The following is a 115,343-nucleotide window of genomic DNA, read 5'->3' on the forward strand; positions in this document are numbered from 1 at the left end:
TCTCGCTGCTCGGGTACGAGCGCTACATACACGGCGAGGGCCGGGACCACCTCAAGGAACTCCTCGACTACCTCGACCGCGCGGACGAGTTGGGCAACCACCCGGCGTTCCCGCAGCCCATGTCGGAGAGCTTCACGAAGATCTATCCGCTCCTGACCACGCTGAACGCCATCGCCATGAGCGGACGGCCGCAGGAGTACCTGACCCATGGCCGGGACCGGCTGGCGGAGGCGAAGGAACTGCTGGGCCGCATCACTCCCGTCGAGCGCACCCACATGGGCCTCTACTACCTCATCGCCCTGCACAACCTCGGCCGGCTCGACGCCGACACACCGGAGTTGACAGCACTGGTCGAGGACGTCGTCGGCCAGTGGACGGACATCGACCCCGGAGCGAACTACTTCCTCAACGGGATCTCCTACGCCTACATCATCCAGACCGCCATGCTCAGCGGCCGCATGGACCTGATCAGCGGCGAGAGCCTCGACCGGGTCGTGGACAGCTTCCCCGACCTGGACCGTACGGACGACGACCGGATCAACCGTCCCTACCCGTTCGCCTACACGCTCAACGTACTGGCAGAGGTGGGTGCCTCCCACCTTCTGTTCGAGCCCAGGGACGCCTACGACGGCGCCACCCCCGTCGCCTGGGTCATCGACCGGCTCTCCGAGGGAGGCCGCGAGGAGCACCGGCTCTACATGCTGAACCATGCCCTCGTCAGCTTCGCCCTCCGGATGCGGGGGCCGCAGCACGGAGAGACCCCCCTGTTCAAGGACTTCGGCTTCCCCGCGGGCGTGCCTCGCTGAGGCGCCCGCTCCCCTTCCCCTCGTACCGCTCGCCCAGAGCGCCACGTGAGAAGCCCCGCCCAAGGCAGGGCACGTGGCACGCGAGGAGAGCGCCGGCCTGGGCGGGCTGCTGACGCGGGCCGCGGCGGAGATCCCGAAGTGGTGCCCATCCGCAATGACCCGCAGCGCTGGGCGGCGCAGTTGGACCACGTGCACACCCTGCCCGAGGGGCCGCTCGCGGTGACCGACAGTCGGACACGTGAGGAACTCCCCGCGGTCCAGGGCGACACCGGAGACGGTGCCGGCCGATCCGGTGCACTTCCTCCGTCTGATCGATGCCCACCGTGTGACGATGACGTTCACCCCCAACTTCCTGCTGGGGCTGATCAACCAAGCCCTCGATCAGCTGCCGCCCCCCTGCCCCTCGACCTGTCCTGCTCCGCCGTCTGCGGTTCCACGCCGGCCGTACCCGCGGACGGCCGCCTCGCCGTCAGGCGGTCGTGGCGACGCCGATGCCGATGGCGATGAACAGCCAGCCGGTGGTCAGCTCCCAGCGGTGGCGGATCTTCGGGCGGGCGAGGAGGGCACCCAGCCGGGCGGCGACGGTGACGAGGGCGAACCAGTAGACGATGCCGATGAGGACGTCGAGGATGCCGAGGAAGAAGATCTGCCGCGTCATCGAGCCGCCGCCGTCGACGAACTGGGGCAGGATGCTGAGGAAGAACAGTGCCGCCTTGGGGTTGAGCACGTTGGTGAGAGACCCCTGGGCGAAGCCGGCCCGCCAACGGTGCGGTTCCGGCTCGCCCTGGAGCGAGGGGGGCGAGTGTGGACTGTCCCGGGGATCGGCGGCCGTCTCCCGACCGTGAGACCGCTCGCGGGCGGTCCGCCGGGCCGTCAGGACCGCCCGCACACCCAGGTAGACCAGGTAGGCGGCGCCCAGGAGCTTGATGGCGTCGTAGACCATGGGGGAGCGGGCGGCGATCACCGACAGGCCGGCCGCGGCGGCGACCATGTGCACGCACAGACCGGCCTGCGCGCCGAGTGCCGCAGCCCGTCCTTTCGCCGGGTGCTCGGCCGCCGCCCTCACCACCACGAGGAAGTCCGGTCCGGGGACCACGTACGCCACCAGGACGACGCCGAGGAAGCCGACGAGGTCGACCGACATCCGCTCTCCGTTCATCGGGTCCGTCGGCCGGTGCGCCGCCGGGGAAGTTGCTCCGGGAGCCGAAGCGCCCGGGCCTGTCAGGCTGGACGGTCGAAGCGCGGGCCCGGGCCAGACCCCCGGGCGCGCGGGGCGGGGCGTCCGCACCGGTGGGCGGTCCGGGTGAGGGCGGTGAGGGCGGTGAGGGCGGCGCCCACCCGCTCGCCCCGGGCGGTGGGGACGAACGCCGGGTTGTGGCCGCGGAAGGTGCCGTTGTGCTCGCCGGGCTTCCACACGTCGTACTCGGGGCGCATCAGCGTCAGGACCATGGGCGTCCCGTACCCGCTGGGGGGCGTGGGCAGGCAGACGACGTCGGGGACGATCCCGGATCACTGGGAAGGAGAAGAACGGCACCGTGCGCCCGCAGCCCGCCTGGATGTCATCCACGATCGGCGGTGTGCCGTGCTCCCGGGCCCAGGGCCCGGGGAACGGGAAGCGGTGGTCCGGGCCGCGCGGCGCGAGGACCAGCTCCTGACGCGGAAGGCTGAGAGAGACTGCGCCTTTCAGTCCGCCCGAGCGGGGCGTGGTGCGTGCGGCTGCAAGGCGGAGGAGGGCGGCAGGGCGGAGCCCTGGCAATCGACGACAACGCCGCGGACGCGCGTGCCACGCCCCGCGACGCCGGCAAGATCCGAACGACGCTCCCTAGCTAGCTAGCCGTCGCCTGCCGGGCCGGGGCTCGAAGGGACGGCCCGGGCCACAGGGGCAGGGAGCCCGGCGGGCTTGCCCGCGGCGATGATCCGGCCGTCGCTCACGGTGAGGAGGCGGTCCGCCCGGGCGGCCACGTCGAGGCTGTGGGTGATGAGCAGGACGGCGAGACCCAGATCCCGTCTGGCAGTGTCCAGTACGGAAAGGATCTCGGCTTCGGTCTCCGAGTCCAGTGCCGATGTGCTCTCGTCGCACACGACGACCCGGGGGCCGGCTGCCAACGCCCGTGCCAGTGCGACCCGCTGTCGCTCGCCCCCGGAGAGCTCCCCGGGCAGGCGGTCGGCGTGCCCCGGTCGTAGCCGGACCATGTGCAGCAGGCGGTCGACCTGCGCACGGAGCTGGTGGCGTTCCGTGTTCCCGCTCAGCAGCCGCAGCGGACGGACGAGGGCGGTGCGTACCGTCTGGCGTGGGTGCAGCGCCTCGGCCGGGTTCTGGGCCACCAGTTGCACGGCCGCCCGCTGGGCGCGGGTGCGGCGGCGCGTGTCCCACTGGACGGGTTCGCCGTCGAGCAGCAGGGCACCGGCATGCGGTTGGTGCAGCCCGGCCAGACAGCGGCCGAGCGTCGTCTTGCCCGTGCCGGAGACACCGAGGACGGCCACGCACTCGCCCGGCGCCACATCGACGTCGACGTCGTACAGGACGGGGCGGGCCCTGGAGTAACCGGTGGTGAGCCCTCGGACGGAGAGCAACGGCACGGCGGCGGTCGCCAGGAGCGCCGACCGTTCGGTCTCCGCGGGCTCGTCGGCGTCCCCGGGGGGCCGGGCGGGCGGTGTCGTACCGCCGGGCGGGGCGATCAGCGTCACCCGCTCCCGCTCCCGTACAGCGGGCGGCCGGTCACTTACGAGACGGCCGTCCGCCATGGTGACGACCCGGTCCACGGAGAGGGCCAGGGTGTCGACGTCGTGGCTGATCCACAGCAGGGCCGTGCCGGAGCGGTGCATGCGCCTGAGCTCGTCGACGATGCCCTCCTTGGTGGCCGGATCGAGCCCCGTGGTCGGCTCGTCGAGAATCAGCAGGGCGGGGGAGCGGCCGAGGGCCATGCCGAGGGCGATGCGCTGCTGCTGTCCGCCGGAGAGCTGGTGGGGGTAGCGCCGGGCGAAGTCGTGGTCCCCGGGCAGCCCCACGCGCGCCAGCAGTTCGCCGGCCAGTCCGCGGCGTTCGCGCCGGGCAGGCGGCACCGGAAGGGAGTCGAGCAGCGCCGCTCCGACGCGCCGGTAGGGGTTGAGCGCGTGGCCCGGGTCCTGGGGGACGTACGCCACCGTCCGGCCGCGCAGCCAGGGCGGCACGGGAAAGACCTCGGTACCCCGCACGCGTACCGTGCCCGCCGAGCGCCGCATGCCGTCGCGCAGGTGCCCGAGCACGGCGAGGGCGGTGGTCGTCTTGCCGCAGCCGGACGCTCCGATGAGGCCGACCGCGGCACCCTCGGGGATCGTCAGGTTCACCTTGTCGAGGACGACGCGGTCGGCGGCGGTGACGGTCAGCCCTTCGACGGCCATCAGGGGCAGCTCCCGGGCGCTCATGCCTGCAGCGCCCGGGAGCGGCGGGAGATGTCGTCGGACAGGACGTTCGCCGCGACCGCCAGTACGGCCACCAGCAGCACCGGCGCCGCGAGTGCCCAGGGCTGGAGTTCCGCGCCGGGCAGCGCATCCGCGATGAGGACGCCCCAGTCGGCCGTCCCGGTGCCGAGGCCGAGGAACCCGGCCGCGGCCACCAGGTAGACGCTCAGGACGAACCGGACGGCCGCGTCGGCCAGCAGCGGCCCGGCCACGAAGGGCAGCAGCTCGCGGACGACCAGCCACGGCAGCCGCTCGCCCCGGGCGAGCGCGGCCTCGACATGGGCGCGCCGGGTGACGGGCCCCGCCGCCGCCCGGACGACGCGTGCGGACAGGGGCAGGCTGACCACGACCACGGCCGCGACGATGCTCCATCGGCCCGGTGCCGCGGTGAGGAAGAGCAGGAGCAGCAGCAGGGGCGGGATGGCGAGCAGTGCGTCAAGGGGACGCATGACGAGGCCGTCCACCCACGGGCGGCGCACCGCGGCCAGTGCGGCGGTCAGCCCCACGGCCGCACCCAGAACGGCCCCCGAGACGGTGGTGACCGCGGCGGTCAGCAGCACCCCGCGCCCGCCGTGCAGGACCCGTGAGAGCACGTCGCGGCCCAACTGGTCGGTTCCGAGAAGACCGTGACCGGGCGCCGCGTACGGTCTGCCGACGATCTCCGTGGCGGAGTGCGGAGCCAGCCAGGGCCCGGCGAGGGCCAACAGCGTGACGGCCGCCAGCACGGCGCAGGCGGCGAGCGCGCCGCGGGAGCGCCGGGGCGCGGAGCGGAGGGTCATGGCGCGGTCCTCTTCCAGGGAGTGGTGACGGTGACGGCGATGTCCGCGACGGCCAGCGCGAGGAGCGTGGCACCACCGAGCAGCACGGCGAGGGCCTGGGCCACGGGTATGTCGCCCGACTGCACCGAGCTGACGAGGAGTTCACCGATCCCCGGATAGCCGTAGACCCGTTCCACCAGGATGGCGCCGCCCACCAGGCCGATGCCGAGTACGCACCAGATCTGCGCGGCGACCGGGAGTGCGGCGGGCAGGACGGCCCGGCGCAACAGGGCGCGCCGGGGCGTTCCGTTGAGTACGGCTGTCTCGACGTGCGGGGCGCGCAGGGCGGCCGCCGTCGCCGCCCGGATGACCCGCACGGCGTGGGCCAGCGACAGGGACAGCAGACTCAGCAGGGGCAGCGCGAGGAGGCGGGGATCGAGGGGCGGCCCTCCGGCCGCCGGGGTCACCGACACCGCGGGAAACCAGCCGAGCCACACGGAGAGCACCAGGACGAGGCCGCCCGCGACCACGTACTCGGGGAGCGCCACCAGGATGACGGCCACGGTCGACACCGCACGGTCGGGCAACCGTCCGCGCCGCATGCCGGCCCACACGCCGAGCAGCAGGGACAGCGGTACGACGGCGGCGAGGGTGAGCCCGGCGAGGAGTGCGGAGTTGCCGAGCCGGTCGGCGATCAGGGAGCGGACCGGCACGCCGCTCAGCATCGACGCGCCGAGATCCCCCCGCAGCAGGCCGCCGGCCCAGTCCGCGTACCGCTGCCAGAGCGGGTCGCCGAGGCCGAGGCGGTCGCGTGCGGCGGCGATCTGCTCGGGACTGGCCCGGTCGCCGAGGCGGCTGGTGGCCGGGTCACCGGGCAGCAGGTCCACGCCGACGAAGACGACCAGGCTGAGGAGGGCGAGCAGCCCGGTGCAGACGCCGAGGCGGCGGGCGACGAACCGCAGCAGGCCGCCGGTCACGCCAGCCAGGCCTTGCCCAGGTACGGGTATTTGGCGGTGCCGCGGCCGGTGATGCCCCGGACCCGGTCGCGCGTGAGGCTGAGGGTGTCCGCGAAGCCCCACACCACCCAGTTGCCCCGGTCGTGCATGGCTGTCTGCACCCGGCGCCAGGCCTGTTGCCGTTCATCCTCCCCGCGGACGGCGATCGCGTCGGCCAGGGCGCGCTTGAACTCCTTGTCGCCGAAGGCGAGTGAGGGCCGCAGCGCGGTCCGGGTGTAGATGGACTGCAGCGGGAAGCCGTAGATGGCGAACGTGACGGCGTCGACCGAGGCCATCGCCTTGACGTCGAAGAACTCCGCGGCGCTGACCGTCTGGGCTCGTACCTTGAGGCCGATGTCCTTCATCTGCTCGGCGAACATCTCGGTCGACGCGTTGCAGCCTGTTTCGATCTCCGCGGAGCGCACCGTCACTTCGGTGCCGTCCGCTCCCGCGGCGCGCAGCAGCCTGCGGGCCTGGTCCAGGTCGCGCGGCAGCGGCTCCAGATCGTCGGCGTAATACTGCGCGCCGGCCCCGAACAGGTCGTTGCCGACCTCGCCGTATCCCAGAAGGACGGTGTCGACCAGGGCCTTGCGGTCGACGGCCAGGCGGACGGCCCGGCGTACGCGGGGGTCGTCGAAGGGCGGGCGGCCCGTGGTGAGCATGAACCCGAATCCGGTGCGTTCGCTCTCGGTGCCCTTGCGCACCTCGGTCGCCCCGTCGCCCCGCCCCTTGGCCGCCTCCGTGTACGGCAGAGCGGCGGCGAAGTCGGCCTGTCCCGAGCGGACGGCGTTCACCCGCGCCTGCGGGTCGTTGACGCTGAGCACCACGAGCTTGTCGAGGTAGGGGGCGCCGTCCCAGTGGTCGTCGAAGCGGCGGAGCGTGCTGGAGCGGCCGGGAGCGAAGTCGGTGACCCGTAACGGCCCGGTGCCCATGACCTTGCCCGCCTCGAAGGACGTGGTGCCGTTCTTGAGGACGAAGATCTGGTTGGCCGCCAGCAGGCCTGCCGGGTCCCCGATCGGGCGGCGCAGCGGCACCACCAGCGTGTGCTCGTCCTCGGTCTCGATCCCGGTGGAGTCGATGTAGCCGGTCAGCTCGCTCGGGTACTGGCGCTCCGGAGAGGTCACGTAGCGCAGGGTGAAGGCGACGTCCCTCGCCCCGAACGGGGTCCCGTCGTGCCAGACGACTCCCTTGCGGAGCTTGAGGGTGAAGGACGTACCGCCTCGGGCCGTGGTCGCGGAGAGGGCGAGGCCGGGGCGGACCTGGTCCTGTGCCGACCAGAAGAGGACGTCGTAGACGACGCGGTTGCGCGCGAAGTCGGCGGGGCTCGCCGCGGAGAACGGGTCGAGGGACTCGGCCGGGCCGCCACCGGCCAGTGCGGCGGTCAGCGTTCCTCCGCGCTGGGGGCGCCTGTCGTGCGCGTCGTCGCGGGGCGTGGCCGCCTCGTCCGTGTCGCTGCACCCGCTCAGGAGCGGGAGTGCCAGCGCGGCACCACCGACCGCCGCCACGCCCATGGCGCGGCGCCGGCTGACGGGTATCGAGGGTACGGACATGGGTGGTACCTCCGGGGGCACAGTGATTGGGGGCACGACGGAGTCTGGTCACCGCAGGGCTCGGCCACCCCAGGGGCGGCCCCCAGCGCACCCCCGGGGGATCTCCCCGGCCACCTCGCCCCGGGACCTGAGCTGCCGTCAACGCCCGGCCGACGGCGCGGGGAGGCCAGCGCGGCCGGAAAGGCGGTGACGCCGGGCGCCGGGTGTCACGGGCGGACGGAGGCCTTCTTGTACAGCGCCTGCCAGAAGTGGCTCCACGGCACCCCCCGTCCGTCCGCGGCACAGGACCAGGCGGGGCCCGGCCGGTGGGCGACGCGGAAGTCGGCGGACGCCGCCTCGACGGCCTCGGTGCCGTGGAGGTCGGCCAGTTGCCGCAGCGGTCCGTTCGCGCGCGCCGCCCGGTTTTCCGCGCCACTCCGCCGGTGGGCGGCCACAGCCGGCTCCGCGTACGTTCCGACCGGGCTCTTCGCGAAGAACGCCGTGCACTTGCGGTCGATCAGGCCGAGATGCGCCCGCGCGGGGCGAAGGCTTTTTTCGGTGAAGGATTGCACGTTGACGCACAGGTCGAAGACCGCGGGCTCGAAACGCGACGATCTCAGCGCGGCGGCGGCCTCCGTGACCCGTATGAACCTGACCTTGGCGTACTGGGCATCACTCAGAACCGCACGCAAATAGCTTCGGGTGAGCGTCAGTGTGTCGCGGGAACCGATGATGGCGTATCCAGCGATGTCGTAATTGGAGAGCATCGCATGACAGATGCACCCGTATCCGGATCCGATCTCCATGATCCAGGTGTCCTGGAGGTCCAGTTCCTTCTCGATGAACTCCAGCTCCAGCACCGCCTGGAGATAGTCCAGGCACACGGTCTGCCCGTTCACGCGTACCGTGAGTGGATCCCCGATCTCGCGCCTTCTGATGTTGCGGATCTTCTCCCATTCGCCGGCACCGAGCCGCGTGGCCAGTTCGTAGAGCAGAGCCTCGAGGTATCTGACCTGGGCCTCGTTCGATCCCGGCCCTCGGAGGGGCAGGTGAGGGTTCCTCCCGTCGGACTTGAAGCCGGTGAGACCGTCGGTCGCTTCGCCCAGCATGGTCCGCGCCATGGCTGAAGGGTTCCCCTCGGGGCGGCGCGTGTCCACCGGGGTTGCCCCTGGCATGAGCACTGGCGCCAAGGGCCGGGGGTGCTGCCGGGGGCATACCCCTGTTGTCGCCGCGGTGCGCCGACGATACTGCCGGAAGGTCACCCTCCCGCTGCCGGGCCGACCCTGATGGCATCGGCATCCTGCGCAGCACTGACCACGAAGAGACCGCAACCGACGGACAGGCGCTTCCGTACCGATCGCGCACATCAGCCACCGGCGAGAAGGCAGCGGCCTGGCCACCGGGGCGAGCCGAAACGTTTCGGCCACCGGTAGGGCCCGGCTCCGATGCTTCGCACGGGGCATCAGGTGACGAAGCGGGGTGGATTCGGTGAGAGGAGACGAAAGGTGGGGATCCGGCGGTGAACGAGTGGAGAGGGCCGCGATCTCCGGGTTGGTTGGGCAGCTCCTTCACGTATCGGCCACGCATGGCGTCACCGCGGAGGCCCGCTGGGTGTGGGCCAGAGTCGCGGCGGAGTGCGCGGCTGTCAAGTGCTGCTGTTTGGTCAGGGCTGTTATGAATCCTTGCCTGGCGTCGAGGTGCCGGGGTTAGATGTTGAACGCCGGATAATGCGTCGAAATGCTTGATTCCGTAGTCATTGAAGAATGCGGGAGGGGTTTTGTACTGTTGTAGCCCTTGATATTTCCGCCTTTCGACTCTTGTGTGTCGGTCCACTGGCTCGCCATTCCGTCATTCTTTCTGTGATCCGCTTTGTGATATGAGCCTGCATCAATTCGTGGTCATGAGCCCAAGGGGGATGAGTTCGTGCGTCGAGAAAGCAGATTACTGGAGCGGGATCGCGAATTCGGTTTCGTGCAGCTGGCACTGCGACAGGCGATGAGCGGTGACGGCGCCGTCCTGGCCTTCGAGGGAGCCGGAGGCCTTGGCAAGACCAGTCTGCTCCAGTCCCTCCGCGGCGCCGCGGAGGGCGAGGGCTTCATGGTGCTGCATGCGCGGGGCAGCGAGCTGGAGCGGGACTTCCCCTGGACCGTGGTGCGTCAGCTCTTCGAGCGCCTGCTGGCCGCCGACGCCGCCGGGACGGGCGACGGGGCTGTGCTCACCGGCCCCGCCGCGCTGATCCGGACGCTCTTCGACTACGACCAGGAGCACCACCACGGAGGCCTCGCCTCGCTCGGTGAGGACGAACTCTACGCAGCGGTGCACGGGCTGTACTGGCTCTGCTGCAACCTCTCCGCACGCCGGCCGCTGCTGCTCGTCATCGACGACGCGCAGTGGGCCGACCGCTTCTCCCTGCACTTCATCAGCTACCTCATCAACAGGCTGGAAGGCGAGTCGGTCCTCGTCGCTCTGGCGCATGCGCCCGCCCCGTCCTCGCACGACGCCGCCCAGGATCTGATCATGTCCGCCCGTACTTCGCCGCTGGCCACCGTCGCTCGGCTGGCCCCGCTCAGCGCGGACGCCGCCCGCGAGGTGATCAGCGCCCAACTGGGCGTCGCGCCGCACGAATCCGTCGTCAGCCGGTGCATGGAGATCACCGAGGGCAACCCGCTGCACCTGATCGAGCTGGCGAAGGAGATGTCGGTCAGGGGCCTGCTGCCGACCGCGTCGGCCGTGCCGCGTATCCGGCTGCTGAGCCCCACCTCCATCGCCTGGGACGTCCGCCGGTCCATCGGCCGGCTGCCGGAGGCGGCCGTCACCCTCGCCCACGCGACCGCCGTCCTGGACACCGACGCCGCACCCCAGCACAGCGTGGACGTGGCCGGCCTCGACGACAACAGGGCCGACGAGGCCGCCAAGTACCTGCGCGACGCCGGGCTGCTGCGAGCGGGAACGCCTTACGCCTTCCGCAGCTCCGTCGCCCGGCACGTCGTCTACGCCGACATGACCACACAGCAACGCCACCTGGCCCACCGCCGGGCCGCAGCGAGCCTGCACGCGGCGGACGCCGACTCCGCCACGGTGGCGGAGCACATCTGCCGCACGGGCCCCGGCGTGCCGCCGTGGGCGGTGCGCGTACTGCGCTCGGCCTCCAGCCAGGCGGTTCGGACCGGCCAGCCGGCCACGGCCGTGCGTTATCTGCGGCGCGCCCTGGCCGAGCCCGCGCCCGAAACCTCCAGGGCGCACCTGTTGGCCCAGCTCGGCTCCGCGGAACTGCTGGCACGGGACCGGGCCGCGGTCGGCCACCTGGCGGAGGCGGTGCACCACTCCCCGGAACGCGAGGTCAGCCGCGCGGTGCGGTCGGATCTCGCGCTCGCCCTCGCCGCCACCGGCCGGTACGCAGAGGCGGCGGACGTCGCGCGCCAGGCGCGCGGTGCAGCCGCGGAACGGGACGACGCCGTGGCCACCCGGGCGCGACTGATAGAACCGGTGCTGTCCCGGATGGCCAGGGGCGGCGCGCGCACCACGGTCGCCTCGGACCTGCCGTCCGGGGCGACGCGCGCCCACGCCGCCGTCCAGGCGTGGAGCCGTGGGCTGCCCGTCGGCCGGGTCGCCCGCTTCGCGGGCGCGGCCGTCGCCGACGGAGTACGACTGCCCGACCAGGACATGGAACTGCCGCCCGTGTCCCTCGCCGCCTGGATGCTCGCCCAGTGCGACGACCTGCCGGCCGCGGAACAGGTCCTCGCGCAGGTCGTGCGCCAGGCGTCGCGCGATGGCCGGCTCCTCACCCAGACCACCGCTGAGAGCATGCGCGCCCGGGTGCTGCTCGACACGGGACGGCTCACCGAGGCGGAGACCGTGGCCCGGTCCGTTCTGCGCGACCACCACGCCACCTCCCTGACACTGGTCGGTGTCCCCGTGGCCGCCGCCGTCCTCGTGCACTGCCTGATCGAAACCGACCGGTCGGCCGAGGCGGAGGAACTCCTCAAGGCCACCGGACTGGCCGGAACACTGCCGGACGCCGCGCCGTTCGTGCCGCTGCGCCTGGCCCGGGGACGGCTCAGCATCCGCCTCGCCCGGGACGACGACGGCCTCCAGGAACTGCTCGCCTGCCGGGCGCTCGCGCTGGCCGAGGGCTGGCTCTATCCGTCCGCCACCGCCGAGTACCTCACGGACGCCGCGCGCGCTCTCGCCGTCACGGGAAGTGTGCGCGCCGCCCGCGACCTCGTCCTGGAAGAGGTCAACCGGTGCCGTGCCTTCGGCGCCGCCAGACCACTCGCCGTGGCGCTGCGGACCCTGGCCGGCGTCACCGGCGACAAGGGGCTCGCCCGCCTCGAGGACGCCGACCGTCTGCTGGAGGACCTGCCCGACGCGCTGGAGCGTGCGCGCACGCTGGTCGAACTCGGCTCGGCGCTGCGCCGAGCAGGCCACCGGGTCCAGGCCCGGCAGCCGCTCACGGCGGGGCTGGAGCTGGCTCACAGCATCGGGGCGGCCACGGTCGCGGGTGCCGCACGGTCCGAACTGCGGCTCGCCGGAACGCGCCTCGCGCGGATCGGCGGCGGGTTGTGCACGGCCCTGACACCAGCCGAGGAACGCGTCGCGCAGAAGGCTGCCGAGGGTCTGAGCAACAAGGAGATCTCCCGGGAGCTGTATGTGTCGGTGAAGACCGTCGAATGGCACCTGGGCCAGGTCTACGCCAAGCTCGGCATCGCGAAGCGCTCGGAACTCCCGCGCGTCCTCGTCCTCGACGAGGCGCCGGTACGACGGAGTTCCTGAGCGGGTGAGTCGGCGCTGCCGGGCCGGCCGGTGGTTCGGCGCCGCTGTGGTGGTCCGGTGCTCCCGTGGCCTCCCGCTGCGGCGTCGGGCCCGGTGCCCGGCACCGCGGCGGTGCTGCCCGCCTCGGCCGGCGGCCCGGCGCCGCCGGCTGACGCCGGTGTGACCGATCGTCCGGGGCCTTCGGCGTGCCCGACTGCTCAGCCCCTGCCCCTACGTCTGCCCCTGCGTCTGCGTCTGCGTCTGCGTCTGCGTCTGCCCCTGCCCCCGAGCGTCCGCCGTCTCGGGGCCGGGCTCCCAGCCCGGCCGCGCACCGCCCCGCCTCTGCGTCCGCCCTCCCCGTACCCGGCCGGCCCAACCGCTGGGCGGCCGTCCGCCCCCGAGCGTCCGGCGCCCGGGGACCCGGGCCGGCAATGCTGGGGGCGTCCCCTGGTGCCCGGTCCCCGCTGCGGAGGCGAGGCTCAAGGCCGTCCCCCCGAGCACCTCCGGCGAAAGGGCCGCCCTGATGACAGCACCCACGGATGTGAAGCCGCCGACTCCGGGACTCACCGAGGACGAGCGGGACTATGTGAACCGCGTCGCCGAGCACTACCGCGACACGGACAACATGGCCTGGGAACACGGCTTCCTGATCGGCTGGCTGATGATCTGCGACCCCGTGGAGCAGTCGGCCACTCAGTTGTGCAAGGCGCTCGGCGTGCGCCGGGAGTCCGTCGACCACATCGACGCGCTCCTCGTGCCGCCGGGCGTACTCACCCACAAGGACCTGCCCGACGGCGAGTACGCGCTGGCGATGAGCATCGACGTCTGGCCCAAGACCGTGCAGCACTCGATGCTCGCCGTGCCCTCCTTCCACTCGGTGATGGAACACGGCCTCCAGGTCCTCGACGGGGAACCCGAGGAACGCCGCCGCCGACTGGTGAGCATGGAGCGCTTCTTCCGGTACCTCGGCGAGGAACTGCCCGCCGTCTTCGACCGGTACGAGCCCCCGACGACCGTGACCTGACCCCCCCCCACGTCCCCCCACGTCCCTCCCTCCCGGCTCTCCCGTACCGACGACACGCCGAAGGACGACCATGACCGAACTGACCGACCAGCCACCCCTGACCCCCGGCCTGACCGAAGGCGAACGCAGCTTCGTCCACAAGGTGGCCCAGCACTACCGGAACACCGACAACATGGCCTGGAACTACGGATATGTCTTCGGCTACCTGATGATCTGCACCCCGGTCCGGCAGCGCGCCGGCCAGATCGCCGAGGCTCTGGGCGTGACCCGGGACGACGTCGACCACGTGGCGAAACTCCTTGTCACCCCGGGCGTCTTCGAACGGCGCGACGAACCCGGCACCGACGACTACTGGATGTGGCTGCCCGAGGGCAACTGGCCCAAGGCCGTGCGCTACTCCCTCGTCAACATGCCCAGGTTCCACGCGGTCCTCGAGCGAGGCCTGGAGGTCCTGGCGGACGCCCCGCCGGAGCGTCGCGAGCGGATCGCCACCCTCGAGCACCTGTACCGCCACCTCGCGGTGGAGATCCCCGCGGTCTTCGACCGGTTCGAGAACGCCACGGCCAAGTAGGAGCCGGATTCACACTCATGGACCAGGACGGCGCCCTAACCCCCACCCTCACCACGGCACGCCGACTGCGGCCCGAGCACCTGGGATCCGCCGCCTTCCGGCGCGACCACCGCGTGCGCTACGCCTATGTCGCCGGCTCGATGTTCAAGGGGACGGCCTCCCAGGACATGGTCGCCCGCATGGCTCGCGCCGGCCTGCTCGCCTACTTCGGCACCGGAGGACTGCGCCCGGAACGCGTCGAGTCGGTGATCCGCGCCCTCAACGCGGCTGTGGGCAGCGACGGTTCCTACGGCATGAACCTGCTGTCCTCTCCCGGCGCGCCGCGCAAGGAGGAGGAACTGGTCGACCTGTTGCTGGCACGTCGCGTCCGCCGGGTGGAGGCGGCCGCCTTCATCCGGATGTCACCCGCCCTGGTCCGTTACCGGATCACCGGCCTGACCCGCACCACCGACGGCCGCGTCGACGTCCCCCACAAGGTGCTCGGCAAGGTGTCCCGGCCCGAGACGGCCGAGGCCTACCTGAGCCCGCCCCCGCCCGGCGTCGTCCAGGACCTGCTGCGTGCGGGCCGGGTCACCGCCGAGGAGGCGCAGTTGTCGGCCCGTATCCCCATGGCCGACGACCTGTGTGTGGAGGCCGACTCGGGCGGCCACACCGACCAGCGGCCACTGATCACGCTGCTGCCGGACATGGTGGGGCTGCGCGACCGGATCGCCGCCGAGCGTTTCACGGGCGCGGGGGCCGTCCGCGTCGGTGTGGCGGGCGGTATCGGCACGCCGGAGGCGGTCGCCGCCGCCTTCATGCTGAACGCGGACTTCGTCCTGACCGGCAGCATCAACCAGTGCACTGTCGAGGCCGGCACGAGCGACGCCGCCAAGGACATGCTCCAGCAGGCGGGCGTGCAGGACACCGCGATCGTGCCCGCGGGCGACATGCTGGAGATCGGCGCCAAGGCGCAGGTGCTGCGCAGGGGACTGCTCTTCCCGACCCGCGCCAACAAGCTCTACGAGTTGTCCCTGCGTCTGAACTCGCTCGACGAACTGGACGAGCGGACCGCCCGGCAGATCCAGGAGAAGTACTTCCGCCGCAGCTTCGACGAGGTGTGGCAGGAGACCGCCGGGCATCTCGCCCGCACCGACCCCGACCAGCTCGCGGCCGCCGAACAGGACCCGAAGCTCAGGATGATCCTCACCTTCAAGTGGTACTTCGTGCACTCGGCCCGGCTCGCGATGAGCGGTGCCGCGGAGCAGCGCGTCGACTACCAGATTCCCTGCGGTCCGTCCCTCGGCGCCCTCAACGGCCTGCTGCGCGGCACCGCACGCGAGGACTGGCGCGCCCGGCACGTGGACGAACTCGCCGAACTCCTCATGGACGGCGCCGCCCGGCTGTGGCAGCGCCGCCTGGAGGAGGCGGCCGCCCGCAGCGATGACGCGATACCGGAAGGAGCGGTCCGGTGACCGTCGCCCGGCACGAGCGGAAGCGCGCCCTGCTGGTCTACCTGCTCGGCTGCCTGGTGTTCTCGAGCGGGGCGTATCTGTTCATCCACTCGCACCTGGGCACGGACCCGCTGGACGTGTTCGCGCTCGGCCTCAAGGAGCACATGACCATCACGGTCGGCATCGCCCAGGCCGGGGTGGCCGTGGTCTGCCTCGGCGTGTCCGCGCTGTGGAACCGCCGACGACCGCTGCTCGCGCCCCTCTTCACCTTCCTGTTCTGCGGCAGCGTGATCGACCTGCTGATGTGGGCCGAGCCCGCGGGCCGCCTCGGCGCCGAGGGACCCCTGCTGCTCCCGCCGGCGACCTTGCTGTGCGCCTACGGCTCCGCGCTCATCATCATGGGCGGCTTCGGCATCCGCCCCATCGACGTGCTCGCCATCACCATGACCCGCAAGTGGCGTCTCCCGCTGTGGGCCACCAAAGGTCTCATCGAGGTCGTGCTGATGACCGGCGGGCTGCTGCTCGGCGGCCCGGTCGGCGTCGGCACCGTCTGCTTCCTTGTCGGCGTCGACGTGCTCATCCAGCCCCTCCTCCACCTCAACGCCCGTTACCTCGGGCTCCCCAACCTCGGGCTGCCCGAGCGCACGCCCCGGCCCGCCGAAGCCGCATGACGCTCCCGGCGGCCCTCCGTGCCGTCCGGACAGCACCCGCCGAACGCCCCCACAGAAGGGTTGGAAGTGACGGTCATCCATGTCTTCCCCGGTCAGGGCGCCCACCGCGTGGGCATGGGACGGCAGCTCTTCGAGAGCTACCCCCACCTCGTCCGGCAGGCCGACGCGGTCCTCGGGTACTCCATCGAGGAGCTGTGCCTCGCGGGCCCGGAGGAGCGCCTCTCCGACACGCGCTACACGCAGTGCGCGATGTACGTGGTCGGGTCCCTGTCGTACGTCGACCGGGTCCGCACCACCGGCCGGCTGCCGGACCTCCTGGCCGGGCACAGCCTCGGCGAGTACGTCGCCCTGTTCGCGGCCGGCGCCTTCGACTTCGTCACCGGGGTCGAGCTCGTCGCCGAGCGCGCCGCGGCGATGGCCGACGCGGGCCCGGGGGCCATGGCCGCGGTGCTCGGTATCACCGCCGACCGGGTGCGGGAGATCCTCGCCCGGGGCGGCGCGCCCGAGGTCGACATCGCCAACCTCAACGCCCCGGAACAGACCGTCGTCTCCGGCCCGCCCGGCGCCGTCGCCGAGGCCATGACCCTGTTCGGCGAGGAGACCAGAGCCGTCGTCCCCCTGAAGGTCAGCGGGGCCTTCCACGCCCGGCAGATGGCCCCGGCCGCCGCCCGGTTCGAACGGTTCCTGCGGGGCTACCGGTTCGCCCCGCTGCGCATCCCCGTCATCTCCAACGCCACGGCCCGTCCCTACGACGACACCGAGACCGCCGCACTTCTGGTCCGCCAACTGACCAGCCCGGTGCGGTGGACGGAGTCGGTGGAGTACCTCCTCGACCAGCCGGAGCCCGAGTTCCACGAGCTGGGGCCCGGCCAGGTCCTCACCGGCCTGATCGCTCAGATCCGCGCCGGACGGCCGGCTCTCACCGCTGCGTCGAGCTGACCCGGAAGGACTGAAGGCAATGCCATCCACCTCCGCGAGCCGGTTCCGTGTGACACGGGCCGACGTCGAGGCGTTCGGGCAGGCCAGTGGGGACCACAGCCCGCTGCACATGGACGAGGCCTACACCCGGCGCACGTCCTTCGGACAGCGGGTCGTGCACGGCGCCCTCGGCGTGCTGCACGCCCTCGCCGCGCTGCCCGGGCCGGCGGACGGCCGCGTGCCGGTCGCCGTCCGCGCCCGCTTCCACGCCCCCCTGTTCACCGGCCAGGAATACACCGCCGTGGCCGAAGTGGACATACCGCGAACGACCGTCCGGGTCCTCGACGGCGGCCGTCCGCTCCTCGACCTCGAACTGGAGAACGGGACACGGCCCTCGGGAACGCTGCCGACCGCCCCCGCGGACACGCGCCGCCGTACCGAGGCCGCCGACCGCCCCCTGGACGACCTCGCCGAGGGCCACCTGGACGCCGCGTACGACCCGGACGAGGCCGCGTACACCCGCCTCCTCGGCACCACCGGCGCCGCCGCCTCCGGAGTCACCGTCGAACTGGCCGCACTTCTCGGCTGGGCCAGTTACCTGGTCGGCATGGAGGCACCGGGGCGCCGCGCGCTCGCCTCCGGCTACACGGTGCGCCTGCTGGACGAGGAGCCCGCGGACGAGCCGGGGGCCCAGGCGCGGATCACCGCCGTGGACCACCGGTTCGGCCGAGTGGAACTGGCCGGGAGGGTCACCGGGACCGGGCTCACCGGCACCGTCGAGGCCGAGGCACTGGTGCGCGCGGAGGTGCCCGCGCCCCAGCCGGAGCGGGTCCGTGAGCAGTTGGGGGGCACGGGCACCGCTCTCACCGGGCAGGTGGGCCTCGTCGTGGGCGCGAGCCGCGGACTCGGAGCCGCACTCGCCCAGGCACTCGTGCTCCAGGGCGCCACCGTGTACGGCGGCTTCCACCGCAGCCGGGCGGACGCCGAGGCGGTGCGCCAAGGGCTCGGAGAGGCGGCGGACCGGCTGCGCCTGGTGCAGGGCGACTGGTCGGACCCGCGGTGGTGCGCCGAGGCACGCGAGCGCATCCTGAGCGAACAAGGGCGGCTCGACATCCTGGTGCTCAGCGCCTGCCCACCCGTCACCGCCCTGGGCCTGGACACCGCCGCGGCCGACCGCGTCGACGCGTACGTCATGGCCAGCCTGGCACTCGTCCGCGGGCCACTGTCCTGTTTCGCCGAGGATCTGACCGGCACGGGCGGCTGCGTGCTGGCTGTCTCCTCGCACTGGGTGACCGAGCCGCCCGCGGGCCGCGCCCACTACGTCGCCGCCAAGTGCGCCGTCGAGGGCCTCATGCGGGGCGCCGCCGTCGAGTACCCCTCGGTGCGGTTCCTGGTGGCCCGCCCGCCACGGCTCGCGACCTCCCTGTCGGGAGGCATCGTCGGGCAGGACGCGGGCGCACCGGTCGAACCCGTCGCCGCCGCGCTGGTGCGCCGTGTCGTGGACCGGACCGCGCAGCCGGGCCGGGCCCACATCCTGGACACCTTCGGCACCCAGGACCCCCGGAGCGGCGGGGCGGACGCCACCACCCCGGCCACGACCGCTGTGCCCGCGCCCGATCCGCAGGACGGGCAGGCCGCCGGCCGCGGTCCCGCCCTGGTGACCGCCGCCACCTTCACCACCGACCCGCTGCTGCCCGTCCTCGCGTACTGGAACGAACGCCTCGGGCTCGGCCTGCGCATCGAACTCGCCCCGTACGGACAGGTCTTTCAGGAGCTGTTGGACCCTGCGAGCGCCTTCCACCGCAACACCGGCGGATGCAACGCCGTCCTGCTGCGCCTGGAGGACTGGCTGGCGGGTGACGGCGGTCTCAGTACCATCGCCGCCGACTTCGTCGCCGCCGTCACGGCGTACACCCGGCAGGGCGGCGCCCAGCTGATCGTGCACCTCTGCCCGCCCACGCCCGGCGCCGACGCCGTGCGCCGCCGGGCCCTCGACGCGGCGCAGGACACCGTCACGCGGGGTCTCGCGGAGCTGCGAGGCGTCCACCTGGCCGGCGGCGAACGGTGGGGCGGCGGCTTCGAGACCGCCGAGCACCACGACCGCGCCCGGCTCGCCCACGCCCACATCCCCTACACCGACGCCGCCTGCACCGCCTTGGGCACCGCGCTGATGCGTTCCGTGCACGGCCTGCTCGCTCCGCCGTTCAAGGTCCTCGTGCTCGACTGCGACAACACGCTCTGGAGAGGCGTCTGCGGCGAGGACGGCCCGGACGGCATCACACTGGACGACGCCCACCTGGAGCTCCAGCGGTGGGCGCTGCGACTGCGCGAGCGCGGCGTACTGCTCTGCCTCGCCAGCAAGAACGACGAGGACGGCGTCTTCGAGGTCTTCCGCCGCCGCACCGACATGCCGCTGCGCCAAGAGCACCTGGCGGCCTGGAGGATCGGCTGGGAGCCCAAGCCCGGCGGTCTCGTCGCCCTGGCCCGCGAACTCGGCCTCGGTCTGGACAGCTTCGTCTTCCTCGACGACAATCCGGTCGAGATCGCCGCCGTACGAGCCGCCTGCCCCCAGGTCCTGGCGCTCACCTTCCCCGCGGACCGGCCCGAACGGCTGCCCGGGATGCTGGAGCGGGTCTGGGCGTTCGACCGCCCGGAGGTCACCGCGGAGGACCTGGGGCGCGCCGCGGACTACGCGGCCCGCCGCCGACGCGACGAACTGCGCGACTCCTCGCTCACCTTCGCCGACTTCATCGCGAGCCTCGGCCTCGTCGTCGACGTCCGTCCGGCGGCCGACGCGGATCTGCCGCGCGTTTCCCAACTCACCCACCGCACCAACCAGTTCAACTTCACCACCGTTCGCCGCACCGAGGCGGAGCTGCGCGCCCTACTCGCCACCGAGGGAGAGGACGTACGGTGCTGGGTCGCCGAGGTCCGGGACCGGTTCGGTGACTACGGCATCATGGCCACCGCCCTGACCCGGCGGACGCACGGCAGCGACACCGTCGTCGTCGACACCTTCCTGATGAGCTGCCGGGTGCTGGGCCGCGGCGCCGAGCACGCCCTGCTGAGCCACCTCGGCGCCGCCGCCCGCGAGGACGGCGCGGAGTTCCTCGAAGCCCGCTACCGCCGCACGCCCAGGAACGAACCGGCCCGCGCCTTCCTGGAGGCCGTCGCCGGACACGGCACCGCGCACGACGACGGAGGCGTGCTCCACCGCATGCCGGTCGCGCACGCGGCGGCCGTCGCCTTCCGCCCCGAGGAGAGCGAGCGGCAGGACACCGGTGGTGAGCGGCAGGACCCGAGCACGACCGCCGCCGACCCGGCACGGCTCGCGGCACTGACGGAGCTGGCCGAGGACATCACGGACCTGGCCGCACTCCGGGCACGGGTGCACGGCACCGAGGAGGGCCCGGGGCCCGCCGCCGGCCCACGCACCGGGTCATCCGCCCCCGGCCCGGCGGGCAGCGGCCTCGAATCCGTACGCGCCCTCGTCCAGGAGACGTTCACACGCACGCTCGCCCGCCCGCAGGCCCCCGTCACCTCCGACGCCACCTTCGAGGCGCTGCGGCTGACCTCGCTCGACATCGTGAACCTCACGGTGGCGCTGGAGAAGCGGCTCGGGCGCGAGCTGCCGACGACGCTGCTGTTCGAGCACCGCACCGTCGACGGCCTGGTCCGCGCACTCGCCGGCGCACCGCACGAGACGCCCCTGGCCGCACCGCCCGCGCTACCCGCCGCGCTCCCCGCCGCGCGGTCCGCCGACAGCACGCCGTCGGCCGGTGAGCCCGCCGCGCCCGAACCCGTCGCGGTGATCGGCCTCGCCGGGCGCTACCCGCAGGCCGCCACCGTCGACGAACTGTGGGAGCTGCTCGCCGAGGGCCGCAGCGCGGTGCGGGAGCTGTCCGCACAGCGCTGGGAGCACAGCCGCCACCTGGCCGCGGACGGGGGCGCGGACACGACCTACTCGGCCTGGGCCGCCCTCCTGGAGGACGTCGACCGGTTCGACGCGCAGTTCTTCAGGATCGCCCCACGCGAGGCCGAGGCGATGGACCCGCAGCAGCGGCTCTTCCTCGAAGTCGCCCACGAGGCCGTCGAGGACGCCGGGTACACCCGCGCCGGGCTGGGCCCGCAGGTCGGTGTCTACGTCGGCGTCATGGCCAACGACTACGCCGCGCTGAGCCGTTCGGCGGCCGTCACCGGCGACGGCCCCTTCCCGTACGCCGAGAACTACCAGATCGCCAACCGTGTCTCCTACCACTTCGACTTCACCGGCCCCAGCCTGGCCGTGGACACCGCCTGTTCCGCCTCGGCCGTCGCGGTGCACCTGGCCTGCGAGGCGATCCGCCGGGGCGAGGCCACGGCGGCCCTCGCCGGAGGCGTCAACCTCGTCCTGCACCCGGCCCGCCACATCCAGTACGCGCAGATGGGCATGCTGTCCCGCGACGGCCGGTGCCGCCCCTTCGGCGCGGACGCGGACGGGTTCGTCATGGGTGAGGGTGTCGGCGCCGTCCTGCTCAAACCGCTGTCGCGGGCGCTGGCCGACGGTGATCACGTGCACGGCGTCATCAAGGGCAGCTGGACCAACTCCGGTGGCCGCACCAGCGGCTTCACCGTGCCCAACCCCCGGGCGCAGGCCGAACTCGTCTCCCGAGCCCTGGCCGCCGCCGGCGTGCCACCGCGCACCGTCAGCTACGTCGAGGCGCACGGCAGCGGCACCGCACTCGGCGATCCCATCGAGATACGCGGCCTGACGACCGCGTTCGGTGATCCGGCGGCGAACGAGCCGGACCAGGTGGGCTGGTGTGCCGTCGGCAGCGTCAAGTCGGCCATCGGCCATCTGGAACCGGCGGCCGGGATCGCGGGCCTGACCAAGGTGCTCCTCCAGCTGCGCCACCGCACCCTGGTGCCCACCCTGCACGCCGACACCCTCAACCCGCACATCGACTTCGACCGCACTCCGTTCCGGGTGCAGCGCGAACTGAGCGACTGGCGGCGGCCGGAGGGACCTCACGGGCCGCTGCCGCTGCGCGCCGGTGTCAGCTCCTTCGGCGCGGGTGGCGTCAACGCCCACCTCGTCGTCGAGGAGGCCCCCGCGACGGCCGTCCCGGAGTCCGCCGGCACCGGCCCCGAGCTGATCGTGGTGAGCGCCGCCGACTCCGAACGGCTGCGCGCCTACGCCCGCAGACTGCACACCCATGTGACGGCCGGGCCCGGCCGCGCCGCCCGGCTCGCGGACATCGCCCACACCCTGCGCGTCGGCCGGGAGCCCCTCGCGCAGCGGGCCGCGTTCGTGGCGGCGGACCACGCCGAGCTGGCCGAGCGCCTGGCGGCCCTCGCCGGTCCGGACGAGGCGTCCGCGATCGCCTACGGCCGTGCCGACGGTGAGGCCTCCCTCGCCGACGTCTTCACCGACGGCGAGGAGACGGCGGACTTCCTGGCCCGGCTGGTCGCGGGCGGCGAGCCGGGCAGGGTCGGGCGGCTGTGGACGCGTGGCGCTGTCGCCGACTGGGAGACCCTGTTCGGGCACACCGGCGGGCGACGCGTGCCGCTGCCCCCGCGGCCGTTCCGGCCCACGCGGTACTGGCTGGAGGGCACGCACCTGGGGATCGCGGCCCCGATGCCCGCCGCGGCACGGGACGGCCGGGACGCGTCCGTGTGGTACCTGCGCGCCGCCTGGCGGGCGATCCCGATCCCCGCACCGGCCCCGACCACCACGGAACGTACGCCGGTGGTGGCGCTGGCCGGCGGCGGCTGGCGGCCCGAGGACCCGGCCGTCACGGTCGCCCGAAGCGAGGACGACGTCGTGCGGGCCGTCGCCGAGGCCGTCCCCGGCAGGCGGGTCACCGTATTGGACGGCCGCCGCCTCGGGGCGGGCGCGCTCAGTGACGACCCACTGCGGCTGCCCACGGCTCTGGCCAGGGCCTGCGCCGCGAGCGGCGTCCCGGTGACCTACGCGGGGCTGTGCCTCCCGGCTGCCACGGACCCCATGGGCGCGGCCCTGCCGGGCCTGACCCGCTCCGCCGAGCAGGAGATCCCCGGCTTCCGGGGCGTCCACATCGAGGTGGCGGGCGGCGCGGCGGACGTCCCCGCAGCGGCTGACCTGCTGGCCGTGGCCGGGGGCCCCGGCACGGAGGTGCGCTTCGCCGACGGGCGCCACTGGACGCGCGTACTGGAGCCCCTGGAGCCCCTGGAGCCCCTGGAGCACCGGCCGGACGCGCCCGTCGCACCCTGGCGGGAGCGCGGCGTCTACCTCGTCACCGGCGGGGCCGGGGGCATCGGACGGATCCTGGCGGAGCGGCTCGCCCGCACCCATCACGCCTCCTTGATCCTCCTCGGGCGCGGCCCGGCCCGTGCCGGAACCGGGCGACTCGTCAGCCGTATCGAGGAACTGGGCGGCCGGGCGCTGTACGTGAGCGCCGACGTCTGCGACCGCGACGCCCTCGCCGCGGCCGTCGCCGCGGGAGAGGAGCGGTTCGGCCCGCTCAACGGCGTCCTGCACGCCGCGGGTGTCGTCGAGGACGCCGCCCTGCGCGACAAGTCCGACGCCTCCAGCGCCCGGGTCCTCGCCCCCAAGACGATCGGAACCCGGCTGCTCGACGAGGTGACCGCCGACCGGGAGCTGGACTTCTTCTGCCTGATGTCGTCCGTCAGCGGCACCCTCGGCAACGCGGGACAGAGCGACTACGCGGCCGCCAATCGCCACCTCGACGCCTTCGCGTCGTGGCGCGACGCCCGGGTCACCGCGGGGGAGCGCCACGGGGTGAGCGTGTCGGTGGCCTGGCCGCACTGGCGCGACGGTGGCATGTCCGCACCTGCGGCGGCCCTCGCGCTCGCCGAGACCACCACCGGCCTGCGGACCATGGACGGCGAAACCGGGCTGCGCGCCCTGGACGAGGTGCTCGCGAGCGGTCCGGGGTGCACCGTCGTCGGGGTCGGCGACCGGGAGCGTTTCACCGCCGCCTTCGCCGGTACGCCGCCGAACGCGCCGGGCCCGGCGCCGGTGGCCCCGCAGGACGACCGGGCGGCACCGCGTCTGCGCGACAGCCTCCTCGACATCGCCGCCACGCTCCTGAAGGCGCCGCGCGAGGAGATCGACGCCGACACCGAGTGGGGGGCATTCGGCTTCAACTCCGTGTTGTTCACCCAGTTCTGCCAGCGGATCAACACCGCCTTCGGCACCGCGCTCACCCCCGTGGTCTTCTACGAACATCCCACCCTGGTCCGGCTGACGGCGGCGCTCTCGGCGCACGAAACGGTCCGCCGGGCGCTGACGGACCAGCCCACGGCCGAGGCATACCCGGCTCGGGCCCCTGGGACCGACACACGTCCAGCCGCACCGGCCCCGGCCCTGCCGGGACCCGCCCCGCACCCCGTACCCGCGCCCGGTGAACGCGAGCCGATCGCGGTGGTGGGCATGGCCGGACGGTTCCCCGGCGCCCCCGACCTGGAGACGTACTTCGAACAGCTGATGGCAGGCCATGACGCGGTACGCGAAGTGGATCCCGAACGCTGGGACTGGCGGGCGACGGCCGCACGAGAACACTGCCGGTACGGCGGATTCCTCGACGACGTCGACGCCTTCGACGCCGACTTCTTCGGGATCTCCCAGCGCGAGGCACGCACCATGGACCCGCAGCAGCGGCTCTTCCTGGAGACCGGCTGGTCCGCCCTGGAACACGCCGGATACGATCCGCGCTCCCTGTCGGGCAGCCGTACCGGTGTCTTCGTGGGAGTGACCCTGCACGACTGGCTCGACGTACTGCGGGGCAACGACGAGCCGCCCGCCGCCCACACCGTCACCGGCAATGTACACAGCATCGTGCCCAACCGGGTCTCCCACCTCCTCGACCTGCGCGGTCCCAGCGAGGCGATCGACACCGCCTGCTCCAGCTCGCTGGCCGCCGTGCACCGGGCGGTGATCGCGCTGCGCTCCGGAGAGTGCGACCTCGCCCTCGCCGGTGGCGTCAACGCACTGCTCTCCGTCGAGGTGTACGAGTCCCTCGCCAAGGCCGGAATGCTTTCGCCGACCGGGCACTGCCACGCCTTCGGCGACGCCGCCGACGGGTACGTGCGCGGCGAGGGCGTCGGCGCCGTGGTCCTCAAGCGGCTGTCCGCCGCGCTCGCCGACGGCGACACCGTGCACGGGGTCGTCCTGGGCACCGCCGTCAACCACGGCGGCCGGGGCCACTCCTTGACCGCGCCGCAGCCCTCGGCCCAGGCCGACGTGGTGGTCGAGGCGGTCGGGGCGGCCGGCGTCCCGGCTGCCAGCATCACCTACGTCGAGACCCACGGGACCGGCACCGAACTCGGCGACCCCGTCGAGGTGAGTGGTCTCAAGGAGGCCTTCACCCGGCTCGGCGCCGCCGAAGGGCTCCCGGGCGGCTGCGCCCTCGGCGCGGTCAAGGCCAACATCGGCCACCTGGAGTCGGCCGCAGGCATCGCGTCCCTGCTGAAGGTACTGCTCGCCATGCGTTACCGCACCCTGCCGCCCAACCTGTACGCGGATCCCCCCAACCGTCACCTGGACCTCACCGACAGCCCGTTCCGGCTGCTCGACACGGCCGAGCCCTGGAAACCCCCGGCCGGTGCGGACACTGCAGCGCCGCCGCTGCGCGCGGGCGTCAGCTCCTTCGGATTCGGCGGCTCCAACGCCCATGTGGTCCTGGAGGAACCGCCGTTGACGCCGGTCCCCGTCATCGAGAAGCCGGCCGGGCAGGCCGTCATCCTCTCCGCCCGTGACTCCGGGCGCCTGCGCGCCTACGCACAGCGGCTGCGGGACACCCTCGCCGCCCCCGACGAGGCCGATCTGCCCGCCCTGGCCGATCTGGCGTACACGACCCAGACGGGCCGTCCGCACCTGGAGAGCCGGGTGGCCCTGGTCGCCGAGTCGGTGGAGCAACTCCGCGACCGCCTGGACCGGTTCCTGACCACGGGTGACGGCCCGGGCGTGTACCCGGGCACCGGCGCGGCCGGCCCGGGGGCCGTGCCCGGCGCGGAGACCGCTGACCCGCACGCCCTGGCGGCCGCCTGGGCCGCGGGGGAGAGCGTCGACTGGAGCGCGGCTCACGCGGGCCGTCCCCGGCGCCGGGTGCCGCTGCCCACGTACCCCTTCGACCACACCCGGCGGCACGGGCCCAGCAGGGAGCCCCGGAGCCACGGCGAGGACGCGCGGCCCGGTCCCCGCCGCGACGCGCCGACCGCCACGTCCCGTACCACGCCGCGCACGTCGCCCCGGACCGGAGTCGACGGTGGCCGCCATCCCGTACTCGTCGAGCGCCGCTGGACACCCCTGCACACCTCGCGGCAGCCCCCGCGCCGGCGGCTCACCTGCCTGCTCGTGCTGCGCGGACCCGAGAGCCTCGGCGTGATCGGCAGCCTGGAGGAGAGCATCGACTGGATCATGCTGCGGGAGCGCTCCGGCCTGCCCCGGCTGCTGCCCCCGGAGTACGAGTACGAACTCGACTACGACGACCACGCCGACGGTGCGGCGGTCGCCGCCGCACTGCTGGCCCGGCACACCCGGGTGGACGCCGTACTCGACCTCGTGGACCTCGCCGGGCCCCCGGACCCCGGTGCCATGGGCGAGGACTCCGGGCTCGGACACGAGGCGGGCCGGGTCGCCCTGCTCCAGGCCCTGGTCCGGCAGGCCGTCGGCGCCGCCCCCGGCGCCCCGCACAGCACCGGCTCGGACCTGAACATCGTGCACGTCACCCGTGGCCTGGCCGCCCACCGCAACCCCCGGCCCGGGACCAGGGGGGCCCGGATGGCGGCACTCGTCCGCGCCGTCGGCAGCGAGTACTCGGCGGTCCGCGCCACCACACTCGACCTGGAAGGGGACACCGGACCGGAGGACGCGCTGCCCCTGGCGGTGCGGGAGATCGAAACGGCGGGCGAGGAGCCCGAGGTGTGCCTGCGCGGCAACGTGCGCCATGCGCCCCGGCTCGTCGATCTGCCCCCGGAGCCGGCACACGAGCCGGGGCCGGGCATGTTCGGCGGCTTCGCCGTGGACCCGGACCGCGTCTACCTCATCACGGGCGGCACCGGAGGACTCGGCGCGGCCCTCGCCCGGGAGCTGTTCGCACGCGGCGCCCGCCGGTTCGCGGTAACCGGCCGCCGCCTCCTGCCCCCGGTCGAGGAGTGGACGGCGGACGGCGCTGCCCACGGACTGCCCAACGGCATGGCGGACCTGGTCGAGCTGCGGGACCGGGGCGCGCGGATCGCGGCGTACGGCGGAGCGCTCACGGACCGGGCGGCCGTGGAGGACTTCCTCGACGGCGTGCGCGCCGGCCTCGGCCCGATCGCCGCGGTCGTGCACTGCGCGGGCTCCGTCGACCGGCACCAGCCCGTCTTCCTGCGCAAGACATGGGCGGATGTCGCCCGGACCTGGGAACCCAAGGGGGAGGGGGTCGTCGTGCTCGACGGCCTCCTCGCCGCCGACGAACCCGACTTCGTGGTCCTGTACTCATCGCTTTCCGCCGCCCTGCCGTTCCTCTCCACGGGGCTGGCCGACTACGGCAGCGCCAACGCCTACCTCGACGCCTTCGCCGCCCGCGCAGCGCGCCGCGGCTCGCGCACCCGCTATCTGTCCATCGCCTGGGGCGGCTGGTCCGGCGCCGGCATGGGCGAGGTCCGCAGCCCCCGCTACACCGAGCAGGGTTTCGCCTCGCTCACCCCGGACGAGGGCATCGGCCTCCTGGAGCAGGCGCTGCGCCGTGCCCCCGGGCCGAACGTCATCGCCCTGGCACGCGACCGGGACACCGACGCCGCACCCGCCGCCCCGTCCGTATCGTCCGGGGCCCCGCCGGGACCGGGGCGCGACACCCAGGAGCCGTCCGGCGAACTGCTGCCCCTGGTCGTCGGCGCCGTGCGCGACCTGATCGCGCAGGAGGTGCTGTTGCCCCGTGAGCGTGTGGCGCCCGATGTCCACTTCAGTGACCTCGGCGTCGACTCCATCCTGCTGGCCGGTATCGTCACGAGACTCGAGGCACTGACCGGCGAACCCGTGGCCCCGTCCACCGTCCTGGAGTACCCAACCGCCGTCGGGCTCGGCGCCCATCTGCTCCAGCAGTACCCGCAGGGCCTGGCGGCATGGGCAGCGGACGGTCTGCTGCCGGCGGCGGAACCGAACGACGCGCCACCGTCGGCCGAGGAGAACCGGAGCGAGCCCGAGGCGGCGCGGGAGAACCGGAGCGAGCCCGCCGCGGCCGAGCGGCGAGGCGGGGCGGCCACGACGGCCGTCCACCGCCGCGCCCCCGCACCGACCGCGCACCAGGACGCCCACAACCGACAGGCCCCGGGCCCGGTGTCCGCGCCCCTCGCGATCATCGGCATGGCGAGCCGCTTCCCCGGCGCCCCCACCACCGAGGCCTTCTGGGAACTGCTGCGCACCGGTCACGACGCGGTGCGGGAGGTCCCGGCGACCCGCTGGTCCAGCTCGCGGCTGTACACGCCCACGATCACTCCCGGCCGCTCGAGCAGCAAATGGGGCGGCTTCATCGACGACATAGAGGCGTACGACCCGGCGTACTTCGGCATCCCGGACGCCGACGCCGCGCATGTCGACCCGGTGATCAGGCTGGTCCTGGAGTGCGCGGAGCAGACCATCAGGGACGCCGGATACGAGCGCCACGAGCTGTCCGGACGCCGCGTCGGAGTCTTCGCGGGCGCGGGCACCACCAACTACGGCCTGCGGATCCCGGAGCCCGGCCGCGCCACCGTCACCGGCCTCAACCCCAACTTCATCGGCGCCCGCATCGCGCACGTCCACGACTTCGGCGGACCCAACATGGTGGTGGACACCGCCTGCTCGTCGTCCCTGACCGCCCTCTGGCTGGCCCGGCAGGCGCTGCTGCTCGGCGAGTGCGAACTGGCCCTGGTGGCCGGGGCGGACCTGCTGCTCGACCATGTGCCCTACCTCAAGCTCAGCGCCGCCGAGGCCCTCTCGCCCACCGGACGCTGCCGGGTGTTCGACAAGGACGCCGACGGGTTCGTGCCCGGTGAGGGCGCCGGGGCGGTACTGCTCAAACCGCTCGCCGCCGCCCTCGCCGACGGCGACCGCATCCACGCCGTCCTCGAAAGCGTGGCCATGAACAACGACGGCCGCACCATGGGCCTGACCACACCCAACCCGGCCGCTCAGGAGCGCGTCGTCCGCGACGCGCTGCGCATGGCGGGCGCGGTCCCCGACTCGGTGTCGTACGTCGAGGCGCACGGCACCGGCACCATGATCGGCGATCCGATGGAGCTGCGGGCCCTGACCCGGGCCTTCAGAAGCGACACCGACGCGTCCGGGTTCTGCGCGATCGGCAGTGTGAAGTCCAACATCGGCCATCTGCTCATGGCCTCCGGCATGGCGGGACTGCACAAGGTCGTCCTCGCCCTGCGCCACCGGCAGCTGCCGCCCACCCTGCACTGCCGCGCACCCAACCCCCGTTTCGCCTTCGACACCTCGCCCTTCTACCCGAACGTCGAACTGCGCGACTGGATCCCACGGAGCGGCCTGCGCCGCGCCGGCCTGAGTTCCTTCGGGTTCGGCGGCACCAACTGCCACGCGATCCTGCGCGAACCGTACGCCGACGAGCGCGGCGCGGCGGTCCGTGCGCCGCTGCCGCCCGCCGAGTTCCACCGGGTGCGGCACTGGATCGACGCGGAACCCGCCACCGGGACGACTTCCGTCCTCGCGGCGGCTCCCGCCGCGCAGGCGGCCGCCAACGCCGATGCGCCGCCCCGGGGCCGCCGCTATCTGGAGCTGGCCGAGGACGAGCCCACCCTCACCGCAAGCCACCGCATCCCCGCACATCGGCCTTATCTGCCGCTGGAGGAACTCTCATGACCGCACCCCACCGTCCCTCGACCGTCGAGGGCGACCTCGCCGCCGTCGAGGGCCGTCGGCTCCGCTCGGTCGTGACGGCGGGGGACGAGATCGTACGCGGCCACCTCGTCCACGACGTGCCCGTGCTGCCGGGCGTCTTCCACCTCGACCTGACGCTGCGGCTGCTGGGACACGCGGGCATCGACCCGGCCACCGCGGAGCTGCGCCGCTGCCTGTTCATCGCACCCGTCGTCGCCACCGCGGAGATGGACAGGGAACTGCGGATCGTTGTGGGGGAGCGTTCCGGGCCGGACACGGTGCCGGTGCACGTGGAAAGCCGCCCCCTCATCGACGGCAGCCCGGTCGACGACACCTGGGAGCGCAACTTCCAGGCCGAGATCCGGCTCGGCCTGCCGGTCGAGAGCCCCGCCCTCGACCTGGCGGGCCTGACCGGAGCCGGTGCCACCGAGGAGGGCGACGCGGAGGAACTGTACGCCTTCGCTCGACAGCTCTCCATCCACCACCGGGACTTCATGAAGGTCAGCGGGCGGCTCCGGACCCGGCCGCGGGACGCGCTCGCCGAGATCTCCCTCGGCGATGCCGCGGCGGCCTACCTCGACCACTTCCACATCCACCCGGTGGTGCTCGACTTCTCCACCCTCGTGCCGTTCCTGCACTTCGGGCGCGACCAGCGGGCCGCGCTGACCCGGCCGTTCATCCCCATCTTCATCCGGTCCTTCCGGGCCGCCGGGTCGTCGGCCCGGGACAGCAGGGTGTACGTCCCGGCCCTCTCGCAGCGCATGGCCGACGGCGACACGGTGACCGGCGACATCACCATCTGCGGCGCGGACGGCCGCGTCATCGCCTCGATGACCGGCTTCACCTGCAAACGGGTCCGGTCGGCCGAGCACATCACCAAGTTCGCCGGAGCGGTACCGGCGCCTGCCGTCTCCCCGTTCGCGCCCGATCCCGAGCCCGCCGACGACGGGGCCGAGACGCCCGCGCCCGCGGGCACCGCCACGTCCCTCGACCAGGTGATCACGGAACTGGTGACGGAGATCCTGGGCGACGACGACGGCGTCGAGCAGGACCGCGGCTTCTACGACCTCGGCCTGACCTCGGTCAACCTGCTCGCCATCGCGGGCAGGCTGGAGAAACGGCTCGGGCAGGAGCTGTATCCCACGCTGCTGTTCGAGTACCCGACGGTGCGGAAGCTGGCGGCCTACCTGCGCGAGGAGGGCTTGGAACCGAGCCCCGCCGAAGCGGCACCACCCACCGCGGCCGGGACCGCGGACGGAGTCGGAGCCGCGCCGGCGCCCGAAGCCGCCGCGCCCGCCGTACCAGCACCCGCACCGGCCCCAGCACCGGCCCCCGCGGCGTTCGTCAGCGGCCCGGACACCTCCGGCGGCGACATCGCCATCGTGGGCCTCGCGGGCCGCTATCCCCGGGCCGCCGACGTGGACCGGTTCTGGGAGGTGCTGCGCGACGGCCAGGACTGCGTCACCGAGATCCCCCACGAACGCTGGGACCACCGCGACTACTTCGAGCCGCGCCGGGGCACCACGGGACGCTCGTACAGCAAGTGGGGTGCCTTCCTCGACGGCGTCGACCACTTCGACCCGCTGTTCTTCAACATCTCGCCGCGCCAGGCCGAACTGATGGACCCGCACGAACGGCTCTTCCTGGAGACCGCCTGGGCGACCATCGAGGACGCCGGCCACACCCCGGAGACGCTCGGTGCCGCCACCGCGGCCAAGGTCGGCGTGTTCGTGGGCGTGATGTGGAACGACTACCAGCTGTACGGCCTGGAGTCGGTGCAGCACGGCGCCCCGCAGGTCGTCGCCTCCACCTCCTCACTGATCGCCAACCGGGTCGCCTACACCTTCGACTTCCAGGGTCCGAGCGTCGCGATGGACACCGCCTGCTCCTCCTCCCTGTTCACCCTGCACATGGCCTGCGAGTCGATCCGCAGGGGCGAGTGCCGGGCCGCCGTCGCGGGTGGTGTGAACCTGTCCCTGCACCCGTACAAGTACCTGCGCCTGGCCGACAGCAACCTGCTCTCCACCGACGGCCGGTGCCGGGTCTTCGGGCGGGGCGCCGACGGCTACGTGCCCGGTGAAGGGGTCGGCGCCGTCCTCGTACGCCCCCTGGCCGACGCCATCGCCGCGGGCGACCAGATCTACGGCGTCATCCGCGGGTCCGCGGCCCAGCACGGCGGACGCACCAGCGGTTTCGCGGTGCCGAGCCCCGACGCGCAGGCCCGCGTCGTCACGGAAGTGCTGGAGAAGTCCCAGGTGCCGCCCGAGACGATCACGTACATCGAGGCGCACGGCGGCGCCACCACCCTCGGCGACCAGATCGAGATCGCCGCCCTCGCCAAGGCGTTCCGCCGATACACCCGGGAGCAGGGCTTCTGCGCCATCGGTTCGCTGAAGTCCAACGTCGGCCACCTGGAGGGCGCCGCGGGTATCGCCTCGCTGACCAAGGTGCTGCTGTCCCTGCGCCACGGGCTCATCGTGCCCTCCCTGCACACCGACGAACTGAACCCGGAGATCCCCTTCTCCAGCACGCCGTTCTACGTCGCCCGGCGGACCGAGTCGTGGGAGCGGGTGACCGACCCGCACACCGGTGCTCTCGCGCCGCGCCGGGCCGCGCTGAGCAGCTTCGGCTTCGGCGGCGCCAACGCCCATGTGCTGGTGGAGGAGTACCTGCCGGAACCGGCGGCCGTGTCCGCGTCCGGCACGGCGCAGAGCGGACCGCGCACCGTCGACCGGTACGTCGTGCCGCTCTCCGGACGCGACGACAGCAGGCTGCGGGAACAGGCCCGGCGCCTCCTGGACCATCTGCGCGCCCACCCGCACCTCCGCATCGAGGACATCGTCCTCACCCTGGGCGCGGGTCGCCGCGCCATGGAGTCACGACTCGCCCTCGCGGCGCGCGACACCGGTGAACTCACCCGCGCCCTGGACGACTTCGTCGCCGGGCGGGAGGGCACGGAACGGCGCTGGTCCGGACGGGTCAAGCACGCGCCGGCCACGGAGGAGACGAACGCGGCGCTGACCACCGAGTCGGTGGCCGAGCGCTGGGTCCGCGGTCATGACATTCCGTGGCAGGACACCGTGCCGTCCGGAGGGCGCCGGATCTCGCTGCCCACCTACGCCTTCGCACGGCAGCGCTGCTGGGTGCCCGGCATCGGCGGCGCGGCGGCCAGGGCGGTACCGCCGGGTGCGGTGCGCGCGCCGGAGAGCGTCAAGGCTCCGGAACCCGCCGGACCCCTGGAAGAGGTGGTCCATTCGGACCCCGTGGCGCCGCCGGTGCCGGAACCGGCTCCAGTGCCCGCGACGGCGGAGAACGTGCCCGCCCCGCCGGCTCTCCTCGACGAGCGCACCCTGCTCTACCGCCCCGTGTGGACGCCGCGCCCCGGCAAGGGCGAGCCCGTCACCGGCACCGTCCTCGTCTTCGACACCTCCGCCGAGCGCGTCGCCGAACTGCGCTCGCGCCACGGGCGCGTGGTGTGGGTACGCCCTGGAAAGGAGTACACCCGGCTCTCCCCGGACGACTACGACATCGCCCCGGACAGCGCCGAGGACCACCGCGCGCTCCTGTCGGCGCTGCGCGCGGACCGGGTCACGCCGTCGGCCGTGCTCCACCTGTGGCAGTTGGACGGGGCGGCCCCGGCCGACGGGCCGCTCGACGGCCTCGACGTCGCGCTGGTGCCGCTTTTCCTGTTCTGCCAGGCGTGGCTGGTCGGTCTGGACCGTACGCTGCCCGTCGTCCACGCCTTCGACGGCGAGCGCGACCTGCCCGCGGGCGCCGCGGTCGGCGGGTTCGCCCGCAGTGTGCGCCTGGAACAGCCCAAACTGGCCGTCAAGACCGTCGACGTCCGAGACCGCCGCACCGCCGCGGAACTCGCCGGCCTGCTGCTCGCCGAGACCGCGAACCTCGACGACGTCGAAGTACGCCACACCGGCGGCACGCGCGCCGTCCTGTCCTTCACGCGCTGCCGGCCCCCGGCGGCCGTGCGTACCCCGCTCGCCCGCACGGGCGGCGTCTACCTGATCAGCGGCGGCGCCGGTGGCCTCGGTCTGCACGTGGCACGGCACATGGCCGCGCGGGCGAAGGTCTCGCTCGTCCTGTTCGGGCGCTCCGCGCCGGGCGCGGAGCAGGAGGCCGCGGTCGACGGAATCCGGCGCGCGGGCAGTGAGGCCGTATACCTCCGGGCCGACACGGCGAGCCGGGCCGACATGGCGCGAGTCGTGGCCGAGGCCCGGTCCCGCTTCGGACCGCTGACCGGGGTGATCCACTCCGCGGGCGTCACCGAGGACGGGCTGCTCATCACCAAGCCACTGGACTCGGTGCGCCGGGTGCTCACCCCGAAGCTCGCGGGCACCCGCGCGCTCGATCTGGCGACAAGCGGCGAGGAACTGGATTACTTCGTGCTCTTCTCGTCCGCCTCGGCCGTGCTCGGCAGTGTGGGGGCCGCCGACTACACCGCCGGCAACCGCTTCCTGGACGCGTACGCGGAATGGCGCGAGGCGCTGCGGGCCCGTGGTGAGGTCCGTGGGCGCACCCTGTCCGTCAACTGGCCGATGTGGCGCGACGGCGGCATGCGCATCCACCCGGACGTCGAGCAGGACGTACTCGTGCGGGCCGGGCTGGAGCCGATGGACACCGCGGAGGGGCTCGCCGCCCTTGATACGGCGCTGGCCCTCGACGGGCCGCAACTGGTGGTGCTCAAGGGCGATCCGGCGCGACTGGAGGCACGGATGAGGTCGGTGGTCGAGAACGTGGGCGAGGAACCCGCACCGGCCGCCTCCGCGCCCGTCGAACCCCGGGGGGCGGTGGCCGAAGCCGTCCCGCCCGGCGGCGGGCCGGACCTCGACACCGTCGTACGGGAACTGCGCGAGGTCGTCGCGGACGTCCTCAAGCTCCCGCAGTCGGAGCTGGACGTGGAGGACGAGTTGTCCGACTACGGCCTGGACTCCGTCGCCGCGATGCGCGCCCTCAGCGGTATGGAGGAGAAGTACGGCGTGCCGGTCCCGCCGTCGCTGCTCCTGCGCCACCGGTCGATCCAGGCCCTCGCCCAGCATCTCGTGGCCGAGGTGCTGCCGGCCGCGCCGGTGCCCGGTACGGGCACGCCGCCCCGCGCCGGGCAGGCCGCCCCCGTTCCGGCGCCCGCCCGCGCCGCCGTTCCCGCCGCGGCACCGTCCGCTGGGGGCCGGATCGCCGTCGTCGCCGCGGCGTGCCGCTTCCCCGGCTCGCCCAGCCTCGAGGCGTTCTGGGACAACCTCGTGCACGGCCGCGACTGCGTGCGCCCGGCACCGGACGGCCGGTGGCCGCAGGAGTGGCTGCGGCACGCGGGTGCCGACGTCGTGGCCGCCGCGCGATGGGGCGGATTCATCGACGGCATCGACCGGTTCGACGCCGCCTGCTTCGGCATCGACGAGGAAGAGGCACGCTGGATGGACCCGCAGCAGCGGATCTGCCTGGAAGTCACCCAGGAACTCCTCGACCGCGCCGGTTACCGGCGGGAGGACGTGGCGGGCAGCGCGACCGGCGTCTTCCTGGGAGTGGGCCCGAACGACTACACCCGGCGCGGCTTCCTCGCCGGACTGCCGACGCCGCCCCGGCTGCTGGCCGACTCACTGCCGAACATGGCGGGCGCGACCCTCTCGCACGTCTTCGACCTGCGCGGTGCGAGCCTGACCGTGGACACCGCGTGCTCGTCCTCGCTGGTCGCCCTGCACCGGGCCGTGCAGAGCCTGCTGGCGGGGGAGTGCGAGGCGGCGGTCGCCGGAGGCGTCGAGCTGCTGCTCGACCCGTTCGTGTACGTGGGTCTGGACCGCGCCGGCGCGCTCTCCAAGGACGGCAGGTCCCGGGTCTTCGACCGCGAAGCCGCCGGATTCGTGCCGGGCGAGGGGGCGGGCCTGGTCCTGCTCAAGGAAGAGGGCAGGGCGCTGCGCGACGGCGACATCGTCCTCGCCACCATCACGGGCTCCGCGGTCAACAACGACGGCCGCACCGTCGGCCCGACCACGCCGAGCCACGAGGCCCAGACCGAGGTCATCCGAGCCGCGCTGCGCTCGGGCGACATCGATCCGGCGAGCGTGGGATACCTCGAGACGCACGGCTCGGCGAGCGGGTTCGGCGACCCGATCGAGATCGCCGCCGCGGCCGAGGCGTACCAGGGGGCGGGCCGGCTCCGGCCGGCCGGGGTCGGATCGGTGAAGACCAACATCGGCGCTCTGCTGCACGCCGGTGGCGTCGCCTCCCTGATCAAGGTCGTGCTCGGGCTGCACCACGGCCGGCTGGTGCCCACCCTGCACTGCACCGAGCCGCACCCGCGCATCCAGTTCGAGAGGACGCCGTTCCGGCCCGTGCTGACCGGCGGCGACTGGCCGCGCGAGGGCTCCGGTCCGCGCCGAGCCGGTGTCTCCTCCTTCGGCTTCGGTGGCACCAACTGCCACGTCGTCGTGGAGGAGGCCCCGGCCGGCCACCGACCGCTCCGGACACCGCTGCCGGTCACGGCATTCGAGCGGCGACGCCTCTGGCTGGAGCCGGAGGCGCGGCCCGGACGACTGACGCCCGCCGTGCCGGCTCCCGACGGCGAGGCCCTGCTGCCCGCGGTGACCCGGCGCGTCGCGGCCGCCGTCGCCGCGCTGCTGCCCGGCCCGGCGGCCGCTGACCCGAGTGAGCTCAGCGGCCACAACTTCATGGAACTCGGGCTCGGTTCGGCCACACTCATCGAGCTGAACGCCGCGCTCGACAAGGAGTTCTCCGTCGCCGTACCGCCCACCGCGCTGTTCCGCCATCCCAATGTGCCGGACCTGTCCGGCTACCTGGTCCGCGAGTACGAGGCGGAGCTGACCCGCTGGCGGGCCGCGCACAACGGGAGGGGCCACGCGCCCGGCTCCGCCACCGGGAACGGTGGTCCCGAGCGCCGCAGGGAGCCCGCCGCCGCGCGACAGGCAGCGGTCCGACGGTCCGACGGCGGCTCCGAGGAGGACGACACAGCCACCCCGGATGACATGGCCGCCCGGCACAGCGCGGCCGGCCGCGGCCACACAGTCACGGGCGGCGACACAGCCACCCGCGGCAGCACAAACACCGGCGGCACCACAGACACCCGCGAGGACATCGCGATCATCGGCATCGGTGGTCGCTTCCCCGGCGCGGACGGGCCCGAAGCGCTCTGGGCCAGGCTGGCGGCGGGGGACGACCTGGTCACTCCGGTGCCCGCCGACCGCTGGGACCACAGCCGGTACTACGACCCCACCGCCGCACCCGGCACGACCGACTGCCGCCACGGCGCCTTCCTCGACGCGATCGACACCTTCGACGCGGCCTTCTTCCGCGTCCTGCCCAGCGAGGCGGAGAGCATGGACCCGCAGCTCAGGCTGCTGCTCGAGGTTCTCCACGCCACGGCCGAGGACGCAGGCGCGGCGCCCGCGCTGCGCGGCTCCGACACCGGGGTCTTCGTCGGCCAGTGCTTCCAGGACTACGACAACGAGATGATCGCGCGGGGCCGCACGGTCGGCGTGCACGACCCCATCGGCGCCGCCATGTCGATGACGGCCAACCGCCCGTCGTTCTTCTTCGACCTCAGTGGTCCGAGCCTGACCGTGGACACCGCCTGCTCGTCCTCGCTGACGGCGCTCCAGCTGGCCGTCGCGTCACTGCGCCGCGGCGAGTGCTCGATGGCCTTCGCGGCCGGGACGAATCTCATCGCCAGCCCCCGCCACTACCTCAAGCTCTCCGCCATCGGCGCGCTGTCGCCCGGCGGACGCTGCTACAGCTTCGATGCCCGCGCCGACGGCTACGTCCCCGGCGAGGCGGTCGCCGCCGTTCTGCTCAAGCCGCTCCGCCAGGCCCTCGCCGACGGCGACCCGGTGCACGCCGTCATCAGATCCGTCGCCGTCAACCACGGCGGTCACGCCAGCTCGGCCACCGCACCCAACCAGGCCCGCCAGGAGGCCCTGCTGCGCCGCGCCTGGAGCGAGGCGGGCATCGACCCGGCGACCCTCACCTACCTGGAGGCGCACGGCACCGGCACCAGACTCGGCGACCCCATCGAGGTCGAGGCCGTCAAGGGCGCCCTGCGCGCCCACGGCGGCGAGCCGCACATCGTGCTCGGCAGCGCCAAGTCGCACCTCGGGCACACCGAGGGCGCCGCGGGGCTGGTGGGTGTCGTCAAGACCGTCCTGTCCATGCGGCACGGGCTCATCCCGGCGATGCCGTCGTTCCAGGAGGCCAACCCCTACTGCCGTCTCGACGAGGGTCCGCTCCACGTCAACCGGGAACCCGTGCCCTGGGACCCGCCGCCCGGGGTGCCGCGCCGGGCGGGTGTCAGCTCCTTCGGCTTCGGCGGTTCCTATGCCCATGTGGTCCTCGAAGAGCCGCCGGTGCGGCAGGCGGCGCGTCCGTCGGAAGGCCCCCTGGTCTTCCCCTTCTCCGCACGGACACCGGAACGGCTGCGGGCCCTGGCACGGCGTTACCTGGACTTCCTCGGTCCGGGTTGCGGTCTGCCCACGTCCGAGATCGCGGCGACTCTGCAGCACGGCCGTGAGGCGGCCGCAGCGCGTTGCGCGGTGATCGCCGACAGCCGCAGCGCACTGGTCCGGGGCCTGGAGGCGCTCCTCGCGACGGAAGAGGCGGACTCTACGGGCACGGTGTACGACATGACGGGCACCGCCGCCCGCGACGCCCGGCGGGCCGACGACACGGGCCGGCTCGCCCGGTCCTGGGCGGACGGTGGGACGGTCGACTGGCCGACCGGCCCGGACGGCCGCCCGGAGCCTCGTGTCCCGCTGCCCACCTATCCGTTCGAACCCCGGCGCTTCTGGCTGCGGGAGCCTGCGGCGCTCGTGCCCGCCCCCGCCCAGCCGCCGTCCGCACCGGCCGAGCACGACACGGCCGACGCCACCGCGGCGCTCGCCGCCGAACTGGCCGCCCGCGTCGAGGAGAGCGGCTACTCGGGCGCGCGCATCCTCGGTGCCCTGGTCGAGTTCAGCGCTCTGGGGCGCGCCCTCGCCGCCTCGGTCCTGCGCCGGCACACCGGCCGGGGCAGGTACGGCGCCGACGACCACCTCGCCGACCGGATGGAGATCGCGCCCGGACACGAGCACTTCACCGAGTTCCTGGAGCGCGCACTGCGCACCTGCGAGCCGCCCGCCGACGGGGAGGAGGCCGAACAGGCCCGCCTGACCGCGAGGCTGCGCGAACTCGCCCGGGCCAACCCGGAGATCGAACCCCACATCGACCTGGTCGTCTCCTGGTCACGACAGCTGCCCGACGTGCTCGCCGACCGGGTGAACCCGCTCGAGCTGTACTTCCCCGGCGACGACGAGGGCATCGCCCGCGTCTACGGCAACACCGGCATCGCCGACCACTTCAACGACCTGATCGCCCACGCCGTGGCGGGCCATCTGCGCGAGCAGCACGCCCGCCGTCCCGGCGAGCCGCTGCGCGTCCTGGAAATCGGCGCCGGCTCCGGTGCCACGACCGAGCGTGTCCTGCGTCTCGTCGACGCGCTCGGCCTGCCCGAGGACACCGTCACGTACTACTTCACCGACGTGTCCCCCGCCTTCTTCCGCACCGCGCGCCGGCGCCTCGCCGGAGCCCGTACGGCGGTGCGCTACGCGGCGTTCGACCTGGAGGGGGAGCTGGCCGGGCAGGGCTTCGAGCCCGGTTTCTTCGACGTGGTGGTCGCCACCAACGTCGTCCACGTCACCCGGGTGGTCGCGGACTCGGTCACCCGGGTCCGTCAGCTGCTGACCGAGGGGGGCGTGTTCGCGCTCAACGAACTGACCCTGGCCCTGGACTATCTGACCCTGATGTTCGGCATGGTGCCCGGCTGGCAGCCGCCCCAGGACGGACGGCTGCCCGGCTCCCCGCTCCTGGACGCCACGGGCTGGCGCCGCGTGCTGGCCACGGCCGGATTCGATCCGGTGTGGGTGTTCGGGGCCGCCGACGTCGACGAGGCCGAGGCCGACCAGTGCGTACTGCTGGGCCGGGCGGCCGCCCGCGGGTACGCCACGCCCGCCGCCGAGGAGGCCGCCACGGCCGCCGCCCCCCGAACCTCCGTCCCCGCCGCGGCCCCGCCCGCCGAAGACGACACACCCGCCCGCCTCGCACGCCACCTGCGCCAGGAGTTCGCGGAGTTCCTGTCCGTTCCGGCCGACGCCGTCGACGACACGACCGCGTTCGCGGCCTACGGCCTGGACTCCCTCGGAGCCATTCAGATGGTCCGGACCATGGAGGGCACGTTCGGCCCCCTGCCGAAGGTGCTGCTGTACGAGTGCAGGACGGTGGCGGAACTGGCCGCGTACCTTCTGGAGAACGCTCCCGGGGCCTGCGATGCGGTGGCCGCGTCCATGTCCGACGCCCTGCCGCCCACCACCCCGGCGCCGGATCGGCACCAGCCCGAACCACCGTCCCCCGTGCCCCTCGGACCCACCGCCCGCACCGGCCCCGACGACCCGGTCGCCGTCGTCGGCATGGCAGGGATCTTCCCGGGCGCACCCGACTGCGACACGCTGTGGCGACGGCTGCGCGAGGGCGCCGACCTCGTCACGGAGATCCCACGGGAACGCTTCGACTGGCGGTCCGTGTACGGCGATCCGCAGCGCGAGCCCGGCACGACCGACACGCGCTGGGGCGCCTTCATCGACGGCGTCGACGAGTTCGACGCGGAGTTCTTCGGCATCTCGCCGCTGGAAGCCGGACTCATGGACCCCCAGCAGCGGCTTCTGCTGCACTGTGCCTGGTGGGCCGTCGAGGACGCGGGACACCGTCCGAGCAGCCTCGGTGGCACCGACACGGGTGTCTTCGTCGGTGCCACCTCACACGACTACGACGAGTTCCTCATCCGCATCGGCCGGGACCGCGAGGCCCACTCCAGCCTGGGCGTCGGTCACTGCATCCTGTCCAACCGGATCTCGTACCAGCTGGGTCTGCACGGGCCGAGCGAGACGGTGGACACCGCCTGCTCCAGCTCGCTCAGCGCGCTGCACCGGGCCGTCGGGGCGATCCAGGGCGGGGAGTGCGGCGCCGCGATCGTGGGCGGTGTCCATCTCAACCTGGGAGCGAGGCTGTTCGTGGCGCTCGGCCAGCTCGGCGTCATGTCGCCCGACGGCGTGTGCCGCCCGTTCGACAGCGAGGCGAACGGAATGGTGCGGGGCGAAGGGGTGGGCGCACTGTACCTCAAGCCGCTGTCGCGGGCGCTGGCGGACGGCGACACCGTGCACGGCCTGATCCGCGGCAGCGGAGTGGGCCACGGCGGCCGGGTGACGTCGATGACCGTGCCCAACCCGGCCGCCCAGGCCGAGCTGATCGCGTCGGTGCATCGGCGGGCGGGTGTCGACCCGCGCACCGTCACCTACATCGAGGCCCACGGCACCGCCACCCATGTCGGTGACCCGATCGAGGTCCGCGCGCTGCGCAAGGCCTTCGCCCACCTCCTGGAACGTCCGGAGAACGAACCGGTGACGCCGTGGTGCGGTCTGGGCAGCGTGAAGTCCAACGTCGGGCACCTGGAAGCCGCGGCCGGACTCATCGGCACCGTCAAGACGCTGCTGGCCATGCGCCACGGCGAACTGCCCGCGAGCATCAACTTCGGTACGGCCAACCCACTGCTGGAGCTGGAAGGCAGCCCGTTCGAGGTGGTCGCCGAACGCCGGCCGTGGCCGCGTCTGACCGACGCCGGTGGCACAGAGCTCCCGCGCCGCGCGGGGGTGACCTCGCTCGGCTTCGGCGGCACCAACGCGCACGTCGTGCTGGAGGAGTTCATCCCGCCACCACGCGCTCCGCTGCCGGACACCGGTGAACCCCGACTGATCGTCCTGTCGGCCCGCACCGAGCGTGCCCTGCGCGCCGCGGCGGCCCGGCTCGCCGCCCGGCTGACGGCACGGCGCGCCGCCGGCGAGCCGGATCTGCCCCTCGGCGACGTCGAGTTCACCCTGCGGGCGGGGAGGGATCCGATGCGGTGGCGGCTCGCCCTGCTCGTCGCGGACACCGGCGAACTGCTGGACCGGTTGCGTTCGTGCGCGGACGGCACCTTCGACCGCCCGGGTGTCTTCCTCGGCGAGCCCGCCGGGCACCCTGCGTCGAGCCCGCCGCACTCGGCGGGTGCCGAGGCACTGGCCCGGCACTGGGTGGCGGGTGGTGAGCTGCCCGACCGGCACCCGGCCGGAGCGGAGCCCGCACACCGCCGCACCTCCCTGCCGGGCTATCCGTTCGAGTCCATCCGCCACTGGGCCGACGAGCCGTCGCGGCCTACGTCCGCCGCCGTGTCCGGCGATCCTCCGGACGCCGGCGAGGAATGGCTCCAACTGCTCAACGACCTGCGCGAGGGCGCCAGGTCGGTCGAAGAGGTGGACGACATGCTCGTTCTCGGGGACGGGGGAAATCGATGAGGACCGGTCCGCACGAAGCCAAACGAGAAATCCTGGCGCGGGTCAGCCGGGGAGAACTGGACGCCCGGCAGGCCGCGGCCCTGCTCCGCCGTCTCGCCGCAGCAAGGGCGGACGACGCGGTCGGCGACGGCGCGGGCGACGAGGCGGCGACACGGGCAGCCGGTACGGACACCACCGTCTGGTACGAGTCCACGTGGACGCCCACCGCGCCGGTCCCCCAGACCGGGACCGCCGACGCCCGCGTCCTCGTCCTGCGCCTCGGATCCGCCACCCAAGGCCGGGACCCCGCAGGGCAGTTCGTCGTCCCCGCGGAGGCCCCTGCGGACTGGCACAGCGCCTGGCGCGCCGTGAGCGGCCCCGGGCGCACCGCGGCACGGGTCGTGCTCGACGCCCGGGAGGTGCCCGGCGCCGCCGCCGTCGACGCGGCGTTCGCGCTGCTGAAGACGGTCGTCGAGGACGCCTCCCGGGAGCCGGTCTCCCTCGCCGTGCTCACGGCCGGGCCCGGTCAGCGGGTGGCGGCCGACGCCCTGGGCGGGCTGTGCCAGATCGCCGCCCAGGAGGACCGCCGCGTCGACGCCGTCGCCGTACACAGCACCGAACCCTCCGGGGACGGCACCGGCCGCACCCCTCTCGAACTCGCCGTCACCGAACTCGCCCTGCCCACGCCGGGCTCCCACCAGGTCCGCCACGGCCCCGGCGGGCGCGCCATCAGGACCCTCGTCCCGATCCGGCCCGACCGGGACGCCGCCCGCCCCCTCTGGCGGGAACGCGGCGTCCACCTAGTCACCGGCGGCACGGGCGGCATCGGCGGGCACCTCGCCCTGCTCCTCGCCCGCCGGCACGCGGCGCGCCTGGTGCTGCTCGGCCGCTCGGCACCGGCCGCACGCATCGACCGGCTCCTCGACCGGCTGCGGGAGGCGGGCGGAGAGGCCGTGTACGTGCGGGGCGACGTCACCCGGCGCTCCGACGTCGAGCGGGCCGTGGCGCGGGCCCACGAGGAGTTCGGGCCGCTGGCCGGCGTACTGCACGCGGCGGGAGTCAACGAGGACGCGTACCTGGTGAACAAGGAGCCGGAGACGGCACGGCGCGTTCTCGCCCCGAAGCTGACGGGAGCCGCCGTCCTCGACGAGGTCACCGCGGCCGAACCCCTGGAGTCGTTCGTGCTGCTCTCCTCCGTCGCCGCCTACACGGGCGGCCCGGGACAGAGCGACTACGCCGCCGCCAACCGTGCCCTCGGCGCCCTCGCCGCCATCCGCGCCGAGGCCGTCACCCGGGGCCACGGGCGACGCGGCACCACCGTGGCGCTCGCGCTCCCGCTGACCGAGGGAGGCGGTATGGGCCTGAGCGAGCGGGACAAACGGGCCGTCCGGGACCTCCAGGGCATGGGGACGCTGCCCGCCGAGACCCTCCTCGACACCGTCGGCACCGCACTCGCGGCGCGGCGGCCCGAGGTGTACGCGGTGCACGGCGACGCGAGCCGCGTCCACGCCTACGTGGCACGGCACCTGGCCGGGCGGGAGACACCAGCGCAGCGGTCCGCGACCGACCCCGCCGAGACGCCCGCCCCCGGCGGCGGCCCCGGCAACGGCGGTGACCTCGAACCGGCGGCCGAGAGCTACCTGCTCACACTGGTGGGCGACATCCTCCGGCTCCCCGCGGGAAGACTCCGTGCCGACCAGGAACTGTCCACGGTCGGCGTGGACTCCGTCCTCATCAAGAAGATCCACACCGTCCTCGAGGACCGGCTCGGGCCGCTGCCCGCCACCCTTCTGTTCGAGCACCGCACGGTCGGCGAACTCGGCCGCCACCTCGCGGCGGAGCACACCGCGGCGCTGCGCGCCCTGCTCGCCCGGCAGACCCCGGCCGCACCGGCTCCGAAGAAGCGGGAGCCAGGCCGCCCCCGAACGGCCGTGGCCCCCTCGGCCACCAGCGAGGGCACTCGCGCCGCGGAACCCATCGCCGTCATCGGCGTCGCCGGACGCTACCCCGGGGGCCGTGACCTCGACGCGTACTGGCGCACCCTGCGCGACGGCGAGGACGCCATCACCGAGATCCCGGCCGACCGCTGGGACCACTCCCGCCACTACGCGCCCGGTGAGCGCGGCCCGGGCACGGTGTACGCGAAGTGGGGCGGCTTCATCGAGGACGCCGACCGGTTCGACGCGCGGTACTTCAACATCTCGCCCCGCGACGCCGAGCGGGCCGACCCCACCGAGCGGGTATTCCTCGAAGTGGCCTGGTCGGCCCTGGAGGACGCGGGCTACTCACGGCGGCTGCTGCACGAGCGCACCCTGCGCGGCGACCAGCACGCGGTAGGAGTGTTCGTCGGAGCCACCGCCACCTCGTACAAGCTCATCGGCGCCGAGGAGTGGGGCCGCGGCAACCCCGTCATCGCCCTGTCGATGGACTTCTCCATCGCCAACCGGCTCTCCTACCTTCTCGATGCCCACGGCCCCAGCCTCGTCGTCGACACCGCCTGCTCGTCCTCGCTGACCGCTCTCCACCTGGCGGTCGAATCGCTGCGGCGCGGCGAGTGCGCGATGGCGATCGCCGGGGGCGCGCACATCCAGACGCATCCCATCAAGTACGGCGTGCTCGCGGACATGCGGCTGCTGTCCACGGACGGCCGCTGCCGCGCGTTCGGCGCGGGCGGCGACGGCTTCGTGCCGAGCGAGGGCGCGGGCGCCCTGGTCCTCAAGCCACTGTCCGCGGCCCTCGCCGACGGCGACCACATCCACGGCGTCATCCTCGCCACCAGTGTCAATCACGGCGGCCGCACCAACGGTTACACCGTGCCCTCGCCGCGCTCCCACGCGCAGGTCATCTCGGCCGCCCTGCACGGCGCCGGGATCACCGCCGACACCATCGGCTATGTCGAGGCGCACGGCACCGGTACCGCGCTCGGCGACCCCATCGAGATCGAGGGACTGCGGCGGGCCTTCGCCGAGGACACCGATCACGTCGGGTACTGCGCCATCGGCTCCGCCAAGTCGAACATCGGACACGCCGAGTCGGCGGCGGGCGTCGCGGGCATCACGAAGGTCCTGTTGCAGTTCGCGCACCGCCGGCTGGCCCCCACCCTCCACGCCGACGAGGCCAACCCGAAGATCGACTTCTCGTCGACGCCGTTCGTGCTGCAACGCAGCCTCGCCCCCTGGGAGCGCCTGCGCCCGGACCTCCCGCGCCGTGCCGCCGTCAGCTCCTTCGGAGCGGGCGGCGCCAACGGCCACGTGATCCTCCAGGAGCCGCCGTCCACTCGGCGCCACGACCCGCCGGGCGAGGAGGGCACCGAGCAGCTGATCGTCCTGTCCGCCAAGACGGACGAGCGGCTGCGCGAGGTCGCACGACGGCTGCACCGGAGCCTCGGCGCCGCCCCCGCCCTGCGCGACGTGGCCCACACCCTGGCCACCGGCCGCGACGAACTCGAGAGCAGGCTCGCCGTCACCGCCCGCACCCCTGCCGAACTCCGCGGCCGACTACAGGAGTTCCTCGACTCGGGCGCCGCCCCCGGCCTGGTCACCGGGCGCGTCGATCCCGCCGCCGAACCTCCCGCGGATGCGGACCGGGCCGGGGAGCTGCTCGCCGCCCGCGACCTCGGCACACTCGCCCGGCTGTGGACACGGGGCGGCGTCGTCGACTGGTCCGGGGCCTTCGACGGCGCCCGGCGCGTCCCGCTGCCCGCCTACCCGTTCGCGGGCGACCGCCACTGGGTCACCACCACACCGCCCCTCGGCCCCGACGGCAATGGGCGCCGCGCCGCGCCCGGACCGCTCGACCGCGTCGTCCCGACCCTCGACGGCCTGGTCCACGAGACCGTCTTCGACCGCGAGGACCAGGTCGTCGCCGACCACGTCGTCCAGGGCCGTGCCCTGCTCGCCGGAGTGGTCCAACTCCAGATGGCCGCTGCCGCCGCCGAGGAACTCGACCGCGGCCAGGTGCGGGAGATCACCGACGTACGGTGGCGGTCCCCCGTGGAGATCCCCGACGGCGGCGCCACGGTCCGCGTCCGCCTCACCGAGTCCGGGAACGACGGGCTCGACTACAGGATCGGCACGGCGCACGGCGACGAACGGCCCTGCTCCACCGGCACCGTCCGCACCGGCACCGCCCCGGCCGCCCCGCCCGCCGCCCTCGACCTCGACGCGATCCGCGCCCGGTGCACCACCCGCCGTGACGGGTCCGCCTTCTACAAGGACTGCGCCCAACGCGACGGCCTCGCCTACGGTCCCCTCTTCCGACGGCTCGCCGCCGTACACGCGGACTCCGAAGGCGAGGCCCTCGGGGAGCTGACACCGCCACCCGGCACGTCCGCACCCGCCTGGGCGGTGGACGCCGGCACCCTCGACGGCGCCTTGCACGCCCTGCACGGCGTGCTTCCCCAACCTCCCGAGGGCACCGCGCCGTTCCTCCCGGCGTCCGTGGCCCGCGTGGAGCTGACCGGGCGCGTCGGCGCCGCCCGCCACGTGCACGTACGGCTGCGGGAGCACGACCCCGAGCGCGGCACGGCCCGTGCCGACGTGACGCTGGCGGACGCGGACGCCGTACCCGTGGCGGTCTTCCGGGACCTGCGCGTGGCCCGTCCCGCGACCACCCGCCCCACGCACGGCAGCAGCCCCGCCGTGCGCCGGCTGCGCACCGCGTGGCAGGTCCTCGACGCCCCCACTCCCGCACCGGCGCGGCACACCGGACACACCCTGGTCCTCACCACGGCCCGCGACTTCGGCCTCGGCCAGGCCCTGGCGGCGCGTTCGCCCCGGGCCCGCGTGCTGCGCCTCGACACCCCGGACGTGGCACGGCACCTTGGAGCCGCCGTCGAGGAACTGGACCCCGACAGCGCGATCCACTTCCTCGGCGGCGTCGACGACCGCCACTACAGCGCCCACGATCTCGCCCACCTCGACACGGCCCTCGACCAGGGCTGCCTGGCCCTGTTCCGGCTCGCGCAACGGCTGGCCGCCCGGCGTCCCGAGAGGCTGCGCCTGTCCGTCGTCACCAGCGACAGCCAGCAGGTCGACGAGGGCGTCCCGGCCCGCAACCCGTACGCCGCCGCGCTCGTCGGCCTCGCCAAGTCGATGGCCCGCGAGCTGCCCTTCGCCTCCGTCGGCTGTCTCGATCTGGACCGCCGTGCACTGGCCCGGGGCGGGGCCGAACTGCGCCGGCTCGCGGCCGCCGTGGAGGCCGAGCCCGCGGCTCTCCCCGTGCAGGAGGTCGCTCTGCGTGGCCGCCTCCGCCTCGGCAAGACCCTGCGTGCGGTCACCCTGCCCGAAGCCCCCGGCACCGAGCTGCCGTTCCGGCACGGCGGCACCTGTCTGCTGATCGGCGGCGCGGGCGGCCTGGGGCGCGCGGTCGCCCGGTACCTGGCCCGCGAGTACGCCGCCCGCCTCGTCCTCGTCGGCCGCCGCCCGCTGGGCGAACTGCCGGACACCCTGCTGTCCGAGCTGCACGCCGCCGGCGGCGAAGCCGTCTACGAGCAGGCCGACATCACCGACCGCGACGCCGTCGGCGCTCTGCTCACCCGGGTGCGCGAACGCTTCGGCGCCGTCCACGGCGCGATCCACGCCGCCTTCACCCTGGCCGACGGGCTGCTGCACCGCATGGACGAGCTGACGTTCCGCTCCGCCCTGCACGCCAAGACCCACGGCACCGTCGTCCTCGCGGAGGCCCTGGCGGGCGAACCGCTGGACTTCCTCGCCCTGTTCTCGTCCGCCGTCTCGCACCGGGCCAACGCCGGGCAGGGCAACTACAGCGCGGCCTCCACCTTCCAGGACGCCTACGCGCACTACCTGGCCACCCGCACCCGCCTGCCCGTCAAACTCCTCAACTGGGGCCTGTGGGGGCACAGTGGCTCCGTCGCCACCGAGGACTACCGGCGCCGGGTCGCCCGCCTCGGCGTGGCCGGCCTCACCGACGAGGAGGGCGTCGCCGCCCTCCGCCGCGTCCTGGGCTCCCCGCTCACCCAGGCGACCGTCCTGAAGACCACCGGAGACCAGGAACTCGAAGGCGTCACGGACGCGCCCGCCGACGCCCTGGACGTGCCCGGTGACGGACAGGCGGTGCGCACGGCCGTGGCCGGGGCCGCCGAGGCCCGGCGCGCCTCCTCGGTACCCCCCGGCTACCTGGCCCGCCTGGACGACTTCGCCCGCCGCGAAGTCCTCGCCGCCCTCCACCGGATGGGCGCCCCGCGCACGGCCGGAGCCGCGCGCACCCCCGCCGACCTCGCCGTGGACCTGGGCGTGGTCACCGTACAGCGGCGGCTCTTCGACGCCCTGCTCGACATGCTGCGGGATCCGGGCCTCCTGCGGGAGGACGACGGTTTGCTCAGTTTCCCCGTCGACCCGTATCCGACAGAGGACGAGGACGGCACCGACCGGACCCGGCTGAGCGAGCAGCTCACCGCCGACCACCCGCACTGCGCGCCGGCCGTGGAACTGCTCGCCGACTGCGCGGCGGCGCTGCCCGACGTCCTCACCGGCCGCCGCAGAGGACTCGAGGTTCTCTTCCCCGGCGGCTCCCAGGACCGGCTCGCCGCCCTCTACCACGACGACCCGCGCTCGCGGCACTTCAACGCGATGTGCACGGCCGCGGTCGTCCGCAGGGTGAGGGAGCTGCGCGGGCGCGAACCCGGGCGGCCGGTACGTGTCCTGGAGATCGGAGCCGGCACCGGCGGCACCACCCGCCCGCTCCTCGCCGCGCTCCGGACGTGCGAGGGGGCGGCACCGGCCTACGTCTGCACCGACATCTCACCCGCGCTCGTACGCCAGACCGCCGAACGCCTGGGGCCGAGCCACCCCGAGGCCGCCTTCCGCACCCTCGACATCGCCGCGGACCCCGCCGCGCAGGGCTTCGCGGGGGAGCGGTACGACATCGTGGTCGCCGCCAACGTGCTGCACGCCACCGGCGACATCCGCGCCACCCTCCACCACGTCGCGTCCCTGATGCGCCCCGGCGCCCTGCTCGCCGTCACCGAGTCGACCGCCGTACTGGACGCCGTCACGCTCGTCTTCGGCCTGACGGACGGCTGGTGGCTGTACGGCGACGGCCATCTCCGGCTGCCGCACTCACCGCTCCTCGCGGCCGAGGACTGGGGCGCGCTCCTCGCCGAGGCCGGGCTGCGGGACGTACGGGCCCTTGCCGCCACCGAGCACGACGACGCACACGCCGACCAGAGCCTCGTGCTCGCCGAACGCGGCGCCATCCGCCATCAGAGCGCCACTCCGGCCGGTGCCGCCGCGGCACCGCAGCCCGGGCCCGCGCCCGCCACCGTCGCAACGGAGGTCCCGACCATGCCGGTCGACCAGGAGAACGACGGCCGCCCCTGGCTCGTCGACCGCCTGCGCAAGCGCTTCGCCGCGAGCCTGAAGCTCGACGTGTCCGAAATGGACGCGCTGACACCACTGTTGGCGTACGGCGTCGACTCGCTGGTGGTCATGGAGGTCACCGAGGCCCTGTCCCGGGACCTCGGACAGCGCCTCGTGTTCGACGAGCCCTGCAACGGCCTGACGCTCACCGAAGTGGCGGACCGGGTGCTGGCGATGGGCATCTCGCTGCCCGCGTCGGCCGTGCCGGCGGTCCGCGCGGAGGCTCGGCCGACCCCTCACGAGTCCGAGCCCGACACCGCACAGCGGCCCGCGGACGGCGCGGCGCCCGGTGCCTCCGGCCCACCCGACGAGGTCCCCATCGCGATCGTCGGCGTCGCCGGGCGCTACCCGGGCGCCGACGACCTGTGGGCCTTCTGGGACAACCTGCGCGACGGGCGGCGCTCGATCGGCGACATCCCGGCCGACCGCTGGAACGCCGCCGAGCAGCACGCCGCACCGGGAGAGGGCGGGGAGCCGGGCCACCGCTGGGGCGGCTTCCTCGACGACGTCGACCGCTTCGACCCGCTGCTGTTCCGGATCTCGCCCCGCGAGGCCGCGGCCATGGACCCCCAGGAGCGGCAGCTGCTCCAGACGGCCTGGACCGCGCTGGAGGACGCGGGGGTGACCAGGGCCCGCCTGGAGGCGGAGGCGCTGCGCGCGACCGGGGCCGGGGTCGGCGTCTTCACCGGCGCCATGCACACCCCCTACCAGTCGCTGGCGGCCGAGCGCCGCGCCCGCGGCGAACGGCCGGACGCCCGCTCCGCGCACTGGTCGCTCGCCAACCGGCTCTCGCACTGCTTCGGTTTCTCCGGCCCGAGCCTCGCCGTGGACACCGCCTGCTCGTCCTCGCTCACCGCCGTGCACCTGGCCTGCGCGGCCCTGCGCAGGGGCGAGTGCGGCGCCGCCGTGGTGGGCGGTGTCAACCTGATCCTGCACCCGGCCCACCACGAGGAGCTGTCCCGGGCCCGGATGCTCTCCGGCGACGGCCGGGCCCGCGCCTTCGACCGGGACGGCGACGGCATGGTGACGGGCGAGGGCGTAGGGGTCGTCGTCCTCAAACCGCTGCCCGAGGCGCTGCGCGCGGGTGACCGAGTGCACGCCCTGATCGTGGGCTCGGCCGTGAACCACAACGCGGGGGACGACGCGTACACCACCCCGGACGCGGGTGCCCAGGCAGAGCTGCTCCGTCGGGCCCTGCGCCCGGCCCGCCTCGGTCCCGACGACATCCAGTACGTCGAGGCCGCCGCGACCGGATCCGCCGTGGGCGACGCCATCGAGGCCGAGGCCCTGCGCGAGGTCTTCGCCTCCCGGGACGCCGGGCGCGGCCCCGTCCGCGTCGGTTCCCTCAAGCCCGCCGTCGGCCATCTGGAGGCCGCTTCGGGCATGGCACAGCTCACCAAGGTCCTGCTCCAGCTCCGGGCCGGGCAGATCGCCCCGACCATCGACGTCACCACACCGCTGCCCGTCTTCTCGGCGGACGGTTCCCCGCTCGAGCTGGTCCGCCGGAGGCAGGCCTGGCCCGGCGGGGAGGGCGTCCCGGTGCGGTACGCGGCGGTCGGCTCCTTCGGTGTGGGCGGCGCCAACGCCCAGCTGATCGTGGCGGATCCGCCCCGGCCCGCCGAGCGCGACGCGGCGGCCGGGGAACCGCAACTCGTCCCCCTCAGCGCGCGCAGGCCCGGGGAACTGAGCCGCCTGGCCTCCCGGTTGCGGGACTTCCTACGGGGGCCGGGCGCCGACGAGATCCTCGCCGATGTGGCACACACCCTGCGGGTGGGGCGCGAGCCGCTGCGGGCGCGCGCGGTGCTGGTCGCGCGTGACCCGGCCGAACTGATCCACGGCCTGGACTCCTTGGCGGACGGCACCCCGCCGCCCGCTCCCGACCTCGGGCTGCTGCCGCCGCGGTGGGCGGACGCCGCCGCGCGCTGGGCGGACGGCGAGGACGTCGACTGGCCGGGACTCGGCGGAACGGGTCGGGTCATCTCCCTGCCGGGCTACCCGTTCGCCCGGGACAGGCACTGGCTTCCACACTCCGAGCCGCCCACGCCGCCGGCCGCGGAAATCCTCCGGGTCGCCGAGCCGGTCGCCGACACCCTCCCGGTCGCCGAGCCGGCCACCGTCCCCGTGTCCGGCCCGCCGAGCGGGGCCGGTGGCCCGGACAGGGGGGACGTGTACGACGTCGTCGCCGCCGCCATCAGCAGCGTCCTCGGCCTGCCCACCGAGGAGGTGGGCCCCGAGGAGCACCTGAGCGACTTCGGCTTCGACTCCGTCACCCTGACCGAACTCGCGGCGGTGCTCGGCGATCGGCTGGGCATCAGCGTAGTGGCCCCTGAGCTGTACGCGCACGCCGACGTCGCCTCGCTCGTGGCGGCCCTGACCGCGCATGTGCCGGCGCCGGAACCGGCCGCCGCCGACGCCGGACCGGTGCCGCCCGCCCGGGCACCGGCGGACGAGCCCATCGCCGTGGTCGGCATGGCGGGCCGCTTCCCGGGCTCCCCGGACCTCGACGCGTACTGGGAGAACCTGGTCGCGGGCAAGGACCTGATCGGCGACGTGCCGGCGGACCGCTTCGACTGGCGGGACATCCACGGCGACCCGGGCCAGGACCCGCACCGGGTGCCGTCCCGCTGGGGCGGCTTCCTGGACGGCGTCGACCGCTTCGACGCGGAGTTCTTCCGGATCTCCCCGCGCGAGGCACGCACGATGGACCCACAGCACCGGTTGTTCCTCCAGACGGTCTGGCACGCCATCGAGGACGCGGGCCACGATCCGGCCGCACTGGAGGGCACCCGCACCGGTGTGTTCGTCGGGGTCGGCTCCTCGGAATACGCGCAGCTGCTGATCGGCCGCGGTGTCGAGGTCGACGGCCAGGCCGCCACCGGCAACGCGCACAGCGTCCTGGCCAACCGGGTCTCCTTCCTGCTGGGGCTGCACGGCCCGAGCGAGCCGGTCGACACCGCGTGCTCCAGCTCGCTGACCGCGGTGCACCGCGCCGTGCAGGCGCTCCGCGCCGGGGAGTGCGAGACAGCCGTGGCCGGCGGGGTCAACGTGATCCTGTCCCCGACCGGCTACCTGGCCTTCGGCAAATCCGGCATGCTCTCACCCGACGGCCGCTGCAAGACCTTCGACCACCGGGCCGACGGCTACGTACGGGGCGAGGGCGTGGCCGCCCTGCTCCTCAAGCCGCTCGGGCGGGCACTGGCCGACGGCGACCACGTCCACGCCCTCATCCGAGGCACCGCCGTCAACCACGGTGGCCGCGCCAACTCCCTGACCGCGCCCAACCCGCAGGCGCAGACCGACGTCATCGTCCGCGCACACCGCGCCGCCGGGGGCACCGCCGACACCATCACCTGCATCGAGGCCCACGGCACCGGCACCGCTCTGGGCGACCCGATCGAGGTGAACGGCCTCATCGACGCCTTCCGCGAGCTGGGCGGCGCGGACCGCGCGGGCTACTGCGCCCTCGGCAGCGTCAAGACCAACGTCGGGCACCTGGAGACCGCGGCCGGCATCGCGGGTCTGATCAAGGTGATCAAGGCGCTTCAGCACCGTCAACTGCCGCCCTCCCTGCACCTGGAACGCGTCAACCCGCTCATCGACCTCACCGACACCCCGTTCCGCCTCATCGACGAGGCGCGGCCGTGGCCCCGGCCGGCCGACCGCGACGGCGGTGAGGTGCCGCGCCGTGCCGGAGTGAGTTCCTTCGGTTTCGGCGGCGTCAACGCCCATGTCGTCGTGGAGGAGTTCGAGTCCGGCCGGCCCGACGAAACCTCCGGTGCACCCGCGGGGCCCCAGTTGTTCGTCCTGAGCGCCCGCACCGAGGAGCGGCTGCGCCGGTATGCGGGCATCCTGGCCGACAGCCTGGAGCACAGCGCGTACCGTCCCGCCGACGTGGCCCACACCCTGCGCGTCGGGCGGCCGGCCCTCACCGAGCGGCTGGCCGTGATCGCGGACACGCTTCCCGAGCTGGTGGCACGGCTGCGTGCCTGGGCGGCCGGCTCCGGCCCGCGCGAGCCGGAAGGCATCGGCCCGCTGCGGGAGCTGGCCATCCGGTGGGTGCGTCACAAGGAGACGGACTGGTCCCGGCTGGAGGGCCCGGCGGGACGGCGGGTGCCGTTGCCGACGTACCCGTTCGCCGAGGACAGGTACTGGCTGCCCGAGCCCGCCCCGCGACGGCAGGACACCGCGACGGCGCCGGAGCCCCGGGAGGCGGAGCAGCCCGCACCGGCCGCCACGGCGCCCGCCGAGGACACGTCCGAGCTGGCCCGGCATGTCAGGGAGCTGGTGGCGCAAGGGGTGGGGCTGGCCCCCGAGGAGATCGACCCCGCGAAGGACTTCGCGGCGTACGGGATCGACTCGATCGTCGCGCTGCGCATCATGCAGCGGGTCCAGGCGCGGTTCGGTGAGGAGATCCCGATGGCGGCGATCTTCGAGCAGTCCACGCTGGAGCGCCTGGTGACCCACATCGCCACCCTGGCCCCCCAGCACGCGTCCACCCCTGCCTCCGCGTCCACCCCTGCCTCCGCGTCCGCCCCTGCCTCCGCGTCCGCCCCTGCCTCCGCGTCCACCCCTACCCCCGCGTCCGCCCCTGCCTCTCAGTCGGCGCCTGCACCCGCGTCCACCCCCACCCCCTCCACCACCTCGCAGCTCCTCACAGCCCGCGCCGTCCCCTTCGTCACGGACACGGTGGGCGCCCCCGTCCACTGCCTGCCCGGCGACACCGGCGAACTCAGCTGGCTGACCCATGTGCAGGCCGCCCTCGCCGACGACGGCCCGGTCCTGGGCATCGAGCCGCCGGGCTTTCGCACCGGCCGGACCCCGTCGGCCTCGGTCACCGACCTGGTGGACGCCTGCGCGGCCGCGGTCCTCGCCGACCGGCCCCAGGGCCCGTACCGCATCGCGGGGCAGGGGTGCGGCGCGGTGCTCGCCTTCGAGACGGCTCGCAGGCTCATCGACGAGGGGCACCAGGTCGACGAACTCCTCCTGGTCGGTGCCCCGGAGCCCGGCGAGCCGGTCGCGTCCGGGCTCGGCGCGCTGACCGGCGCCTTCGGCACGGTCTGGGGTGCCTGCCGGTGGCTCGGCGCCGATGTCCCGGTCGATGCCGCCGACGACGACTTCGCCCGGGCGGCCAGGGTGCTCACCACCGACGCCAAGCCGCCGATGGGCGAGGAGGCGCTGGCCGACTGGCTGCGCGAGGCCCACGCCCACCGCACCGCACTGGTCACGGCCCTCGCGTCGTACACCCCCCGGCCCCTGCCCGGTCCGGCCCGCGTCACCGTCGTACGGTCCCTGATGAACGGGCGGCCCTCCACCGGCGACTGGTCACGCTGGCTGTCCGAGCCCCCGCGCACCGTCGACGTGCCCAGCCGCCCCGACCACCTCGTCTCCGAGGGGGCCGCTGTCGACCTGCGTCGGCTGCGGCGGCCGGGGTCCCAGGACGGACGGCAGGAGCGGAAGTTCATCACCAGCATCAACCGGGCCGGGAACCGGCAGCGCTCGTACTGGATGCACCACATGTACGGCGACGTGAGCTATGGCCTGTACCTGTCGCGCTACCTCGGCGCCGAGTACCCGCTGCTCGGTGTCGAACAGATCGACCTCGACGCCCGTCTGCACCGCTTCGACACCTTCCAGGAGATGTGCGACGCGTACACGGCTGCGATCCGCGCCGACCATCCCGGCGGCCCCTTCACGCTGGCCGGTTCGTCCTTCGGCGGAGTCGTCGCCTTCGAGGTCGCCCGCCGGCTGATGCACCACGGCGAGCGCGTCCACTCCCTCGTCATCGCCGACGGCATCATGCCGACGACGCCCGCCTGGGCCGGTGTCGACTGGTCCTCGCTCACCGACGACGAGTCGGAGAGCCTGCCGCTGATGATGCTCGGCAACGCCTACTGCCACCGGTGGAACATCACCGAACTGGTCAGCCTGGAATCGCTGCTCGGCAAGGAGACCGACGAGCAGTTGCGGCTGATCGCTCGGCACGTCGTCGACAAGGCGGCGGCGAAACTCGCCCACGACAACGTCCTGACGCTCCTGCGCCGCACCAACGACGCGTTCAACCAGAATGTCAGGCTGCTCACCGAGTACGTGCCGCAGCCGCTGCCGGAACCGGTCGACGTCACCTTCTTCCACGCCACCCAGGGTTTCGTCGGCGCACGGAATCCGGCCGGGCTGCCGGCGATGCGGCGTCTGGACGGCGACCGGACCAACGGCTTCGGGCGGTTCGTCGGCAAGCCGCTGCGCGTGCACGACGTGGACGCCGACCACTTCACCATCGTCCACGACGCGGGGCTGCGGACCATGGCCCGGCTCATGACCCCGGCGCTGGGCGGCCCCCCCGCCCCCGAGGCCGGTGACCTGATCCAGTGACGAACCGGGAGGGCACCATGGAATTCAGCGTGTACTTCTTCGCGGCCAACGACGACAGGTCCTTCCGCGACCGCTATCGCTTCATCCTCGACGTGGCCCGGGCCATCGACCCGCTCGGCTTCAGGGCCATCTGGACCCCGGAACGGCACTTCCAGGAGTTCGGCGGCAGCTTCCCCAACCCTTCCGTCCTCAGCGCCGCCCTCGCCGTCGCCACCGAACGGCTCGAGCTGCGCGCGGGCAGCATCGTCCTGCCGCACCACCACCCGGTGCGGGTCGCCGAGGAATGGGCCCTGGTCGACCAGCTCTCCGGCGGGCGGGCCGCGCTGTGCGTGGCCACCGGCTGGCACAGCGGTGACTTCGTCTTCTATCCCGACAACTTCGAACGGCGCCGCGAGGTGGCCTTCGGCACCATCCCGGTGCTGCGCAGGCTGTGGGCGGGCGAGACGGTCGAGTTCCCCGGCCCCGGCGGCCGGATGCTCCCGGTGCGCACCTATCCGCGCCCGTGCCGCGCCGAACTGCCCCTGTGGATCGTGCACTCCTCCAACCCGCAGACCTGGGTCACGGCGGGTGAGCTGGGCACCAACGTCCTGGCCCTGGTGGACAGCTGGGAACGCCTCGAAACCAATGTCGCCGCCTACCGCAAGGCCAGAGCGGAGGCGGGCCACGACCCTCGGACGGGCGTGGTCACCGTCGGGATGCACACCTATGTCGGTGACGACGAGGAGCAGGTGCGCGCGCTCGTGGCCGAGCCGGTACGCCGCTACATCGACACCTTCCTCACCCAGAAGAGCAACGACGGCGCCTCCGGCACCATGACCCAGGCCGAGAAGGAGGAGCTGGCCAAGGTGGTGGCCGAGGACTTCTACGAACGCCGCTCGCTGCTCGGCACCGAGGAGAAGTGCGCGGCGGTGGTCCGCCGGGCGCAGCACGCCGGTGTCGACGAGATCGCCTGCATGGTCGACTTCGGCCTCCCCTTCGCCACCGTGCTCGACGCCCTGCCCCGGCTGGACGCCCTGCGCGCCCGGTTCGCGGACCCCGCGCCGGCCGTCCGGCCCCCGCGCACCGCACCGCCGGCCGGCCGCGTCCCCAGCGCGGCCAGAGCCGCGGCCTCCGCCGGGGCCGCCGACTCCGCGATGGCCTGGTACTACGAGCGCTGACCTCACCGTGGCGTACGCGGGGCCACCCGCAGACCGCAGGACGCCGACACGGCAACCACACCACGACCGGAAGAGCCGGTCCGGAAAGGACGGACGAAGATGTCGCACACCGGGCCCACCGCGGAACGCGTCGGCGATTACTACGACAAGGGCGTCGACCTGTTCCCCCTCCTGTGGGACGAGAACCTGCACATGGGCTACTGGACGGACGAGGACGACGCCTCCTCGGTCGCCGTCGCGACCGAACGGATGACCCGGCAACTGGTCGACCGGCTCGCCCCGCGGCCGGGGCAGCGCATCCTCGATGTCGGGTGCGGGCTGGGCAAGCCCGCCGTCGCGCTGGCGTCCGCCCACCCCGTGCAGGTCGTCGGAGTGACCATCAGCCCGGACCAGGCACAGCGGGCCACCGAGCGTGTGCGGGGCACGGACGTCGCGGCCCGTCTGACGTTCCGGCACGGCGACGGGATGGCGCTGCCCTTCGACGACAACTCCTTCGACGGCGCGTGGGCGTTCGAGTCCCTGCTGCACATGGAGGACAAACCCAAGGCGATGAGCGAGCTGGCCCGGGTGCTGCGGCCCGGTTCCCGCCTCGTGGTGGCGGACATGTTCCACCGGCCGCAGGAGGGCATGGGGTTCGAGGGGTTCATGGCCACCCTCGGCAGCATGGACGACTACCGGAACCTGCTCGCCGACGCCGGGTTCGGCACGCTGGAGGCGCTCGACATCACCGCGCACACCGTGATCCCGGAATCGGCCTTCGCCGCCATGAAGGAGACCATGCTGGCCCGTCGCGAGGAGATGATCCCCATCACCGGGGAGGAGGCGTTCAACGCCGCCATCGCCGCCGACCGCACGACGCCCCCCTACACGTATGTGCTCGTCACGGCACAGCTCACCTGAGGTTCCCCGCGGCGTGGGGCCGACCGCGCGGCACCGCACAGGACTCGTACGACGGCACACGGACGCCAGAAGGACGACGCACCGATGACAGACCGGCGACAGACCATAGGAGGAACCGTGTCTTCAGACACCGCCACGGATTTGAGCCTGGTGGAGATTCTTTTCGGACCGGACCGTGACGCAGCCTTCGGCCGGCTGCTCGACGGGCCGGCGATCAGGCCCGCCACGTACTTCGACGGCAGCCAGGTATGGCTGGTCACCCGGTACCACGACATCCTGAGCGTGCTGAGCGACAAGCGGTTCAGCAACGACCTCACCAAGCAATCCAAGTCGAACCTCACGGCGTCCATCGGGCTTCCTGAAGATGTGGCCCCCTACTTCCTCCACACCCTCGGCACCTACGACCCGCCGGACCACACGCGGCTGCGCAGGCTGCTCTCCCGCGAGTTCACGCCCCGGCGCATCGAGCAACTCCGCCCGCGGATCCAGGAGATCGCCGACGAACTGCTCGACTCCCTGGCCGCGGAGCCCGAGGCCGACCTGATCGACCGGTTCGCCAAACCGCTGCCGGTCAGCGTCATCTGCGAACTGCTCGGCATTCCGGCCGGGGACCACTCCCGCTGGCTGGCGTGGTCGGTGGCGCTCGTGAGCGGAGACCTCGAGCAGATCGCGGACGGCGCCCGCAACCTGGTCGCGTACCTCGGGGATCTCCTCGAAGAGAAGCGGAAGGCACCCGGCGAGGATGTGCTGTCCGGCCTGTGCCGGGCGCACGAGGACGGTGACCGGCTCAGCACCGAGGAACTCATCTCGCTCTCCCTCAGCCTGCTCATCGGAGGGCACGACAACACGGTCAGCCTGATCGCCAACGGCACCCTGATGCTGCTCACGCATCCCGGGCAACTGGCCCGGCTGCGCGCCGAACCCGACGGCATGCCCGCCGCCGTCGAGGAACTGCTGCGCTTCGCCGGGCCCGCGGACATCGGCGTGCTGCGGTACGCCCTGGAGCCGGTGGAGATCGGCGGGGTGACCATCCCGGCGGGGGACGGGGTGCAGGTCGTGTACGCGACGGGCAACCGGGACCCGCGGCGCTTCGAGCGCCCGGAGCAACTCGACCTGACCCGTGCGGACAAGGCGCACCTGGGGCTGGGCCACGGCATCCACCACTGCATCGGCGCGGCCCTGGCCAGGGCGGAGGGCGAGATCGCGCTGAGCCGCCTGATCACGCGCTTTCCGAACCTCGAACTCGCCGCCGACCCCGCGGAGCTCACCTGGAAACCGGCCACGTCCCGGGCCCTGGCGGCCCTGCCGGTCAGGCTGGGGCGCCAGACCTGACCGGCAGGGGCGGGGCACGCGGACATGGCGCAGGGCGCACCGGGTCGGCCGGTGCGCCCTGCGCCGGAACGCGGTCAGCTGTTGATGTCGCGCCGGTCGAACCGGGCCAGTCCGACGGCCAGGCACACGGCCGTCAGGAGCACGAGGACACCGTAGTCGGCCCACTGGAAGCCGTGCCGAAGGGGCTGGCCGCCGATGTAGTAGTGGAAGGGGGAGAGGTAGGCGAGCCACTCGGCGCCGATCGGTTCGGCCATGGTGTGGAAGGCGTAGGTGACGACGGCGACACCGGCGGCGCCGGCCAGGACGACGCTGCGGCGGCCGAAGGCCGCGCCGAGGGCCAGGGCGAGCGCGCCGAACGTGCCGGCGAGCAGGGCCAGAGCCAGGCACTGGGCCAGGAACTGCACCGGGCTGATGCTGGTCAGTTCGGCGCTGCTCCGTACGGCGAGCAGGGCCAGCCAGACCACGAACGAGATGACGAACGCGCCGGTGACCAGGTTGGCGAAACGCTGGAGCATGAACTTGGTGCGGGTGATGGGATGGGCGAGCAGCAGGTCGAGCTGCCCGGTCTCCTCGTCGCCCGCGGTGGCGCGGTGTCCGGCCGCGATGGCGTAGATCAGCAGTAGCAGGGGGAGGACCAGACCGAATTCGGCGGCGTTCAGATAGCCGGCAGCCGAGTTGTCGACGTTCATGGAGTCCCGCAGGCTGTCCGGGATGTTGCCGAGGTTGTTCTTCTGGCTGGGATACGCGCTCGCGTATGCCAGGCCGATGAAGGCGGAGCCGATCACCCAGCCGAGGAGGCTGCGGCGGCTGTCACTGAGCGACTTGCGATAGACGGCGGTGGCGGTGCGCATGGAGGGCGGTCCTTCCGGCTGAGGGAGCCGTGGGTGCGACGGGGCGGGGGGTCTTGGTGTTCAGGAGGCTCGGACCGCGTCGGTGCGGGGCGCGGAGTCGGTTCCCTCGTAGTAGGAGTGGAAGAGGTCGTCGAGGGCCGGTTCGGTGACCCGCAGGCTGGTGACGGTATGAACGGCGAGGGCCTTGATCAGGCTGTCGGGGCTGCCGGAGAGCTGACCGCTGAGCGTGGTCCCCGCGGCGTCCAGGCGCAGCCGGTCGGCGCCGGACACACGGGCGAAGGCATCGGCCGCGACAGGGGTGGCGAAGGTGACGTCGATGTCACGGACGGCGTCGGCGCGCAGATGGGTGACGGTGTCGAGGGCGACGAGGGCTCCGTCGCGGATGATGCCGACCCGGTCGGCGACGGCTTCCACCTCGCTCATGATGTGACTGGACATGAAGACCGTCTGGCCATTCGCCGCGGCCTCGCCGACCAGGACGAGGAAGGCCTGCTGGGCCAGCGGGTCGAGTCCGGAGGTGGGCTCGTCCAGGACCAGGACCTCGGGTGTGTGCATCAGTGCCTGGACCAGGCCGACCTTCTGCCGGTTGCCCTTGGACAGCTTCTTGATGCTGGTGGTCTGGTCCAGGCCCAGCCGCTCGGCGAGGGAGTCGATCCGCTCCTGCGGCACCCCGCCGCGCAGCGCGGCGAGAAAGCGCAGGTAGCTGCGAACGTTCTGACGGCCGTCGCAGACGAAGTCACCGGCCAGGTAGCCCATGCGGCTGCGCAGTTCGACGCCGTCGGACAGTGGATCGAGACCGAGGACGGCGGCGGAGCCCGACGTGGGGCGGATCAGGTCGAGCAGCAGCCTGATCGTGGTGGTCTTGCCGGCGCCGTTGGGTCCGAGGAAGCCGAAGACCTCGCCCGCCCGCACATCGAGTGTGAGGCCGGTCAGGCCGCGACGGGTGCCGTACGTCTTGGTGAGCTTCCGAAGCTCGATCGCGTTCGTCATAATCCTGACCGTACTAAGCGTTCAGAGATTTGTAAAGATAGAGAGATTTGAGAGCTGTCGTTACACTGAAAGGCGCCGACACCCCCTCTTCCATCGATTTCCGGTACCAAGGAGCATGTTTTGGAGCACAACGAGACAGAGACGGAGCTGCGTGCCATCGCGGAGAAGCTGGCTCTGGCCCTCTCCGAGGGAGGCATGCAGAAGACCATGGCGAGGGTGATGACCGCTCTGCTGTTCACCCAGCAGAAGACGATGACCGCCGGCGACCTGTGCGAGGAACTCCAGATCAGCTCCGGTGCCGTCTCCGGTGCCGTCAAGCAGCTCATCCTGACCAACATGATCGAGCGGGTCCCGGCCCCCGGCAGCCGCCGTGATCACTACCGGTTCCGGGAGAACGCGTGGGCGACCCTGCTGGGCAACCAGAACGCGGTCTTCACGATCATGATGGAGGCCGCCTCCGAAGGCCTGAAGATCGCCGAGCTGAACAGCCCCGCCGGCCACCGCCTCGACGAGATGCAGGACTTCTACTCCTTCATGCACCGGGAACTGACCGCCCTGATCGAGGCATGGCGCGAGCGGTACGAGGAGAGCCGCATGGCCCGCCTGTCCTGACCCCTCGACGGAAGACCCCGCGAGGGCCGTGACCGGAAGGGTTTCACCGGCTCGCGACACCCGTCCCGGCACCTCGCCGCGTTGTCGCCCGACCCGAACACCGTCCCGTACGCGGGCATGCTCCGCCTCGCGGTGCACCGCACCGGACGCCGCGAACTCCCGGCGAACTTCCCCCGGCCACAGCACTCGGCCGACCCGGTACGGCGGTGTCCCCGAGACGCCCTCCGGCACCGGAGAGGCACGGCCCCGTCGCCTGCAGGGCGCGCTGGGGTAGTGCTGGGGTCGGCCCCGGAGGTGTGGTGCGCCGGCACCGCCCAGACTGGCCGTGAAGAGCCGACCGGCCCGGCCTTCGCCACGCCCGCCCGTACCGCCGACCGGGCCGTGCCACCCCACCCGCACCGCTGACCGGGCCGGACAGGAGGCGGCGGGAAGCGGCGGGAGGCCACCCGTACCGGGCCCGCCCGCCCCGCGATCCCGGCGGTGCGCGCCCCGACGGCCCCGCTGCGCGGGCAGGCACGGCCGACCAGAAGGAGTCTCCGCCTCATGACGAACACCGCTGGTACACCCTACGGGGTAGGCATCCGGGCCATCGGGGGCTACGTGCCCGAGCGCGTGGTGACCAACGCGGACCTGGAACAGATGCTGGACACCACGGACGCCTGGATCAACGAGCACATCGGCATCACGGAGCGGCGCTGGTCGGCACCCGACGAGCAGACCTCGGACCTGGGCGCGGCCGCCCTGCGCGACGCCTGTGCCCGCGCGGGGGTCAGCCCGGACTCCATCGACCTGCTGATCTGCGGCACGTTCACACCAGACCACATGCTGCCCGCCGCCGCGGTGGCCATAGCCCGCAAGCTGGGCCTCACCGGCACCCCGGGGTTCGACGTCAACAGCGGCGGCTGCCCCGGCGGTACGTTCGCCCTCGACGTCGGCGCGAAGTACCTGCTGTCGGGCGGCTACCGGCGGATAGCGGTGGTTCTGGCGGACACCGTGACCAAGACCCTGGACCCCGAGGACCGCGCAACCGGCGTGATCTTCGGTGACGCCGCCGCCTGCTATCTGCTGGAGCCCTGCGCCATCGGGACCGGCGTGACGCCGGCCCTGCTGCGCAGCGATCCCCGGGCGTACGAGACCGCCTTCGTCAAGAGGGAACAGCGCACCTGGTCCACCGACGGCAGACCCAAGCACTCGGGGTTCGGCGACAACTTCGTGCACATGCACGGCCGTTCGGTGCGGGACTTCGCGCTGGACATCATGCCGGGCTTCGTGCTGGAACTGCTGGAACACCACGGGATGTCGACCGATGACGTGGACCTCCTCGTCTTCCACCAGGCCAACCACCACCTGCTCCGCGTACTCCGGGAGAAACTCGGCCTGCCCGCCGAGCGCACGGCCGAGAACGTCCACCGCCTGGGCAACAGCTCCGGCGCCGGAATGCCGCTGGCCCTGCGCGAGGCCGTGGACGAGGGCCGGGTCAAGGCCGGGGACACGGTCGTCCTCGCCTCCTTCGGAGCGGGGATGAGCCATGGCGGCACGGTCATCCACTGGCCCGCCGAAAGCGACTTCCTGGGACCGGCCGAGTAGATGGTCATCACCGGAAAGGTCGCTGTCGTCGTGGGCGGCACGTCCGGACTGGGCCTCGCCGTGGCGGCGCGGCTGCTCGCGGCGGGTGCCGAGGTGGTGGTGACGGGCCGATCCGCCGCACGCGGTGCCGATGCCCTGGCGCACCTGGGCGACCGGGCCGCCTTCGTCGCCGGGGACATCACGCGTCCGCCGGACGTGGCCGCCGCCGTGGCGGAAGCACGGCGCAGGGGAGGCCCGCACATCGCCGTCTGCTGCGCGGGAGCCACCGCCTCCGGGAAGGTGGTGGGCCGCGAGGGCCCACTGCCGCTGGCGGAGTTCCAGCGAATCGTGCAGGTGAACCTGGTCGGTACGTTCGACGTGGTGCGCTCGGCCGCGGCCGCGATGGTACGGGGCGGCGGCACGGCGGACGACGAGCGGGGGGTCATCGTGTGCACCTCGTCCATCGCGGCCTACGACGGACAGCAGGGGCAGGCGGCCTACGCGGCGTCCAAGGCCGGAATCGCCGGGATGACCCTGCCGCTCGCCCGTGACCTGGCGCGTCACCGGGTGCGGGTGGCGACGGTGGCGCCGGGGCTGTTCGACACCCCGATGCTTGCGGAGCTGCCCACCCGGGCCCGCACCGCTCTGGTCGCCGCCACCCCGCACCCGCAACGCCTGGGACAACCCGAGGAGTTCGCGGGCCTGGTACAGCACATCGTGGAGAACCCCATGATCAACGGCGAGGTGATCCGGATCGACGGAGCAGCACGCCTGGCCACCGGCCACTGACCTTCGCATCCCCGGCGACGCCGGCTACCCGTGGGCCCGGCCACCCGTGGGCCCCGCTGCCCGGGGGCCAGGAGACCCCCGGTGTCAACACCGGGGTGCTGCCGGGGTCTTCCCCGGGGGCGTCCCGGAACCGGCGCTCCCCAGACTGAAGGCGGAAGCCGACCGGAACGGACCCTCACCCCGCCCACCGGGCAGCAGAACAGAGGAGAGAGACCACATGGTTGACCCGCCCAACGCCGCGCCGCCGTTCTTCGCCGACGGCGGCCCTGCGCTGTACGCGTGGATGCGAAACGCCAGGGACAACACCCCGGTCATGTTCGACGAGGCGTCACAGACCTGGAAGGTCTACCGCTACGAGGACGCCCACCGGGTGCTCTCCGACTGGCAGGTGTTCTCCAACGACATGTGTCGCATCATGCCGGAGCACGGCTTCACCAGGGGAAACCTCTCCACGATGGACCCGCCCGAGCACAAGCAGCTGCGCGGCGTCATCGCCCAGGGATTCACCCCTCGCGCTCTGGCCGACCTGGCCCCGCGCATCGAGAGGATCGTCGGCGAACTGCTGGACGCGGTCGAGGACCGCACGGAGATCGACATCACCCGTGATCTGTCGTACCAGCTTCCGCTGAACGTCATCGCGGAGGTGATCGGCGTGCCACGCGGGGACCGGGGAGTGCTCTACCGCACCGCCGACGCCCAGCTCGCCCTCACCTGCGAGAACCCCGCCGACCCGGACTTCGTCGTCGGAGTGCAGAAGGCGATGGGCGAACTCCAGTCGTATCTCGGGCAGGAGCTCGTCCCGGCCCGGCGCCGGGATCCGCAGAACGACCTGGTCAGCAAGCTGGCGACCGCCAGACTCGACGACCGCTCCCTCGACGACGAAGAGGTCGTCAACTTCACCGTCCTGCTGCTGCTCGCGGGTCACCTGACCACGATGTCCCTGCTCGGCAACATGATGCTGACCCTCAGTGAACACCCCGGCCAGCTGACCGAGGTCCGAGCCGACCGCTCACTGGTGCCGGGCGCCGTCGAAGAGGTGCTGCGCTACCGCCCGCCCGTACCCGAGGGCGGCCGGGTGACCAACGTGGAGGTCGAGCTGGCCGGTGCCACCATCCCGGCCGACCGGCTGGTGCTGGTCTCGCTGATCTCCGCCAACCGCGACGAGCGCGAGTTCCCCGACCCGGACCGGTTCGACATCCATCGCCCGGCCAACCCACAACTCGCCTTCACCACCGGGATCCACTACTGCCTGGGCGCCCATCTGGCCCGCCTGGAGGCGAAGATCGCGCTCAACGCGATCCTGGATCGCTACACCGACCTGACCTTCACCGGAATGCAGTGGTACGAGTCGTACTCCCTGTGCAACCCCAAGCGCCTCACCTTCGAGGTGCGCCGCCCGTGACACCTTTCGAACGGTGGATCCTGCGCCCGAGGCCTGCCCCGGACGCTCCGCTGCGCCTGATCTGCGTGCCCTACGCCGGCGGTGGTCCCGCGGCGTACCACAGCTGGGCCGCTGAACTGCGGGACGGCGCGGAGCTCTGGCTGCTGCGGCCTCCGGGCCGGGAGGCCCGGTTGCAGGAGCCGCTGCTGTACAGCGTCGAGGAGATCGTCCGCGAGGCGGCGGCGGCCCTCGCGGACGAACTGCCGGAGCCGTTCGCGGTGTTCGGCTACAGCGTCGGTGCCTGGATCGCCTTCGAACTCGTCCGGGAACTGCGGGACGGCTACGGCCTGCGGGCCGCGCACCTCGGTGTGGCGGCCCGCCCAGCGCCGCAGACGCCACTGCATCATCCCGCCATGCACACCCTGCCCGACGATGTCTTCCTGGACGTCCTCGACCGCCGGTTCCGGGCCATTCCCCCGGCGATCCGCGACTCGCCCGAGATGAAAGCGCTGTACCTGCCGATCCTGCGGGCCGACACGACGGTGCTGGAGACCTACCGCTTCCGCCCCGGCCCGTTGCTGGACTGCCCCGTCTCGGCGTTCGGCGGCACGGAGGACATCGACTGCCGCGAGGAGGACCTGACGGCCTGGGGGGAGCAGACGACGGGGGACTTCCGGCTGCGGATGCTGCCGGGGGGCCACTTCTTCCTGCACAACCGGCGGCAGGAGTTACTGGACGGCCTCGCGACGGACCTGTTCCGCTGCCTGGTTCCCTGACGCGCCGTGCACCGGGCCCCCGAAGGCGAACCGACCGCCATGACACCCCACGACCGCTCAGCACCCCACCCACAGATCGCCGAACCGAGGGGGAACAACCGTATGACGTCCCAGACCGCACCCCCGCGACGGCCGTTCCACGTGGACCGCGGCAAATCGCTGCACGCATGGCTTCGGCACATGCGGGACCACGAGCCGGTGTACTTCGACACGACGATGAACAGCTGGCGTGTCCTGCGGCACGCGGACGCGGTGCGGGTCTTCTCCGACTGGTCCACCTTCTCCAACGACATGCACCGTGTGATGCCGGCGCAGGAGTTCATCGACGGCAACCTGTCCGCACTGGACCCCCCGGCGCACAAGAACCTGCGCGGCCTGCTCAGCCAGGGCTTCACCCCGCGGATGCTGGGGCCGTTCGGCAGCCGGATCGAGAGCCTCGTCGTGGAGATCCTGGACCAGGTGGACGACCGGGGAGAGTTCGACCTCGCCGCCGATCTCGCCTACCAGCTGCCCCTCAACGTCATCTCCGAACTGCTCGGGGTGGACCGGGAGGGCCGCGAGGTACTCCGGCGCTGCTCCGACGCCCAGCTCACCCTCTCCACGGACGATCCCACGGACGGCGCCTTCATCCAGAACCGGGAGGAGGCGATGCGGGAGATCCTCGACTACCTGCGAGAGCACGCACGGGAGCGCCGGACCAGGCCGCGGGACGACATGATCAGCCGCCTGGTGCATGCGGAGATGGACGGACGGCGGCTCACCGAGACGGAGATCGTCAACTTCTCGGTCCTCCTGTTGCTCGCGGGGCATCTGACCACGATGGGGCTGCTGGGCAGCATGGTGGCGTGCCTCGACGAGCACCCCGATGCCATGGCCCAGGTCCGGGCGGACCGCTCCCTCGTCCCGAACGCCGTCGAGGAGGTCCTGCGGTATCTCCCTCCGGTACCGGACGCCGGACGCGTCACCAACCGGGACGTGACGCTCGGCGGGGTGACGATCCCGGCCGACCAGTTCATCCTCATCTCACTCACCTCGGCCAACTGGGACGAACGCGCCTACCCCGACCCGGCCCGGTTCGACATCCACCGCAAGCCCAACCCACAGCTCGCCTTCACCCACGGCATCCACATCTGCCTGGGCGCCCATCTGGCCCGGCTGGAGGCGAAGGTCGCACTCGACGTGCTGCTGGACCGCTATCCGGCATGGGAGGTGACCGGCGTCGACTGGTACGAGAACAATACGATCTGCGCCCCCAGGCGACTGACCATAGCCGTCGAGCGGCACAGCTGACCCGGACGCTGCCAGACCGAAAGGGAACGCATATCCATGAAGTTCAACGGCATCTACCTCAGCGGCGTGGGCGTCTGCCTGCCTGAACGGGTCCCTCTGGAGGAGGCCGTCGCCCGGGGCGACTGCGACGAGTCCCAGCTGACCACGGGCTGGCGGGCCGCACGGGTCGCGGGGACCACGCCGGCGCCGGACATGGCGATCGAGGCCGGGAAACAGGTGCTGACCCGCTCCGGACACGCCCCCGGCGACGTCGACCTGCTGCTGCACACCTCGACATCGCACCAGGGCCCGGACTCCTGGATGCCCCAGCACTACATCCTGCGCAACACGGTGGACCGGGAGATCCCGGCGATCGGACTGCGGCAGGGGTGCGAGGGGTTCCTGGCCGGTGCGGAGCTGGCCGCGTGCTTTCTGATGGCCTCCCCCGACCGGACTGCGGCCATGATCACCACCGCCGACAACTTCGGCCATCCGCTGATCGACCGCTACCGCTCCCACCACGGCCTCGTCCTGGGGGACGGCGGTACGGCGGCACTGCTGTCGAAGCGTGAGGGCTTTGCCGAACTGCTGGCCGTCAACTCCTTCTCCGTGCCCGCTCTGGAGGGCATGACCCGTGGGGACGAGCCGCTGTTCCCGCCCGGCTGCACCGTCGGCCGCAAGGTGACACTGGAGCGGCAGGCGACGTCCCGTCCGGGTGATGTGACACCCCAGGAGGCGGCGCTGATCGCCGGAAAGGTGGAGTCCGAGGCGGTCCGGCAGGTGCTGGACGACGCGGGCATCGAGATCGGCGACATCACCCGGGTCCTCCACCCCTCGGCCGCCAACGAGCAGTACCTGGAACACTTCCTCAAACCCCTCGGGCTCGATCCCTCCTACGGCATGCTGGAATTCGGCCGCTGGAACGGCCACATGGGCGCCAGCGACCTGCTCGCCGGGCTCGACCACCTGATCAGCGAGGGAGCGCTGCAGCCCGGGGACCACGTGATGATGTTCGCGGTGGGACCCGGGATGGCCATGTCCTACGGCGTCGTCCGCATACGCGACACACCCCCGTGGAGGGTGTGACCCACTTCATGCTCCGGTGCGTCGAGGGACGCCTGACTCGTACTCCGCCGGGGACGGTCGTGTGGGGGAGGCGCTCTTCGGCCCGGGTGTGGTCTCGGACCGCGTGACCCACGACCGCGAGTGGTTGACAGCCCGGGACGTCCAGCCCTTCCGTGGGCCCCCGGCGACGCACTGCGGTCGTTCTGCGCCCGCCAGGGCCGGACCAGGAATCCCCCCCCGCTCACCGGGCTTTCCAGGGCTCGCGGGACTGCATGTATCCACCTCCTCGGCACCGGTGGGCCGCCCCGCAGGGCTGGGCATATTGGTCACGAGCGTTGTTGACGGTGGAGCCGATACGTGAAGCACCGACGAAGTGTGCTGGCCAGGGCCCACAAGACGTGGTGAGGCGGGCAAGGCGCTTGTAGCAGCAGAGAGCGGCGGCGAGTCCGAGGAAGGCCAGGTAGTTACGGGGATTGCGCTCGTAGCGGGGGCTGAGTCCGCGGTAACCGGAGAGCCACGACATGGTGCCTCGATGACCCAGCGTCGTCGCCCTAATCGCTTGCTGGACTCGATGCCTTTGCGGGCGACGCGTACTCCGGTGCGCTTCCAGCGAAGCCATCTGCGCGGGTCGGCGCGGTCGTGGGCTTGGTCTGCGTGGAGGGCTGGGGCTTGAAGTAGCGGCCGCGGTGAGGGTCGTGTCTCGTTTGGTGGCCCTCGACCATGGGCTTCAGCCCTTCGCTGTCGTGGGTGTTGCCGGCCGAGACGCCGACGAGGAGAGGCAGTCCGTTCGCGTCCTGTGTGTTCGCCCCCTTTTTCGCTCTCACGTGGGCGGTGTCGAGGACGACGCGGGTGACGTCGTCCAGGCCGGCGTCGTCAAGCCGGTGCAGCTCGGCCTCGTGGAGGCGGCCCCAGACGCCGGCTCTCCACCAGATCAGGAACCGGCGGTGGGCGGTCGACTTCGATATGCCGAAATGCCGAAGCAGGGTGGCGAAGCGCGCCAGGCGCACCCGCTGACCAGCACGTAGATGATGGCCGCGAACAGCGTCTCATCAGGCGTGTCCTGCGTTCCACCCCCCTGCGGCCGCACCTTCGACGGAGGGATCAGCGGCTTCGCCATCTCCCACAGGCCGTCTGGAACAATCCAACTCCACGTACCCCGCCCCATGAACGGACCAACGACCGCAACCGCCTCACCACGTAGGACACGGCTTTATGGGGCCATCTCAATTGGCTGTTCAACTGAACGTGCGCCGGTAGGTCTGCGGGCTGACGCCGGTGGTGCGTTTGAAGCGGTCACGGAAGGCGGTGGGTGAGCCGAAGCCGACCTGGCTGCCGATGCGCTCCACGGAGTGCTCCGTGGTTTCCAGCAAGTGCTGTGCCTGGCGGATGCGGGCCCGGTGGAGCCACTGGAGCGGCGTGGTGCCGGTCTGGTCGCGGAAGCGCCGGATCAGGGTTCGGGTGCTGGTTCCGGCCCGCTCGGCGATGTCTGCAAGGGTGAGGTCGCGGGCCAGGTTCTCCTGTAGCCAGGTGAGCAGCGTCTCAAGCTCGGAGCCCTGCGGTGTGGGTGCGTGGTCGTAGACGATGAACTGCGCCTGCCCGCCCTCTCGTTCGAGAGGCATCACTGACAGGCGGGCGGCGTCGGCGGCGACGGCCGAGCCGTAGTCACGGCGGATCATGTGCAGACACAGGTCCATGCCCGCCGCGGCGCCGGCCGAGGTGAGCAACTGGCCGTTGTCGACGTAGAGGACGTCCGGGTCGACGACGAGGCCCGGGTGGGCGGCAGCCAGCAGACCGGCTGCGCGCCAGTGGGTCGTGACGCGCAGTCCGTCGAGGAGCCCGGTGTCAGCCAGGGGGAAGGTGCCCACGCAGATGGAGGCGATCCGGGTGCCGTCGGCAGCGGCCGACCGCAGCGCGTCGTGCACGGCGGGAGGGAGTGAGGCAGCGAGATCGGCGACGCCCGGCACGATGATCGTGTCCGCGCCCTGCAGGCCCTCCAGGCCCCAGGGGGCACGCAGGGTGAAGGCTCCGGCGTCGACCTCGTCGCGCTCGGCGCACACCCGTACCTGGTAGCCGGGCCGCCCGTCGGGCAGGCGGGTCCGGGAGAAGACCTCGATCGGGGTGGACAGGTCGAACGGGATCACCTGATCCAACGCGAGCACGGCAACCGTATGCATGGCCAGAACTTACCTCCTCACCAGCTTGACGGACCTGGGCCGCCCTTCCGGAAGGCCCACGTCATCACAGCCCACACGCTTCAGGAAAGTGTTGGCACTATTCCGTTGCAACCTGTCACTAGTGCCACTGGGCGAGCACCCAGGAAGCCGGTTGACTTCGGAGCGTCCCGATGGAAATCGACGCCGAAGGAACCCCACATCCATGCACACCCAGGTCGTCCTGTTCGATGGCTTCGACCCGCTCGATGCCATTGCCCCCTACGAGGTCCTGTACGCCGGCGGCTCGGCGACGGACGGCGCGGTGACCGTCGAGCTGGTCACCGCAAAGGGCCCTCGTGAGGTCGTAAGCGGCATCGGAGGACTGACGCTGCGCGCCGTCGGCGCCCTCGACCTGGAGCGCGCCGACATGCTTCTGGTACCCGGCGCCTCCGGCCGCGTGGGCGAACCCGGCGAGGCCCTGGAAGAAGAGGTGGGCGTCGGCGAGCGGAAGCAGGACGAGTTCATCCCGGTGCTGCTGGGTCGCACGCTGACCACCGAGCTCCCTGCGCTCCTCAAGCAGGCAATGGACGACCCGGACATCACCGTCGCCACCGTCTGCGGCGGCTCGCTCGTCCTGGCCATGGCCGGCCTGCTGGAGGGACGTCACGCCACCACCCACCACATGGGCCTCGACATGCTGGACGCCACCGGCGCCCACGCGGTCCGCGCCCGCATCGTGGACGACGGCGACCTGATCACCGGCGCCGGCGTGACCTCCGGTCTCGATCTGGGTCTGTACCTACTGGAGCGCGAGGTGGGCCCCCGCGTCGCGCACGCCGTCGAAGAACTCATCTCCCACGAGCGGCGCGGCACCGTCTGGCGCGCGCAGGGTCCAACGCCCACCACTCTCTGAGCGCCCGGCCCTTCGCAGATCAGTCGCTCACCATCCCCCTGCACAAGCAGGAAGAACATCAGCATGTCCGTCGAAGGCATCGTCGCCGTCGACCCGATCACCGTCCCCGCGAGTATGTTTCCCGCAACGCCGCGCCGCGCCCTCGCCGACGCCTGACTGATCGCCTCGATCCTGCCGACCGCGACGGCCGCCAGCGTACTGACACTCCTGATCCTGCCCACCCGGGACCGCGCTCTGGCCGAGACGTCGGTGCTCGCGCTGCGACAGCTCGACCGCGGCGATTCGGCCCGCCCCAGGAAGAAGAAGTCATCCCCTCATGAACCTTGTGTCACCAGTGATCGTCGGCATCATCTACTGCCTACTGATGTCCCTGATCAAAGAACCGCACCGACGCCACTTCAACGCGATCATGGTGGGCGGAGCCGGCGCCGCCTATCTGAGCGGGGGCGGCTTCGGCCCGTGGGAGCTCCCATTCGTCGCACTCACGGCCTACGTCGCCTACCGCGGCCTGGACTCCTGGGCCTTCATCGGCGTCGGTTGGCTGCTCCACACGGCCTGGGACATGGCCCACCACCTCAAGGGCAATCCGATCCTGCCGTTCTACCACGACGCGTCTCTGGCATGTGCCATCTGTGATCCGGTCATCGCCCTGTGGTGCTTCCGCGGAGGACCTTCCCTGATCGCGCTCGTCCGCCGCCGGTTCCGGCCCGGCCGGACAGCAGACCACGCGCACGATCACGTCTCCGCCCCCTCCTGACCGGACCGCACCGGCACCCGACGGTCAGCCTGGGAGCCGGAACACCGCCCCCGCCTCTTACTGGCTCTAACAAAAGCTGTTTGATCATGTGACTGTCTGCTTGGTCGTTCGTTGATGCGGTCCTGGGGAGGCGTCAGTCGCGGCCGTGGATCGTGTCGGACGAACTGTGGTCGCTCATCGAGCCGTTGTTACCCGAGCCGGCGCCGAAGCAGGTGGAGGGACGGCCTCGGGTGCCGGACCGGCAGGCCCTGTGCGGGATCCTGTTCGTGCTGCCCACCAGCATTCAGTGGGAGTGCCTGCCCCAGGAGCTCGGCTTCGGCTCGGGCATGACGTGCTGGCGGCGTCTGGCGGCGTCTGGCGGCCTGGAACGAGGCCGGTGTCTGGGAGAAGCTGCACCAGCTCCTGCTGAACAAGCTGCGGTCGAAGAACCGGCTGGACTGGTCGCGGGCGGTGATCGACTCCTCCCACGTCAGGGCCGCACGCAGGGGCCCGAAAGCGGACCCAGCCCGGTCGACCGCGCACGTCCGGGCAGCAAGCACCACGTCATCACCGACGGGCAGGGCATCCCGCTCACGGTGTCGCTGACCGGCGGGAACCGCAACGACGTCGCCCAACTCCTGCCGCTGTTGGACAAGATCCCGGCAGTGGCGGGAGTCGTGGGCCGGCCTCGCAGGCGGCCCGACATGCTCTTCGCGGACCGCGACTACGACCACGACAAATACCGCCGACTCCTGCGCCAACGCGGGATCCGCCCGGTGACCGCCGAACGTGGCCAGCCGCACGGCACCGGCCTGGCATCTTCCGCCGGGTCGTCGAGCGGACGATCTTCTGGCTGCACGGCTTCCGACGCCTGCGCATCCGGTGGGAACGACGTGACGACAGCCACGAGGCCTTCCTCGGGCTCGCCGTCTGCCTGATCACCCACCGGCACGTCCAGAGGCTTTGTTACTGACCTTTCCGTTGAGTTGTCGTGCTGAGTGTGAGATCGGTTTCGGCGAGGCAACCCTCGATGAGGTCGGTGCGTCGTTGGATGCGGCGCAGGCCGCTGCGGACAGCTTGGACAAGGTGGTCGCGGTCGCGGAAGACGACGTTGGCGGTAGTGCTGCGCCGGAGCAACGACCAGATGCCCTCGACCGGATTGAGGCCGGGTGCATAGCTGGGCAGCTGGACGTTGGTGAGCCAGTCATGCTCTGCCGCGTACTCACGTAATCGGCTGCAGCGATGAACATTCAGGTTGTCCCAGATCACCAGGATGGGACCGCCGGGCTGGAGGTGGGCCCGCACGAGAAGATCACGGTAGTCCTGCCAGGTGAAGCCGCGGTGGGCCCCTTGGTGATGGCCCTGGACGCGAGGACGGTAGATCAGACGGCTGCGTTCGCCGGCCTTGAAGCACACCAGTGCGGCCATCGTGATGCGGCCGCGGGAAGCGCCGTTGAATCGACCACGGGTGTGCTCCCCCTGGGTGCCCAGGTGCGTGCACGGTGCGACGTCATCGAGACAGCGGCTTCGTCCTCGAAGACCAGCCATGCCCCGAGCGCCGCCGCGGTGGCTTTGCCCGGGGCCAGATCTCCTTCACCCAGCCGGACACCGCCGCATCGTCCCGTTCGACCGCCCGCCGGGCAGGCTGCTGACACGACCAGCCGTGCCGCCGCAACAACTCCCACACTCCGCGGATCGACAACGACACTCCCAACTGGCCGGCAATCAGCAGCCGCACCCGCGAGAGCGTCCACCGCTCATCCGCCCAGCCCTGAGCCATCGCGCCTTCCAGCAACAGCGGCTCGAGCACGGCGAAGTCACTGTGGCCGAGCTTCGGGCGCTCGCCGAGCACGAGAAGCAGGAGGCGTACCCCGAAGCCGTCGCCCAGGCGCACGCAGACTTCGCCGATCTCCAGCACGCCGACGACGCCCCCGCCCCCACCGAGTCCGCATCCGGTGGCCGCACGACCGGCTGACCCCGACGTCAGCCGGACCGTGATCAATCTCAGCGGCACTTTCTGTACCGCAACTACAAGGCCGGACACCGTCATCCTTCACCACCGTCATCGTCGCACCGTCGACCCCGGAGGCGAAGCGTTCCTCCGCCTGGGCCGCGGCTTCGGGACGGCCCTCCTCGATGGCGCTCCTGTCGAGAAGGGCCGTGGTTCTCGAGGTCGGTGAGATAGGGGGCGACGAAGCCGTGGTAGTCCGCTTTGCGCTCGGCGGGTAGATCCTTCCAGCCGGTGATGCGGTCACGGCAGCGCGGTGAGCCGCACTGGCAGTGGGCGGCGAAGTGATCGACGGAATGATTCCGCATGGCGTAGTCGAAAGTGATCTCCTGGCCTGCTGCGATGGGCCGGCGGGCGATGAGGTCGTGGGCGCCGCTGGCGTTGACGCGGATTCCGCAGTTCGGCTCGCAGGAGTGGTTCACCTTGGGGATGAGCCCGCTGTGCAGCACGAACCGTTTCTCGCCGATCTGAGAGGCGTGGGAGTGGTTGTGGTCCAGCTCGCGGTCGATGACACCGACCATCACTGTCTCGCCGACCTGGAAGGACCGGGTGGCGAACACGCCTTCCCCCTTGGCGTCGGTTCGCTGGAGCTCGTAGCCGTCGTTCACGCTGCCTGCTCTCTGCAGGACCGGCCCTGCCCGCGAGCCGATCACGGATGAAGCGGGCGTTCCCACACCGGGGACCATCCGCAAGGCATGGCACGAATGATCGTTTCCGACTGATCGTCTGAAAGATACTCAACTGGCGCGACGCTTCACCACGCTACTTTGCGCCTGATGTCCGGCCCATCGGCAAAGACCGAATCGACACCGCAAGACGCCTCGGCGACTGGTCGGACTACGCAGCCGCCCGAGGACGTACGCAGCAGATCAGGGGTCTTCCACCGAATCCCGTTGCCGGGCCGACTGCCTGTGCTCGACGCTCAAGACCACCCAAAGTCACCAACAGGCTGGGTGCCACGGGGAACTGGCGACAGTCGAATACGAGCCCCTACCAATACTGACGCCGTCTCCAGTCTCGGGCGCCTCCTCCGGTGGAGCCGTACGAGTGCGGCGGCGTTGAGCGCGCAACGCGACCAGCCTCTCGCTGAGGCCAGAAACGAAAGCGACCGCACCGGGCCCTCGACCCGCCGCCTCCGCCTTGGCTGTGACGCCCTACGATGCGTCAGTCCTCCGGCGGAGCCGGATCACTGTGCGGCAAGGGGAGTCCGTGCGCCTCTCCAGCTACGTCACGAAGGCCGCCATGGGCGCGGCGGCGATACCCCTCCTCGCCGGGTGCACTGGGGAACTTCGAGGTCACCAACACCGGCCGGAAGAAGGTCCCCGCCGCCTATATGGTGGACAGCAACTTCGCCCTGAACGACACCGACTGGGCGCGCGGTCAGGAGGTCTACGTCAGTGGCGGCAGGCCGGGCGGGTTCGACCTGCCCTGCGCGGACACCGCGCCGAAGACGCTGGCGCCCGGTGACTCGTACAACACCTGCGTGACCTACGCGTTGCCCGAGGGCGTCGGCGTGCTGTCGCTGACGCACAACGCCGACGGCTACCTCGACCAGGGCGGCGGGTGGATGCCGCACTCCGTCCCGCTGTCGCCCGGCGGGATCGTCCGGGCGACCCAGTCGGACGGACAGCCGGGGATCTTCGTGTCGAGGCCGAAGGGAGTCTTCCCCCGTATCTGCCGACCGCCCTCGGTGAGCAGGCGAACGCTGTCTGCTTGGTCGCCGTAGAGGTCTTTCGGCCCGGTGTTGGTGTAGATGACGGACGACGACATGCCGTTCGCGGTGGGTTTCGCGGAGGCGGGTCGGCCGGGACTGGTGGCCTGGCGGGCCCCCTTCACTGAGGCGGCCGGGTCAACCGGCCGACCTGCCGTTCGTCTTCGCGAGCGGCAGGGACACACGGTTACCCGCCGCCGCGAACTCCTTCGACTTCTCCAGCATCCCCGCCTCGATCTCTTCAGGCGTCGAGCCCTCGTCACCACCGAGCTGCTCTGTGATGCTTCTGCTGATCTTCCGGGCCCCCGGCACACGCCCGAGGGCCCGGTCCGCAGGGCGGCGCCGCGCTCACCTCAGCTTGTTCAGGTCCCGCTGGCTCATGCCGAACCGCACGTTCGGCTGGTCGTACCTGAAGGGGTACCCGACGATGAACGCGGAGGCGATGAGCACGCCGTTGGGCAGGTAGGCGCCAGTTGCCTGCTCGATCAAGTGCTTCACACCGTAGCTGCCGGCGGTGGGCGTCCTGATGGGCGTGATGTTGTCGCGCAGCCACAGGGCCGTATTCGCGACCAGCTCCTCATTGCGCCGCAGGTGCTCGCGGGCGATGGCGAGTCCGGCGCGCCGCTGCTCGGCGGCCAGGCGAGGGGAGTTGAAGACGCCGATGCCGAAGTTGCCGAGCCTCTCGTGCTCCTCCATCACTTCGGCCAGGGTCGGCCAGTTGAGCTGGCGGCGGCGAGCGTTCAAGTACGTCGTTTCGGTGGCGGCCTGGAAAGCGCGAATCCACGACTTCTGACGGTGGTTCTGGGTCATCGGGTGCTCCTCGCGGGGCTTCCCACGTTCCCCGCACGGATGTCTGATGACCTGGCGGAAGAGCTGGGCGCGATTCGGAGAACCTTGTCTTCGCCGCCACGGCGGACGTGGGCCACCGTGACTCGGAGCGGGCAGGCGCTTTCTGCCAGGAGCAGTATACCCATCTGCTCACTCATGCCCGCAGGCTATCGACGCCGCCTACCCCTTGTACGGTGAAGCCGACAACCCTGCCCCCGCCTCGCTCAGTACGTCTCCGTGGGCCCGCTCTACGGGGGCATTCCGCAAGTCGGTGACGGCCTCGTACCAGTCATCGAAAGCACCGCCAGCCTCAACACCACCGGCACGAGGAAGGGCCAGCACCGGCCAGCACCCCTCACCCGCCACCGGCATGAGGGCGCTGCGGGAACACGACGAACAGGTTCGCCCAGCGGCGGGCACGTGATCACCCAAGGCTAGTTTGCGGCTGGTGCCTGAGCTAGGGCTCCGGGGCCGACTCGGGGCGCCGGTAAGAATCGTGTCACCAGCCGTAAACGGCGGTGATCAGTCCTCTGCCCCGGAAGGTCGGGGCAGTCCTGCCGTGTTGGTCGACTCGGCGAGTGCGAGGCGGCCGCCCTTCAGTTCGGGCACGTAGTCGTAGAGGGTGTTGCGGGAGACGCCGAGGAGCTTGGCGATCGAGGTGACGGTGTTCTCCGGGCGGGCGAGCAGGTCCCGGGCGTGCCAGACCTGCTCTTCGGTCAGCGCTGGCGGGCGGTGTCCAGGCCTTCGTTGGTGCCCTGGAGGATGAGTTCTCGGATGAACTCCGCCAGGGCGGCGAAGACGTGGAAGACCAGGCGCCCGCCGGGCGTGGTGGTGTCGAGTGCCTCGTGCGGTGAGGTGAAGCCGATGCCGCGCTTGCGTAGGCCGGACACGATGGCGATGAGGTCCTGGATGGAGCGGCCGAGCCGGTTCAGCGACGGGTCGTTGTCGGCGAAGACCCGGATGCACTGCTTCGTTGAGTGCGTGGATCTGCCGGTCGAGCAGTTGCCCTTTGGTGGACACGCGCGTATCCCACGAGGCCGCCGGCGCGTACGGCCCGAACGGAGGCGAGGAGGTCGGTGGTGTCGCCGTCGCGGGGCTGCTGCACACGCCAGATCGCACAGAAAGCGGTGCTCCCCGAGTTCCTGAGCACATTGACTTTCTGGCCCCGTTTTATGGGCATGATCCGGTGCCGATCCGGCCGCGCGGCCCCGCTTGCCGTTCTCGCTCAGGAATCGGTCGATTCTCGCACACGACAGGTTCGGTCCGTAGATCTCGTCCCTCGATATCGATCCCGACATGCCGCGTGGAGGGCATCCATGACGGGCTCAGGGGATGGCCTCAATGCGTTCCATGTGCTGCTCGCCCCACTCGCCGAGAGGGGCGAGCGCGGCGTTGAGGGAGTGGCCGAACTCGGTCAGCGAGTACTCCACCTTCGGCGGTACCTGGTGAAAGACCTCGCGATGCACCAGGCCACTGGCCTCCAACTCCCGGAGCTGAAGGATCAGCATCCTTTCGCTGATGCCGGGCACGGCTCGCCTCAACTCTCCGAAGCGGAGCGGTCCTTCACCAAGCGAAAACAGGATCAGCCCTTTCCACTTACCCCCCATCACCGCGATGGCGGCGTCGAATCCACACGTATAGGTCTGCCGTGTCATGAAAACTCCTACTGACAAGAATGTGGGTACCAGACAGAATTGTAGGTACTTGATGGAATGTGTGTGAAGCCCCAGCATGGAACGAGCGTCGCAGCCGGGGCCGCCACTGACCGGTGCGGACGTGCGCATTCGGGATTCTTTCGATGCTCAACATCTGACTGTGTACTGGAGCGAAACATGACTGGGGACATCCGCACACCCGTGACTGTCATCGGGCTGGGTTCGATGGGGCGCGCGTTGGCCGAGGCATTCGTCGGCGCCGGGCATCCGACAACGGTGTGGAACCGCACACCGGGCAAGGCGGCGCCGCTGGTGGCCAAGGGAGCAGTCCATGCAGAGGTCGTGGAAGCTGCGGTCGCGGCGAGCCCGCTGGTGATCACCTGCCTGACTACCTTCGAGGACACCCAACGGGCTCTGGAGCCGGCCGCTGCAGCGCTGAATGGGCGGGCTCTCGTCACCCTGAGCAGCGGTTCGCCGGCCGGCGCACGCGAGACGGCCGCCTGGGCCACCGGCCACGGCGCCCGGTTCCTCGGCGGAGCGGTCAAGAACGTGCCGTCGGCCGTGGGGGCGCCGGACACCCTTCTGTACTACGGCGGCGACAGAAGCGTGTTCGACGAGTACAAGACGACTCTGATGGTGCTGGGCGGCGACACCGTCCATCTCGGCGATGAGACGGATCTCGCTGCGCTCTACGAGATGGCGGTCGGTGGCACCCTGCTGCCGGCGCTCGTCGGGTTCTTCCAGGGTGCCGCTGCTGTCCAGGCACGCGGGCTGGACGCAAGTACGTTGGTGCGCTTCACCATCAAGTGGTTCGAGATGATCAATTCCGTCCTGCCGACCCTTGCTCAGGAGATCGACAGCGGTGATTACAGCAAGCCCGCTTCTTCTGTGAACCTCTTCCTTGCGGGAGCCGCCAACGACGAAGAGCTCGGCAAGGAGTCGAACATCGACACGGCCTGGCACGCCCCCCTGCATGATCTGTTGAAGCGGGCCGTCGAGGCAGGCCACGGAGACCACAGCATCTCAGCCCTGGTCGAGGTGTTGAGGAAGCCGGAGCAGGTGGCGTAGTGCAGCGTCGGGACTCGAAGTGCGAGCCGCGATCGCCCCGTTGCCTCACGGGTACCGGTCGGCCTAGCGACAACTCCGCTGCGGCTGTGTGGTCGCAGACCCGCACGAGCAGACCCGCGCCGGGACGCATCGAGATCAAGGTGTACGGGCTGCGTCCCCGGACTCGCCTATGTGCAGGCGGGTCCGGGGGTCGCAAGAGCGGCGCGGGGGCCTGCGGCGTGTTCTGCGGAAGGCGGCCGAGGCCACCGGCCCGGGGGCCGGGCATCGTGACCGCAGTGAGATCGAGGTGGACAGCGCCATGTCGAGGTTCACTTCGCCGTACGGGCGTACTTGGGACCAGAACAGCGGGGTCAGGCCGCGCCGGTCAACGGGAGTGAGCAGGTCGGCCCACTCCGGATCGTCCAGGACGTCATGGAGTACGAGGGTGTTCACGTAGAACAGAGCCGACTGCAGGTGGGGGCGTTGGTGACGTCGCCGGCCAGTGGTGTGGGTTCTCGCGGTTCGTGTCCTATTCAGAGGCTGTGAGCTGCGGCTGGCCCCGGTGTCTCACGCCGTGTCCAAGCCAGCCAGTCTCACGGTGGCGCCCGAATCCCCGGCCCGACCACGAGGGGCAGGGTGGCTGGCCCGCAGGAGGCCATCCACAGAACATCGCCCTTCTTCCTGGAAGCCGACGTCCGCGCCCGGGTGAAGCCAGTGGAAGGAGAACTCGACCCCGTTCACTGGACCGAGACAGCCGAAGAGATCCTCGACTCCCTCGCCTGCTCCTGCCAACGGATCTCAGGCGCAGGAGACCAGTAGGACCCTGTCAGGTCGCTCCGGCGGGGTCGCCCCGTGCGGTCGTAGTCGCACGAGGCTGCCCGGGCGCTTCAGCTCAGTTGCGCCTCAGCGAAAGGCGGCGATGCTACGGGCGACCCAGTCGTTGAAGGGGCGTGGAGCGTGACCGAGGACTCGTTCCACGTCCGGGCTGATCCGCAGTTCGGTGGGGGTCGGGGCGGAAATGATGTCCAGGGTGTCGTCGGCGAGCTCCGGCGGCACGAACTGGGTCATCGCGGCCTTGGCCTCCTCGCGGGTGAGTTCGTGGAACCGCACCGGCGAGCCGAGCGCGGCGGCGATGGCCTCCGCCTGCTGACGGGGCGTGATCACCTCGGGCCCGGTCAGCTCGAAGATTCCGCCGGTGTGCCGGTCGTCCAGCAGGCAGGCCGCCGCGACCTCGGCGATGTCCGCCGGGTCGACGATCGGAACCCCGACATCGCCGAAGGGTGCGGCGACCGTCCCTTGGGTGCGGACGGACTCCGCCCACGCCAAGGCGTTGGAGGCGAAGCCGCCCGGTCGTAGGACGGCCCAGTCCAGGCCGGACTCTCTCAACGCGTCCTCCACCGCGCGCATCGCGATCCGCGAGGGGCCGAGCGGCCTGGTCGCCACGCCCTGCGAAGACAGCAGGACGACTCGGCGGACCCCGCTGGCAGCGGCCAGGTCGATAATGTCGGTCGGCCTGGCTTCGGGGGCGTGCAGGTCGCCGGACAGCAGGAGGAACAGCGCCTTCGCCCCGTCCAATGCGGGGGCGAGGCCCTGCGGCTCGGCCAAGTCAGCCGGCACGTGCCGGACCCCGTCCGGCATTGCCACCGCGTGCCGTGACACCGCCGTCACCTGCTCGCCCGCCTTGACCAGGGCCTGCGTCAAAGGCTGGCCCACATTCCCGGTAGCCCCGGTCACCACGATCATGTTCAGCTCCTAGTCCGTTGTGCACTGCGGCAATTGACGCTATGGGGCAGGCTTACCTTTCGTAAGAACATACCCAGAGGTAAGCTCCGGACATGAGGGAAGGTGCGCAGCTGACGCAGGCCGAGGCGGGCAATCGGTATGAGGTGTTTCACACTGACTGCCCTGCGCGCAACGTGGTCGACCACGTGACCAGCAGGTGGGGTATCTGGGTGCTGATCTCCTTGCGGAGCACCGACCTTCGGTTTCACGAGCTGCGCGACAGCATTCAGGGCATCAGCGAGAAGATGCTCGCTCAGACACTGCGCGCACTGGTCCAGGACGATCTGGTCTGGCGGAAGGTCGAGCCGACGACGCCACCCCAAGTCACCTACGGACTGACTGAGTTTGGCCAGGACGTCGGTGAGCCACTGACGGACTTGTTCGACCGGATCACGCAGCGGCTGGCAGCCAGCGGGGCGTCCGCCACGGAGCGGCTGAGCGCAACAGGTCAAGCGAAGCAGCTGTCCACCCCAGGCCCTCAACAGCTTCATCATCTCGACGACGAACACGAGTAGCAGCCGTCGAAGGAGCGCGCTCCGTGGGTGCGGTGGCAGGCGGCAGGCGCTCGGTCGGGCTTGGTCCGCTCGGCCCAGCAGTTGCCGTCGGTGGGCCGGATTCCCAGCGGGCCGAACTCGTCGAAGTCGAAGGCCCGGTCCGGGACGTGTTCGATGCGGTCGAGCTTGGCGTCGCGCTCGGGCGATCCTTCCACGTCTTGGTGCGCTGGAAGGTGGTGGCGCGGCGGGCGAGCAGGCAGCGTGATGTCTCGCGGCCGATGCGGACGACCCGGTCGTGGGCCTTCCGCAGTCGGCGTGCCCGTGAACGTGGTCTCGGCCGTTAGAGCCGGGCATGCGTGTGAGCGTGCCTGCGGGCGCGTGAGGGCGTATACCGGCGTGTACGGGGCCCGCCCGGTCCGGCCCGGCGGGCGTCTGGGGCCCGCCGGGCGGTCAGGCGGGTGCCTGGTCCTTGATGAACTGGGTCGGCCGCGCCGCGCTCCCTCGGCCACCTGGCCGGTGGTGAGGTAGCTGCAGGAGAGCCGGATCCGCCGGTCGCCCGCGTCGTCCAGGTGGAGATGGCGCATCGGCGGCCAGATGACGCCGTACTTCTCCGCCGACACGTCCAGCGAGGCCTCGTCCGCGTCGAACGGCACGTCGAGCATCAGGAAGAACCCGCCGTCGAAGGTCATTCGTAGGATCGGCGGAGCCCAGGGGCTCTGAGTATGGCTCGTTGCCTGTCGCGGTTGGTATGGCTTCGGCAACTTGGCCGCCCGGAGCCCCGCGACGCCTCGGCCACCAATTGGGAATCGCGATTCGATCGCTCTGTAAGAGCATGCGCGGCGCTGTGGCACCGTTGGCCGGCGCGCTCAACAACCTCGCGACCGGACTGGCTGGCCGCCTACAGCTACTTCGCCCGGCTGCTCGATCAGTGCGAGATCCGGCGCGCGGATGAATCCGAGGGCACGTGAGTCGTTTCCGCCGGCCGACCCGATCCACAGAGCGGGGTGCGGTCCTTCCGGTCCTGGCTCCTTGGCTCTCGGCATGACGATGACACCGGCTGAACTCGAGGCGCAGAAGGACACGCTGGAACTCCTCAACAACGAGGTGGCCTCGCGGCCTGACGCGCCAGTCGGAATCGCTGGCGAAGATCGACACCAAGGCGGTGTTCCTGATCGGGTTCGCGGCGACCGCCGCGCAGTTCTGGCGACACACAAGCACCACGACGTCCTCGCCTACTGCGTCTTCGCCGCGTACGCGATCTCTCTGCTGGCTGGGGTGCAGACGTTCCGGGTGGCTGAGTACAAGGACCTGCGGCTGCGGCACCTGGTCGTCAGCTACGTCCGCTTGCCCAAGGAGCTAGCCCTGTTCCGGCTGGCCTCGTGTCGGGCTTCGCTTCGAGGAAAACCAGCGCCGCCACCAGAGGAAGGCCAGGTACTGGACCCCGCGCTGATCGGGACCGACAAGAGGAACGACACCAAGCCCATGGTGACCAGGGTGGTGCGTCCGCAGGGGGACACCGAGACCCACTGCTCCAGGAACGCCTCTTCGCCGGCCACCTCAACCGCCCCCTCGGCCCGGAGGCGCGCGAGAGACCGAAGAAGACTGACCGGCGAGTCGGACACACCGTGGGCCCTCGGGGAATCAGCCATGACATCCCCGGGGCCCGACTTTATTGGCGAAGCTGTCCTGTCTTTTGCGTATGCCTCACGCCGGGCGGGACTCCACAGACGAAGTGCGCTGCTACGAGCGTGATGAACGGCGGGCACGAGGCCCCTTCGGTGTGCGGGCGGAGGCCGGATTTTGTGCTGCCGTCATGCCGAGAACTTCGCCCGCCATAGCCTCCGACTCGAGGCTGGCCGCCGAGACCATCTTCGACCAGGGGCTGGGTGATCTCTTTGTTGTCCGTACTGTCGGGCATGTTCTGGGGTCGGAGGTGCTGGGGAGTGTGGAGTACGCGACCAGTGTGCTCGGCGCCCGCCTGGTCGTCGTCCTCGGACACGACCCGTGTGGCGCCGTCGCGGCCGCCCGGGCGGTCGTGGAGGACGGCTTGTCCGTCGGCGGCTTCGTCCGTGACGTCGTCGAACGTGTCACCCCGAGCATCCTTGCCGCCCGCGCGGCCGGACTGACCTCCGCCAGCGACGTGGACGAGCACATCCGCCACACGGTTGACCTGCTTCTCGACCGCTCACGCCTGCTCTCGGAACAGGTCGACGCAGGGGAAGTGGCCGTTGTAGGCCTCGGCTATCAGCTTGCCGAAGGCAGCGCACGGCCGGTCACGTCACGCGGCGACATCACCGAAGAGGACGAAGCAGGCTCATGACCCAGTACTTCGACTGCACCGAGCCGACGGTCCGCCATGCCGGTCCCGAAGAAGCCCTCTCGGGTGACAAGCGAAATCGGCCGTGTCGGCAGCGGTGATGGGCGAGAGCGCTCCGGGGGCGGCGGGGCCGCCCCCGGAGTATTGGCTCTACCTGGCTAATAGGGCGCTCACGGTTTTGCCGCCGGCGGCCTGGCGGGTCACGGCGTGGTGCGGGTGAGACAATTGACCATGGGCCAGCCAAGGCCTCCGTTGCCGCCGTTCAGGTCGGGGGTGAGCATGCGTGGCACCTGGGCTGGGGTCGTGCACGGCCACCTCCATGCTGCCCTCTGGGTGCGCCGTCAGGTCCATGGTGCAGGTGCCGCCGCCGTGGCGCAGGGCGTTGGTGACGAGCTCGGAGACGACCAGGGCCACCGTGTCTCGGCGGTCTCGGGTGCGAGCGCCAGTACGAGACCGTCGAGGAACTCCCGGGCTGTCGCGGGCGCCGGCTACGGATGTCGCCGAGCGGAGGGTTGCGACGTTGACGCTCGTCGTATCCATCAGGGCGCCCGCGGTCTTGGATCGTTGACGTCTGGTCCTGCCTGACCGGGGCTTGTGCCCCGGCTGCGGCCCGTTAACCCGGCTCGTCCCGGCGCCCATCACTGTTCGAGAGGGATTACCTCCCTGTCGAACACGCGAAAATGTATATCCGTCAGAGTAGACATTGAGCGGTGGAGTGGTTATGTTTCTCTCGTAACCCAGAAGGACCGCAGGGCCCGGCAGAGACGAACTGCCGGGCAGCAGTACCCGCAGTTGTAGGACGGTGCGGTGGTGGAGTTTCGAAGCCAGGTGGTTGCAGGACGGCGACGGGACTGACGACCGGACCGGGCGGCCCGCAGTGATCAGGGGCCGCCACCGCAGTGGCAGTACCCAGCAGCGAAGTCAGTGAGCGGTACCTCGGTGAAGGCGTCGGCTGCGGACGCGCGCACCGGGAGGTTCGGCAGTGGGGTTCTAAGCCAGAGCAGACGCAGGACGGGCGACGGGGCTGGCTGCCGAAGAGTGGCGCTGTCACAGGTCACTGAGAGGTTCGCATCACCAGCAGTACGCAGTAGAGAAAGTACCAGCAGTAGGAAGTTCCCGTTTGGTAGATAGTTGATCACCGAGGGAAGAACGGAGGAACGAAGCGCCATCAGGATCGCCCGGGCGGAAGTCTTGGGCCCGGGTACCGCAGGACATCGATAGTGAGGTGGTCTCCGGTCAAGCAACCGCGATCCCCGCGCTCCCGACAGCAGGCAGGTCGGGTCCGCGGACACAGAAGGCCGGCGCAGTATCAGGGTCGGCAGATGGTGTAGCAGTTCCTTCGGGGCCTTGGTGCCGTACGGCACCAAGGCCCCTCCACGCGTTCCACAGAGAGGTGCAAATGGCAGCAGACGATTCGTACGGCCGTCTCGACGACGACGATTACCCCGCCTACACCATGGGGCGGGCAGCCGAGATGCTCGGCACGACCCCCGCCTTCCTGCGGGCCATCGGGGAAGCCCGACTGATCACGCCCCTCCGCTCGGAGGGCGGCCACCGCCGCTACTCCCGCTACCAGCTGCGCATCGCCGCCCGCGCCCGCGAACTCGTCGACCAGGGCACCTCCGTCGAGGCGGCCTGCCGCATCATCATTCTGGAAGACCAGCTCGAAGAAGCCCGGCGCATCAACGAGGAACTGCAGAGGCGCCCCGCCGGCCTTGCGGACAAGGTCGACGCCTGATGCTGCATCTGCCAGCCGGGCCTATCAAGGTCCGGCTGTCCAAGCGGGAAGCTCTTGCCGTAACCGAGGAGACAGCCGTCCGCACCGATGCGCCATTGCGCTGTCCATGGTGAGCTCCATGGGGGCGGAGAAGGCTAGCGGCACGTCCTTCCCGGAACCGTGCTGCAGGGTGTCCGTCAGATGGCAGGTGATCCCATGCTGTCTGCGACCCAGGGCTGTCGCCCGTCTGGGCGAGGGTCCTCGTCTTCTGGGCGGCATCCCTCTACCGTGGGCGGCAGCCGCCGAAGGGAGGCGCCATGTCGGACGATCCGACGGGCCCGTTGGGCACGGCAATGCGGGAGGTCACGTTCCCGGACCAGTCTCGCGGGATCATTTTGGTGCGGGCGGGGACACCGCAGGACGAGGCCGAGGCAATGGCCGCCCGTGTGTGGGCCGAGATGCCGGAAGGTTGACCTGCCTGAACGCAGGTGACCCGTACCGTGCTCCACGCACTTTCCTGAGCCGTCGGCCATGGACCGGAACCAGCCGTACGGAGCCCGCACCGGTGCATGGCGCCATCTGCACGCGTCAATCGCCTGAGGAGGCGCGGTAGCGGTCTCTGCGACGAGGTCGAGGCCACTCAGGGTGAGAAACACCGCGCCGCGTTCCGCAGCCTGGTGCGCCTGCCAGCTGTCCACGAGAGCTGCCGGGGGGAGTCGTCCACATCTTGCCCGGCGCGCGTTGCCGGGTGGAGAGCAGGTGGTGAAGGACGGGCTCGGCGAGGGCGGCCGAGGAGACCTCGTCGGCCAGCCGACATACACGGCTTTCACTGGCCCAGCGGTGACAGGCCGCCGGAACCGGCTTTCGGAACACACAGTTGCAGTGCGGAGGAGAACCCTCATCCTGTTGCCGATCCGGCCGGTTGAGCGGCGGACCTGGTCGAGCCGGTCAAGCCGAAGCTGCGTGGCCGGCTCCACGCCGTGATGTTCCCCGCCTCGTTGAGTGCCGGCGTCGTCCTGATCTGCCTGGCGCGGACCGAGCAGGCGGCGCTGGCGTGCACCGTGTACTCCGTGACCGCTTGGCTGCTGTTCGGGACGAGTGCCGTCTACCACCTGGGCACCTGGGCACCTGGGGGCCGCTGGGCGAGGCCGTTCTGCGTCGCCTCGACCATGCCAACATCTTTCTGATCATCGCCGGAACCTGCACCCCTTCGGCCGTGCTCCTTCCCCCTGACCGGCAAGCTCTGCTGCTGTGGATCGTGTGGACGGGTGCGCTGGCCGGCATCGCGTTTCGTGTCCTGTGGGTCAGTGCTCCCCGCTGGCTGCACACCCCCTGCTACCTGGCCCTGGAGTGGGCACCGGTGCGCTACCTTCCCGACTTCCCGCACACCGGCGGAGCGGTCGTAGTCATCCTGATAGTGACCGGCGGTCTCCTCTACAGCGCGGGAGCGGTGGTGTACGCCGTCCAACGCCCCGACCCCTCGCCCCGTTGGTTCGGTTTCACGAGGTGTTCCACGCTCTGACCGTGGCAGCCTTCACCGCCCACTACATGGCCATCTCCCTCGCCGTCTACTGACCCAGTAGCAGGAGTCGCCCCTGCGTCACGGTGCTGTCGCCCCACTCGCGCACGTTCGGGGGATGCGGCATGCAGTGAGGGCCCGACCGTGCGCGCCGGTCGGGCCCTCACTGCTGTTCTGGTGTCAGCGCGCGCCTGTCGCGTGGGTCAGACGGACAGGGGGGCGCCGAGCATCGCGGAAGCCCGCTGCAACGGACTTTCGATGCGCGCGGGGGCGGCCTCGGGCAGGGTGCGACAGGTGAAGCCGAGCAGGGCCATGGCCCTCAGGACCTCGCCGACGCTGAAATCGCGGCGGTCCTGGCGGGTGATGACCTGGCCGACCTGCTTGACGGGGTAGTGGCGCCGTCCGATAGTCACGGACTCTCCGATGACGGGCTCGGGTTTGACGCCCTTCATCGATTCCAGCACGCCGCTCTTGGTCAGGTCGAACGGGAAGCGGGCAATGACACAGCGCATGATGCCCCACAGGCAGAAGAGGAAACGGGGCCGACCGCCGTCCAGCGGTTCCGCGGGAGAGAGCGAGGACGCCCAGGGCGTTACCGTGTTCGTCGACCACGGGCACCGGCCGAGCCGCCCGAAAGGCACCGCGTCCTCGGCCTCTTCCCTCGCGGTCAACGGTGAGACGAAGGGCTCGCTGCCGTCGGTGATGTCACCGAGGCGGATCCGGTCGGTGTATCCGGAGCTGTCCCGGACGGCGGTGAGCCGGGCCTGGGTGACCAGGCCGACGCACACGCCGTCCTCGTCAGACGACTAGATTCTCCGCACGAGCGGCGGCCATGACGGCCAACGCCACCTCGACGGTCATGTCATACCAGACGTGCGGACCGGCCGCGTCCACGACGTCGACCACCGTGCCGCGGACGGGACGAGCACTCACGGAGCGAGCCTGCAACTGGACCAGCGTCAAAGGGGGCCCCTGCGCAGACGGGCGGGTTTCTGACCAAGACGGCTTATGCGGCCGCACCGGCAGTGGACTGGAGCGCGGCGGGACGCCGGGGCGCCGAAGCGGGGCGGCGCCGGCCACGGGAGGTGGCACCGCGCTTCTTGGGGCGTTCGGCCACCGGTGCGGTAATGACGACCGGAATGCCGGTCGGCGCCTGGGCTCCGGTGATCCGGCTGAGGGCCTCGTCGCCCGAGCGGACCTGGGTCGTCTGCGGCCGGATCCCGGCGTCCGACATGAGACGGACCATGCCGCGACGCTGGCTCGGTGTGACGAGCGTGACGACGCTGCCGGACTCACCGGCACGGGCCGTGCGGCCCCCGCGGTGGAGGTAGTCCTTGTGGTCGGTCGGCGGGTCGACGTTGACGACGAGGTCGAGGTTGTCGACGTGGATGCCGCGCGCCGCGACGTTGGTCGCCACCAGCACGGTGACGTGTCCGGTCTTGAACTGCGCCAGGGTGCGGGTGCGCTGCGGCTGGGACTTGCCGCCGTGCAGGGCGGCGGCACGTACCCCGCTGTTGAGCAGGTCCTGAGTCAGCCGGTCGACGGCGTGCTTGGTGTCGAGAAACATGATCACGCGCCCGTCGCGGGCGGCGATCTCGGTGGTGGCCGCGTGCTTGTCGGCGCCGTGGACATGGAGTACGTGGTGCTCCATCGTCGTGACCGCGCCGGCCGAGGGGTCGACGGAGTGCACGACGGGATCGGTCAGGTAGCGGCGCACGAGCAGGTCGACGTTGCGGTCGAGGGTGGCGGAGAACAGCATGCGCTGGCCCTCGGGACGGACCTGGTCGAGCAGGGCGGTGACCTGCGGCATGAAGCCCATGTCGGCCATCTGGTCGGCCTCGTCGAGGACGGTGATGGAGACCTGGTTCAGCCGGCAGTCGCCGCGGTCGATGAGGTCCTTGAGGCGTCCCGGGGTGGCGACGACGACCTCGGCACCGCCGCGCAGCGCGCTCGCCTGCCTGCCGATCGACATTCCGCCCACGACGGTGGCCAGCCGCAGCTTCACGGAACGGGCGTAGGGGGCGAGTGCGTCGGTGACCTGCTGCGCCAGTTCACGCGTCGGTACGAGGATCAGCCCCAGCGGCTGCCGGGCCTCGGCGCGCTGCCCTGCCGTACGGGCCAGCAGGGCCAGCCCGAAGGCCAGGGTCTTGCCGGAACCGGTGCGGCCCCGGCCGAGGACGTCGCGGCCCGCGAGGGAGTTCGGCAGGGTCGCGGCCTGGATCGGGAAGGGCACGGTAACGCCCTGCGATCCGAGGGCGGCCAGCAGCTCCGCGGGCATGTCGAGTTCGGCGAAGCCCTCAACGGCGGGAAGCGCGGGGGTGATCGTCCGGGGGAGGGCGAACTCCCCCTGGGTGGCGGCGGGCCGGCGGCCGTAACCGCCGGAGCGGCTCGGGCCGGCCGACCGGCGCGGGGCCGACGAACCGAAGCGGCTGCCACCCTTTCCGGATTCGGCAGTGCCGTTACGGGTGCGGGCGTAGCGGTCGTTCGTACGTGTGCGGTTCATGCGGAACCTTCCTCGATGCGGCACATATCAAGGAATTCCCGCAGTAATGGGCGGCACGGAGAATTGCAAGAATGGGCCGGTGGGGTGGCAGCTTGCACTCGCACGGATTTGCCCGTCGCGGGATTCGCAAGCGCTGAAATGAGTGGCGCGGTGTGGGCTCAGTATTCGAAGCGTCCACTGCGCTGTAGCTGTGAAGGGGGTGCGTCTGCACCCCTGAAGGGTGATCCGTGTGCGGTGAGCCTACGGATTCCCTGGTTGTCCTCCACAGGTGAAATCACTGTGGGAAACACATGTAGCTGGGGCCCGCACCCCGAGGGATGCGGGCCCCAGCTACAAGTACGCGACAGTCAGGCGAGAACGATGTTCTCGGCCGTCGGGCCCTTCTGGCCCTGCGCGATGTCGAAGTTCACCTTCTGGCCCTCCAGCAGCTCGCGGAAGCCCTGGGCGGCGATGTTCGAGTAGTGGGCGAACACGTCAGCGCCGCCACCGTCCTGCTCGATGAAGCCGAAGCCCTTTTCCGCGTTGAACCACTTCACGGTACCAGCAGCCATGTCATTTCTCCTTTGGGGCAGTGCACCGGAGCCCGCACCGTGCGGACGCCGTGTCGCCGCGATGATCACCCCGCCCGGAAAAAAGACCGGAAATACAAAAGCGCTCCCAGCGGCACAGGGCCGACCGGAGCACTTGAAGTTTCGGGAACCACAACTGCAACTGAGAACGACAGTAGCACGCCGCAGCAGCCAGTGTGCGGTGAAGGACGCCACCCCACTTATTGGGGCAGAGAATCTACCCGCATGCCGCGTTTAAATCTTAGCCCGCGGGCACAGATATTGGCCCACCCGCGCGACGTTATATTTTGCGTTCCGCGCTTGCGCGATCCGGTCCCACGACACGCCCTCGAAGACCGGCTCCGGCAGTGTCGAACCCGAACCGATCCCTTCCGCCAGGTGCTGGGGCCCATAGCGGCCTCTGGCGTGGCCCGGCAGCCCATCATTACCGTGTCGGAGTGGAGCTGCCTGGATAAAGGTTTTTGGGGAGATGTCGCCGGCATCGCTGTTGCCCCGGCTCACCGCACGGCCTTGGCGGGAGCACGCTGGAAGGGTGAGTAGTGCGCCGATCGTCGCGCACCGTCCTTCCGGTACGGGCGGCCGAAGGGTGACGGTGCACCGGCACGGGCGTGACGAGATCCTGGGCACTGCCTACAGCGACCACGACCTGGTCGTATTCCTCGAAGGCGCCGGTATCGCCGACCCCGAGTCGGTTCTGGATCAGCCGCGGTGGAGCGGCAGGTTCCCCGACACCGCCATGTCCGTGGTGATCGGCGACCCGATCCCCTGCACTGCCGTCCCCGTCAACATCTCGTCGGACTCCTGAAAGGGCATCTCCGGCAACCTCGTCCGCATCGACGCGGGGTCCAGGACGAACGTGTGGGGGTGGACTCCGCCGGTGGCATCTGCCGGTACACGAACATGCACCATGCGCGGCCTGCCTGCACGAGGATGAGGACGGCCGGCGCCGGCCAGCCGATCAAAGGGACGAAGGCGCGTCCGGTGAGGGTGACCTCTGCAACGGTCCCAACGAGCAGGCAGACATGAAGGGTGATTATGACGGGGTGGTGGCGTTGCCCGTACTCGATGCCGCCGCGGTTGATGGCCCATCGCGTGTTGCGACGGGCGGTTGTCAGTTCGACCAGGCGCACGACGGCCACCGCGGTCATGAGAGCGAACAGACTTACGGGGATCGTCACCCAGCCCAGGGACATGTCGGATCGTCCTTCTCTCGCGGGCAGCGGAATCTTTGTCTTAAGCGGTCGCCAGTCGGTTGAGGCGTTCGGCCAGGGCGCGGTACCTGCCGGCACGGTCCGCTGATTCCTCCATGTGGGCGGCGATCTCCTCCTGGACGTGCTGTCCGACCGGTGTAAGTCCGGTGGTGTCGAGGGCGCCGAGCATACGGACGAAGGGAAGGGCGATGTCCTTGTAGTAGGTCTCCGGTGAGAGGATGCCCGACCTGGCCAGGGAGCTGATCAGTCGGCCGAAGCCGGGTGCGGCGTGGCCGGGGGGACGGAATGACTTGAGGACTTTGGCCACAGCCTGAAGCGTTCGGTCGGGGTGCATTCGCATACATGCCTGGAGGGTGGTCCGGTAGAAGAGCATGTGCCGGTTCTCGTCGTGGGCGATGCGTTGCATCAGAGCCCCGCACGCCGGTTCGTCGCACAGTCGGCGGATTCCCTGGTAGCTGACGCGGGTGCCGAGTTCCTGGATGGTGACGTAGACCAGAGAGGCGATGAGGTCGCCGCGGTAGTCGATCTCGTAGCCGTGCTGCATATGCGCGGCGCGGGCGTCCTCCAGAAGCACCGGATCGGCACTGCGGGTGACGACGAGGTAGTCACGGATGGCGGTGCCGTGCCTGGCCTCCTCCATGGTCCATCGATTGACCCAGACACCCCAAGGGCCGTCGAGCGACAGCATTTCCCCAATCACCCGGTGGTAACTAGGCAGGTTTTCTTCGGTGAGCAGACTGTAGAGGAGGCCGTCCCGAGCGGCCGCCTTCAGTTTCTGCTGGGAGGGGTCCCATGGTTCCCCTTCGAGGAGACCGTCGTAGTCACGGCCCTGGCTCCACGGGACGTACTGGTGCGGGTACCAGTCGACGGTAGTCCGGAAGTGGGTGTCGAGAGCGTCGGCGACCACCGGTTCGAGGTCGATCAAGATGCGTACGTCTGCGGGGATGGCGGGCACGGTCCGTGACACCTTTCTTGTCTTGCGGTCGGCAGGTTTCGGTGGCGGCGGGCGGCCCCTACCAGCGGAGGAGAACCAGTTCGATGGCGAACCCCGGTCCCATGGCGGCGACCAGGCCGAGTGTGTTCGCGGGGGGCGGTGTTTCCATGGCCGCGTGCAGGATGTCCAGTACGGAGACGGACGAGAGGTTGCCCCGCTCGGCCACGGAGCGCCGGGTGAGCTCCAAGGCGCCGGGTTGCACGCCCAGGGCCTGCTGTACAGCGGTGAAGACCTTCGGTCCGCCACCGTGGATGATCCAGCTCGCGATCTGGCTCGGCGACAGTGCGTGCCGCGAGAGGAGCCCTTGGACGGCCGTGGGCAAGTGCTTCTCCGTGAGCGTCGGGACCTCGGGCGACAGCAGGATCCGGAAGCCGTGGGAGCCGATGTCCCAGCCAAGGACGTCCTCGGTGCCGGGGACCAGCAGGCTGTGAGTGTCCACCAGCTCAGGCCCGGCGGGGCAACCGTCCCGCTGGGATCCGAAGGCCACGACGGCGGCCGCGCCGTCCCCGAAGAGGCTGCCGGCGACGATGTTCGCCACGGAGCCGTCCTTGAGCTGGTGCGCCAGTGTGCACAGTTCCACGGCGAGCAGGACGGCCACTTGGTCGGGGTGGGCCAGTAGGTAGTCATGGAGCCGGGCCAGACCTGCGGCGCCTCCGGCGCAGCCGCTGCCGAACAGCGGGATACGTTTGACGTCCGGCCGTAGCCCGACCCGGTGGGCGAGCCGAGCTTCCAGCGACGGCACGGCCAGCCCGGTGACGGTGGTGCTGATCACCGCGTCGACCTCCTCCGGCTGGACGCCTGCGGTGCGCAGCGCGCCGATCAGCGCCCGTTCCCCCAGGTCCATGGCGGTGTCGAGCCAGACGCGGTTCTGCTCGGTGAAGTCCTCCCGGCGGGCGAGATCGACGAGTTTCTCCAACGGCAGGGACAGCGAGCGGGTCTCCACACCCGAGCTGGCATGGATCTTACGGAGGACCAGAGCGCCCATCTCGGACTCCAGCAGCGTCGTGCGGGCCAGGGCGGCCAGGATGTCTTCCTGCCGGTATTGATACGGCGGGAAGGCCGTCTGGATCGTCACCACCTGTGGGCCGGCGGCCCCTGACTGCCGGGTGTGGTCATGTGTCGCCTGACGCGTCGGCATCAGCTTCCGCCTTTCTTCACAGGTGTAGTGATCAACAACGGAGACCCGATGCGGGCCGGAGCCCACCAGTTCGCCGGTCCAAGGGCCGCCATGACGGCGGGCACCAGAACTCCCCGCACCAGGACGGCGTCCACGAGCGCGCCGAGTGCGACGCCGATGCCGATGAACTTGAGTAGGGCGACGTGGGAGGTGGCCATGGCCGCGGTCGAAATCGCCACGGCTGCCGCAGCGGACGTCATCAGTCGGCCGGTGCGGGCGACGCCCTCGATGATCGAGGTGCGGTTGTCTCTGCAGCGGTCGTACTCCTCCCGGATACGGCCGAGCAGGAAGACCTCGTAGTCCACTGACAGGGCGAGCGCGATGAACAGGACGAACAGCAGGGTCGAGGCGTCCAGCGTTCCCGTCGCCGTGAAGTGGCCGAGTGCTGCGCTGCCGTGGCCGTCCTGGAAGAGAACGACGAGCGCGCCGAGGCTCGCCCCGAGGCTGACGGCGGCCACGATCAAAGCTTTCAGGGGGGCAACCAGGGTACGGGTGAAGGCGCTGAGGAGGGTCAGGAGCCCCACAGCCAGCAGAAACAGGCACCACGGGAGGGCGCCGAGGACGGCGTCCGCCGTGTCGACGACCTCCGCGGCTCGCCCGCCTACCACCACGCTTCCCGGGGCGGGAGTTTGCCGTACCTTGCGTACCGCGATGTCCGCCTTCGGCGTGCCGGGCGCGGCGGACGTGGCCGCCAGCAGCACGACGGCCTCACCGGACGGAGCCACACGCGCCACGCGGACACCAGTGATGCCCGGGACACGGGCGAGTCGGTCGCCGTAAGCCGGTGCACCGTCCGTCGCCCGCGGTCCGGTGACGATCACGGTGAGGAGCCGCTCCGGTGGCGCGGTGAACTCTGCGCGTACACGCTCGGCCGCGGCGGCAGCCGGAGCCGACGAAGGCAGCGTGCGTTCGTCCACAACGCCGAGCTGTGCGTGGGTGAAGGGCAGGGCCAGGAGGGTCAGCAGCAGCACCGCCAGGCCGCCCGCCAGGAGGGGCCGTGCGGTGACCGTGGACGCCGTGCGATGCCAGAAGCGACTCACGTCCCCGGTATGGGCACGCCGCCACCGCGCCAGCGGGTCGCACGCCTGGGCCCGGGGGCCGAGCAGCCGCAGACAGGCGGGCAGCACGGTCAGGGCGACCAGCGCCGCCAGCACGGTGACGATCATGCCTGCCAGGGACAGTGCGCGTAGCATCGGCACCGGCACCAGCAAGGCGCTGGCGAGGCATACGGTGACGGCAGCGGCGGAGAATGCGACCGAACGGCCGCTGGAGCGGCGGGCGGCCGCCAGCGCCGTGTGAAGGTCCGCGCCCCGCGCGGTCTCCTCCCGTACGCGGGCCATCAGGAAGAGGCTGTAGTCGACGGCCAGGCCGAAACCAATCGCCGAGGCGGCGTTCACCGCGACCCGTGAAACGTCGGTCACCTGCGCCAGCAGGCCCAGAACAGGGATGGTGCAGCCGATGGCCAGCGCAGCCACGACCACGGGCAGCAGCGCGGACACCACGGACCCGTAGACGAAGACCAGGACGACGAAGAGTACCGGCGCGGCCAGCAGTTCGGCCCGGCTCAGATCGCGCTCGATGGTCTCGTCGATCTCCCGGTTGGCCCACACCTCGCCGCTGGGCTCCACCCGCATTCTCGGGACGGCCGATCGGGCCACCGCCACCACATCGGGCACCACCTGCTTACGTTCCTTGTCCGTCCCCTTCAGCCGTACGGCGACCAACTGGGTCCTTCCGTCCTTGGAGCGCAGCCACGTGTCACCGGTGGTCTGTGCCGACCACACGGTCTTCACGTCACGCTGCCCGGCCAACTTCTCCACCACCGCTGTGGTGCCGTCCCGGACGCGGGCCTCACGTTCATCGCCGGTACGATGTGAAACGGCCAGAAACAGATCGGGCGAGGGCACGCCGAGCCGCTCTGCCTGCCGTCTGGCACGCGTCGCCTCCGTGTCCGTCGCAACCGCGCCGCCCGTGCTCAGCGCCGAAAAGGCAACCGGGGCCAGCACCCCGGCGCACACCGCCGCCAGCAGGGCACCCACCACCGCCCGCCAGGCCCGGCGCCGCAGGCGCACCCATCCGTGTGCCTCCGTCTTGCGTCCGATCCGGATGCTTCGTCTGGCTCCCACTAGGAAGCCGTGAACAGCAGAACGGCGTTCTGGCCGCCGAAGCCGAAGGAGCAACTGATCCCCGCCTCGCCGCGCGTGGGGCGGGGACGCCCGGCGACGATGTCCAGCTTGCGGTCCCCGTCCTGGCCATCGAAGTTCGCCACCGGCGGGACGGCCGCATGGCGCAGCGCGAGAACCGTGTACGCCGCCTGGATCGCCCCGGCCGCCCCCAGCGCGTGCCCGATCACGCCCTTGGACGCGGTGACCGGCGGCCCATCGTCACCGAAGACGCGGACGAGCGCTCGTGCCTCGGCCGCGTCATTCAGCGGGGTGGAGGTACCGTGCGCGTTGACGTGGCCGACGTTCCCCGGCCCGCACCCGGCGTCCGCGAGAGCCGTGTGGATAGCGCGGACCGCGCCGTCGCCCTGCGGGTGCGGGGCGATGGGATGGTGCGCATCGGCGCCGGCCCCGTAACCCCGCAGCAGCGCCAGGACAGGAGCCCGGCGGGCCCGAGCCGCGCAGGCGCGTTCGAGGACGAGGATGCCGGCACCCTCGCCCAGGACGAAGCCGTCACGTTGCGCATCGAACGGCCGGCTGGCCAGGTCCGGTTCAGCCCTGCGCCGGGACAGCGCCCGCATCCGCGTGAAGCACGTGGCCGTCATGCGCGAGCGAGCCGACTCACTCCCGCCCGCCAGCACGATGTCACAGGTACCCGACCGCAGCAGGTCCCGGGCCACCCCGATCGCGGTGGCGCCCGACGCACAGGCGCTGGCGGTGGTGAAGTTGGGACCGCGCACGCCCAGGTCGATGGCGACCTCGCCCGCGGCCATGCTCGGAACGCTGCGCGGGAGCGCGAGTGGCGAGACCCGCTCCGGCCGCCCGGCGCCGAGGTGACCGAACTCGGTGACGTACGCACTCAAACTGTTCGATCCCACGCCCAGCACGACACCGACCCGCTCCGCTTCCCAGGTACGACGATCGAGGCCTGCGTCCGCGACGGCCCGCCGGGCGGCGACGAGGGCGAACTGGATGAAGCGGTCCACACGCCGCGCTGACCCCCGGCCGAGCTCCGTCTCGGCGTCGAAGTCCGTCACCCGGCAGGAGAAGTCGACCGGCAGTTCCGCCAGGTCGGGGTCTGTCGCGGCCAGCGAGCGCCCCTGGCACAAAGCCGCCCAGTTCGCCTCCACCGTATGCCCGGCCGGAGTCACCAGCCCCAGCCCGGTGACCGCGATCTCAACGCGCATGCTCGAACGCCCGAGCCGCCTCGCCCAGGGTCGAAGACGGGCGCAGGTCCAGGGCGTTCTCGGGCAGGACGATCCCGTACTCCTCCTCCGCCGCCACCACCAACTCCATCAGCGACAGCGAGTCCAGGCCGAGACTCTCGAACGTCGTCCTGCCGGAGAACTCGCCGGCATCCGCCTGCACATTAAGGTGGCCGATCAGCAGGGCCACCAACTCCTCGGGAAGGGCCGACTCCGCCGCGTCTTCCGCCGCCTGCCTCATGCCTGGATCTCCTGTTTCCTCGCTGCGAGAGGCCCTGCGGCGCTGCCCGCGTTCATCCGTCTGAAGGCCACTCGCGCGGGAGGCTCGCGTCTCAAGCAACTCCACGTGCTGACCGACTCAGTCCTGCGCCTGTCGCCCGGCCGCCCCCAGCCCGTTCTCCGACATCACGCCAAGCTCACACAACAACGGCCCTTACGTACTCGCGACGGACATCACCTTCGAAGATGCCGACCGCCGCGACCCGCGCCGCCCGCGCCTGAACCCCGGGATCCCGGCCCCGGGCGTCCGAGCCAGTCACGCGCAGCCGCAAGATGTCACTCCGGGAGCCGCTCGACCGACGGCTCCGGCTCCCGCAGCACGACTTCCGCCATACTGCCGACCACGCCCGCGCCTCCTCCTGTCCTGCCCGTCGCCTGTTTATCTGTGCGTCACCGTGTAAACACCAGCGAGGGGTGTAGGGAACGGTCTGTCACTCGTTGGTGTTGATACGAAGCCGTCGTCTTCCCGATCTTGAGGGGTGTGCGTCGAACGGGAGCCCAGATTGCGTGATCGTGAGGCGCTTGGCGCATACGGACAAGGCCTCCTGAACAGCTCGTTGGTGTCGAATCACCGAGCAGCAGGAGGCCCAGTCCAAGCGGGGGCCCGGCCTGCAGGGCGCGCCGGACCTGACCGCGCTACTCCTCGCGAGGAGCGGCCGTGTCTGGTGCCCGGATCAGGCGTTCTCCTTCTGATCGTCTGGGGATCTCGCCCTTCTCGTGGCCGCGACCGTGTTCAGCCTCGGCGCCGTCGTCCTCGAGGCGGCCGGGTGGCCCAGTCACAGCGGAGAAGTGGAGACCGGTCGGATGACGGAACGTGCAATGGCCAGTGTCGAGAGGGACCGTCGCGGGTTCTTGAGGGGCGGCGGCCGCAGTAGCGGCGGTCGGTACCGGAGTGCTGCTCTCAGACAGCGCTCATGCGGTTCCGGCGTCCTCGCGGGCAGGGAAAGCCGCCTGGGACCTGCCGCCGGTGGGAACAGAAGTCCCGTGCAGCATGTACGCCCCCAACGTGCCGCTGAAGCTGAACATGCTGGGAGCCCTCACGCTCGACTTCAAGGGCGGCATCGGCCTTGTGGTGCGGACGAGCACCACAGACGAAGCCGCCCTGGAGGTCCAGGGGTTCAGGACGGAAGCGGACCTGAACCCGACCACCCCCAACAGCGGCACCATCATCGCCCTGACTCTGTCGAACGAGACGCCGACGCCGCTCAGCACCCTGACGTCGGCCGGGCTGCTGCGCGTCCACCTGTCCCTCACGGCCACGATGACCGACAAGGCCACAGGGGAGGAGACCGTCGTCGCGTCCATGGACACGGCGACGTACGCGACGCTGAGGTCGGACAACGTCGAGTCGTTCCCGCCGGTCAACCAGCCCTGGACACTGCAAGAGCCGGTCACACTGTATGAACCCGGTGGCAGCGAGGCCCAGGGCTCGCAAGTGGTCGGCACCCTGGAGGGCTACGACGCGACCGTCAACCACGCGGCGCAACGGTCGGCCCAAAGGCGAACGAGGTGAACGGCGCGCGGTAGACGAGCCTGCCGCGCGGGCACGAGCAAGCCCGCCGGGCGGAGGCTCCTGATCTGGGCGCAGTCCTTGCCCGAGCGACCAAGGACTGCGCCCCGTCGTCACGGCAGGGGCAACCGCCTTTCCGGTGAAGATCAGCACCCGCCCGAGTGAGAACCCGCGGTTGGCATCAACAGGAGACGCCTTGAGAATCCATCTCATTTGGCTGAGTGGGCTGTTGGCCGTGGTGGGGATTGTTGAGCGGCTGGTGCCGGACGATTTGTGGGAGCTGTTCCAGCGGGTGGTGCCGGAGGCGCCGTCGCGGCCACAAGGGGGCGGCCGGCGTCGCCACGGCGACCGGGAGGTGCTGGCGGCGATCGTGTTCGTGGCGACGTCGGGCTGCGCGTGGCAGCAGCTGTCCGCGGCTTTGTTCGGGCCGTCCGGCGCGACGGCCCACCGCAGATTCACGGAGTGGACGACGGCCAGGGTGTGGGCCAAGCTTCACCGCCTGGTCCTTGACGAACTCGGCTCCCACGGCGACCTGGACTGGTCGAGACGCGCCATCGACTCGGTGAACATGCGGGCCCTGAAAGGGGGGAGCTGACGGGTCCGAATCCTGTCGACCGGGGCAAGTACGGCTCATAGATCCATCTGGTCACCGAGCGGACCGGTCTGCCCCTGTCGGTCGGGATCTCCGGCGCCACCGTCCACGACAGCCAGGCCCTGATCCCTCTCATTCAGGGCATACCCCCGATCCGGCCCCGCCGAGTCCCGCGCCGACGCAAGCCCGGCAAGCTTCACGCCGACAAGGGCTACGACTACTACCACCACCTGCGGAAATGGCTGTCCCGGCGCGGCATCCGAGCCGCATCGCACGCAAGGGCGTCGAGAACTCACAGCGACTCGGGCGACACCGCTGGACCATCGAACGCACCATGGCCTGGCCGGCTGCCGACGACTGCACCGGCGCTACGAACGCAAGGCCGACCACTTCCTCGCCTTCACGAGCATCACCTGCACCCTCATCTGCTACCGGCGCTTGGCCCGCTGATGTGGGCCCGCAGCAGCTGCACCGCCAGGTCGTGGTCGTAATGATCGGCCATGTCCATGGGAGTGCGACCATCAGGATCTACAAGCTCCGGGTCAGCCCCGAAGGCCAGCAGCACCGCAGTGGTATGCACGGCCAACGGCTGGCCGCTCTGGAGCGAGCCATCGCCCTCGACGTCGATCGCATGCGTCAGCAGCGTCATGTTGCTGAAGACCTCATTGGGATCGGCACCATTGGCCAGCAACCGGGCCAGGGTCTCCGCATCCTCGTGCTCCACCGCGTCATGGGCAGGCGTCCAGTAGTCGCTCACCAAGGCATTCAACAGCCACCGCAATGCGTCTGCCAGCGACCGGCAACCACCAATTGAGATGACGTCCAACTTCGCCGTCAAGGACGACTGCTGTCTCTTGTCATCTGCGAGATCTCAGGTCCGTGGCGAAATCTCACGTCGACTGTCCACCAACGACCAACCGGCCACGAACCGGCCGCGATCCCAATCCGAACCTGGCCGCAAGCTGCGCATTGGTATCACCGCGACGCAGGCGGGCGAGAGCGAACAGGGCCTGCTGTCTTGCAGTCAGGCGCGCTGCCGCCGACTACCGGCCTCCCCTAGCCGGGAGACGAGTTCGCCGCTCAGGTGGCGCAGATGTGCGGTGGACAGATCCGATCGCATTCCACTGGCAAAAGGGGCGATCAGCACAGTGAGGCCAGCAGTCCTGGGCGTTCGGCTTCGTACGTGATCACCCGTCCACGTTCGGGGCGCCCCCTCCTGGGGCGATCAGTCCCGTCTCGTAGGCGAAGACGACGGCTTGGACACGGTCGCGCAGGTCCAGCTTGGACAGGATGCGGCCGATGTGGCTCTTGATCGTGGTCGGACTGAGGAAGAGCCGGGAGGCGAGTTCGGCGTTGCTGAGGCCCGTCGCGAGCAGGCGCAGTACCTCGAGTTCACGCGGGGTCAGGGTGGCCAGGTCACGGTGCGGGGCGATGGTCTGTGGTTCGTCGTGCTTGGCGAAGCGTTCTATCAGTCGGCGGGTGATCGTGGGCGCGAGGAGAGCATCGCCGGACTGCACCAGGTGCAGAGCAGCCACCAGGTGTTCCGAAGAGACGTCCTTGAGCAGGAAGCCGCTGGCGCCGGCCGTGAGGGCGGCGTAGACGTAGTGATCGAGGTCGTATGTGGTGAGGATGATGACCCGGGTCTGCTGTAGATCGTCACTGCGGAGGATGCGCCGGGTGGCCTCGATACCGTCCATCTCCGGCATCCGGATGTCCATGAGGACGACGTCAGGCCGCTCGCGACGGACCGCTGCGACAGCCTTGGCCCCGTCAGCCGCCTCAGCGGTCACCTCGATGCCGTCCGCGGCCAGAATCATCTTGAAGCCGGTGCGCACGAGGGCCTGGTCGTCCGCGATGACCACGCGCAGCGGCGGCCTGTCCGCCGTCATGCCGCGCTCCGCGGGATACGGGCCGTGACCCGGTAGCCGCCGGCGTGTGTCGGCCCGGCCGTCAGCTCGCCCTCATAGACGGCTAGTCGCTCACGCAGCCCCAGGTGGCCACGGCCGTTGCTCTCCACCGGTGGGGAGCCCTTCGCGCCGCCGGTGTTCGTGACCTCGATCTGCAGACTGGTGTCGGTGTAGCCGATGGAGAGGGTCGCCGCCGCGCCGCGTGCGTGTTTGATGGTGTTGGTCAACGCTTCCTGCACGACACGGTACGCCGCGAGGTCCACGCCTGGTGGCAGCGGTTGCGGCGGCAGCGACAGTTCGACGCTCACGGGCGTCCCGGCAGCGCGAACCCGCTCGACCAGCGCGTCGAGCTGCGCAAGCCCGGGCTGGGGCTCCAGGACGTCGTCGGGCTTCTCCTGGTCCGTGGCTGCCAACAGGCCCATCACATGGCGCAGTTCTGCCATAGCGGCCCGGCCGCCTGCCTCGACGGCCAGCAAAGCTTCCTTGGATTGCTCCGGCATCACGTCCATCACTTTGCGTGCCGCGCCCGCCTGGATCACCATCACGCTCACATTGTGCGTGACGACGTCATGCAGCTCGGCGGCGATGCGGGCACGCTCCTCCTCAACGGCCCGTCGCATGGACTGCTCCTGAGCCTCCTGCAGTTCGGTGACGCGGTCCCTGCTGGAGGCCAGTCGCAGTTGCAGGAAACGGACGAGGCTGGCCAGCATCCCGGCCACCAGCAGCACGAATCCCGGGCTGGACCATCCTGGGACTACCGGATCCGCATGGCGGAAGGCGAAGCCGGACAACACGGCGGCGATCACCAGGACGACGATCGACAAGATCCGGTATCGGCTGTACACGACGGCACTGTAGGCGGCGCTGACGCAGGCCAGGACGGTGATCCAGGAGGCGGAACTGCCGATGGCCAGGCTCGCGCCCAGCACTGTTGCGAAGACGGCCAGTGGGTAGCGGCGCCGGAGGACGAGGGGCAGCGTCGACACGAGGACCAGGACCCATGGCACAGGAGGAAAGTCTTCCTCCACGGGTGCCTGATCAGGGCCGGGCGGCGGCGGGGCCGGAATCCCCGTGCCGACGTCGATCTTGGGTGGATTGATGGTCACCGGCCCGTCGCCGGGGTAGCGGACCGCGACGTACAGAGCAGCGACGGTCAGGACGATCGCCAGCGCCACATCGGCGCGTACCGCTCGTCTGGACAGCGGGGCGGCCTTCGCCTCGGGGCACAGGGCGTCAAGGAGTTGTCGCTGCCTGCCGCGCCAGTCTTCCGTCTCCATCCGCACATTGTGCTGGGTCTTGTACCCGGCCCACGTCCGCCTGACTGACCAGGGCACCGTCCTCGGGTCCTCATCCTCAGGTAGGAGTCTGCGGCCGCTTCGTCCGAGGGAACGGGTTGATATCGGTTCAACGGCCGACGCGCCCCGCCGGTAGCGGCCCCTAGGTTCACAGGGCCGGCAACGGCATGCGCCTCTCGCGACCGTAAGGACGGGCCTCTCGTATGAATCAAGTGATCGAACTGGAGCGTGTGGCGAAGCGCTACGACAGCGCCGACGCGCCCGCGCTCGGACCGCTCACACTCAGCGTCGCAAGGGGCGAGGCCCTTGCCGTAACGGGGCCTTCGGGCAGCGGCAAGTCCACGCTGCTGAACCTTGTCGCCGGCCTGGACAAGCCGACGGACGGCGCCGTGATCGTGGCCGGGCGGCGGATCGACCAGTTGAGCGAGCACGCCCTCGCCAAGTTCCGTCGCGCCCACATCGGCATGGCCTTCCAGTTCTTCAATCTCCTCGACGACCTCACCGTCACCGACAACATCCAGCTCCCGGCGCAGCTGACCGGGACCGGTCGGCGCGAGTCCGCGTCCCGCGCGGGCGAACTCATGGAGATGCTGGGCATCCAGAAGCACGCCCGTGCATACCCGGGCCGACTGTCCGGGGGTGAACGCCAGCGAGTCGGTGTCGCCAGGGCGTTGATCAACCGGCCAGAGCTGCTGCTCGCCGACGAGCCCACCGGTGCGCTCGACACGGCCTCGGGCCGCGACGTCCGCAACCTGCTGATGGAGCTGCACCGCGGCGGCCAGACCATCGTGCTGGTGACGCATGACCTATCACTGGCCGAGACGGTCGCGAGCCGCACGATCCACCTGGTCGACGGTTACCTTGCCCGCGATACGTACGCGCAGGCCGTCCGATGAGCCTGTTCGGCACCAGCGCGCTGAGCCGGGTCGTGCGCTCCGGGGTGAGCCGACGACGGGTGCAGACCGTGGTGATCGCCATCGCCACGATGATGGCCGTGTCTTCGGCCGTGGTTTCCGGGTCGCTGATGGTCGCCGCGGCCGCGCCCTTCGACCATGCCTTCACGAAGCAGCGTGGCGCGCACATCACCGCACAGTTCGATCCTGCCAAGGTGAGCACGGCGAAGCTGGCGGCGACCGGAGAGCTGGACGGCGTCACTGCGAGTGCGGGACCGTATTCCTCCACGGCGTTCCGCCCGGTGGATCAGACAGGCTTCCGGTTTCCGACGCTGACCCTGGTCGGGCGGTCCGGTGCGGACAGTGCCGTGGACCGGGTGGAGCTGAAGTCCGGCCGGTGGGTGCAGAAGCCGGGCGAGATCGTGCTCAGCACGTCGTTCGAGGGGCCAGGCACCGAGATCGGTTCCGCCCTCAGGACGTCGGGCACCGCGAACGCCCCGGCCCTCAAGGTCGTCGGTTTCGCCCTGTCTACCAGCAAGACCGCCGACTCCTGGGCCACCCCGGCGCAGGTCGACGCGGTGGCGTCGCAGGGCCATCCCGTCACGCATCAGATGCTCTACCGCTTCGACTCCGCGGCCACGAAGCAGCAAATCCTCGCCGCCCGGATGAAGCTCGCCTCCGCCACGGGCTCCGGAGCACTGCTGGGTACGCAGTCCTGGCTGGACACCAAGCGCGCCGCGGATCAGGGTGCGGCAGCGACCGTCCCGTTCGTGATGGCTTTCGGTGTGCTCGGCATCGTGATGTCGGTGATCATCGTCAGCAGCGTGGTCAGCGGTGCGGTCGGCACCGGTCTGCGCAGGATCGGCATCCTCAAGGCCATCGGCTTCACTCCGTCCGAGGTCGTCCGCGCCTATATGGCCCAGGCGATGGTCCCAGCCGTCGCCGGCATCGTCCTGGGGGTCCTGCTGGGCAACCTCCTGGCCGTGCCGATGCTGGCCGAAACGGAGTCGGTGTACGGCACCGTGTCGCTTTCGGTGGCCTGGTGGGTGGATGTAGCAGTACCGGCCGCGGCCCTACTCGTCGTGGGGCTCGCGGCGCTGGTTCCCGCACGTCGGGCCGGAAAGCTTCACACGGTCGAGGCCATCGCGGTCGGTCGGGCGCCACGTGCGGGGCGCGGGCAGCGGGCACACCGGGTGTTGGGGCGGCTGCCGATGCCGCGACCGGTGACCTACGGTCTCGCGACTCCCTTCGCGCATCCGATCCGCGCCCTCGCGATGCTGCTCGCGGTGGCGTTCGGCACGATCGCCGTGACCTTCGCGGTGGGGCTGAGCTCGTCCCTGGGCACGATCAGCACGTCACAGGACCCCGAGAGCCATGCCTCGGTCACCGTGACGACGGTCAGGCTGAACAACATCGCGCCCCCGCCGCCTCCCGTCGTGGACGGTGAGGCGAGCCCGTCTTCCGAGGCCGGCAGCATGCCGAGCCCGACCAAGGCCAAGGTCGCCGACCCGGCGAAGGTGCGCTCCGCCATCAAGTCCCAGGCCGGCCTGGACTCGTACTACGGCAAACTCCAGACCGAGGTCGTCGTGGCCGGCGTCTCCGGTTCGGTTCAGGCCAGCCTCTACGAGGGCGATTCACACGACGGCAGCTACGAGATGCTCTCCGGGCGCTGGCTCACTGGTAAAGGTCAGGTCGTGGTACCCACCCGCTTCCTGGAGCGGACCAGCGCCAAGGTCGGCGACACCGTGCGGGTTACCTACGAGAAGGAGAACGCCGACCTGAAGATCGTGGGCGAGTCCTTCGACACGTCGGGCAACCAGCTGGAAATCCACGCGGACATGGCCGACTTCCCGCCTGCCGAGCCCAGTACGTTCCTCATCACAGTGCAAGCCGGGGTCTCGGCGGACGACTACGCCCAGAAGCTCGCGTCGGTGGTGCGGCCGCTGGGCGGCGGCGCCACGACCGTCCCCCCGGCGGAGCAGAAGGGCGTCATCCTCATCATGCAAGCGATGGCCGGGCTGCTCACCCTCATGCTGGTCGCCGTAGCCGGCCTCGGCGTGCTCAACTCCGTTGTTCTCGACACCCGGGAACGCGTCCACGACCTGGGCGTCTGCAAGGCGATCGGCATGACGCCGCGGCAGACCGTGAGCCTGGTGCTCACCTCGGTGGCCGCGATCGGTGTGATCGGCGGGCTGCTGGGCGTGCCGGTGGGGTACGTGCTGCACGGCCTCGTCATGCCGGTCATGGCACGCGCCGTGGGCACCACCATGCCGTCGTCAGTGCTCGATGTGTACGGGCCGACTCGGCTGCTTCTGCTGGGACTTGGTGGAGTGATGCTCGCCGTGCTGGGTGCACTGGTCCCGGCGGGCTGGGCGGCCAGGACCCGTACGGCCACCGCACTACGCACCGAGTAGCACCACGATCGCTCGGCAGCCCGAAGCAGCTGGTCGCCAGGCAGGGGCGCCAGGCCCGGTACGCGGAACGGAGTGCTTGACCCTCACGCGGCGTCATGCCGCATGGTCAGGAACGTGGACGAACACCTGACCGTGGGACGCGTGGCCGAGCTGGCCGAGGTGAGCGTCCGCACACTGCACCACTACGACGAGATCAGCCTCGTGAAACCGTCCGCGCGGACCGCGGCCGGATACCGGGCCCACTCGGCGAGCGGCGTAGAGCGGCTGCGGGACGTGCTCGGCTACCGGTGCCTGGGCTTCGGACTGCGCGACATCGCGGCCCTGGTGGACGACCCGGCCACCGACGCGGTCGCGCACCTGCGCCGACTGCGCGGCCTGCTGCAGGAACAATGCGACCGCACTATGCCGCCGTGGTGGCGGCAATCGACAAAGAGCTGGAGGAACGTGCCATGGGGATCAAGGCGACGCCAGAGGACCAACTGAAGGTGTTCGGACCGCAGTTGTACGAGACCATCGGGTCCGCCTATCCGGCCACACGGCGCACCGAGCCGCGAATCGCCGCACGGATCTGGGACGCGCTCGGGGACGCCCGGACGGTACTGAACGTCGGGGCTGGCACCGGCTCCTACGAACCCACCGACCGAAAGGTCACGGCGGTGGAACCGTCAGCGGTGATGCGGGCCCAGCGTCCCGCAGGCGCGGCGCCGTGCGTGGCCGCCAGCGCAGAGAAACTGCCGTTCCCCGACCAGTCCTTCGACGCCGCAATGGCCATCAGTACCGTTCATCACTGGCCGGACCTGGTCGCCGGGCTGCGCGAGATGCGACGGGTGGCCCGCCGCGTGGTGGTGTTCACCTACGACGCCAGCACGACGGGCTGGCTTGAGCGGTTCTGGCTCACCCGCGACTACCTGCCTGAATTCGCCGACCTTCTCGCCGACTGGCCCTCACTGGCCGACATGGCCCACGCGATCGAGGGCACGCGGAGCCGGTGCTCATTCCGTGGGACTGCGCCGACGGCTTCTTCGAAGCCCACTGGCGCCGGCCCGAGGCGTATCTCGACGAGCGCGTGCGCCGCGCGGTATCGGTATGGACCAGAGTCGGGCCGCAGGCCGAACAGCGGGCGGTGGACATCCTCCGCGACGACCTTTCCTCGGGCCGGTGGGCCGAGCGCAACGGGGACCTCATCGCCCTCGACGCGGCGGAGCTGGGCCTGCGCCTGCTCGTGGCCTGAACCGCCGTGCGCCACTCACCCTGCCATCCTCAGCGAGAAGACGATGCTGACCTACTCCGTCGACAACACTCTGAAGGGAGTCGCGTTTCAAGATCGGACATGAACTGAGAGAACCCACATCAGTCACCCCAGTCCGCAGGCGCCCTTGCCATCCAGTCCAGTCGCCGCAGGTCGCAGGGTCGTAGCGTCAGCGGCGCCATGCAACTGCGTTGACATCGGAGTTAGTCCTCGCAGGTCAGGGCCTTCAGCCGGACTAGCTTCGCTGTCAACGGACACCGGGCCCTTACTGGCTCCAACAAAAGCTGCTGATCATGAGATTGTCGGCCTCTCTGCTCGTAGGTCTGGGTATGGGAAACCGTCAGTCGCGGCCGTGGATCGTGTCGGATGAACTGTGGTCGCTGATCGAGCCGTTACTGCCGAAACCAGGTTCGAAGAGGGCCGAGGGCAGACCGCGGGTGCCGGACCGGCAGGCCCTGTGCGGGATCCTCTTCGTTCTGCACACCGGCATCCAGTGGGAGTACCTGCCCCAGGAACTCGGTTTCGGCTCGGGCGTGACCTGCTGGCGGCGCCTTGCGGCCTGGAACGAGGCCGGCGTCTGGGACCAGCTCCATCAGCTGCTGCTGAACGAGCTGCGGTCGAAGAACCAGCTGGACTGGGAGCGGGCGGTGATCGACTCCTCGCACGTTCGGGCCGCCCGACGGGGCCCAAAAGCGGGCCCAGCCCGGTCGACCGCGCACGTCCGGGCAGCAAGCACCACCTCATCGTCGACGGACAGGGCATCCCGCTCGCGGTGTCGCTGACCGGCGGAAACCGCAACGACGTCACCCCACTCGAGCCGCTACTCGACAAGATTCCCACCGTCGCGGGCCGGGTCGGCAGACCCCGCCGACGCCCCGACGCGCTGCTGGCCGACCGCGGCTACGACCACGACAAGTACCGCAGTCTCCTCTGGCAGCGAGGCATCCGGCCCGTGATCGCGAAGAGAGGCGAGCCACATGGCACTGGCCTGGGCATTTTCCGCTACGTCGTCGAGCACACGATCGCCTGGCTCCACGGCTTCCGCCGCTTCCGCATCCGCTGGGAGAGACGCGACAACATCCACGAAGCATTCCTCGGACTCGCCGTCTGCGTGATCACCCACCGCCACGTCCAACGGCTTTGTTGGGGCCTCTAAGCCGCAGGGCCTCGTCCTTGCGCTGCTTGCTCCACCTGCTCGCAGGCGTCGTCGGGGTGGAAGTCCTCGAGGGAGACGGTGCCCGGTTCGGGTATGGGGTGGCGCAGGACCACCAGTTCTTCGACGGTCTCGGTGCTGTCGATCCTCAGCGTGACGTTCTCGGCCGTGGCATAGGCGAACACGTCCTCCAGCGTCCGTAGGCCAAGGGCCGGGTCGGTCCGGCACTGCGAATCCACGCGCGGTCAGCAGCGAACAAATCTCGCTGATCGCCCGTCCGATGGTGGAAGAACCCACCTCGTAGATCACTCCGAGTGCCTCGTGGGTGAGTCCCGTCCGCAGGCGGACAAGCGTCGCCAGGATTCGGTCGGTGAAGACCAGCTCGTACTTCGGCCCGGCGCCGGCTTTACGCTTCCGGGCTCCGTGCCGCCGATCGTGCCGGACTGATTCGCACCGTGCGTCCCAGCGTGCCGCGAGCTCGGCGATCAACTCCTCCAAATGCTGAGCCGTTATGTCGCACAACGCACGGTGCGACATAACGGCACGAACTTGCTTAATCTTCACACCTCAAGAACCTGGCGAGGAGCATCCATGTCACGGCAGAGTCCTGACCGCTCGCTCGCGTCTACCCTCACCTGTATGACGACCGATTGGATGGCGGAAGACCAACGTGTGGCTCAGGGGCGGCGCGTTGAGGAGCTCAGCTGCCCACGCGCGAGGCAGATCGCCTCCCCGCCGCCGCTGTCCGAAGCGGAGATCTGCGAAGCGGAGGCGGAGCTGGGCATCACGTTTCCGGATCAGTATCGAGAGTACTTGCTCCGGCGGAGCGCCGGCGGCGCGGTGAATCGGCTATGCCGATCCGCGGCAGGCTGGGGCTGGCATGGAGACTCAAGCACCAACTACGACTTGCTCACTACTGGCTTCCCGCATCCTGACTCCTACCGTGCTTACGAGGATGAGCTGGACGCGCGCGAGCCGCTGATGCAGGACTTTCCGGACCACAATGCCTACCAAGCGGCATGGGAGCAGTGGGACGCCGAGTACGAGGTGTTCCAGGAGCGCAAGACGTCCGGCGCTGTTTTCATCCAGGACAATGGCTGTGGCTTCTCGACCCTGCTTGTTGTCTCCGGTCCGTACCGGGGCTCACTGTGGTTCGACGGCCGGGCCACCTGCGACCAGATCCTTCCTCTGGAACTGGGCGGTCAGCCTGTGTCGTTCATGGACTGGCTCGCTCGCAGGTCCATGGATCTGGTCCGATGGTGAACGCGGCCGGGTTGGCACCGGGCCGAGTCGGTCCGACTACCTGGTCGAAGAATTCTTGACTCAACCACCGATGAGAACTCGGTGAGACTAATCGCGGGTCAGGTCGTTGGCGAGGCTGGGATCAGCGCGGCACCATGTCAGTGCCGTGCCGTAAATTGCCAGGTATCACGCGTTCCCGGCGACGAGGGGATGAGGGTGCGCAGGCCAGTTGAGGGCGAAGTCCACATTGACTACGGTCAGATCTATGTCGTGAGTGATCCGGACAGCTTCGGCCCGGACCTCCAGGAGTCTTTTGCCGGCCAGAGCGCCGGGCTGTGCGGGGCCGCGGTGACAGGCGCACTGTGGTTGTCGACCGGGCTGCACACGGGCAGCGTCGGCTTCACCGTCGAGGTGCACGACCAAGCCCCGCCGCTGGATCCGGCGTGGGAGGACGTCGTGGAGGCCTCCTTCCGGCCCGTCTCGGCCAGCAGCGCTCTCGTGCAGTGGGCAGCGGAAGCCTCCTGGGAGCTGGACTTGGAAGAGACGGACTACCGGGTGCGCTACTGCGCCCAGGGCCTGGACGAGGCACACCAGCAGGACACCCGGCTGGACGACGAGCCGCAACTGGACTGCTACTTGCTGCAGTTCTGGCCCGCTCCACCCGCACCGGACCGTGTCCTGAAACAGGCCTCGGCGACTGCCGCGTACTGGCACGACTACGCCCGTCGGCAGCCCGCTCCACCTACACCGGCCGAACGCGCCGAAGCCGAACGCCAGGCCCGCCTCGCGCGGGAACAAGCCGAGGAAGAACGCCGGCTCGCCCACGAACGATGGCAGTGGGGCGGACGATCGCCGAGCCGCGCCCTGCGCGAGGTCGGTGGCAACGTGCGCGGCCTGCTCGCCTTCGACCCTGCCCTCGTCCACGCCATCGACGCCGCCACGCCCGAGACCCAGCGGGCGACAGCGCTGTTGGCCGCACGCCGCGGCTGTGAGGCGGCCGGGCTCACCGACCTCGAGTGGATCGCCGCAGGGCTCACCGCCCTGGCCGAGGGCCGCCCGCTGCCGCCGCCCCTCGACGCCCCGGCCCATGCCTGGCGGACTCTGGAAGCGGACCCACAAGTCCCCGACAGAACCGTCGGCCGGGCCGTCCCGCCCAAGCGGCCCCCCTTCCAGCCACCCGCCCGCAGCGACGCGCACACGCCGATGCCCAAGCCCATGTCCCTCCCACGGATCACAGGTCCCGCGGCCGTCCTGGTGAAGCCGCCGGACCGTGCCGTACCACCGACACCGCAGCCCGGGGAAGCGATGCCGTACACGACGAGGGTTACCCTCGGCGAGCCGGACCCGTCCCTGCGGATGTCCCAGCCCCACATGGCCCTGCCCGCGCTGCTCGGCGCGGCCGAACCCGACCCGCTCCAGGCAGCCCTGGACGCGGTGTACGCGGCCGTGGCCGCCTACGGCGAGGATTACCAGACACTTCTGCGAGAGGTCCGGTCCGCCCTGCCGGGAGCTGTGAAAGATAGTGCAGTGTGGGAGATTTCCGGTTCATGAGCTACGACCTTGCTGTCTCGGAAGGCGACAGACCGGCAGACGACAAGACCGCGGGCCGGGTCTTCAGGACAGGCTCAGGCCGTTTGGGCGGCCTCCAGCGCAGATGTTGACGGCAGGCGCAGACCCCCTTGACGCTGATCAGCAGGCGGGCGGATCGTGACGGTTCGCGTCACGTTCCACCCTGCGCCCTGCGTGTCGTCGACCTGGCGCTACGTCGTGCGCCCTGACGGCTCCTTCTACCGCGTCGGCGACCTTGATGGCAGCTTCGACGACGTCAGCGACGAAGAACTCGCTTAACTCCGCCCCGAGCGGGACGAAGACGAACAGCCGGCCCGGCCCTGCTCCCGCTGCGGCACCGAGTTGCTCCTGCACTGGCACGGTCCGCTGATGACCGGAGTCTGGATAGAACTCTGCCCGGCCTGCGACGCCCGACTCTTTCGGCGGCTGCCTGTCCGGTGCAATATTCACACCTCGCGTGTATGGACGGCCGTCCCTAGGCCGCCTGGTCCCAGTGATCCGGGAGGGTGTCCTCGCCGGGCGGTTCCTGTGTGTCCTTGTCGCGGGCGCGCAGGATGGCCCAGGCCGGGATGGATAGGCAGGTGAGGTACCAGGGCAGTGGCCAGACGATAGGCCACCAGGCTGCTTGAGGTGTGGCGAGGAGGTCGAGGGCGGCGGTGGTCATGCCGGCGGCGAGGCTCCAGCACAGCAGGCGCCCGGCCCACCGAACGGCGGGAGTGGGACGTCTCGGGGCGGGGGAGTGGCCGCGGGTGCATCTGGAACAGGGCATGCGTCTGCCCAGTGCGTTCATCGGGGAACGTCCTTCACAGCAGGGGTGGTTGCCGCGGGCTGGGGGACCACGCATGCAGAACGGGGCAAGTGTGCATTCCGTGAAGGCTTGAACCCAGGAGCCGCTCGCGTTCGCCGCCGCCTCTGAGACAATTTCTCCGGTCTGCACGTTCTTGTCATGACCAGCAAGAACGATTCGGTGACTGTTGTCTCACGGTGGGCCGGGTGGTCTGAACCTGACCGAAAAGGCCCGGTCGCTGGCCTAAGACTCTAAGAGGTGCGCATCGTTCGAACGGTTCCGGTCGATGTGCTTGCCGAAACCGGTGGCGACATCACCAGTTACGCCCGCTCAACGGTCCTATTGCGGCGATAGAAGTAGTTTTGCCCCGGTGAAGCGGTGGGGCCGATTCCGCCCCGCATGCATAGGACGTTCGAGGGGACGCCGGGCCGGTTTGTGTGCTTCTTGTGTCAGCTTGTGTGCCGCTGGTGGCCGCTGGGGTCGCCGGGTCTGACTTCCTGTGGGGGGAAGCTGATGCACTCGCGTGCTGCGCGCACGCCCATGTGGCGTGCCCGGAGAACACATAGAACCGCTCTCGTCTCGGCGATCACCACGGCCGCCGTGGTGATCGCTGCCGCGCCCGGCCTGGCGGCCGGCCCGAAACCGGACCTGCCGGAGCCGGAGAGTCCGTGGACGAAGCCGACCAAGGTGGAGGCTCCCGCGACGCCGGCCGGCTCGGTCAAGGCGCCTGGGTCGGAGGTGGAGGCCAGACCGTCGGCCGAGGTCGCGGCCTGGCGGGCGGCGCAGAAGGCCCGCGCCATGGGCGAGGAGCCTGCCAAGAGTTCCCCATCCCGCTCGGCGGCTGCTGCGGACGCTGCGGCGGCTGACTACCTGCCCGAGGGGCAGGGCGAGGTGCCCTGGCACCGAATCCTGGACACCCGCCTGAACGACGCGCTCGTGGCGCGGGTGAACGTCTCCAACGGCAACCTGATGCTCGCGGCCACGGATTTCGACATCGCGGGTGTCGGGCAGAAGCTCCGGCTGACTCGCACGTACAACTCACTCGAGGCGCCGTGGGGGAAGGTGTCGCAGCGCTGGTGGCAGGGATACGAACGCTACCTCCAGGTGGGCGACGGTGAGGTGGACGTCTTCGACGCCACTGGCAACCTGCTGCGCTTCACCGCCAACGCGGACGGCACGTACACGACGCCGACGGGCTACTCGAAGGATCTGAAGAAGAACGCGGACGGCACCTACACCCTGACCGACCGCAAGTCCGGCTCGAAGGACACCTACAACGAGCACGGCACCCTGCTGAAGGTGACGGACAAGAACGACGGCACGATCACCGTCGACCAGCACGACGAAGGCAGCGAGCACAAGGGCTTCAAGCTCACCGAGACCCGCTCGGGCCGCTGGATCGACCTGGTCAAGACGGACGCGAGCCAGTGGCAGGCTAAGGACCACACCGGCCGCACCGCCGTCCTCGACCTGGACGCGGCCGGCAACCTCGCCAAGGTCACCGACACCGTCGGCAAGGCCACCGCCTACGAGTACGACTCCTCACGCCGGGTGACGAAGGTGACCACCCCCGAGGGCACCGTCACCCTGTTCACCTACGACGCCCACAACCGCGTCACCTCCATGCAACGCGCCACCGCGTCGTCATCGAGCGGTCACACGGGCCCGACCTGGCGCTACGACTACAGCGCGGCCACCCCGGCGGACGCGGGCACGACGACGGTCACCGACCCGGACGGCGACGCCACCAAGTACGTGCACAACGCGGACGGTGAGGTCACCAAGGTCACCGACCCCCTCGGGCACTCCCGCCACTCCACCTACAAGAACCACCTGACCCAGACCGCGACTGACGCGATGGGCACCGGCGCCGACGGCACCGGCGGCAACACGACGACGTACGGCTGGGACGGCCGCAACAACGCCGTCTCCCAGAAGCTGCCGATGGGCGCGACGGCGTCGGTGACCCAGTACCAGACGATCGCCGGCACCGACCTGCCCAACGACTTCACCACCGCCGACGGCCGCAAGGACAGCTTCAAGTACGACGCCAATGGCAACACGATGTCGGTGACCACGTCGGGTACCGCGGGTGCGACGCGCGAGTTCACCTACAACGAGGCCGATCCGAAGTGCGGCGGTTTCGAGGGCCAGCGCTGTACCGCCGAGGACGGCAACGGCAAGGTCACCTCGTTCACCTACGACGACCACGGCAACCTGATCAAGGTGAAGCCGCCGGCGCCGCTGGGCGAGACGACCTACACCTACGACGCGCTGGGCCGGGTGGAGACGGTGAAGGACGGCCGCGGCATTACCACCGTTTACGGCTACGACTCCCGCGACCGGGTGCGCGAGGTCTCCTCGACCAACTCCACCGTCACTTACTCCTACGACGGTGACGGCAACGTGAAGTCCCGCACCGACGCGTCGGGCACCACGAAGTGGGCGTACGACGAGCTCAACCGCGAGAGCGTGCGCACCCTGCAGAACGGCGCGCAGACGGCGCTGGCCTACACCCCCGGCGGTGACGTCGACTTCTACACCGATCCGACCGGGAAGACGGACTACACCTGGGACAAGGGCGGCCGTCTCGACTACCTGACCGCGCCGGACGGCAAGAAGACCGACTTCGACTACAACAACAACGACAAGCGCACCAAGACCGTCTACCCCGGCGGCACCACCCAGGCCGTCACCATCGACGACAACGGCCGCCCCCAGCGGATCAAGACCACTTCGGGCACGCAGACCTTCGTCGACCTCGCCTACAGCCACAAGAACACCGCGGGCAAGGACACCACCAAGATCCGCACCCGCACCGACAACCTCACCAACTACACCACCACCTACGACTACGACTCCCAGGACCGCCTGCGCTACGCCTTGGAGGCCGACGCCGCGGGTGTGCGGAAGGCGTCGTGGCTGTACTGCTGGGACAAGGCCGGCAACCTCACCAGCCGAGACGGCAGTAAGAGCACCTGCCCCGGCGGCACCACGTACACCTACAACGACGCCTCCGAGTTGACCGGCAAGAACGGCTCCACCACCGGCTGGTCCTACGACAAGCTCGGCAACGAGACCGGCGCAGCCGGCAACACCCCGCGCACCGGTGAGACCTGGACCGACTACAGCCAGCTGTCCGGCATCACGGCGGGCGGCAAGACCTACGACCTGGTCCACGCCGGCACCACCAACGCCGAACGCACCAAACTCGG

At 71.1% G+C, this 115,343-nt stretch carries 71 protein-coding genes and 10 pseudogenes (2 of these 81 only partly in view); 43 read left to right on the forward strand and 38 right to left on the reverse strand.

Going from position 1 to position 115,343, the window contains the following annotated elements:
* Window positions 1-806 carry the 3' portion of a hypothetical protein gene (locus ACFW48_RS13420; RefSeq protein ID WP_386313767.1) on the forward strand. The gene continues 673 nt to the left of window position 1, outside the view, so the window shows 806 of its 1,479 coding nt (coding positions 674-1,479); its start codon lies off the left edge, out of view; the stop codon is at window positions 804-806.
* A gap of 469 nt (window positions 807-1,275) precedes the next feature.
* Here ACFW48_RS13420 and ACFW48_RS13425 read toward each other — a convergent pair whose 3' ends face one another.
* From ACFW48_RS13425 to ACFW48_RS13455, 7 genes and pseudogenes are all read right to left on the reverse strand, one after another.
* A complete protein-coding gene (locus ACFW48_RS13425) occupies window positions 1,276-1,950 on the reverse strand; it encodes a LysE family translocator (RefSeq protein ID WP_386313770.1) in 675 nt (224 codons plus the stop codon).
* Window positions 1,951-2,105: 155 nt separating this feature from the next.
* Window positions 2,106-2,376, reverse strand: a pseudogene (locus ACFW48_RS13430) (diaminobutyrate--2-oxoglutarate transaminase); the annotation flags it as partial.
* A 260-nt stretch (window positions 2,377-2,636) separates the two neighbouring features.
* Entirely contained in the window at window positions 2,637-4,211 is a 1,575-nt protein-coding gene (locus ACFW48_RS13435) for an ABC transporter ATP-binding protein (RefSeq protein ID WP_386313773.1), read from the reverse strand.
* A complete protein-coding gene (locus ACFW48_RS13440; protein WP_386313775.1) occupies window positions 4,208-5,026 on the reverse strand; it encodes an ABC transporter permease in 819 nt (272 codons plus the stop codon). The genes ACFW48_RS13435 and ACFW48_RS13440 overlap by 4 nt, the downstream gene beginning before the upstream one ends.
* Window positions 5,023-5,982 (reverse strand): ABC transporter permease, encoded by a 960-nt coding sequence (locus ACFW48_RS13445; protein ID WP_386313778.1) that lies wholly within the window; start codon window positions 5,980-5,982, stop codon window positions 5,023-5,025. Before ACFW48_RS13445 ends, ACFW48_RS13440 begins: the two co-directional genes overlap by 4 nt.
* Complete coding sequence (locus tag ACFW48_RS13450; RefSeq protein ID WP_386313781.1) at window positions 5,979-7,550, reverse strand: ABC transporter substrate-binding protein; 1,572 nt, start codon at window positions 7,548-7,550, stop codon at window positions 5,979-5,981. Before ACFW48_RS13450 ends, ACFW48_RS13445 begins: the two co-directional genes overlap by 4 nt.
* A gap of 206 nt (window positions 7,551-7,756) precedes the next feature.
* Entirely contained in the window at window positions 7,757-8,650 is an 894-nt protein-coding gene (locus ACFW48_RS13455; protein WP_386313783.1) for a putative sugar O-methyltransferase, read from the reverse strand.
* A gap of 802 nt (window positions 8,651-9,452) precedes the next feature.
* Here ACFW48_RS13455 and ACFW48_RS13460 point away from each other — a divergent pair.
* The 12 genes from ACFW48_RS13460 (at window position 9,453) to ACFW48_RS13515 (ending at window position 59,238) form a co-directional block, all read left to right on the forward strand.
* Window positions 9,453-12,302: an AAA family ATPase gene (locus ACFW48_RS13460; RefSeq protein WP_386313785.1), complete on the forward strand. Its 2,850-nt coding sequence runs from the start codon at window positions 9,453-9,455 to the stop codon at window positions 12,300-12,302.
* A 502-nt stretch (window positions 12,303-12,804) separates the two neighbouring features.
* Complete coding sequence (locus tag ACFW48_RS13465; protein ID WP_386313788.1) at window positions 12,805-13,305, forward strand: hypothetical protein; 501 nt, start codon at window positions 12,805-12,807, stop codon at window positions 13,303-13,305.
* A 70-nt stretch (window positions 13,306-13,375) separates the two neighbouring features.
* Window positions 13,376-13,876: a hypothetical protein gene (locus ACFW48_RS13470; RefSeq protein WP_386313790.1), complete on the forward strand. Its 501-nt coding sequence runs from the start codon at window positions 13,376-13,378 to the stop codon at window positions 13,874-13,876.
* Between the two features lie 17 nt (window positions 13,877-13,893).
* Window positions 13,894-15,330: a PfaD family polyunsaturated fatty acid/polyketide biosynthesis protein gene (locus tag ACFW48_RS13475; protein WP_386313792.1), complete on the forward strand. Its 1,437-nt coding sequence runs from the start codon at window positions 13,894-13,896 to the stop codon at window positions 15,328-15,330.
* Window positions 15,327-15,980, forward strand: a complete 654-nt coding sequence (locus tag ACFW48_RS13480) for a hypothetical protein (RefSeq protein ID WP_386313794.1) — start codon at window positions 15,327-15,329, stop codon at window positions 15,978-15,980. The genes ACFW48_RS13475 and ACFW48_RS13480 overlap by 4 nt, the downstream gene beginning before the upstream one ends.
* A 66-nt stretch (window positions 15,981-16,046) precedes the next feature.
* Complete coding sequence (gene fabD / locus ACFW48_RS13485; RefSeq protein WP_386313797.1) at window positions 16,047-16,919, forward strand: ACP S-malonyltransferase; 873 nt, start codon at window positions 16,047-16,049, stop codon at window positions 16,917-16,919.
* Window positions 16,920-16,938: 19 nt separating this feature from the next.
* Window positions 16,939-29,730, forward strand: coding sequence for an SDR family NAD(P)-dependent oxidoreductase (locus tag ACFW48_RS13490; RefSeq protein ID WP_386313799.1), 12,792 nt, complete (start codon window positions 16,939-16,941; stop codon window positions 29,728-29,730).
* A complete protein-coding gene (locus ACFW48_RS13495; RefSeq protein WP_386313802.1) occupies window positions 29,727-42,122 on the forward strand; it encodes an SDR family NAD(P)-dependent oxidoreductase in 12,396 nt (4,131 codons plus the stop codon). The genes ACFW48_RS13490 and ACFW48_RS13495 overlap by 4 nt, the downstream gene beginning before the upstream one ends.
* Entirely contained in the window at window positions 42,119-55,849 is a 13,731-nt protein-coding gene (locus tag ACFW48_RS13500) for an SDR family NAD(P)-dependent oxidoreductase (RefSeq protein ID WP_386313803.1), read from the forward strand. Before ACFW48_RS13495 ends, ACFW48_RS13500 begins: the two co-directional genes overlap by 4 nt.
* 17 nt (window positions 55,850-55,866) lie before the next feature.
* A complete protein-coding gene (locus ACFW48_RS13505; RefSeq protein WP_386313806.1) occupies window positions 55,867-57,006 on the forward strand; it encodes a MupA/Atu3671 family FMN-dependent luciferase-like monooxygenase in 1,140 nt (379 codons plus the stop codon).
* A gap of 99 nt (window positions 57,007-57,105) precedes the next feature.
* Window positions 57,106-57,906, forward strand: coding sequence for an SAM-dependent methyltransferase (locus ACFW48_RS13510; RefSeq protein WP_386313809.1), 801 nt, complete (start codon window positions 57,106-57,108; stop codon window positions 57,904-57,906).
* A 117-nt stretch (window positions 57,907-58,023) separates the two neighbouring features.
* Window positions 58,024-59,238, forward strand: coding sequence for a cytochrome P450 (locus tag ACFW48_RS13515; RefSeq protein ID WP_386313811.1), 1,215 nt, complete (start codon window positions 58,024-58,026; stop codon window positions 59,236-59,238).
* A 74-nt stretch (window positions 59,239-59,312) separates the two neighbouring features.
* Here ACFW48_RS13515 and ACFW48_RS13520 read toward each other — a convergent pair whose 3' ends face one another.
* Window positions 59,313-60,089 carry an ABC transporter permease subunit gene (locus tag ACFW48_RS13520; RefSeq protein ID WP_386313813.1) on the reverse strand — a complete coding sequence of 259 codons (777 nt, stop codon included), beginning with the start codon at window positions 60,087-60,089 and terminating at the stop codon, window positions 59,313-59,315.
* Window positions 60,090-60,149: 60 nt separating this feature from the next.
* The gene (locus tag ACFW48_RS13525; RefSeq protein ID WP_386313816.1) at window positions 60,150-61,079 is read right to left on the reverse strand and encodes an ABC transporter ATP-binding protein; all 930 of its coding nucleotides are present in this window, start codon (window positions 61,077-61,079) and stop codon (window positions 60,150-60,152) included.
* 120 nt (window positions 61,080-61,199) lie between these two features.
* Here ACFW48_RS13525 and ACFW48_RS13530 point away from each other — a divergent pair, with 120 nt between their 5' ends.
* The 7 genes from ACFW48_RS13530 (at window position 61,200) to ACFW48_RS13560 (ending at window position 68,558) form a co-directional block, all read left to right on the forward strand.
* Complete coding sequence (locus ACFW48_RS13530; RefSeq protein WP_386313818.1) at window positions 61,200-61,691, forward strand: GbsR/MarR family transcriptional regulator; 492 nt, start codon at window positions 61,200-61,202, stop codon at window positions 61,689-61,691.
* Window positions 61,692-62,234: 543 nt separating this feature from the next.
* Window positions 62,235-63,278: a ketoacyl-ACP synthase III gene (locus ACFW48_RS13535; RefSeq protein ID WP_338895142.1), complete on the forward strand. Its 1,044-nt coding sequence runs from the start codon at window positions 62,235-62,237 to the stop codon at window positions 63,276-63,278.
* Window positions 63,279-64,046 carry an SDR family NAD(P)-dependent oxidoreductase gene (locus ACFW48_RS13540; RefSeq protein WP_386313821.1) on the forward strand — a complete coding sequence of 256 codons (768 nt, stop codon included), beginning with the start codon at window positions 63,279-63,281 and terminating at the stop codon, window positions 64,044-64,046. It abuts the gene before it with no gap.
* 217 nt (window positions 64,047-64,263) lie between these two features.
* Complete coding sequence (locus ACFW48_RS13545; protein ID WP_386313824.1) at window positions 64,264-65,448, forward strand: cytochrome P450; 1,185 nt, start codon at window positions 64,264-64,266, stop codon at window positions 65,446-65,448.
* Entirely contained in the window at window positions 65,445-66,203 is a 759-nt protein-coding gene (locus ACFW48_RS13550; protein ID WP_386313827.1) for a thioesterase II family protein, read from the forward strand. Before ACFW48_RS13545 ends, ACFW48_RS13550 begins: the two co-directional genes overlap by 4 nt.
* A gap of 102 nt (window positions 66,204-66,305) precedes the next feature.
* Window positions 66,306-67,493 (forward strand): cytochrome P450, encoded by a 1,188-nt coding sequence (locus ACFW48_RS13555; protein WP_386313830.1) that lies wholly within the window; start codon window positions 66,306-66,308, stop codon window positions 67,491-67,493.
* Window positions 67,494-67,529: 36 nt separating this feature from the next.
* Window positions 67,530-68,558 carry a ketoacyl-ACP synthase III family protein gene (locus ACFW48_RS13560; RefSeq protein ID WP_386313833.1) on the forward strand — a complete coding sequence of 343 codons (1,029 nt, stop codon included), beginning with the start codon at window positions 67,530-67,532 and terminating at the stop codon, window positions 68,556-68,558.
* A gap of 376 nt (window positions 68,559-68,934) precedes the next feature.
* On the opposite strand, the pseudogene ACFW48_RS13565 reads toward ACFW48_RS13560, so the two are convergent.
* Together ACFW48_RS13565 and ACFW48_RS13570 are read right to left on the reverse strand one after the other, a co-directional pair.
* Window positions 68,935-69,702 (reverse strand): annotated as a pseudogene (locus ACFW48_RS13565) (transposase); the annotation flags it as partial.
* Between the two features lie 70 nt (window positions 69,703-69,772).
* Window positions 69,773-70,711 carry a GlxA family transcriptional regulator gene (locus ACFW48_RS13570; protein ID WP_386313836.1) on the reverse strand — a complete coding sequence of 313 codons (939 nt, stop codon included), beginning with the start codon at window positions 70,709-70,711 and terminating at the stop codon, window positions 69,773-69,775.
* A gap of 202 nt (window positions 70,712-70,913) precedes the next feature.
* Between ACFW48_RS13570 and ACFW48_RS13575 the strand changes: the two genes are divergently transcribed.
* From ACFW48_RS13575 to ACFW48_RS13585, 3 genes and pseudogenes are all read left to right on the forward strand, one after another.
* Entirely contained in the window at window positions 70,914-71,603 is a 690-nt protein-coding gene (locus ACFW48_RS13575; protein ID WP_386313839.1) for a DJ-1/PfpI family protein, read from the forward strand.
* A gap of 316 nt (window positions 71,604-71,919) precedes the next feature.
* A complete protein-coding gene (locus tag ACFW48_RS13580) occupies window positions 71,920-72,360 on the forward strand; it encodes a DUF6010 family protein (protein WP_386313841.1) in 441 nt (146 codons plus the stop codon).
* Between the two features lie 122 nt (window positions 72,361-72,482).
* Window positions 72,483-73,312: pseudogene (locus ACFW48_RS13585) on the forward strand (IS5 family transposase).
* Here the strand turns inward: ACFW48_RS13585 and ACFW48_RS13590 are convergent.
* From ACFW48_RS13590 to ACFW48_RS13600, 3 genes are all read right to left on the reverse strand, one after another.
* Complete coding sequence (locus ACFW48_RS13590) at window positions 73,306-73,767, reverse strand: transposase (protein WP_386313844.1); 462 nt, start codon at window positions 73,765-73,767, stop codon at window positions 73,306-73,308. The pseudogene ACFW48_RS13585 and the gene ACFW48_RS13590 sit on opposite strands and share 7 nt — an antisense overlap.
* A gap of 82 nt (window positions 73,768-73,849) precedes the next feature.
* The gene (locus ACFW48_RS13595) at window positions 73,850-74,257 is read right to left on the reverse strand and encodes a winged helix-turn-helix domain-containing protein (protein ID WP_386313847.1); all 408 of its coding nucleotides are present in this window, start codon (window positions 74,255-74,257) and stop codon (window positions 73,850-73,852) included.
* Window positions 74,258-74,385: 128 nt separating this feature from the next.
* Window positions 74,386-74,955 (reverse strand): SET domain-containing protein, encoded by a 570-nt coding sequence (locus ACFW48_RS13600; protein WP_386313850.1) that lies wholly within the window; start codon window positions 74,953-74,955, stop codon window positions 74,386-74,388.
* Between the two features lie 725 nt (window positions 74,956-75,680).
* On the opposite strand from ACFW48_RS13600, the gene ACFW48_RS13605 reads away from it, so the two are divergent.
* Window positions 75,681-76,073: a hypothetical protein gene (locus ACFW48_RS13605; RefSeq protein WP_386313853.1), complete on the forward strand. Its 393-nt coding sequence runs from the start codon at window positions 75,681-75,683 to the stop codon at window positions 76,071-76,073.
* A gap of 123 nt (window positions 76,074-76,196) precedes the next feature.
* Here ACFW48_RS13605 and ACFW48_RS13610 read toward each other — a convergent pair whose 3' ends face one another.
* The 5 genes from ACFW48_RS13610 to ACFW48_RS13630 all read right to left on the reverse strand — a co-directional run bounded on the left by ACFW48_RS13610 (window position 76,197) and on the right by ACFW48_RS13630 (window position 78,541).
* Window positions 76,197-76,370, reverse strand: a complete 174-nt coding sequence (locus ACFW48_RS13610; protein ID WP_386314017.1) for a hypothetical protein — start codon at window positions 76,368-76,370, stop codon at window positions 76,197-76,199.
* 36 nt (window positions 76,371-76,406) lie between these two features.
* Window positions 76,407-76,868 carry a hypothetical protein gene (locus ACFW48_RS13615; protein WP_386313854.1) on the reverse strand — a complete coding sequence of 154 codons (462 nt, stop codon included), beginning with the start codon at window positions 76,866-76,868 and terminating at the stop codon, window positions 76,407-76,409.
* A gap of 540 nt (window positions 76,869-77,408) precedes the next feature.
* The gene (locus ACFW48_RS13620) at window positions 77,409-77,606 is read right to left on the reverse strand and encodes a helix-turn-helix domain-containing protein (RefSeq protein WP_386314005.1); all 198 of its coding nucleotides are present in this window, start codon (window positions 77,604-77,606) and stop codon (window positions 77,409-77,411) included.
* Window positions 77,603-77,776 (reverse strand): recombinase family protein, encoded by a 174-nt coding sequence (locus ACFW48_RS13625; protein ID WP_386313856.1) that lies wholly within the window; start codon window positions 77,774-77,776, stop codon window positions 77,603-77,605. Before ACFW48_RS13625 ends, ACFW48_RS13620 begins: the two co-directional genes overlap by 4 nt.
* A 435-nt stretch (window positions 77,777-78,211) precedes the next feature.
* Complete coding sequence (locus tag ACFW48_RS13630) at window positions 78,212-78,541, reverse strand: winged helix-turn-helix transcriptional regulator (RefSeq protein WP_386313859.1); 330 nt, start codon at window positions 78,539-78,541, stop codon at window positions 78,212-78,214.
* 177 nt (window positions 78,542-78,718) lie between these two features.
* Between ACFW48_RS13630 and ACFW48_RS13635 the strand changes: the two genes are divergently transcribed.
* On the forward strand, window positions 78,719-79,609 hold the full coding sequence (locus tag ACFW48_RS13635) for an NAD(P)-dependent oxidoreductase (RefSeq protein ID WP_386313861.1): 891 nt from the start codon (window positions 78,719-78,721) through the stop codon (window positions 79,607-79,609).
* Between the two features lie 882 nt (window positions 79,610-80,491).
* Here the strand turns inward: ACFW48_RS13635 and ACFW48_RS13640 are convergent.
* Entirely contained in the window at window positions 80,492-81,331 is an 840-nt protein-coding gene (locus tag ACFW48_RS13640) for an SDR family oxidoreductase (protein WP_386313864.1), read from the reverse strand.
* Between the two features lie 92 nt (window positions 81,332-81,423).
* On the opposite strand from ACFW48_RS13640, the gene ACFW48_RS13645 reads away from it, so the two are divergent.
* Window positions 81,424-81,885, forward strand: a complete 462-nt coding sequence (locus tag ACFW48_RS13645) for a winged helix-turn-helix transcriptional regulator (RefSeq protein WP_386313867.1) — start codon at window positions 81,424-81,426, stop codon at window positions 81,883-81,885.
* Here ACFW48_RS13645 and ACFW48_RS13650 read toward each other — a convergent pair.
* A pseudogene (locus ACFW48_RS13650) lies at window positions 81,879-82,174 on the reverse strand (IS630 family transposase); the annotation flags it as partial. The gene ACFW48_RS13645 and the pseudogene ACFW48_RS13650 sit on opposite strands and share 7 nt — an antisense overlap.
* Window positions 82,175-82,905: 731 nt before the next feature.
* Between ACFW48_RS13650 and ACFW48_RS13655 the strand changes: the two are divergent.
* The gene (locus tag ACFW48_RS13655; RefSeq protein ID WP_386313870.1) at window positions 82,906-83,616 is read left to right on the forward strand and encodes a hypothetical protein; all 711 of its coding nucleotides are present in this window, start codon (window positions 82,906-82,908) and stop codon (window positions 83,614-83,616) included.
* 61 nt (window positions 83,617-83,677) lie between these two features.
* Entirely contained in the window at window positions 83,678-84,184 is a 507-nt protein-coding gene (locus tag ACFW48_RS13660; protein ID WP_386313873.1) for a carbonic anhydrase, read from the forward strand.
* Window positions 84,185-84,331: 147 nt separating this feature from the next.
* Here ACFW48_RS13660 and ACFW48_RS13665 read toward each other — a convergent pair.
* Window positions 84,332-84,721: pseudogene (locus tag ACFW48_RS13665) on the reverse strand (ATP-binding protein).
* Between the two features lie 859 nt (window positions 84,722-85,580).
* On the opposite strand from ACFW48_RS13665, the gene ACFW48_RS13670 reads away from it, so the two are divergent.
* The 3 genes and pseudogenes from ACFW48_RS13670 to ACFW48_RS13680 all read left to right on the forward strand — a co-directional run bounded on the left by ACFW48_RS13670 (window position 85,581) and on the right by ACFW48_RS13680 (window position 87,473).
* Entirely contained in the window at window positions 85,581-85,919 is a 339-nt protein-coding gene (locus ACFW48_RS13670; RefSeq protein ID WP_386313876.1) for a MerR family transcriptional regulator, read from the forward strand.
* 296 nt (window positions 85,920-86,215) lie between these two features.
* Window positions 86,216-86,371: a hypothetical protein gene (locus ACFW48_RS13675; RefSeq protein WP_171987478.1), complete on the forward strand. Its 156-nt coding sequence runs from the start codon at window positions 86,216-86,218 to the stop codon at window positions 86,369-86,371.
* A 462-nt stretch (window positions 86,372-86,833) separates the two neighbouring features.
* A pseudogene (locus ACFW48_RS13680) lies at window positions 86,834-87,473 on the forward strand (hemolysin III family protein).
* Between the two features lie 147 nt (window positions 87,474-87,620).
* Here ACFW48_RS13680 and ACFW48_RS13685 read toward each other — a convergent pair.
* From ACFW48_RS13685 to ACFW48_RS13700, 4 genes are all read right to left on the reverse strand, one after another.
* A complete protein-coding gene (locus ACFW48_RS13685) occupies window positions 87,621-87,929 on the reverse strand; it encodes an SCO5918 family protein (RefSeq protein WP_386314007.1) in 309 nt (102 codons plus the stop codon).
* 286 nt (window positions 87,930-88,215) lie between these two features.
* Window positions 88,216-88,350 (reverse strand): hypothetical protein, encoded by a 135-nt coding sequence (locus ACFW48_RS13690; RefSeq protein WP_386313879.1) that lies wholly within the window; start codon window positions 88,348-88,350, stop codon window positions 88,216-88,218.
* A gap of 73 nt (window positions 88,351-88,423) precedes the next feature.
* Window positions 88,424-89,920 carry a DEAD/DEAH box helicase gene (locus ACFW48_RS13695; RefSeq protein ID WP_386313882.1) on the reverse strand — a complete coding sequence of 499 codons (1,497 nt, stop codon included), beginning with the start codon at window positions 89,918-89,920 and terminating at the stop codon, window positions 88,424-88,426.
* Between the two features lie 347 nt (window positions 89,921-90,267).
* Window positions 90,268-90,471: a cold-shock protein gene (locus ACFW48_RS13700; protein WP_030817331.1), complete on the reverse strand. Its 204-nt coding sequence runs from the start codon at window positions 90,469-90,471 to the stop codon at window positions 90,268-90,270.
* Window positions 90,472-91,021: 550 nt separating this feature from the next.
* Here ACFW48_RS13700 and ACFW48_RS13705 point away from each other — a divergent pair.
* Window positions 91,022-91,294 (forward strand): hypothetical protein, encoded by a 273-nt coding sequence (locus tag ACFW48_RS13705; protein ID WP_386313884.1) that lies wholly within the window; start codon window positions 91,022-91,024, stop codon window positions 91,292-91,294.
* 428 nt (window positions 91,295-91,722) lie between these two features.
* On the opposite strand, the gene ACFW48_RS13710 is transcribed toward ACFW48_RS13705, so the two are convergent.
* From ACFW48_RS13710 to ACFW48_RS13730, 5 genes are read right to left on the reverse strand one after another with little or no spacing between them, the layout of a single operon-like run.
* A complete protein-coding gene (locus ACFW48_RS13710; RefSeq protein WP_386313887.1) occupies window positions 91,723-92,655 on the reverse strand; it encodes an acyl-ACP desaturase in 933 nt (310 codons plus the stop codon).
* Window positions 92,656-92,713: 58 nt separating this feature from the next.
* Complete coding sequence (locus tag ACFW48_RS13715) at window positions 92,714-93,832, reverse strand: type III polyketide synthase (RefSeq protein ID WP_386313889.1); 1,119 nt, start codon at window positions 93,830-93,832, stop codon at window positions 92,714-92,716.
* Window positions 93,832-95,943 carry an MMPL family transporter gene (locus ACFW48_RS13720; RefSeq protein WP_386313892.1) on the reverse strand — a complete coding sequence of 704 codons (2,112 nt, stop codon included), beginning with the start codon at window positions 95,941-95,943 and terminating at the stop codon, window positions 93,832-93,834. Before ACFW48_RS13720 ends, ACFW48_RS13715 begins: the two co-directional genes overlap by 1 nt.
* A 53-nt stretch (window positions 95,944-95,996) precedes the next feature.
* Window positions 95,997-97,220, reverse strand: coding sequence for a beta-ketoacyl-[acyl-carrier-protein] synthase family protein (locus tag ACFW48_RS13725; protein WP_386313894.1), 1,224 nt, complete (start codon window positions 97,218-97,220; stop codon window positions 95,997-95,999).
* Window positions 97,210-97,479: an acyl carrier protein gene (locus ACFW48_RS13730; RefSeq protein ID WP_386313897.1), complete on the reverse strand. Its 270-nt coding sequence runs from the start codon at window positions 97,477-97,479 to the stop codon at window positions 97,210-97,212. The genes ACFW48_RS13725 and ACFW48_RS13730 overlap by 11 nt, the downstream gene beginning before the upstream one ends.
* Before the next feature lie 1,029 nt (window positions 97,480-98,508).
* Here ACFW48_RS13730 and ACFW48_RS13735 point away from each other — a divergent pair.
* Window positions 98,509-99,030, forward strand: coding sequence for a hypothetical protein (locus ACFW48_RS13735; protein ID WP_386313899.1), 522 nt, complete (start codon window positions 98,509-98,511; stop codon window positions 99,028-99,030).
* A 232-nt stretch (window positions 99,031-99,262) separates the two neighbouring features.
* Window positions 99,263-100,069, forward strand: a pseudogene (locus ACFW48_RS13740) (IS5 family transposase).
* Here the strand turns inward: ACFW48_RS13740 and ACFW48_RS13745 are convergent.
* The 4 genes from ACFW48_RS13745 to ACFW48_RS13760 form a co-directional block, all read right to left on the reverse strand.
* Complete coding sequence (locus tag ACFW48_RS13745) at window positions 100,041-100,376, reverse strand: ankyrin repeat domain-containing protein (RefSeq protein ID WP_386313901.1); 336 nt, start codon at window positions 100,374-100,376, stop codon at window positions 100,041-100,043. The pseudogene ACFW48_RS13740 and the gene ACFW48_RS13745 sit on opposite strands and share 29 nt — an antisense overlap.
* A 133-nt stretch (window positions 100,377-100,509) precedes the next feature.
* Window positions 100,510-100,647 carry a transposase family protein gene (locus ACFW48_RS13750; protein ID WP_386314009.1) on the reverse strand — a complete coding sequence of 46 codons (138 nt, stop codon included), beginning with the start codon at window positions 100,645-100,647 and terminating at the stop codon, window positions 100,510-100,512.
* Window positions 100,648-100,806: 159 nt separating this feature from the next.
* Window positions 100,807-101,508, reverse strand: coding sequence for a response regulator (locus ACFW48_RS13755; protein ID WP_386313904.1), 702 nt, complete (start codon window positions 101,506-101,508; stop codon window positions 100,807-100,809).
* Window positions 101,505-102,803 (reverse strand): sensor histidine kinase, encoded by a 1,299-nt coding sequence (locus ACFW48_RS13760; RefSeq protein WP_386313907.1) that lies wholly within the window; start codon window positions 102,801-102,803, stop codon window positions 101,505-101,507. Before ACFW48_RS13760 ends, ACFW48_RS13755 begins: the two co-directional genes overlap by 4 nt.
* Window positions 102,804-103,024: 221 nt before the next feature.
* On the opposite strand from ACFW48_RS13760, the gene ACFW48_RS13765 reads away from it, so the two are divergent.
* The 4 genes and pseudogenes from ACFW48_RS13765 (at window position 103,025) to ACFW48_RS13780 (ending at window position 108,533) form a co-directional block, all read left to right on the forward strand.
* On the forward strand, window positions 103,025-103,717 hold the full coding sequence (locus ACFW48_RS13765) for an ABC transporter ATP-binding protein (RefSeq protein WP_386313909.1): 693 nt from the start codon (window positions 103,025-103,027) through the stop codon (window positions 103,715-103,717).
* Complete coding sequence (locus tag ACFW48_RS13770; protein ID WP_386313911.1) at window positions 103,714-106,128, forward strand: FtsX-like permease family protein; 2,415 nt, start codon at window positions 103,714-103,716, stop codon at window positions 106,126-106,128. Before ACFW48_RS13765 ends, ACFW48_RS13770 begins: the two co-directional genes overlap by 4 nt.
* Window positions 106,129-106,230: 102 nt before the next feature.
* Window positions 106,231-107,359, forward strand: a pseudogene (locus tag ACFW48_RS13775) (methyltransferase domain-containing protein).
* A gap of 347 nt (window positions 107,360-107,706) precedes the next feature.
* A protein-coding gene (locus ACFW48_RS13780) for an IS5 family transposase (protein WP_386313912.1) occupies window positions 107,707-108,533 on the forward strand; the annotation gives its coding sequence in 2 pieces (ribosomal slippage) (window positions 107,707-108,055 and window positions 108,055-108,533; 828 coding nt in all).
* Here the strand turns inward: ACFW48_RS13780 and ACFW48_RS13785 are convergent.
* Both ACFW48_RS13785 and ACFW48_RS13790 read right to left on the reverse strand, forming a co-directional pair.
* Entirely contained in the window at window positions 108,530-108,715 is a 186-nt protein-coding gene (locus ACFW48_RS13785; RefSeq protein WP_386313914.1) for a hypothetical protein, read from the reverse strand. The genes ACFW48_RS13780 and ACFW48_RS13785 overlap by 4 nt on opposite strands.
* A 61-nt stretch (window positions 108,716-108,776) precedes the next feature.
* Window positions 108,777-109,067: pseudogene (locus ACFW48_RS13790) on the reverse strand (transposase family protein); the annotation flags it as partial.
* Window positions 109,068-109,169: 102 nt separating this feature from the next.
* Between ACFW48_RS13790 and ACFW48_RS13795 the strand changes: the two are divergent.
* The 4 genes and pseudogenes from ACFW48_RS13795 to ACFW48_RS13810 form a co-directional block, all read left to right on the forward strand.
* Window positions 109,170-109,793, forward strand: coding sequence for an SMI1/KNR4 family protein (locus tag ACFW48_RS13795; protein ID WP_386313917.1), 624 nt, complete (start codon window positions 109,170-109,172; stop codon window positions 109,791-109,793).
* A gap of 189 nt (window positions 109,794-109,982) precedes the next feature.
* Entirely contained in the window at window positions 109,983-111,323 is a 1,341-nt protein-coding gene (locus ACFW48_RS13800) for a hypothetical protein (RefSeq protein ID WP_386313920.1), read from the forward strand.
* A 156-nt stretch (window positions 111,324-111,479) separates the two neighbouring features.
* Window positions 111,480-111,620, forward strand: a complete 141-nt coding sequence (locus ACFW48_RS13805) for a hypothetical protein (protein ID WP_386313922.1) — start codon at window positions 111,480-111,482, stop codon at window positions 111,618-111,620.
* A gap of 24 nt (window positions 111,621-111,644) precedes the next feature.
* Window positions 111,645-111,743: pseudogene (locus ACFW48_RS13810) on the forward strand (hypothetical protein); the annotation flags it as partial.
* 73 nt (window positions 111,744-111,816) lie between these two features.
* On the opposite strand, the gene ACFW48_RS13815 reads toward ACFW48_RS13810, so the two are convergent.
* Window positions 111,817-112,005 (reverse strand): hypothetical protein, encoded by a 189-nt coding sequence (locus ACFW48_RS13815; protein ID WP_386313924.1) that lies wholly within the window; start codon window positions 112,003-112,005, stop codon window positions 111,817-111,819.
* Between the two features lie 663 nt (window positions 112,006-112,668).
* On the opposite strand from ACFW48_RS13815, the gene ACFW48_RS13820 reads away from it, so the two are divergent.
* A protein-coding gene (locus ACFW48_RS13820) for an RHS repeat-associated core domain-containing protein (protein WP_386314011.1) crosses the window boundary here: on the forward strand, window positions 112,669-115,343 show its 5' portion. The gene runs 661 nt beyond the window's last position; the window shows 2,675 of its 3,336 coding nt (coding positions 1-2,675); the start codon lies at window positions 112,669-112,671; its stop codon lies off the right edge, out of view.

Origin of the sequence: Streptomyces sp. NPDC058812, assembly GCF_042744565.1 — a bacterium.
Taxonomy (GTDB): Bacteria; Actinomycetota; Actinomycetes; order Streptomycetales; family Streptomycetaceae; genus Streptomyces; species Streptomyces thinghirensis.

Bases quoted from the DNA above. Each gene is read 5' to 3' on its own strand.
- ACFW48_RS13730 (WP_386313897.1), bottom strand. From the start codon at position 97,479: ATGAGGCAGGCGGCGGAAGACGCGGCGGAGTCGGCCCTTCCCGAGGAG.
- ACFW48_RS13490 (WP_386313799.1), top strand. From the start codon at position 16,939: ATGCCATCCACCTCCGCGAGCCGGTTCCGTGTGACACGGGCCGACGTC.
- ACFW48_RS13470 (WP_386313790.1), top strand. From the start codon at position 13,376: ATGACCGAACTGACCGACCAGCCACCCCTGACCCCCGGCCTGACCGAA.
- ACFW48_RS13695 (WP_386313882.1), bottom strand. From the start codon at position 89,920: ATGAACCGCACACGTACGAACGACCGCTACGCCCGCACCCGTAACGGC.
- ACFW48_RS13760 (WP_386313907.1), bottom strand. From the start codon at position 102,803: ATGGAGACGGAAGACTGGCGCGGCAGGCAGCGACAACTCCTTGACGCC.
- ACFW48_RS13510 (WP_386313809.1), top strand. From the start codon at position 57,106: ATGTCGCACACCGGGCCCACCGCGGAACGCGTCGGCGATTACTACGAC.
- ACFW48_RS13575 (WP_386313839.1), top strand. From the start codon at position 70,914: ATGCACACCCAGGTCGTCCTGTTCGATGGCTTCGACCCGCTCGATGCC.
- ACFW48_RS13800 (WP_386313920.1), top strand. From the start codon at position 109,983: ATGAGGGTGCGCAGGCCAGTTGAGGGCGAAGTCCACATTGACTACGGT.
- ACFW48_RS13700 (WP_030817331.1), bottom strand. From the start codon at position 90,471: ATGGCTGCTGGTACCGTGAAGTGGTTCAACGCGGAAAAGGGCTTCGGC.
- ACFW48_RS13755 (WP_386313904.1), bottom strand. From the start codon at position 101,508: ATGACGGCGGACAGGCCGCCGCTGCGCGTGGTCATCGCGGACGACCAG.
- ACFW48_RS13500 (WP_386313803.1), top strand. From the start codon at position 42,119: ATGAGGACCGGTCCGCACGAAGCCAAACGAGAAATCCTGGCGCGGGTC.
- ACFW48_RS13675 (WP_171987478.1), top strand. From the start codon at position 86,216: ATGTCGGACGATCCGACGGGCCCGTTGGGCACGGCAATGCGGGAGGTC.
- ACFW48_RS13545 (WP_386313824.1), top strand. From the start codon at position 64,264: ATGGTTGACCCGCCCAACGCCGCGCCGCCGTTCTTCGCCGACGGCGGC.
- ACFW48_RS13670 (WP_386313876.1), top strand. From the start codon at position 85,581: ATGGCAGCAGACGATTCGTACGGCCGTCTCGACGACGACGATTACCCC.
- ACFW48_RS13450 (WP_386313781.1), bottom strand. From the start codon at position 7,550: ATGTCCGTACCCTCGATACCCGTCAGCCGGCGCCGCGCCATGGGCGTG.
- ACFW48_RS13715 (WP_386313889.1), bottom strand. From the start codon at position 93,832: ATGCCGACGCGTCAGGCGACACATGACCACACCCGGCAGTCAGGGGCC.
- ACFW48_RS13725 (WP_386313894.1), bottom strand. From the start codon at position 97,220: ATGCGCGTTGAGATCGCGGTCACCGGGCTGGGGCTGGTGACTCCGGCC.
- ACFW48_RS13660 (WP_386313873.1), top strand. From the start codon at position 83,678: ATGCCGAGAACTTCGCCCGCCATAGCCTCCGACTCGAGGCTGGCCGCC.
- ACFW48_RS13560 (WP_386313833.1), top strand. From the start codon at position 67,530: ATGAAGTTCAACGGCATCTACCTCAGCGGCGTGGGCGTCTGCCTGCCT.
- ACFW48_RS13605 (WP_386313853.1), top strand. From the start codon at position 75,681: ATGGTGGACAGCAACTTCGCCCTGAACGACACCGACTGGGCGCGCGGT.
- ACFW48_RS13685 (WP_386314007.1), bottom strand. From the start codon at position 87,929: ATGCGCTGTGTCATTGCCCGCTTCCCGTTCGACCTGACCAAGAGCGGC.
- ACFW48_RS13645 (WP_386313867.1), top strand. From the start codon at position 81,424: ATGAGGGAAGGTGCGCAGCTGACGCAGGCCGAGGCGGGCAATCGGTAT.
- ACFW48_RS13440 (WP_386313775.1), bottom strand. From the start codon at position 5,026: ATGACCCTCCGCTCCGCGCCCCGGCGCTCCCGCGGCGCGCTCGCCGCC.
- ACFW48_RS13505 (WP_386313806.1), top strand. From the start codon at position 55,867: ATGGAATTCAGCGTGTACTTCTTCGCGGCCAACGACGACAGGTCCTTC.
- ACFW48_RS13540 (WP_386313821.1), top strand. From the start codon at position 63,279: ATGGTCATCACCGGAAAGGTCGCTGTCGTCGTGGGCGGCACGTCCGGA.
- ACFW48_RS13495 (WP_386313802.1), top strand. From the start codon at position 29,727: ATGACCGCACCCCACCGTCCCTCGACCGTCGAGGGCGACCTCGCCGCC.
- ACFW48_RS13555 (WP_386313830.1), top strand. From the start codon at position 66,306: ATGACGTCCCAGACCGCACCCCCGCGACGGCCGTTCCACGTGGACCGC.
- ACFW48_RS13615 (WP_386313854.1), bottom strand. From the start codon at position 76,868: ATGACCCAGAACCACCGTCAGAAGTCGTGGATTCGCGCTTTCCAGGCC.
- ACFW48_RS13640 (WP_386313864.1), bottom strand. From the start codon at position 81,331: ATGATCGTGGTGACCGGGGCTACCGGGAATGTGGGCCAGCCTTTGACG.
- ACFW48_RS13655 (WP_386313870.1), top strand. From the start codon at position 82,906: ATGACGATGACACCGGCTGAACTCGAGGCGCAGAAGGACACGCTGGAA.
- ACFW48_RS13425 (WP_386313770.1), bottom strand. From the start codon at position 1,950: ATGTCGGTCGACCTCGTCGGCTTCCTCGGCGTCGTCCTGGTGGCGTAC.
- ACFW48_RS13635 (WP_386313861.1), top strand. From the start codon at position 78,719: ATGACTGGGGACATCCGCACACCCGTGACTGTCATCGGGCTGGGTTCG.
- ACFW48_RS13535 (WP_338895142.1), top strand. From the start codon at position 62,235: ATGACGAACACCGCTGGTACACCCTACGGGGTAGGCATCCGGGCCATC.
- ACFW48_RS13590 (WP_386313844.1), bottom strand. From the start codon at position 73,767: ATGGCCGCACTGGTGTGCTTCAAGGCCGGCGAACGCAGCCGTCTGATC.
- ACFW48_RS13630 (WP_386313859.1), bottom strand. From the start codon at position 78,541: ATGACACGGCAGACCTATACGTGTGGATTCGACGCCGCCATCGCGGTG.
- ACFW48_RS13580 (WP_386313841.1), top strand. From the start codon at position 71,920: ATGAACCTTGTGTCACCAGTGATCGTCGGCATCATCTACTGCCTACTG.
- ACFW48_RS13520 (WP_386313813.1), bottom strand. From the start codon at position 60,089: ATGCGCACCGCCACCGCCGTCTATCGCAAGTCGCTCAGTGACAGCCGC.
- ACFW48_RS13525 (WP_386313816.1), bottom strand. From the start codon at position 61,079: ATGACGAACGCGATCGAGCTTCGGAAGCTCACCAAGACGTACGGCACC.
- ACFW48_RS13815 (WP_386313924.1), bottom strand. From the start codon at position 112,005: ATGACCACCGCCGCCCTCGACCTCCTCGCCACACCTCAAGCAGCCTGG.
- ACFW48_RS13435 (WP_386313773.1), bottom strand. From the start codon at position 4,211: ATGAGCGCCCGGGAGCTGCCCCTGATGGCCGTCGAAGGGCTGACCGTC.
- ACFW48_RS13570 (WP_386313836.1), bottom strand. From the start codon at position 70,711: ATGCATACGGTTGCCGTGCTCGCGTTGGATCAGGTGATCCCGTTCGAC.
- ACFW48_RS13735 (WP_386313899.1), top strand. From the start codon at position 98,509: ATGTACGCCCCCAACGTGCCGCTGAAGCTGAACATGCTGGGAGCCCTC.
- ACFW48_RS13475 (WP_386313792.1), top strand. From the start codon at position 13,894: ATGGACCAGGACGGCGCCCTAACCCCCACCCTCACCACGGCACGCCGA.
- ACFW48_RS13795 (WP_386313917.1), top strand. From the start codon at position 109,170: ATGACGACCGATTGGATGGCGGAAGACCAACGTGTGGCTCAGGGGCGG.
- ACFW48_RS13770 (WP_386313911.1), top strand. From the start codon at position 103,714: ATGAGCCTGTTCGGCACCAGCGCGCTGAGCCGGGTCGTGCGCTCCGGG.
- ACFW48_RS13465 (WP_386313788.1), top strand. From the start codon at position 12,805: ATGACAGCACCCACGGATGTGAAGCCGCCGACTCCGGGACTCACCGAG.
- ACFW48_RS13765 (WP_386313909.1), top strand. From the start codon at position 103,025: ATGAATCAAGTGATCGAACTGGAGCGTGTGGCGAAGCGCTACGACAGC.
- ACFW48_RS13455 (WP_386313783.1), bottom strand. From the start codon at position 8,650: ATGGCGCGGACCATGCTGGGCGAAGCGACCGACGGTCTCACCGGCTTC.